This is a genomic window from Gemmobacter caeruleus, assembly GCF_008271655.1.
Taxonomy (GTDB): domain Bacteria; phylum Pseudomonadota; class Alphaproteobacteria; order Rhodobacterales; family Rhodobacteraceae; genus Gemmobacter; species Gemmobacter caeruleus.
In genome coordinates this window covers 166,219-274,206 of record NZ_VKKX01000022.1, presented here as the reverse complement: position 1 = coordinate 274,206, position 107,988 = coordinate 166,219, and the positions used below count along the sequence as shown (strand labels likewise).

At 66.8% G+C, this 107,988-nt stretch carries 115 protein-coding genes and 1 tRNA gene (2 of these 116 cut by a window edge); 38 read left to right on the top strand and 78 right to left on the bottom strand.

What is annotated here, in order from left to right:
* On the top strand, positions 1 to 118 hold the 3' portion of the coding sequence (locus FOA17_RS08305; protein ID WP_149141003.1) for a DUF2237 family protein. Its footprint begins 269 nt before the window's first position; only the last 118 of its 387 coding nucleotides appear in the window; the start codon falls outside the window, past its left edge; its stop codon occupies positions 116 to 118.
* A gap of 9 nt (positions 119 to 127) precedes the next feature.
* On the opposite strand, the gene FOA17_RS08300 is transcribed toward FOA17_RS08305, so the two are convergent.
* From FOA17_RS08300 to FOA17_RS08210, 19 genes are all read right to left on the bottom strand, one after another.
* A complete protein-coding gene (locus FOA17_RS08300) occupies positions 128 to 709 on the bottom strand; it encodes a helix-turn-helix transcriptional regulator (protein ID WP_149141002.1) in 582 nt (193 codons plus the stop codon).
* The gene (locus FOA17_RS08295; protein ID WP_149141001.1) at positions 706 to 1,101 is read right to left on the bottom strand and encodes a hypothetical protein; all 396 of its coding nucleotides are present in this window, start codon (positions 1,099 to 1,101) and stop codon (positions 706 to 708) included. The genes FOA17_RS08300 and FOA17_RS08295 overlap by 4 nt, the downstream gene beginning before the upstream one ends.
* Before the next feature lie 116 nt (positions 1,102 to 1,217).
* Positions 1,218 to 1,568: a hypothetical protein gene (locus FOA17_RS08290; protein ID WP_149141000.1), complete on the bottom strand. Its 351-nt coding sequence runs from the start codon at positions 1,566 to 1,568 to the stop codon at positions 1,218 to 1,220.
* Positions 1,569 to 1,787: 219 nt separating this feature from the next.
* Entirely contained in the window at positions 1,788 to 3,020 is a 1,233-nt protein-coding gene (trpB, locus tag FOA17_RS08285; RefSeq protein WP_149140999.1) for a tryptophan synthase subunit beta, read from the bottom strand.
* Positions 3,021 to 3,141: 121 nt separating this feature from the next.
* A complete protein-coding gene (locus FOA17_RS08280) occupies positions 3,142 to 3,585 on the bottom strand; it encodes a GNAT family N-acetyltransferase (RefSeq protein WP_149140998.1) in 444 nt (147 codons plus the stop codon).
* Positions 3,579 to 4,250 carry a phosphoribosylanthranilate isomerase gene (locus tag FOA17_RS08275; RefSeq protein WP_149140997.1) on the bottom strand — a complete coding sequence of 224 codons (672 nt, stop codon included), beginning with the start codon at positions 4,248 to 4,250 and terminating at the stop codon, positions 3,579 to 3,581. Before FOA17_RS08275 ends, FOA17_RS08280 begins: the two co-directional genes overlap by 7 nt.
* A 3-nt stretch (positions 4,251 to 4,253) precedes the next feature.
* Positions 4,254 to 4,607: a LapA family protein gene (locus FOA17_RS08270; RefSeq protein ID WP_149140996.1), complete on the bottom strand. Its 354-nt coding sequence runs from the start codon at positions 4,605 to 4,607 to the stop codon at positions 4,254 to 4,256.
* Positions 4,608 to 4,646: 39 nt separating this feature from the next.
* Entirely contained in the window at positions 4,647 to 4,931 is a 285-nt protein-coding gene (gene ihfB / locus FOA17_RS08265; protein WP_149140995.1) for an integration host factor subunit beta, read from the bottom strand.
* A gap of 196 nt (positions 4,932 to 5,127) precedes the next feature.
* Positions 5,128 to 6,834: a 30S ribosomal protein S1 gene (rpsA, locus tag FOA17_RS08260; protein ID WP_275259815.1), complete on the bottom strand. Its 1,707-nt coding sequence runs from the start codon at positions 6,832 to 6,834 to the stop codon at positions 5,128 to 5,130.
* Between the two features lie 133 nt (positions 6,835 to 6,967).
* Positions 6,968 to 8,344: a KAP family P-loop NTPase fold protein gene (locus tag FOA17_RS08255; protein WP_162528200.1), complete on the bottom strand. Its 1,377-nt coding sequence runs from the start codon at positions 8,342 to 8,344 to the stop codon at positions 6,968 to 6,970.
* A 109-nt stretch (positions 8,345 to 8,453) separates the two neighbouring features.
* Positions 8,454 to 10,637 (bottom strand): 3-hydroxyacyl-CoA dehydrogenase NAD-binding domain-containing protein, encoded by a 2,184-nt coding sequence (locus FOA17_RS08250; RefSeq protein ID WP_149140992.1) that lies wholly within the window; start codon positions 10,635 to 10,637, stop codon positions 8,454 to 8,456.
* On the bottom strand, positions 10,634 to 11,104 hold the full coding sequence (locus tag FOA17_RS08245; protein ID WP_149140991.1) for a cupin domain-containing protein: 471 nt from the start codon (positions 11,102 to 11,104) through the stop codon (positions 10,634 to 10,636). The genes FOA17_RS08250 and FOA17_RS08245 overlap by 4 nt, the downstream gene beginning before the upstream one ends.
* Positions 11,104 to 11,574, bottom strand: coding sequence for a cupin domain-containing protein (locus FOA17_RS08240; protein WP_149140990.1), 471 nt, complete (start codon positions 11,572 to 11,574; stop codon positions 11,104 to 11,106). The genes FOA17_RS08245 and FOA17_RS08240 overlap by 1 nt, the downstream gene beginning before the upstream one ends.
* A gap of 43 nt (positions 11,575 to 11,617) precedes the next feature.
* Positions 11,618 to 12,829, bottom strand: coding sequence for an acetyl-CoA C-acetyltransferase (locus tag FOA17_RS08235; protein ID WP_149140989.1), 1,212 nt, complete (start codon positions 12,827 to 12,829; stop codon positions 11,618 to 11,620).
* A gap of 114 nt (positions 12,830 to 12,943) precedes the next feature.
* A complete protein-coding gene (locus FOA17_RS08230; RefSeq protein WP_149140988.1) occupies positions 12,944 to 13,588 on the bottom strand; it encodes a glutathione S-transferase family protein in 645 nt (214 codons plus the stop codon).
* Between the two features lie 121 nt (positions 13,589 to 13,709).
* Entirely contained in the window at positions 13,710 to 13,922 is a 213-nt protein-coding gene (locus FOA17_RS08225; RefSeq protein WP_149140987.1) for a hypothetical protein, read from the bottom strand.
* A 56-nt stretch (positions 13,923 to 13,978) separates the two neighbouring features.
* Positions 13,979 to 15,754, bottom strand: coding sequence for an acyl-CoA dehydrogenase C-terminal domain-containing protein (locus FOA17_RS08220; protein ID WP_149140986.1), 1,776 nt, complete (start codon positions 15,752 to 15,754; stop codon positions 13,979 to 13,981).
* A gap of 47 nt (positions 15,755 to 15,801) precedes the next feature.
* Positions 15,802 to 16,218, bottom strand: a complete 417-nt coding sequence (locus tag FOA17_RS08215; protein ID WP_149140985.1) for a MerR family transcriptional regulator — start codon at positions 16,216 to 16,218, stop codon at positions 15,802 to 15,804.
* 207 nt (positions 16,219 to 16,425) lie between these two features.
* Positions 16,426 to 16,797, bottom strand: a complete 372-nt coding sequence (locus tag FOA17_RS08210) for a MerR family transcriptional regulator (RefSeq protein ID WP_149140984.1) — start codon at positions 16,795 to 16,797, stop codon at positions 16,426 to 16,428.
* 154 nt (positions 16,798 to 16,951) lie between these two features.
* Here FOA17_RS08210 and FOA17_RS08205 point away from each other — a divergent pair, with 154 nt between their 5' ends.
* Genes FOA17_RS08205 through FOA17_RS08195 form a run of 3 tightly spaced genes read left to right on the top strand, consistent with a single transcriptional unit; the run spans position 16,952 to position 19,201 of the window.
* The gene (locus FOA17_RS08205) at positions 16,952 to 17,383 is read left to right on the top strand and encodes a PaaI family thioesterase (RefSeq protein WP_149140983.1); all 432 of its coding nucleotides are present in this window, start codon (positions 16,952 to 16,954) and stop codon (positions 17,381 to 17,383) included.
* On the top strand, positions 17,380 to 17,889 hold the full coding sequence (locus FOA17_RS08200; protein ID WP_149140982.1) for a PaaI family thioesterase: 510 nt from the start codon (positions 17,380 to 17,382) through the stop codon (positions 17,887 to 17,889). Before FOA17_RS08205 ends, FOA17_RS08200 begins: the two co-directional genes overlap by 4 nt.
* Complete coding sequence (locus FOA17_RS08195) at positions 17,879 to 19,201, top strand: MATE family efflux transporter (RefSeq protein WP_149140981.1); 1,323 nt, start codon at positions 17,879 to 17,881, stop codon at positions 19,199 to 19,201. Before FOA17_RS08200 ends, FOA17_RS08195 begins: the two co-directional genes overlap by 11 nt.
* Positions 19,202 to 19,205: 4 nt before the next feature.
* On the opposite strand, the gene FOA17_RS08190 is transcribed toward FOA17_RS08195, so the two are convergent.
* From FOA17_RS08190 to FOA17_RS08120, 16 genes are all read right to left on the bottom strand, one after another.
* Entirely contained in the window at positions 19,206 to 19,949 is a 744-nt protein-coding gene (locus tag FOA17_RS08190; RefSeq protein ID WP_149140980.1) for a TIGR02186 family protein, read from the bottom strand.
* Positions 19,946 to 20,869 (bottom strand): sulfite exporter TauE/SafE family protein, encoded by a 924-nt coding sequence (locus FOA17_RS08185; protein WP_149140979.1) that lies wholly within the window; start codon positions 20,867 to 20,869, stop codon positions 19,946 to 19,948. Before FOA17_RS08185 ends, FOA17_RS08190 begins: the two co-directional genes overlap by 4 nt.
* Before the next feature lie 199 nt (positions 20,870 to 21,068).
* The gene (locus FOA17_RS08180) at positions 21,069 to 21,866 is read right to left on the bottom strand and encodes a purine-nucleoside phosphorylase (RefSeq protein ID WP_149140978.1); all 798 of its coding nucleotides are present in this window, start codon (positions 21,864 to 21,866) and stop codon (positions 21,069 to 21,071) included.
* Position 21,867: 1 nt separating this feature from the next.
* Positions 21,868 to 22,833 (bottom strand): ABC transporter permease, encoded by a 966-nt coding sequence (locus FOA17_RS08175; RefSeq protein WP_149140977.1) that lies wholly within the window; start codon positions 22,831 to 22,833, stop codon positions 21,868 to 21,870.
* 14 nt (positions 22,834 to 22,847) lie between these two features.
* Positions 22,848 to 23,984, bottom strand: a complete 1,137-nt coding sequence (locus FOA17_RS08170) for an ABC transporter permease (protein WP_149140976.1) — start codon at positions 23,982 to 23,984, stop codon at positions 22,848 to 22,850.
* A complete protein-coding gene (locus FOA17_RS08165) occupies positions 23,981 to 25,552 on the bottom strand; it encodes an ABC transporter ATP-binding protein (RefSeq protein ID WP_149140975.1) in 1,572 nt (523 codons plus the stop codon). The genes FOA17_RS08170 and FOA17_RS08165 overlap by 4 nt, the downstream gene beginning before the upstream one ends.
* A gap of 5 nt (positions 25,553 to 25,557) precedes the next feature.
* Positions 25,558 to 26,562 (bottom strand): BMP family lipoprotein, encoded by a 1,005-nt coding sequence (locus FOA17_RS08160; protein WP_149140974.1) that lies wholly within the window; start codon positions 26,560 to 26,562, stop codon positions 25,558 to 25,560.
* Between the two features lie 146 nt (positions 26,563 to 26,708).
* Positions 26,709 to 27,125: a GNAT family N-acetyltransferase gene (locus tag FOA17_RS08155; protein ID WP_149140973.1), complete on the bottom strand. Its 417-nt coding sequence runs from the start codon at positions 27,123 to 27,125 to the stop codon at positions 26,709 to 26,711.
* Complete coding sequence (gene tsaB, locus FOA17_RS08150) at positions 27,122 to 27,730, bottom strand: tRNA (adenosine(37)-N6)-threonylcarbamoyltransferase complex dimerization subunit type 1 TsaB (RefSeq protein WP_149140972.1); 609 nt, start codon at positions 27,728 to 27,730, stop codon at positions 27,122 to 27,124. Before tsaB ends, FOA17_RS08155 begins: the two co-directional genes overlap by 4 nt.
* Positions 27,720 to 28,283, bottom strand: coding sequence for a NifU family protein (locus tag FOA17_RS08145; protein ID WP_149140971.1), 564 nt, complete (start codon positions 28,281 to 28,283; stop codon positions 27,720 to 27,722). The genes tsaB and FOA17_RS08145 overlap by 11 nt, the downstream gene beginning before the upstream one ends.
* 174 nt (positions 28,284 to 28,457) lie before the next feature.
* Positions 28,458 to 28,610, bottom strand: a complete 153-nt coding sequence (locus tag FOA17_RS19715) for a hypothetical protein (RefSeq protein ID WP_162528190.1) — start codon at positions 28,608 to 28,610, stop codon at positions 28,458 to 28,460.
* 86 nt (positions 28,611 to 28,696) lie between these two features.
* Positions 28,697 to 29,164: a DUF2867 domain-containing protein gene (locus tag FOA17_RS08140; protein ID WP_149140970.1), complete on the bottom strand. Its 468-nt coding sequence runs from the start codon at positions 29,162 to 29,164 to the stop codon at positions 28,697 to 28,699.
* Between the two features lie 13 nt (positions 29,165 to 29,177).
* A complete protein-coding gene (locus FOA17_RS08135) occupies positions 29,178 to 29,633 on the bottom strand; it encodes a universal stress protein (protein WP_149140969.1) in 456 nt (151 codons plus the stop codon).
* 77 nt (positions 29,634 to 29,710) lie between these two features.
* Complete coding sequence (locus tag FOA17_RS08130; RefSeq protein WP_149140968.1) at positions 29,711 to 30,397, bottom strand: site-2 protease family protein; 687 nt, start codon at positions 30,395 to 30,397, stop codon at positions 29,711 to 29,713.
* Positions 30,398 to 30,410: 13 nt separating this feature from the next.
* Positions 30,411 to 31,286 (bottom strand): branched-chain amino acid aminotransferase, encoded by an 876-nt coding sequence (locus FOA17_RS08125; RefSeq protein ID WP_149140967.1) that lies wholly within the window; start codon positions 31,284 to 31,286, stop codon positions 30,411 to 30,413.
* 87 nt (positions 31,287 to 31,373) lie between these two features.
* Positions 31,374 to 32,228 (bottom strand): helix-turn-helix transcriptional regulator, encoded by an 855-nt coding sequence (locus FOA17_RS08120; RefSeq protein ID WP_149140966.1) that lies wholly within the window; start codon positions 32,226 to 32,228, stop codon positions 31,374 to 31,376.
* A gap of 190 nt (positions 32,229 to 32,418) precedes the next feature.
* Between FOA17_RS08120 and FOA17_RS08115 the strand changes: the two genes are divergently transcribed.
* Positions 32,419 to 33,369: a DMT family transporter gene (locus FOA17_RS08115; RefSeq protein WP_238991766.1), complete on the top strand. Its 951-nt coding sequence runs from the start codon at positions 32,419 to 32,421 to the stop codon at positions 33,367 to 33,369.
* Here the strand turns inward: FOA17_RS08115 and FOA17_RS08110 are convergent.
* Positions 33,342 to 33,830: a VOC family protein gene (locus tag FOA17_RS08110; protein WP_149140965.1), complete on the bottom strand. Its 489-nt coding sequence runs from the start codon at positions 33,828 to 33,830 to the stop codon at positions 33,342 to 33,344. The genes FOA17_RS08115 and FOA17_RS08110 overlap by 28 nt on opposite strands.
* 106 nt (positions 33,831 to 33,936) lie before the next feature.
* Complete coding sequence (locus tag FOA17_RS08105; protein ID WP_149140964.1) at positions 33,937 to 34,623, bottom strand: rhomboid family intramembrane serine protease; 687 nt, start codon at positions 34,621 to 34,623, stop codon at positions 33,937 to 33,939.
* Between the two features lie 75 nt (positions 34,624 to 34,698).
* Here FOA17_RS08105 and trpS point away from each other — a divergent pair, with 75 nt between their 5' ends.
* Complete coding sequence (gene trpS / locus FOA17_RS08100) at positions 34,699 to 35,742, top strand: tryptophan--tRNA ligase (protein ID WP_149140963.1); 1,044 nt, start codon at positions 34,699 to 34,701, stop codon at positions 35,740 to 35,742.
* 322 nt (positions 35,743 to 36,064) lie between these two features.
* Entirely contained in the window at positions 36,065 to 36,403 is a 339-nt protein-coding gene (locus tag FOA17_RS08095; RefSeq protein WP_149140962.1) for a zinc ribbon domain-containing protein YjdM, read from the top strand.
* A 7-nt stretch (positions 36,404 to 36,410) separates the two neighbouring features.
* On the opposite strand, the gene murJ is transcribed toward FOA17_RS08095, so the two are convergent.
* The 3 genes from murJ to FOA17_RS08080 are packed head-to-tail and all read right to left on the bottom strand — an operon-like array spanning position 36,411 to position 41,944.
* A complete protein-coding gene (gene murJ, locus FOA17_RS08090; protein ID WP_149140961.1) occupies positions 36,411 to 37,955 on the bottom strand; it encodes a murein biosynthesis integral membrane protein MurJ in 1,545 nt (514 codons plus the stop codon).
* A gap of 10 nt (positions 37,956 to 37,965) precedes the next feature.
* Positions 37,966 to 40,842 carry a [protein-PII] uridylyltransferase gene (locus FOA17_RS08085; protein WP_420841703.1) on the bottom strand — a complete coding sequence of 959 codons (2,877 nt, stop codon included), beginning with the start codon at positions 40,840 to 40,842 and terminating at the stop codon, positions 37,966 to 37,968.
* Positions 40,751 to 41,944, bottom strand: coding sequence for a penicillin-binding protein activator (locus FOA17_RS08080; RefSeq protein WP_149140960.1), 1,194 nt, complete (start codon positions 41,942 to 41,944; stop codon positions 40,751 to 40,753). The genes FOA17_RS08085 and FOA17_RS08080 overlap by 92 nt, the downstream gene beginning before the upstream one ends.
* Before the next feature lie 92 nt (positions 41,945 to 42,036).
* On the opposite strand from FOA17_RS08080, the gene rsmI reads away from it, so the two are divergent.
* From rsmI to gshB, 3 genes are read left to right on the top strand one after another with little or no spacing between them, the layout of a single operon-like run.
* Positions 42,037 to 42,903 carry a 16S rRNA (cytidine(1402)-2'-O)-methyltransferase gene (gene rsmI / locus FOA17_RS08075; RefSeq protein WP_149140959.1) on the top strand — a complete coding sequence of 289 codons (867 nt, stop codon included), beginning with the start codon at positions 42,037 to 42,039 and terminating at the stop codon, positions 42,901 to 42,903.
* Between the two features lie 4 nt (positions 42,904 to 42,907).
* Positions 42,908 to 43,270, top strand: coding sequence for a YraN family protein (locus FOA17_RS08070; protein WP_420841695.1), 363 nt, complete (start codon positions 42,908 to 42,910; stop codon positions 43,268 to 43,270).
* Positions 43,271 to 43,323: 53 nt separating this feature from the next.
* The gene (gshB, locus tag FOA17_RS08065; protein ID WP_149140958.1) at positions 43,324 to 44,268 is read left to right on the top strand and encodes a glutathione synthase; all 945 of its coding nucleotides are present in this window, start codon (positions 43,324 to 43,326) and stop codon (positions 44,266 to 44,268) included.
* On the opposite strand, the gene FOA17_RS08060 is transcribed toward gshB, so the two are convergent.
* The 4 genes from FOA17_RS08060 to cobU all read right to left on the bottom strand — a co-directional run bounded on the left by FOA17_RS08060 (position 44,243) and on the right by cobU (position 47,856).
* Positions 44,243 to 45,766: a YifB family Mg chelatase-like AAA ATPase gene (locus FOA17_RS08060; protein ID WP_149140957.1), complete on the bottom strand. Its 1,524-nt coding sequence runs from the start codon at positions 45,764 to 45,766 to the stop codon at positions 44,243 to 44,245. The two genes, gshB and FOA17_RS08060, sit on opposite strands and share 26 nt — an antisense overlap.
* A 44-nt stretch (positions 45,767 to 45,810) precedes the next feature.
* Positions 45,811 to 46,683: a glutathione S-transferase gene (locus FOA17_RS08055; protein ID WP_149140956.1), complete on the bottom strand. Its 873-nt coding sequence runs from the start codon at positions 46,681 to 46,683 to the stop codon at positions 45,811 to 45,813.
* A 73-nt stretch (positions 46,684 to 46,756) separates the two neighbouring features.
* A complete protein-coding gene (locus FOA17_RS08050; protein ID WP_149140955.1) occupies positions 46,757 to 47,317 on the bottom strand; it encodes a histidine phosphatase family protein in 561 nt (186 codons plus the stop codon).
* A complete protein-coding gene (gene cobU, locus FOA17_RS08045; protein WP_149140954.1) occupies positions 47,314 to 47,856 on the bottom strand; it encodes a bifunctional adenosylcobinamide kinase/adenosylcobinamide-phosphate guanylyltransferase in 543 nt (180 codons plus the stop codon). The genes FOA17_RS08050 and cobU overlap by 4 nt, the downstream gene beginning before the upstream one ends.
* 133 nt (positions 47,857 to 47,989) lie before the next feature.
* On the opposite strand from cobU, the gene coaBC reads away from it, so the two are divergent.
* Positions 47,990 to 49,192: a bifunctional phosphopantothenoylcysteine decarboxylase/phosphopantothenate--cysteine ligase CoaBC gene (gene coaBC, locus FOA17_RS08040; RefSeq protein ID WP_149140953.1), complete on the top strand. Its 1,203-nt coding sequence runs from the start codon at positions 47,990 to 47,992 to the stop codon at positions 49,190 to 49,192.
* Here the strand turns inward: coaBC and FOA17_RS08035 are convergent.
* Positions 49,189 to 49,986, bottom strand: coding sequence for a protein-disulfide reductase DsbD domain-containing protein (locus FOA17_RS08035; RefSeq protein WP_238991765.1), 798 nt, complete (start codon positions 49,984 to 49,986; stop codon positions 49,189 to 49,191). The two genes, coaBC and FOA17_RS08035, sit on opposite strands and share 4 nt — an antisense overlap.
* A 30-nt stretch (positions 49,987 to 50,016) precedes the next feature.
* On the opposite strand from FOA17_RS08035, the gene FOA17_RS08030 reads away from it, so the two are divergent.
* Complete coding sequence (locus tag FOA17_RS08030) at positions 50,017 to 50,685, top strand: YqgE/AlgH family protein (protein WP_420841694.1); 669 nt, start codon at positions 50,017 to 50,019, stop codon at positions 50,683 to 50,685.
* Positions 50,686 to 50,689: 4 nt separating this feature from the next.
* Here the strand turns inward: FOA17_RS08030 and FOA17_RS08025 are convergent, their stop codons facing one another.
* Together FOA17_RS08025 and FOA17_RS08020 are read right to left on the bottom strand one after the other, a co-directional pair.
* Positions 50,690 to 51,751 carry a quinone-dependent dihydroorotate dehydrogenase gene (locus tag FOA17_RS08025; RefSeq protein ID WP_149140950.1) on the bottom strand — a complete coding sequence of 354 codons (1,062 nt, stop codon included), beginning with the start codon at positions 51,749 to 51,751 and terminating at the stop codon, positions 50,690 to 50,692.
* Positions 51,748 to 52,086: a DUF952 domain-containing protein gene (locus tag FOA17_RS08020; RefSeq protein WP_149140949.1), complete on the bottom strand. Its 339-nt coding sequence runs from the start codon at positions 52,084 to 52,086 to the stop codon at positions 51,748 to 51,750. The genes FOA17_RS08025 and FOA17_RS08020 overlap by 4 nt, the downstream gene beginning before the upstream one ends.
* A 172-nt stretch (positions 52,087 to 52,258) precedes the next feature.
* Between FOA17_RS08020 and FOA17_RS08015 the strand changes: the two genes are divergently transcribed.
* The gene (locus FOA17_RS08015) at positions 52,259 to 53,830 is read left to right on the top strand and encodes a bifunctional metallophosphatase/5'-nucleotidase (RefSeq protein ID WP_149140948.1); all 1,572 of its coding nucleotides are present in this window, start codon (positions 52,259 to 52,261) and stop codon (positions 53,828 to 53,830) included.
* A gap of 104 nt (positions 53,831 to 53,934) precedes the next feature.
* Here FOA17_RS08015 and FOA17_RS19890 read toward each other — a convergent pair whose 3' ends face one another.
* Both FOA17_RS19890 and FOA17_RS08010 read right to left on the bottom strand, forming a co-directional pair.
* Positions 53,935 to 54,102, bottom strand: a complete 168-nt coding sequence (locus FOA17_RS19890) for a hypothetical protein (RefSeq protein ID WP_203232289.1) — start codon at positions 54,100 to 54,102, stop codon at positions 53,935 to 53,937.
* A 2-nt stretch (positions 54,103 to 54,104) separates the two neighbouring features.
* On the bottom strand, positions 54,105 to 54,818 hold the full coding sequence (locus FOA17_RS08010) for a DUF3108 domain-containing protein (protein ID WP_149140947.1): 714 nt from the start codon (positions 54,816 to 54,818) through the stop codon (positions 54,105 to 54,107).
* A 150-nt stretch (positions 54,819 to 54,968) separates the two neighbouring features.
* On the opposite strand from FOA17_RS08010, the gene meaB reads away from it, so the two are divergent.
* The 5 genes from meaB (at position 54,969) to FOA17_RS07985 (ending at position 58,480) form a co-directional block, all read left to right on the top strand.
* Entirely contained in the window at positions 54,969 to 55,943 is a 975-nt protein-coding gene (gene meaB / locus FOA17_RS08005) for a methylmalonyl Co-A mutase-associated GTPase MeaB (protein WP_149140946.1), read from the top strand.
* A 59-nt stretch (positions 55,944 to 56,002) separates the two neighbouring features.
* On the top strand, positions 56,003 to 57,109 hold the full coding sequence (locus FOA17_RS08000; RefSeq protein WP_149140945.1) for a bifunctional transcriptional activator/DNA repair enzyme AdaA: 1,107 nt from the start codon (positions 56,003 to 56,005) through the stop codon (positions 57,107 to 57,109).
* A gap of 101 nt (positions 57,110 to 57,210) precedes the next feature.
* On the top strand, positions 57,211 to 57,498 hold the full coding sequence (gene rpmB / locus FOA17_RS07995; RefSeq protein ID WP_149140944.1) for a 50S ribosomal protein L28: 288 nt from the start codon (positions 57,211 to 57,213) through the stop codon (positions 57,496 to 57,498).
* Between the two features lie 110 nt (positions 57,499 to 57,608).
* Positions 57,609 to 57,950 (top strand): hypothetical protein, encoded by a 342-nt coding sequence (locus tag FOA17_RS07990; RefSeq protein WP_149140943.1) that lies wholly within the window; start codon positions 57,609 to 57,611, stop codon positions 57,948 to 57,950.
* Positions 57,951 to 57,979: 29 nt separating this feature from the next.
* Complete coding sequence (locus FOA17_RS07985) at positions 57,980 to 58,480, top strand: copper chaperone PCu(A)C (RefSeq protein ID WP_149140942.1); 501 nt, start codon at positions 57,980 to 57,982, stop codon at positions 58,478 to 58,480.
* A gap of 21 nt (positions 58,481 to 58,501) precedes the next feature.
* On the opposite strand, the gene FOA17_RS07980 is transcribed toward FOA17_RS07985, so the two are convergent.
* Positions 58,502 to 59,212: a Sir2 family NAD-dependent protein deacetylase gene (locus FOA17_RS07980; protein WP_149140941.1), complete on the bottom strand. Its 711-nt coding sequence runs from the start codon at positions 59,210 to 59,212 to the stop codon at positions 58,502 to 58,504.
* Between the two features lie 29 nt (positions 59,213 to 59,241).
* Here FOA17_RS07980 and FOA17_RS07975 point away from each other — a divergent pair, with 29 nt between their 5' ends.
* A complete protein-coding gene (locus FOA17_RS07975) occupies positions 59,242 to 59,718 on the top strand; it encodes a low molecular weight protein-tyrosine-phosphatase (protein WP_149140940.1) in 477 nt (158 codons plus the stop codon).
* 1 nt (position 59,719) lies between these two features.
* Here the strand turns inward: FOA17_RS07975 and FOA17_RS07970 are convergent, their stop codons facing one another.
* On the bottom strand, positions 59,720 to 60,028 hold the full coding sequence (locus FOA17_RS07970) for a hypothetical protein (RefSeq protein ID WP_149140939.1): 309 nt from the start codon (positions 60,026 to 60,028) through the stop codon (positions 59,720 to 59,722).
* 185 nt (positions 60,029 to 60,213) lie between these two features.
* The gene (locus FOA17_RS07965) at positions 60,214 to 61,359 is read right to left on the bottom strand and encodes a Hint domain-containing protein (RefSeq protein ID WP_238991764.1); all 1,146 of its coding nucleotides are present in this window, start codon (positions 61,357 to 61,359) and stop codon (positions 60,214 to 60,216) included.
* A gap of 374 nt (positions 61,360 to 61,733) precedes the next feature.
* Here FOA17_RS07965 and lepA point away from each other — a divergent pair, with 374 nt between their 5' ends.
* Positions 61,734 to 63,533, top strand: coding sequence for a translation elongation factor 4 (gene lepA / locus FOA17_RS07960; protein WP_149140938.1), 1,800 nt, complete (start codon positions 61,734 to 61,736; stop codon positions 63,531 to 63,533).
* Positions 63,534 to 63,618: 85 nt separating this feature from the next.
* Here the strand turns inward: lepA and FOA17_RS07955 are convergent, their stop codons facing one another.
* Genes FOA17_RS07955 through FOA17_RS07945 form a run of 3 tightly spaced genes read right to left on the bottom strand, consistent with a single transcriptional unit; the run spans position 63,619 to position 66,097 of the window.
* On the bottom strand, positions 63,619 to 64,593 hold the full coding sequence (locus FOA17_RS07955) for a threonine ammonia-lyase (protein ID WP_149140937.1): 975 nt from the start codon (positions 64,591 to 64,593) through the stop codon (positions 63,619 to 63,621).
* A complete protein-coding gene (locus FOA17_RS07950; protein WP_149140936.1) occupies positions 64,590 to 65,426 on the bottom strand; it encodes an alpha/beta fold hydrolase in 837 nt (278 codons plus the stop codon). Before FOA17_RS07950 ends, FOA17_RS07955 begins: the two co-directional genes overlap by 4 nt.
* Positions 65,423 to 66,097, bottom strand: coding sequence for a haloacid dehalogenase type II (locus tag FOA17_RS07945; protein ID WP_149140935.1), 675 nt, complete (start codon positions 66,095 to 66,097; stop codon positions 65,423 to 65,425). Before FOA17_RS07945 ends, FOA17_RS07950 begins: the two co-directional genes overlap by 4 nt.
* Before the next feature lie 161 nt (positions 66,098 to 66,258).
* Here FOA17_RS07945 and FOA17_RS07940 point away from each other — a divergent pair, with 161 nt between their 5' ends.
* The 4 genes from FOA17_RS07940 (at position 66,259) to FOA17_RS07925 (ending at position 71,290) form a co-directional block, all read left to right on the top strand.
* Entirely contained in the window at positions 66,259 to 68,052 is a 1,794-nt protein-coding gene (locus FOA17_RS07940; protein ID WP_162528199.1) for an ABC transporter transmembrane domain-containing protein, read from the top strand.
* A 115-nt stretch (positions 68,053 to 68,167) separates the two neighbouring features.
* Entirely contained in the window at positions 68,168 to 68,620 is a 453-nt protein-coding gene (lysM, locus tag FOA17_RS07935; RefSeq protein WP_149140934.1) for a peptidoglycan-binding protein LysM, read from the top strand.
* A 196-nt stretch (positions 68,621 to 68,816) separates the two neighbouring features.
* The gene (locus tag FOA17_RS07930; RefSeq protein ID WP_149140933.1) at positions 68,817 to 70,703 is read left to right on the top strand and encodes an acyl-CoA synthetase; all 1,887 of its coding nucleotides are present in this window, start codon (positions 68,817 to 68,819) and stop codon (positions 70,701 to 70,703) included.
* A gap of 62 nt (positions 70,704 to 70,765) precedes the next feature.
* Positions 70,766 to 71,290, top strand: coding sequence for a hypothetical protein (locus tag FOA17_RS07925; RefSeq protein WP_149140932.1), 525 nt, complete (start codon positions 70,766 to 70,768; stop codon positions 71,288 to 71,290).
* A 6-nt stretch (positions 71,291 to 71,296) separates the two neighbouring features.
* On the opposite strand, the gene dtd is transcribed toward FOA17_RS07925, so the two are convergent.
* From dtd to FOA17_RS07890, 7 genes are all read right to left on the bottom strand, one after another.
* Positions 71,297 to 71,737, bottom strand: a complete 441-nt coding sequence (dtd, locus tag FOA17_RS07920; RefSeq protein WP_149140931.1) for a D-aminoacyl-tRNA deacylase — start codon at positions 71,735 to 71,737, stop codon at positions 71,297 to 71,299.
* Positions 71,734 to 72,657, bottom strand: a complete 924-nt coding sequence (locus FOA17_RS07915) for a carbohydrate kinase family protein (RefSeq protein ID WP_149140930.1) — start codon at positions 72,655 to 72,657, stop codon at positions 71,734 to 71,736. Before FOA17_RS07915 ends, dtd begins: the two co-directional genes overlap by 4 nt.
* A 140-nt stretch (positions 72,658 to 72,797) precedes the next feature.
* On the bottom strand, positions 72,798 to 73,763 hold the full coding sequence (locus FOA17_RS07910) for a phosphoribosylaminoimidazolesuccinocarboxamide synthase (RefSeq protein ID WP_149140929.1): 966 nt from the start codon (positions 73,761 to 73,763) through the stop codon (positions 72,798 to 72,800).
* A gap of 68 nt (positions 73,764 to 73,831) precedes the next feature.
* Positions 73,832 to 74,911 carry a hypothetical protein gene (locus tag FOA17_RS07905; RefSeq protein ID WP_149140928.1) on the bottom strand — a complete coding sequence of 360 codons (1,080 nt, stop codon included), beginning with the start codon at positions 74,909 to 74,911 and terminating at the stop codon, positions 73,832 to 73,834.
* 7 nt (positions 74,912 to 74,918) lie between these two features.
* Positions 74,919 to 76,562: a CTP synthase gene (locus FOA17_RS07900; protein ID WP_149140927.1), complete on the bottom strand. Its 1,644-nt coding sequence runs from the start codon at positions 76,560 to 76,562 to the stop codon at positions 74,919 to 74,921.
* Positions 76,563 to 76,718: 156 nt separating this feature from the next.
* Positions 76,719 to 77,147: a preprotein translocase subunit SecG gene (gene secG / locus FOA17_RS07895; RefSeq protein WP_149140926.1), complete on the bottom strand. Its 429-nt coding sequence runs from the start codon at positions 77,145 to 77,147 to the stop codon at positions 76,719 to 76,721.
* 88 nt (positions 77,148 to 77,235) lie between these two features.
* Entirely contained in the window at positions 77,236 to 77,946 is a 711-nt protein-coding gene (locus FOA17_RS07890) for a pyridoxamine 5'-phosphate oxidase family protein (protein ID WP_149140925.1), read from the bottom strand.
* An 84-nt stretch (positions 77,947 to 78,030) separates the two neighbouring features.
* Between FOA17_RS07890 and pdxR the strand changes: the two genes are divergently transcribed.
* The 3 genes from pdxR (at position 78,031) to FOA17_RS07875 (ending at position 81,230) form a co-directional block, all read left to right on the top strand.
* Positions 78,031 to 79,485, top strand: coding sequence for a MocR-like pyridoxine biosynthesis transcription factor PdxR (pdxR, locus tag FOA17_RS07885; RefSeq protein WP_203232288.1), 1,455 nt, complete (start codon positions 78,031 to 78,033; stop codon positions 79,483 to 79,485).
* A 202-nt stretch (positions 79,486 to 79,687) separates the two neighbouring features.
* Complete coding sequence (locus FOA17_RS07880) at positions 79,688 to 80,980, top strand: adenylosuccinate synthase (protein ID WP_149140923.1); 1,293 nt, start codon at positions 79,688 to 79,690, stop codon at positions 80,978 to 80,980.
* Positions 80,981 to 80,999: 19 nt separating this feature from the next.
* A complete protein-coding gene (locus tag FOA17_RS07875; RefSeq protein WP_149140922.1) occupies positions 81,000 to 81,230 on the top strand; it encodes a DUF2842 domain-containing protein in 231 nt (76 codons plus the stop codon).
* 93 nt (positions 81,231 to 81,323) lie between these two features.
* On the opposite strand, the gene FOA17_RS07870 is transcribed toward FOA17_RS07875, so the two are convergent.
* Positions 81,324 to 83,471, bottom strand: a complete 2,148-nt coding sequence (locus tag FOA17_RS07870; RefSeq protein WP_149140921.1) for a hypothetical protein — start codon at positions 83,469 to 83,471, stop codon at positions 81,324 to 81,326.
* A gap of 138 nt (positions 83,472 to 83,609) precedes the next feature.
* Here FOA17_RS07870 and FOA17_RS07865 point away from each other — a divergent pair, with 138 nt between their 5' ends.
* The gene (locus tag FOA17_RS07865; protein ID WP_149140920.1) at positions 83,610 to 84,320 is read left to right on the top strand and encodes a thiamine diphosphokinase; all 711 of its coding nucleotides are present in this window, start codon (positions 83,610 to 83,612) and stop codon (positions 84,318 to 84,320) included.
* Here the strand turns inward: FOA17_RS07865 and FOA17_RS07860 are convergent.
* The 4 genes from FOA17_RS07860 to FOA17_RS07845 form a co-directional block, all read right to left on the bottom strand.
* The gene (locus FOA17_RS07860) at positions 84,238 to 85,179 is read right to left on the bottom strand and encodes a DMT family transporter (protein WP_162528198.1); all 942 of its coding nucleotides are present in this window, start codon (positions 85,177 to 85,179) and stop codon (positions 84,238 to 84,240) included. The two genes, FOA17_RS07865 and FOA17_RS07860, sit on opposite strands and share 83 nt — an antisense overlap.
* 147 nt (positions 85,180 to 85,326) lie before the next feature.
* Positions 85,327 to 86,700: an L-serine ammonia-lyase gene (locus FOA17_RS07855; protein ID WP_149140919.1), complete on the bottom strand. Its 1,374-nt coding sequence runs from the start codon at positions 86,698 to 86,700 to the stop codon at positions 85,327 to 85,329.
* 118 nt (positions 86,701 to 86,818) lie between these two features.
* A complete protein-coding gene (gene gor, locus FOA17_RS07850) occupies positions 86,819 to 88,177 on the bottom strand; it encodes a glutathione-disulfide reductase (RefSeq protein WP_149140918.1) in 1,359 nt (452 codons plus the stop codon).
* 118 nt (positions 88,178 to 88,295) lie between these two features.
* Positions 88,296 to 88,379 (bottom strand) — tRNA-Leu (locus tag FOA17_RS07845).
* A gap of 110 nt (positions 88,380 to 88,489) precedes the next feature.
* Between FOA17_RS07845 and FOA17_RS07840 the strand changes: the two genes are divergently transcribed.
* Complete coding sequence (locus tag FOA17_RS07840; RefSeq protein WP_162528197.1) at positions 88,490 to 89,566, top strand: hypothetical protein; 1,077 nt, start codon at positions 88,490 to 88,492, stop codon at positions 89,564 to 89,566.
* 6 nt (positions 89,567 to 89,572) lie between these two features.
* Here the strand turns inward: FOA17_RS07840 and FOA17_RS07835 are convergent, their stop codons facing one another.
* Positions 89,573 to 90,223 (bottom strand): methyltransferase family protein, encoded by a 651-nt coding sequence (locus FOA17_RS07835; protein ID WP_149140916.1) that lies wholly within the window; start codon positions 90,221 to 90,223, stop codon positions 89,573 to 89,575.
* On the bottom strand, positions 90,207 to 91,007 hold the full coding sequence (locus FOA17_RS07830) for a sterol desaturase family protein (RefSeq protein ID WP_149140915.1): 801 nt from the start codon (positions 91,005 to 91,007) through the stop codon (positions 90,207 to 90,209). Before FOA17_RS07830 ends, FOA17_RS07835 begins: the two co-directional genes overlap by 17 nt.
* A gap of 138 nt (positions 91,008 to 91,145) precedes the next feature.
* On the opposite strand from FOA17_RS07830, the gene FOA17_RS07825 reads away from it, so the two are divergent.
* The 3 genes from FOA17_RS07825 (at position 91,146) to FOA17_RS07815 (ending at position 93,132) form a co-directional block, all read left to right on the top strand.
* Positions 91,146 to 91,850 (top strand): CoA transferase subunit A, encoded by a 705-nt coding sequence (locus tag FOA17_RS07825; protein WP_149140914.1) that lies wholly within the window; start codon positions 91,146 to 91,148, stop codon positions 91,848 to 91,850.
* Entirely contained in the window at positions 91,850 to 92,479 is a 630-nt protein-coding gene (locus FOA17_RS07820) for a 3-oxoacid CoA-transferase subunit B (protein WP_149140913.1), read from the top strand. Before FOA17_RS07825 ends, FOA17_RS07820 begins: the two co-directional genes overlap by 1 nt.
* 116 nt (positions 92,480 to 92,595) lie before the next feature.
* Positions 92,596 to 93,132, top strand: a complete 537-nt coding sequence (locus FOA17_RS07815) for a hypothetical protein (protein WP_149140912.1) — start codon at positions 92,596 to 92,598, stop codon at positions 93,130 to 93,132.
* Between the two features lie 3 nt (positions 93,133 to 93,135).
* Here FOA17_RS07815 and FOA17_RS07810 read toward each other — a convergent pair whose 3' ends face one another.
* Positions 93,136 to 93,744 (bottom strand): transglycosylase SLT domain-containing protein, encoded by a 609-nt coding sequence (locus FOA17_RS07810; protein WP_162528196.1) that lies wholly within the window; start codon positions 93,742 to 93,744, stop codon positions 93,136 to 93,138.
* Between the two features lie 170 nt (positions 93,745 to 93,914).
* Here FOA17_RS07810 and gatB point away from each other — a divergent pair, with 170 nt between their 5' ends.
* Both gatB and FOA17_RS07800 read left to right on the top strand, forming a co-directional pair.
* Positions 93,915 to 95,426 (top strand): Asp-tRNA(Asn)/Glu-tRNA(Gln) amidotransferase subunit GatB, encoded by a 1,512-nt coding sequence (gene gatB, locus FOA17_RS07805; protein ID WP_149140911.1) that lies wholly within the window; start codon positions 93,915 to 93,917, stop codon positions 95,424 to 95,426.
* Between the two features lie 111 nt (positions 95,427 to 95,537).
* Complete coding sequence (locus tag FOA17_RS07800; protein WP_149140910.1) at positions 95,538 to 95,960, top strand: DUF4177 domain-containing protein; 423 nt, start codon at positions 95,538 to 95,540, stop codon at positions 95,958 to 95,960.
* Positions 95,961 to 95,967: 7 nt separating this feature from the next.
* On the opposite strand, the gene FOA17_RS07795 is transcribed toward FOA17_RS07800, so the two are convergent.
* Positions 95,968 to 97,080, bottom strand: a complete 1,113-nt coding sequence (locus FOA17_RS07795) for a pyridoxal phosphate-dependent aminotransferase (protein ID WP_149140909.1) — start codon at positions 97,078 to 97,080, stop codon at positions 95,968 to 95,970.
* Between the two features lie 37 nt (positions 97,081 to 97,117).
* A complete protein-coding gene (locus FOA17_RS07790) occupies positions 97,118 to 97,450 on the bottom strand; it encodes a DnaJ family domain-containing protein (protein ID WP_149140908.1) in 333 nt (110 codons plus the stop codon).
* Between the two features lie 120 nt (positions 97,451 to 97,570).
* On the opposite strand from FOA17_RS07790, the gene FOA17_RS07785 reads away from it, so the two are divergent.
* Positions 97,571 to 99,199 (top strand): MFS transporter, encoded by a 1,629-nt coding sequence (locus FOA17_RS07785; protein ID WP_275259793.1) that lies wholly within the window; start codon positions 97,571 to 97,573, stop codon positions 99,197 to 99,199.
* Positions 99,200 to 99,286: 87 nt separating this feature from the next.
* On the opposite strand, the gene FOA17_RS07780 is transcribed toward FOA17_RS07785, so the two are convergent.
* The 3 genes from FOA17_RS07780 to FOA17_RS07770 all read right to left on the bottom strand — a co-directional run bounded on the left by FOA17_RS07780 (position 99,287) and on the right by FOA17_RS07770 (position 103,576).
* Positions 99,287 to 102,394 carry a valine--tRNA ligase gene (locus tag FOA17_RS07780; protein WP_149140906.1) on the bottom strand — a complete coding sequence of 1,036 codons (3,108 nt, stop codon included), beginning with the start codon at positions 102,392 to 102,394 and terminating at the stop codon, positions 99,287 to 99,289.
* A gap of 70 nt (positions 102,395 to 102,464) precedes the next feature.
* Positions 102,465 to 103,217, bottom strand: coding sequence for a VOC family protein (locus tag FOA17_RS07775; protein ID WP_149140905.1), 753 nt, complete (start codon positions 103,215 to 103,217; stop codon positions 102,465 to 102,467).
* On the bottom strand, positions 103,214 to 103,576 hold the full coding sequence (locus tag FOA17_RS07770; RefSeq protein WP_149140904.1) for a DUF1428 domain-containing protein: 363 nt from the start codon (positions 103,574 to 103,576) through the stop codon (positions 103,214 to 103,216). Before FOA17_RS07770 ends, FOA17_RS07775 begins: the two co-directional genes overlap by 4 nt.
* Before the next feature lie 74 nt (positions 103,577 to 103,650).
* Between FOA17_RS07770 and FOA17_RS07765 the strand changes: the two genes are divergently transcribed.
* Positions 103,651 to 104,292 (top strand): winged helix-turn-helix transcriptional regulator, encoded by a 642-nt coding sequence (locus FOA17_RS07765; RefSeq protein WP_149140903.1) that lies wholly within the window; start codon positions 103,651 to 103,653, stop codon positions 104,290 to 104,292.
* A gap of 4 nt (positions 104,293 to 104,296) precedes the next feature.
* On the opposite strand, the gene FOA17_RS07760 is transcribed toward FOA17_RS07765, so the two are convergent.
* A complete protein-coding gene (locus FOA17_RS07760) occupies positions 104,297 to 104,728 on the bottom strand; it encodes an Lrp/AsnC family transcriptional regulator (protein WP_149140902.1) in 432 nt (143 codons plus the stop codon).
* A gap of 214 nt (positions 104,729 to 104,942) precedes the next feature.
* Here FOA17_RS07760 and FOA17_RS07755 point away from each other — a divergent pair, with 214 nt between their 5' ends.
* Positions 104,943 to 106,088 (top strand): type III PLP-dependent enzyme, encoded by a 1,146-nt coding sequence (locus tag FOA17_RS07755; protein WP_149140901.1) that lies wholly within the window; start codon positions 104,943 to 104,945, stop codon positions 106,086 to 106,088.
* Positions 106,089 to 106,226: 138 nt separating this feature from the next.
* A complete protein-coding gene (locus tag FOA17_RS07750; protein WP_149140900.1) occupies positions 106,227 to 107,333 on the top strand; it encodes a DUF2235 domain-containing protein in 1,107 nt (368 codons plus the stop codon).
* Here the strand turns inward: FOA17_RS07750 and FOA17_RS07745 are convergent.
* Both FOA17_RS07745 and FOA17_RS07740 read right to left on the bottom strand, forming a co-directional pair.
* Positions 107,320 to 107,802 (bottom strand): PaaI family thioesterase, encoded by a 483-nt coding sequence (locus FOA17_RS07745; RefSeq protein WP_149140899.1) that lies wholly within the window; start codon positions 107,800 to 107,802, stop codon positions 107,320 to 107,322. The two genes, FOA17_RS07750 and FOA17_RS07745, sit on opposite strands and share 14 nt — an antisense overlap.
* A 59-nt stretch (positions 107,803 to 107,861) precedes the next feature.
* Positions 107,862 to 107,988 carry the final stretch of a heparan-alpha-glucosaminide N-acetyltransferase gene (locus FOA17_RS07740; protein WP_149140898.1) on the bottom strand. Its footprint extends 590 nt past the window's final position, so the window shows 127 of its 717 coding nt (coding positions 591–717); the start codon falls outside the window, past its right edge; the stop codon is at positions 107,862 to 107,864.

The window sequence follows — 107,988 nt, the reverse complement described above, 5'->3', positions numbered from 1 at the left end:
TCAGGCGCATTACGAGGGCGCGGCGCCGCAGGTGCGGCTGGCGGCCACGCATCGCCGCACGCTGGAGACGGTGCCGCTGGTCATTCTGCAACGCCATGCGGCGGATCCGGCGGGCTGAGGCGGGCGGTCAGGCCGCGCGGCTGGCGGCGGTCACGCCGGGGCGGGCGCGCGGGCTGGCTTCGGGCGCGGGCTGGCTGCGCATCAGATCCTCGATGAACAGGCTGAGAAGCTGCGGCCGCCCGGTGACCCCGGCCTTGCGGTAGATCGCATTGGTCTGCGCCTTGACCGTGCCTTCGGAGGTTTCCCGCAGGGCGGCGATTTCGGCGGTGGACATGCCCTTGATCGCGAACAGCGCCACATCGCGTTCGGCGGGGGTCAGGCCCCATTCGGCAAAGCGTTCCTCCAGCATGGTCTGGAATTCGCCCGCCGCCCGGCGCAGCCGTTCCTCGGCCAGGTCGCGTTCGCCGATGGCATGGCGAAAGGCATAGGCGCCAAGGCCGAGCCCCGCCAGCAGGCCGAAAGCGGCGCCAAGTTCGATCATCTCGCGCAGTTGCCAGGCGATCGGGCTGGAGCGCAGGCCGAACAGCGATGCCAGGATGTCGAACAGGAAGACCGCCGCGCAGATCAGCTGGCCAAGCAGCAGGAGGCCGATGCCGATGGTGCCACGGGTGAGGAAACGGCGCAGGCTGCGCTTGGCGCCCGCTGTCATTGCTTGGCCTTTTCGTCCGGGATGTCGGCGGTATCGACGATGTCGGGCACGCTGACGCCGCCTTTTTCCACCACATCGCGGGTGGTGACGTCTGCCGCAACGCCGACACTGCCCTGGCCGCCGGTTTCGGCGCCGTCATTGCGTGCGATGCTGGGGATATGTTCCTGGTAATCGCGCAGGATCTCGCCGGTATTGGGGTTGATGACGATCTCGCGCCGCAGGTCGCCGCGCCGCGCGATGACGCGCAGGCGGCCCAGCCAGGTATAGGTCGCCTCGACCCGCAGATAGCCCTGATCGCGCAATTGTCGCGTCAGCACATCGGCCACTGTCTCGGACAATGCCGGCGAGGCGGCCAGTAGGCCGAGGCAGATAGCAAGGGCAAGCGGGCGCATGGCAGGGCTCCGATCCGGAAGGTCAGGATAAACGCGTTTGCCCCGACCGCGCAATCGCGGACGGGGCCGGGGCCGGGATGCCACGCCTGGGGATGCGGATCCCGGCCAGAAGGGCGTCAGTTGTCCTTGCAGAGGACGGCCTGACGATTGGCGGCGCAGCCATCGCTGTCATGCGCCTTGGTGGTGGCGCCCCGCACATTGGCGACACCGTCGTTCAGCGCGGTCGGTTCGGCGGTGATCGTGCCGCCTTCCTCGCCGCCCTCATCGACGGTATCGACCACCTCGCCGCCGCAGGCCTCGCAGAAATCGGGGTCACCGCCGGCCCACATCGTGCCGTCATCGCCGCCGGGCATCGGATCGACAACCTCGTTGGGGGCGGGGTCGTCGCCGTCAGCCAGAACCGGGCTGGCCAGGGCCGTGCAAAGCGCGAGGCCGGTCAGCAGGTGGCGCAGGATATCGGGGGTCATGAACATACTCCTGTAACGAATGATCTGCTCGATCTGTTTCACACATGCCGGAGGGGACAGGCCGCGCCGCCGCTGGACGGGAAGGCGCATCCCCGCTGGCCGGATGAGCAAGCCATGCGGCAGGGGCGGCGGCAATTGCGCGCCGGTTTATGAAAGACCCCCGCGAAGGAGATTCGCGGGGGTTAAACCGAAGTTTATCTGTGGCAGAAGGCGGGTCGATCAGACCTTCATGTCAAAGCCAAGGTGTTTGGCTACCGTGAAGATGTCCTTGTCGCCCCGGCCGCACATGTTCATCACGATGATCTGGTCCTTGGGCAGCGTCGGCGCCAGCTTGATGACATGGCCAAGCGCGTGGCTGGGTTCCAGCGCGGGGATGATCCCCTCCAGCTTGCAGCAAAGCTGGAAGGCGGACAGCGCCTCGGCATCGGTGATCGAGACATATTCGGCGCGGCCGGTATCGTGCAGCCAGGCATGTTCCGGGCCGATGCCAGGGTAATCGAGGCCGGCGCTGATCGAGAAACCCTCGAGGATCTGGCCATCGGGATCTTGCAGCAGATAGGTGCGGTTGCCATGCAGCACGCCGGGGCGGCCGCCGGTCAGGCTGGCGCAATGCTGCATCCGGTCGTCCACGCCCTTGCCGCCGGCCTCGACCCCGATGATTCGCACCGAGGCGTCATCGAGGAAGGGGAAGAACAGGCCCATGGCATTGGACCCGCCGCCGATGGCCGCGACCACCACATCGGGCAGGCGGCCTTCGCCCTCTTGCTCGGCCAGTTGCCAGCGCACTTCCTTGCCGATGATCGACTGGAAATCGCGCACCATGGCGGGGTAGGGATGCGGGCCGGCGACGGTGCCGATGCAGTAGAAGGTGTCGCGCACATTGGTCACCCAATCGCGCAGCGCGTCGTTCATCGCATCCTTCAGCGTGCCGCGACCCGAGGTGACGGGGATCACCTCGGCGCCCAGCAGGCGCATGCGGAAGACGTTGGGCGCCTGGCGTTCGACATCATGCGCGCCCATATAGACCACGCATTTCAGCCCGAACTTGGCGCAGACGGTGGCGGTGGCCACGCCATGCTGCCCGGCGCCGGTTTCGGCGATGATCCGGGTCTTGCCCATGCGACGGGCCAGGATGATCTGGCCCAGCACATTGTTGATCTTGTGCGCGCCCGTATGGTTCAGCTCGTCGCGCTTCATGTAGATCTTGGCGCCGCCCAGCTGTTCGGTCAGGCGCGGCGCGAAATAGAGGGGCGAGGGGCGGCCGACATAATGCTTCCACAGGTCGTCCATCTCGGCCCAGAAGGTCGGGTCGGTCTTGGCGTGGTTGTATTGCGCCTCAAGCTCCAGGATCAGCGGCATCAGGGTTTCGGACACGAAGCGCCCGCCGAAGATGCCAAAGCGGCCCTGTTCGTCCGGCCCCGTCATGAAGCTGTTGATCCCGTCCTCGGCCATGGTTTCCCCCTGATTTAACAGGCCCGATGTAGCGCGGATGCAGGGCGGGGGGAAGGGGGCTGTCTGCCCCCTCGGGCCTGCGGCCCTCACCCCCGAGGATATTTGGGAACAGATGAAGGGATCAGAGCGTCTTCTTGTAGCCCAGATGCGTGGGCGCGTATCCCAGCCGGTCATAGAAGGCATGCGCCCGCAGCCGGGTCTTGTCGGTGGTGAGTTGCAGGATCTGGGCGCCGGCGGCGCGGGCGCGGGTCTCGACCTCGGCCATGAGGGCGGCGCCGATGCCCTGGCTGCGCAGGTCGGGCGCGGTGCGCACGGCCTCCAGCAGGGCGCGGGTCATGCCCTGGCGCGACAGGCCGTGCAGGATGGTGAGCTGGCAGGTGGCGACGATGCGGCCCGCGATTTCGCCCACGATGATCTGGTGCAGGGGCAGCGCCGCGATGGTGTCGAAGGCGGCGAGATAGGGGGCGAGGTCGCCCCCTTCGCGGTTCTGTCCCAGCGGATCATCGGCCAGCAGCGCCACGATGGCGGGCACATCGGCGCGGGTGGCATCGCGGAAGGTCACCATCGGGGCGGGCCGTCCGTTGGATTGCCCAGATGCGCGGCGGCGGTGAAGGCGGAGATGCGGGCGGGATCCTTGATGCCCGGCGCGCTTTCGACGCCCGAGGAGACATCGACCTGGCGCGCATTGGTCAGCCGGATCGCCTCGGCCACGTTTTCGGGCGTCAGGCCGCCGGCCAGCATCCAGGGCCGCAGCCAGCGCCGCTGTGCCACCAGTCGCCAGTCGAAGCTGAGCCCGTTGCCGCCGGGCAGCGGGGCGTTGCGCGGCGGTTTGGCGTCGATCAGCAGCTGGTCGGCGACGGTGGCGTAATCGAAGATCGCGGCCAGATCGCCCTCATCCGCGACGCCGATCGCCTTCATCACCGGCAGGCCATAGCGGCTGCGGATTTCGGCCACGCGGTCGGGGCTTTCATGGCCATGGAGTTGCAGCATGTCGAGCGGGACCGCCTCGGTGATGCTGTCGAGCAGCGCGTCATCGGCATCGACCGTCAGCGCCACCTTGGCCAGCCCCACCGGCGCGGCATGGGCCATGGCGCGGGCCTGATCCAGCGTCACATGGCGCGGGCTTTTGGGAAAGAACACAAAACCCGCATAGGCCGCGCCGGCCGCCGCCACCGCAGCGATATCGGCGGGGCTGCGCAGCCCGCAGATCTTGACCCGGATATCGGCCATGGTTCAGGCCTTCTTTTCCAGCAGCGCCAGAACGTCATCCTGCGGCGCGCCCTTGGCATCGCGCATCGCGGCCAGTTCGCGTTGCAGCCGCGCCGCCTCGCGCGATTTGGCCGAGGCGGTAGAGCGGTAGCGATGTTCGCGCAGCCATTCCCAGACAAAGCCGATCAGCAGGCCGAAGGCTACGCCGCCAAAGATCACCACAAAGAGCGGCACCTCGATCTGCCATTGCAGCGCGGCCAGCGCGGCGATGTCGTCGGGCAGGGCCTTGACGGTGACGGGCGCGCGGTTGGCAAAGGCGAGGGTCAGCAGGCAGAGGGCAATCAGCAGCAGGACCAGGTAGCGCAAATATCGAAACATGGGCGAAGCGGCCCTCCTCTGTCGTGCTGGCGTGGCGGATCAGGCCTTGCCGTTCAGCCGGTCGCGCAGCAGCTTGCCGGTCTTGAAGAAAGGCACCTTCTTGTCTTCCACGTCAACCGCTTCGCCGGTGCGCGGGTTCCGCCCGGTGCGGGCATCGCGCTGTTTGACGGAAAAGGCGCCGAAGCCGCGCAGTTCCACCCGATCCCCGCGCGAGAGCGCCTCGATGATTTCCTCGAAGACGGTGTTCACGATCCGCTCGACATGGCGTTGCGTGAGATGCGGATTGGCATCCGCGATCTTTTGAATGAGTTCCGAACGGATCATCCGGTCTATCCCCCCCGGGGCAAGTGGCAGCCGCCCACGTTCTTGTTACCGATAACTATAGACAAGAATTTCCGTTGCACAAAAGAAAAACCCTGCAATCGCCGTCACTTGGCGGGGCTGCGTGGCAAAAATCCGCCCCAAAAGGCACAGGCCCCGCAAAAAGACGGGGCCTGCGTCAACAATCGAGGGGCTGAAATCAGCCGCGATCCGAGCCTTTGAGGGCCGCGCCGAGGATGTCGCCCAGCGAAGCGCCCGAATCGGACGAGCCGTATTGTTCCACGGCTTCCTTCTCTTCCGCGATTTCCTTGGCCTTGATCGACAGGCCCAGGCGGCGGGTTTTCGAATCCACGTTGGTCACGCGGGCGTCGATCTTGTCGCCGATCTGGAAGCGCTCGGGGCGCTGGTCCTGACGGTCGCGGGCCAGATCCGAACGACGGATGAAGGCCTTCATGCCGTTGTATTCGACTTCGATGCCGCCGTCTTCGATGGCGGTCACGGTGCAGGTGATGACCCCGCCACGTTTCACGCCGTCAACCGCTTCGGTGAAGGTGTCGTCGCCCAGAGCCTTGATGGAGAGCGAGATGCGCTCCTTCTCGGTGTCCACTTCGGTGACGGCGGCCTTGACCACGTCGCCCTTGCGGTAGTTCTGGATGGCGTCTTCGCCGCGCTGATCCCAGGACAGGTCCGACAGGTGAACCATGCCGTCGATGTCGTTTTCCAGGCCGACGAACAGACCGAATTCGGTGATGTTCTTGACTTCGCCCTCGATCGCGGTGCCGACCGGGTGGGTTTCGGCAAAGACTTCCCACGGGTTGCGTTGGGTCTGCTTGAGGCCCAGCGACACGCGGCGCTTGGCGCTGTCGATTTCCAGCACCATGACATCCACCTCTTGCGAGGTCGAGACGATCTTGCCGGGATGCACGTTCTTCTTGGTCCAGGACATTTCCGAAACGTGGACCAGACCTTCGACGCCGGCTTCCAGCTCCACGAAGGCGCCGTAATCGGTGATGTTGGTCACGCGGCCCTTGTGGACCGAACCCAGCGGATAGGCGCGTTCCACCGCATCCCACGGATCGGACTGGAGCTGCTTCATGCCCAGGCTGATGCGGTGGGTGTCCTTGTTGATCTTGATGACCTGGACCTTGACGGTCTCGCCGATCGACAGGATCTCCGACGGGTGGTTGACGCGGCGCCAGGCCATGTCGGTGACGTGCAGCAGGCCGTCCACGCCGCCCAGGTCAACGAAGGCACCGTATTCGGTGATGTTCTTGACCACGCCATCCACGGTCTGCCCTTCGGACAGGTTGGAGATGACTTCGGCGCGCTGTTCGGCGCGGCTTTCTTCCAGGATGGCGCGGCGCGACACGACGATATTGCCGCGGCGACGGTCCATTTTCAGGATCTGGAAGGGCTGCTTGATACCCATGAGCGGGCCGGCGTCGCGCACGGGGCGCACATCGACTTGGCTACCGGGCAGGAAGGCCACGGCGCCGCCCAGATCGACGGTGAAGCCACCCTTGACGCGGCCGAAGATCGCGCCTTCGACGCGGGTCTCGTTGGCGTATGCTTTTTCCAGACGGTCCCACGCTTCTTCGCGGCGGGCCTTGTCACGGCTGATGACGGCTTCGCCACGGGCGTTCTCGACGCGGTCCAGATAGACCTCGACTTCGTCGCCCACATTGATCGAGGGGGCTTCGCCGGGGTTCGCGAATTCTTTCAGGTCAACGCGGCCTTCCATCTTGTAGCCGACGTCGATGATGGCCTGGCCCGCCTCGATGGCGATGACCTTGCCTTTGACAACCGTGCCCTCTTCGGGGGTGTCAATCTCGAAGCTTTCCTTCAGAAGGGCTTCGAATTCGTCCATGGATGCTTTAGCGCACATATGCAGTTGGTCCTTTGTCATGGTTTTCTGGCCATGCGGTTGGCTCCGCCGGTCTTTGGTGGCCCCAAAAGACGACAGGCCCGCAAAAGCAGGCAGAGTCGGTCCGGGATGCGGCGGCTATAGCGGCAACGCGGGCAAAGGGCAAGGGAAAGGGCTAGTCGGCCTGGATGCGATGCACGGCGTCGAGCATGGCCTGATGGTCGGGAACCACGCCTCGGAGCGCTTCTCTGGCAATGCCATTATCCTGCTCCTCTGCCTCCGACCCCGGATCGCTGTCGGGCAGGTCGTATCGGGCAAGTTCAAAGAACGAATTCGTCAGCGGGGCGAGGCGCTTTTGGTGCAATGCGAGTATTTCGCCCTGCGTCGAGAAGTTTTGCGCGGGGTCAAAGCGCAGTCGGCGCGCAAGCTCATCCCTTGTGAGGGGAGCGCTTGGCACCAGATCTCTGAAATCCTTGCGGTCTTCTTCGGTTCTATTGGCTACCTCTGCAAACGCCAGATACACCAATAGCGGCAGGTCGATCGGTTGCTGCCGGTAGCAGCGCGCGGCGAGGTCCACGCGGGCGATCACGCGCTTGATCTGGCGGAAGGACAAGCCGCTTTGCGGCGCGATCCGTGCGGCCAGATCGGCGGCGGCGGTGACGGAAAATTCCGGGGCCTCGCCAAAGGGTATGGCAAGGTCGATGCGCGCCACCAATTCCCGCGTCGCCTCTGCCACCGCCTCGGGCGCAGCGCCCAGTTTCAGCCGCAGGTCCACGAATTTCTCCAGATAGCTTTCGCCGGTGCTGGCGGTGCCAAAGCGATGATCGGCGATGCTTTCCAGATATTCCTTGTTCACCATCAGCACGAAAACAAAGCCGTCCTGATTGAACACCAGCTTCATCGCCTCCAGCAGGGCGATGGCATAATCGGGGCGGCAGCGGTCCAGCTCGTCGATCAGCACGACGACGCGCTTTTGCGCCTTGCCCTCGGTCAGCGCATCCCGAATGCCCCGGATCTGGGCCGGCAGCTCAGTCTGGCGCGCGCGTTCCGCCGCCAGTTGCGTGGCGATCAACTGCCCCGCATAGGTCGAAAGGCCGGCCTCGATCTCCTCCAGGCTTTCCTTCAGGGCCTTTTGACCCTCGACATGGGGCGCCAGAAAATCGCCCGCCGCCGCGATGATTTCCTCGGCGCCATTGCGCAAGACCGCGCGGGCGACGCTGCGGCCAGCGACGCCCGCCAGCTTCAAGCCCTTTTCCCCGAGCGTCGTCAGGACGGATTTCCCGCCCGGCGCCTTTTCGGCCAGCAGCGCGCCCAGAAAGGTCACCACCGGCTCGCCGGAATGGTCGGATTGCTGGGCGTCGATTTCAATCACCACCTCGCCCGCGGCGCGCAGATCGGCGGCCCATGCGCGGCGAAAAAAGGTCTTGCCATGGCCGAACCCCGCCTCGACCGAGATGACCCGGCTGTCGGTGATCGACTGGATCAGGTTGGTGAAGGTCGCGCCGGTTTCGGCAAAGCCAAGGCGGTCATCGGTCCAGGATGTGTCGGTCATCATCTGCTCGCAAGGGTTGTGCGGGCAGTGCAGCAGAGTTCCCGGCGATTGGAAAGGGGCCAGAAAAAAGCCCCGCACGCGGCGGGGCTTTCAGCGGGTGTTCTTTGGCTCAGGCGGCCTTCGACTGGGCCACGGGGTAGAAGACCGCGCCCTTGGCCGCCATGTCGCGCAGCATCTGCGGCGGGGTGAAGCGCGGCCCGAAACGGGCGGTCAGGTCGTCGCAGATTTCCACCGCGCGGGCCTGCCCCAGAATGTCGAGCCAGCCGAACGGCCCGCCCGACCAGGGCGCGAAGCCCCAGCCCAGAATGGCGCCGACATCGCCTTCGCGGATATCGGTCAGCACGCCTTCTTGCAGCGCGCGCACGGCCTCCAGCACCTGCGCCATCAGCAGGCGGTGCTGCACCGTGACCAGATCGGGCTGCGCCTCGGCCACCGGCCATTCCGCCGCCAGCCCGTCCCACAGGCCCAGCCGGTTGCCCTTGTCGTCATAGGCGTAGAAACCCGCATTGGCCTTGCGCCCCATCCGCCCCAGATCGGCCATGCGGAAGATCACCTCATCCACCGCGCCATCAGGATAGGCGTCGCCCATGGCGGCCCTGGTCGCCTTGGCGATCTTGACGCCCAGATCAATCGAGGTCTCATCCACCAGTTGCAGCGGCCCCAGCGGCATGCCGACCAGCTTTGCGGCATTCTCGATCAGCGCGGGTTCCACCCCTTCGGCCACCATGCGGATGCCTTCGTTGATATAGGGGATGATGCAGCGATTGGCGTAGAAGAACCGCGCGTCATTCACCACGATCGGCGTCTTGCGGATCTGGCGCACGAAATCCAGTGCCTTGGCAACGGCGCGGTCGCCCGTCGCCTTGCCCTTGATGATTTCGACCAGCATCATCTTGTCCACCGGCGAGAAGAAGTGGATGCCGATGAACTGTTCCGGCCGTGCGCTGGCCTTGGCCAGTCCGCTGATCGGCAGGGTCGAGGTATTGGTGGCAAAGATGCAGTCGGGGCCGACGGCGGCCTCGACCCTTGCCGTCACCTCGGCCTTGACCTTCGGGTCTTCGAACACCGCCTCCACGATCAGATCACAACCGGACAGGGTGGCGTAATCGGTGGTGGCGGTGATGCGGGCCAGCACCTCGGCCTTTTTCTCGGCCGTGACCTTGCCGCGCTTCATGCCCTTGTCGAGCAGAGTTTCCGAATGCGCGCGGCCGCGATCGGCCGATTCCTGCGTCGCGTCGATCAGCACGACCTCGATCCCGGCATTGGCGCTGACATAGGCGATGCCGGCGCCCATCATCCCGGCGCCGATCACGCCCAGCTTGCGCACCGTCTGATCGGGCAGCGCCGGGCGGTTCGCGCCTTTTTCCAGCGCCTCCTTGTTGATGAACAGGCTGCGGATCATCGCGCTGGCCGAGGGGTTCATCAGGACCGAGGTGAACTGCCGCGCCTCGATCTTCAACGCGGTATCAAAGGGCACCAGCGCGCCTTCATAAACCGCGCTCAGCAGTGCCTTGGCGGCGGGATAGACACCTTGCGTCTTGCCCAGCACCATGGCCGAGGCGCCGACAAAGGTCATGAAGCCGCCGGCGCTATAGGGCGTGCCGCCGGGCATCTTGTAGCCCTTGGCATCCCAGGGTTTGACCAGATCGGCCTCCTTGGCCGACAGAACCCATTCCTTCGCCCGGGCCAGCAGCGCCTCGGGCGCCACGACCTCATCCACGATGCCGGCGGCCCTGGCCTTTTGCGGGTCGCTCAGCTTGCCCTCCAGCAGGAAGGGGGCGGCCATCATGGCGCCCATCTTGCGCACCAGCCGCGTGGTGCCACCCGCGCCGGGGAAGATGCCGACCATGATTTCCGGCAGGCCGATCTTGGCCTTGGGATTGTCGGCCGCGATGATGCGGTGGCACGACAGCGGCAGTTCCAGCCCGATGCCAAGCGCGGTGCCGGGCAGGGCGGCGACGATCGGCTTGCCCCCCTTCAGCGTCTTCGGATCCATCCCGGCGCGTTCGATCTTGCGCAGCACCGTATGCATCTGCATCACGCCGTCAAAGATCGCCTGCGCGCCGCCTGCGCGCATCCTGGCGATCACGTTCAGATCCATGCCGCCCGCGAAATCCTTCTTGCCCGAGGTGACGATCACCCCCTTGACCGCCGGATCGGCCAGCGCGGTGTCGATATGGGCGTTCAGCTCGGCAAAGCCCTCCATCGACATGACATTCATGCTTTTCGACGGCACATCCCAGGTGATCGTCGCCACGCCATCGGCGTCAACAGCATAGGTGAAATCGGTCATTCAGTCCTCCCTTGCGGATGGTCCGTGCCATCGCGGCGCAAATAGCGCCGGTGCGGGCCGTCCTTGATCGTGATCAGGTCGTGATCGGTGTAATGGATGATGTCCTGCGCGTGGCGGGTGCCGATCACCAGATAGCGCACAGGCCGGTCGCTCCGGTTGTCGATCCGGTGGCCGACCGGCATGCCGGCGGGCCAGCAGGCGGCATCGCCCGGAAGCAGCGGGGTTTCGTCCTCCTCGACCAGCACCGCCTCGCCCGACAGCATCAGGATCATCTCATCCTCGCTTTCGTGCCAATGGCGGCGGCCAGAGGTCGATCCGGGCGGCAGTTCCTCGATGAAGGCGCCGAACTGCGAAAGCCCGCCCGGATCAGAGATCAGTTGATAGCGATAGGGGCCGATCCCGCCGCCCAGAACCGGATGGATCGAGTCGTCCTCCGTCACGAAGGGGGGCAGATCGACCTTCGGCATCAGCGCGGCCCGTTCCAGTCGCTGCCGTCCTTGTAGGTGAAGCGAGCCTGTCCGTCCGCCATTTCCACCCGCAGATCGACATCGGAATAGGTCGCGACTTCGCGTGGAGCCTTGGTGCCCACGACCAGAAACCGCGTCACCGCGTCGCTGCGGTTGATGAAATGATGCCCGTTGGGCGTATTGGCCGGAAAGGCCGCGCAATCGCCCGGGCGCATCACGGTTTCGCCCCCATCCTCGACCAGCACGCATTCGCCCTCGGTCACCATGACGAACTCATCCTCATGCAGGTGCCAATGCCGCAACGAGGACAGCGCGCCGGGTTCCAGCACCACCAGATTGACGCCAAACTGCGTCAACCCGCCGGCCTGACCCAGCCGCAGGCTGGAACGCCCCTGCATCATCGCGGCATAGGGCTCGGGGTAGATGGAGCCGGTTTTGAGCGGCAGTTGGGAAAGGTCGAGCTTGGGCATCCTTGGTCTCCTTCGTGCTGCGTGGCGGGGGATGGCGGCGGCGTCAGACCCGCTCGATGATCGTGGCCGCGCCCATGCCGCTGGCGATGCAGAGCGTGGCAAGCCCGGTGGATTTGCCGCTGCGTTCCAGCTCGTCCAGCAGGGTGCCGATGATGATCGCGCCGGTCGCGCCCAGCGGGTGCCCCATGGCGATGGAGCCGCCATTGGGGTTCACCTTGGCCGGATCCACATCGAAAGCCTGCATGAAGCGCAGCACGACGCTGGCAAAAGCCTCGTTCACCTCGAACAGGTCGATGTCCGAAATGGACATGCCGCTGTCCTTCAGGATCTTTTCGGTCACCGGCACCGGGCCGGTCAGCATGATCGTCGGATCGGTGCCGATCTTGGCCGTGGCGCGGATGCGGGCGCGCGGCTTCAAACCGTGGGCCTTGCCGAAATCCGCGTTCCCGATCAGCACGGCGGCGGAACCATCGACGATGCCCGAGGAATTGCCGGCATGGTGGATATGCTCGATCCGCTCCAGATGCGGGTATTTCATCAGGGCGATCTTGTCGAAGCCCGGCATGACCTCGCCCATGTCCTTGAAGCTGGCCTTCAGCGCGCCGAGCGACTGCATGTCGGTGCCGGGGCGCATGTATTCGTCGCGGTCGAGAATGGTCAGCCCATTGCGATCGGTCACCGGCACGATGGAGCGCGCGAAACGGTTATCGGCCCAGGCGGCGGCGGCGCGGCGCTGGCTTTCCACCGCCAGCGCATCGGCCTGATCGCGGCTAAAGCCATATTCGGTGGCGATGATATCGGCCGAAATGCCCTGCGGCACGAAATAGGTCTTCATCGCAAGCGCCGGATCGACCGCGATGGCGGCACCGTCGCTGCCCATGGCGACACGGCCCATCATCTCCACCCCGCCGGCGATATAGGCCGCGCCCGCGCCGCCCTTCACCTGATTGGCGGCAAGGTTCACCGCCTCCATGCCCGAGGCGCAAAAGCGGTTGATGGCCAGGCCGGGGATCGACTGGTCGAGTTCCGAGGCCAGCACGGCCGAGCGCGCGAGGCAGCCCCCCTGTTCGCCGACCTGGGTCACGTTGCCCCAGATCACATCCTCGACCGCGTGGCCCTCAAGCCCGTTGCGGCCCCGGATCGCGTTCAGCATCTGGGCCGAAAGCGCGACCGATGTCACCTCATGCAGCGCGCCGTCCGGGCGGCCCTTGCCGCGCGGGCTGCGGATTGCATCATAGATAAAGGCGTCGGTCATCGCGTCCTCCCCGTCGATTTCGCCAGTCGAATTGGCAGCAGCCTAGCAGGCCCGAGACAGCGATGTGTAAATGCCGTCACGTCGCGACAAGGTTGACGTGGTCGTCACGTCGCGTCAATCCGCAACGCGGGCGGCGGGATTGCCGGGCATCAGGTCATAGGGTGCCTTCCAGCCGGGCAGGGCAGAGATCCGGCCCAGCCAGCGGTCGATATGCGGCCAGTCGCGGCGGTCAAAGCCAAAGGGCTCGGGGTAATAGAGATAGCCGCAGCAGGACAGGTCGGCCGCGCTGATCCGCCGGGTGCCCGCCACCCAGTCGCGTGTCGCAAGCTGGTCGTTCAGCACGCCATAGGCCGCGCGCAGCCGCCCCTGGGTGAAGGCGATCACCTCTTGCGGGCGCTTTTCGGGGGGCAGGAAATTCATCAGGAACCGGCAGGTTCCGGCCTGTGACGACAGTTTGTGATTGTCCCACAGAACCCAACGCCAGACCTCTTTCTGCTCGGCCGGGGTCTCGCCCACCAGAAGGCCGGTGCGGGCGGCGATGTGATAGAGGATATTGCCCGACTGGGTCAGCACTTCGTCGCCATCCACCAGAACCGGGCATTCCCCCATCGGGTTCAGCGCTCGAAAGGCGGGGCTGCGCGTCTCGCCGTTGAAGAAATCGACAAAGCGCGGCGCCCAGTCGCAGCCGGTCAGCGTCAATGCCAGCGCGGCCTTGTAGCTGTGGCCGGATTCGCCAAAGCAATAGAGTGTCGCGGTCATTCCAAGCCCCCTGCCATCGGAAGCGGGGGCTTTGCGCCCCCGCACCCCCGCAGAGTATTTGCACAAGGGGCAAAAGCGGAAATGACGTTTCGTGATGCGGCGCGTCAGGGCGGGTGATGGATCAGCGCTTGCGCGATTCAAGCTCGGCGTTGAACAGGCGCAGCCGGTGGGTCAGCGTGTCATGGTCGATCACGCTGGTCCAGTTCTCGAACAGGAAGGACAGTGCCTCGCCCTCGTCAAGCCCGGCCTCCTGCGCAAAGGCCCGCAGGCGGCGATAGCCATCCTCGGTCATGGCGACGGGAAAGCGGCGGGTCAGGCGAAAGCGGCGGGGCATGGGCGTCTCCGGTTGGGCTTGGGCGATCTTTCGACGAAAGATCGCCCCCGTCCAGATTAGAACGCTTCGGCCGCCAGGGCCATCACCGGATCGGCGCCGCTTTCGATCCGCGCCAGATGGGTGGCGCAGGCCGGAAGCTGGCGGGCCATGTAATAGCGGCCCGTCGCGATCTTGGTTTCATGGAAGGCGGGATCGTCGCTGCCCGCGTCGAGGGCGGCGAAAGACGCCTTTGCCATGCGGGTCCACATCAGGCCGAGGCAGACATGGCCCATCAGATGCATGAAGTCATAAGACCCGGCCAGCGCCGCATTGGGGTTCTTCATCCCGTTCTGCATGAAGAACATGCCCGCCGCCTGCATCTGTTTCGAGGCCGCCTTCAGCGCGTCGGTAAAGGGCGCCATGCGGGCATCGCCGTCATGCGCCTTGCATTCGGCCTTCACCATCTCGAAAAACGCCATCACATGCTTACCGCCATCGGCGGCCAGCTTGCGCCCCACCAGATCCAGCGCCTGCACCCCGTTCGCTCCTTCATAGATCATCGCGATCCGGGCATCGCGCACGAATTGCGACATGCCCTGTTCCTCGATATAGCCATGCCCGCCATAGATTTGCTGGGCCTGCACCGCCATTTCAAAGCCCTTGTCGGTCTGGAAGCCCTTGATGACCGGGGTCAGCAGGCCAATCAGCCCGTCCGCCGCCGCATCGCCCTGCCGGTGGTGGCGGTCGATCAGCGAGGCGCCCCAGAAGGTCAGGGCGCGGGCGCCTTCCACAAAGGATTTCTGGTCCATCAGGTTGCGGCGGATATCGGGATGCACGATCAGCGGGTCGGCGGCGCCGGTCGGGTTCTTGACCCCGGTCACGTCGCGCCCTTGCAGGCGGTCCTTCGCGTAATCCAGCGCGTTCTGATAGGCGGCCTCGGCCACGGCATAGCCTTGCAGGCCCACGCCCAGCCGCGCCTCGTTCATCATGGTGAACATGGCGCGCATGCCCTTGTGCAACTCGCCCAGCAGGAAGCCGGTCGCGCCGTCATAGTTCAGCACGCAGGTCGCATTGCCGTGGATGCCCATCTTTTCCTCGATCTTGCCGACCGAGACCGCGTTGCGCTCGCCCAGGCTGCCATCCGCCTTCACCATGAATTTCGGCACGATGAACAGCGAGATGCCCTTGGTGCCCTCGCCGCCGCCCGGCGCCTTGGCCAGCACCAGATGGATGATGTTCTCGGCCATGTCGTGATCGCCGGCAGAGATGAAGATCTTTTGCCCGGTGATGCGATAGCTGCCATCGGCCTGCGGTTCCGCCTTGGTGCGCAGCAGGCCCAGATCGGTGCCGCAATGCGGCTCGGTCAGGTTCATCGTGCCGGTCCAGTCGCAGGACACCATTTTGGGCAGATAGGTGGCCTTCTGGTCATCGGTGCCATGGGCATGGATCGCCGAATAGGCGCCATGGGTCAGGCCCTGATACATGTTGAAGGCCATGTTGGCCGAGACGAAGATTTCGCCCACGGCGGTGCCCATCAGATAGGGCAGGCCCTGGCCGCCATAATCGGGGTCGCAATCGAGCGCGGTCCAGCCGCCTTCCTTCATCGCTTCGAAGGCCGCCTTGAACCCTTCGGGCGTCCGCACCACGCCGTTTTCCAGCACGCAGCCTTGCGCGTCGCCCACGGCATTCAGCGGCGCCAGCACTTCGGACGCGACCTTGCCCGCCTCCTCCAGCACCGCCGAGGTGAAGCCGGCATCCAGATCCTCGTAGCCGGGAATGCCGGTTTCGGTCACCTTCAGCACGTCCTGCAACAGGAACTGCATGTCCTTCACGGGGGCGGTATAGCGGGTCATCATTCTCTCCCTGGGTCTTGAACGGGCCGGTCGGCCCGCGAATGGGTTCAGGCCCGGCCCTTGCGCAGGGTGGCCATCATGTCCTGACCCCAGGCCATCTGGGCCTTGAGGTCGGTGATCGCCTCGTCCAGCTCGTCGCGCTGCGCCTCCATGGCGCGCAGCCGGTCCTGCGCCAGTTCATAGGTGCGCTTGAGCTGCGCCTCTTGCTGGCCCGGGTCGCGGTCATACATGTCGAGCAATTGCCGGATATCCTCGAGACTGAAGCCAAAGCGCTTGCCGCGCAGGATCAGCTTCAGCCGCGCGCGGTCGCGGCGGGTGAACAGGCGTTTGGTGCCCTGACGGATCGGGAACAGAAGTTCCTTCTGTTCATAGAAACGCAGGGTGCGCGGCGTGACCTCGAAGGCGTCGCACATCTCGCGGATCGTCAGGTGGTCCGACAGGTCGGACAGGACGGGGTGGGGCATGGGTCAACTCTCGCAGATTACTCTGCGTCAAACATGTGAGGTCGTCCCATCGGATACCAGAGAGAGTTACGTTGACGTAAACGGAACGTCACGTCAGTTTTTCGCTGACGTAATGTCAGGCAAGATTTCGGGCCTGTGGCGCAATTTCTTGACCCTACGTCAGCGGCCGGACGGGGGGACGGAGGGCCCCGGATGCCCACCCGCGACTCAGCCCTTCAGTTCTTTCACCGCGGTTTCGCGCAGGGCGCGGAGGTCGTCGATGGTGACCTCCAGCTCGTCGCGCTGGCGCGTCAGCTCTGCCAGTTGGCGGTCGGCCAGGCCGATCCAGGCCTCCAGCTGCGGGCGGGTGCCCTGCTGTTCATAGATCAGCAACCATTGCCGCAGCTCCTCCAGCGAAAAGCCGAAGCGGCGGCCGCGCAGGATCAGCGTCATCCGCGCCACCTCGCGCGGGCCATAGAACCGCGCGCGGCCTTCCTTTTCCGGGGCGAGCAGCTCGATATATTCGTAATAGCGCAGGGTCCGGGGCGTGACCTCGAACTTCGCGCACATCTCCTTGAAGCTCAGACGGGTTTCGCTCATGCCGGGGGTCCTCCTCTGGTCGCAGACTAGCGGGCGGAGCGGGCGCAGCGCAATATCCTGTCTTGCCGGCCCCGGTCTGTTCCGGCTTGCGGGCCTGCGGCCGGCGGTGTCAGATATGCGCGAGGACAGGTATGCGCGAAGACAGGGGATCAAGATGACCGAGATGCTGGGCCGCGCGCGGCAATTCATCCAGGCGTTGCCCCATGCCCGCGCCCTGGGCATGGAGCTGGAGGCCTTTGGCGAGGGGCGGGCGACGCTGGCCATGGCCTATGACCCGCGGTTCATCGGCGATCCGGTCAGCGGGGTGATCCATGGCGGTGCCGTCTCGGCGCTGATGGACACCGCCTCGGGCGCCGCGGTGATGAGCCACCCGGCCGCGCCGGGCACGACCGCCACCATCGACCTGCGTATCGACTACATGCGCCCCGCGACGCCGGGACAGGCGATCCGGGCGCGGGCGGAATGCTATCACGTCACCCGCAGCGTGGCCTTCGTGCGCGTCACCGCCACCGACGAGGATGAAAGCCGCCCCGTCGCCGCCGCGACCGGCGCCTTCACCTTTGACCGCACGGGGGCCAAGGCATGACCCTGCGCCCGAAGCCCGAGCCGGTTCAGGTGGTCAAGGGCCGTCGCGACGCGATGTTGCGCCGGCTGGTCGATGGTGTGCCCTATATCGGCTTTCTCGGGATCGAGTTCGACCGGCGCGGCGACGAGCTGACCGCCGTCATGCCCTTTGCAGAGGGGCTGATCGGCAATCCGCTGCTGCCCGCGCTGCATGGCGGCGCCATCGCCGCCTTTCTCGAGGTGACGGCGATCATCGAACTGAGCTGGTCGATGCTGTGGGAGGAGATGGAGGCCGGGCGCATCGACCCGACTGCCGGCGACCAGCCCTTTCCGCGCCTGCCCAAGACCATCGACTTTACCGTCGATTACCTGCGCTCGGGCCTGCCGCGCGATTCCTATGCGCGGGCGCGGGTCAACCGTTCCGGCCGGCGCTATGCCAGCGTCCATGTCGAGGCCTGGCAGGACAATCGCAGCCGGCTTTTCGCGCAGGCGACCGGCCATTTCCTGATGCCCGATCGTGACGGCTGAGGCCGCGTCCGGCGCGGGGCCGGTGACGCATGGCCGGGTGTTCCGCATCGCCGCGCCCATCGTGCTGTCCAATGCCACCGTGCCGCTGCTGGGCGCGGTGGATACCGGCGTGGTCGGCCAGATCGGTGCGGCGGCCCCCATTGGCGCGGTCGGGCTGGGCGCGGTGGTGCTGGCGACCTTTTACTGGATTTTCGGCTTTTTGCGCATGGGCACCACGGGCCTTGCCGCGCAGGCCCATGGCGCGGGCGATACCGCCGAACGCAGCGCGGTGCTGCTGCGGGCGCTGCTGATCGGGCTGGCGGCGGGGCTGGTCTTCATCGTCACGCAAGGCGCGCTGTTCTGGGCCGCCTTTCGCATCGCCCCCGCCTCGGCCGAGGTGGAAGGCCTGGCCCGCCAATACCTTGCGCTGCGCATCTGGGGGGCGCCCGCGACCATCGCGCTCTATGCCGTGACGGGCTGGCTGATCGCGCTGGAACGCACGCGCGGCGTGCTGGTGCTGCAATTATGGATGAACGGGCTGAATATCGGCCTGGATCTGTGGTTCGTGCTGGGCCTGGGCTGGGGCGTGCCGGGTGTCGCGCTGGCCACGCTGATGGCCGAATGGTCGGGGCTGGCGCTTGGCCTCTGGCTGTGCCGCGAGGGGTTGCGCCCCGTCGGCGCCCGGCTGCTGAACCTGCCCGCCCTGCGCCGCATGGCCGGGGTGAATGGCGATATCATGATCCGCTCGGTGCTGCTTCAGGGCAGCTTTACCGCCTTTCTGTTCTTTGGCGCGGGCCTGGGCGATGTGACGCTGGCCGCCAATCAGGTGCTGCTGCAATTCCTGGAAATCACCGCCTATGCGCTGGACGGTTTCGCCTTTGCCGCCGAAACCCTGGTGGGGCAGGCAGTCGGCGCGCGGTCGCGCGACGGGCTGCGCCAATCGGTGCGCATCGCCTTTCAATGGGGCGTCGGTGGTGCCGCGCTCTTGTCGGCGGTCTTTGCGCTGGCGGGCGGCCCGATCATCGACCTGATGACCACCGCGCCCGAGGTGCGCGCCATGGCGCGCCATTTCCTGTGGTGGCTGGTCGCGGCGCCCCTGATCGGCATTGCCAGCTGGATCTGGGATGGCATCTTCATCGGCGCCACCGCCACGCGCGAGATGCGCAATGCCATGATCCTCTGCGTCGGCCTGTATGCGCTGTCGCTGGCGGTGCTGCTGCCGGGATTTGGCAATCACGGGCTCTGGGCTGGGCTGATGCTGCTCAATACACTGCGCGGCGTGACGCTGGGCCGCGCCTGGCCCGGCGTTGCCGCAAGGCTCGCCCCGGGCTGAGCCGTCACCAGCGCAGCCGCGCAAACAGCGCCGCCGCCCCCCAGCCCGCCAACCCCGCCAGCATCAGCGAGGCAAGGCCGTAAAGCAGCGGCCATTGATGCGCGGCTTCATAGAGGAACCGCTCCAGCCCCGCCTTGCGCACCCAGATCGTGCGCTTCACCTCGTCGATCACGCGGCCCTCGCGGGTCAGGAACAGACGCACGGTGTAATTCCCCTCGGTCAGATCCGAGGGCAGCCCGACATCGGTGCGGAACAAGGTCTCCTCGGTCAGGGCGATGCTGTTTTCCTGCACGAAATACCGCCCCTCGGCGCGGCCGATCCGTTCGACCGCATCCAGAAAGGGCTGGGCGGTATTGTCCTCGCCGCGCAGGATGCGGGGCAGGGTGATGGCCCGGCGCAGATCTTCCTCGGGCAAGAGCGCGACATCCAGCGGCGCCGAACTCGCCACCGCGTAAAAGCTGGGCACCGGGCCGGGGCGCAGCCGGTCGTCATTCATCCAGATGCCCCAGCTGCGCTCCTTGCGGCGCACCACGATGGGCAGGCGCGGGCCTTCGACGGTGATGATCACCCGCAAGCCGCGCCCCGGCGCGATCGGCGCCTCGCGCTTGACGGCCCCATAAATCAGGATCTCCGATCCCGCATAATCGGCGGTGATCGAGACCGAGGATTGCGACAGGCCTGCCACGATCTCCTCGGCGGCGCCGGGCAGGGGCAGAAGCAGCAAAAGGGCGAGGATCAGACGCTTCATGGCAGGGCCATCGGCGCGATGGAGTAAAGCTCCGCCGGGGTCAGCACCAGATCAAGCGCCACCTTGAAACAGACCAGCAAGACCATCCCCGCCAGCAGGATGCGCAACTGCTCGGCCTTGAGCCGCACCCCGAAACGCGCCCCGAACTGCGCGCCGACCACGCCGCCCAGGATCAGCAGCAGCGCCAGCATGATATCGACGGACTGGCTGGAAACCGCATGCATGACCGTGGTGAAGGCCGTGGTGAAGATGATCTGGAACAGCGAGGTGCCGATCACCACCTTGGTCGGCATCCCCAGCAGATAGATCATCGCCGGCACCATGATGAAGCCGCCGCCCACCCCCATCACCGCCGACAGAAAGCCCACAAAGGCACCAATCGTCAAAGGCGGGATCACGCTGATATAAAGACCCGAGGCGCGGAACTTCATCTTCAGCGGCATGCCATGCACCCAGGTATGCACATGCGCCCGCCGGATCTGCGCGGCCCCCGCCCGCCGCGCCCGCCACAGGGCGCGCAGGCTCTCCTGCATCATCATCGCGCCGACCACGCCCAGAAACAGCACATAGGCCAGTTGCACGAACAGATCGACCTGCCCGATGGCGGTCAGCCGCGCAAAGACCCAGATACCGATCGCCGATCCGATCAGGCCGCCGGCCAGCAGCACGGCGCCCATGCGGAAATCCACCGCCTTGCGCTTGAGCTGCGCCAGCACGCCTGAAATCGACGAGGCCACGACCTGATTGGCGCCCGTGGCCACCGCCACCCCCGGCGGCACGCCGATCATGAACAGAAGCGGCGTGATCAGGAACCCGCCCCCCACGCCGAACAGGCCCGACAGGAACCCCACCAGCCCGCCGATACCGATCAACGCATAGGCGTTGACTGCAACCTCGGCAATCGGGAGGTAGAGCTGCATGGCCTTGCTCGCATGGGGTTTTTCCCATCCATTGCCGCAGCGCGGCGCCTTGTCAAACCCGCATCCGTCGCTTGCCCGCAGATTTCCGTCATTTGTGATCGTGGCGCCGGCGAATGCCGCTTCATCTGTTCCCAAATATCCTCGGGGGTGAATGCCCGCAGGGCAGAGGGGGCAGAAGGCCCCCTGCGCCGCGCGACGCCTAGAGCCCCCGCAGGAAGGCGCGCAGGATCCGTTCCAGCTTGGCCGCGCCCAGCGGTGCCATGGCCTTGGTATGTTCATGGCTGATCTGTTCGTCAGACATGCCCTGCGCCATATTGGTGATGGTGGAGATGGCCGCCACCCGCAGCCCCAGAAACCGCGCCAGGATCACCTCGGGCACCGTGGACATGCCGACCGCGTCGCCGCCCAGGATCTTGATCGCCCGGATCTCGGCCGGCGTTTCGAACGAGGGGCCGGAATACCAGGTATAGACCCCTTCGGGCAGGGTCACATGCTCCGCCTCGGCCGCCGCGCGCAACCGGGCGCGCAGATCCGCGTCATAGGCGCCCCCCATCGGCACGAAGCGCGCATCCGTGCGTTCGCCGATCAGCGGGTTCAGCCCCGAGAAATTCAGGTGATCAGACAGCAACATCAGATCGCCCGGCGGGATGTCACGGCGCAGCGACCCGGCGGCATTCGTCGCGATCAGCGCCTCGGCGCCAAGCGCCTTCAGGAGTTCCAGTGCCGGCCGCATCGCCGCCGGATTGCCGTTTTCGTAGTAATGCTCCCGCGCGCCGAACACCGCGACCCGCACCCCTTCCAGCGTGCCGATCACCAGGTTCGGATTATGCCCCGACACGCCCGCATGCGGAAATCCCGGCAGGTCGGCATAGGGGATCGAGACCCCCTCCACCGCGCCCGCCAGGTGGCCAAGGCCCGATCCGAGGATCAGCCCCAGCCGCACCGGCGCGGCACCGGCCCGCGCCTGCACCAGCGACACAAGATCGGTGACCGACATCTCAGCGCTCCTTCACATAGGGTTCGCCCCCGGCGCGGGGCGGAATGGCCTTGCCCACCAGCCCGGCCAGCACGATCACCGTCAGCACATAGGGCAGCGCGTCCAGCGCCGGTACCGGGATTTTCAGCCCGATATTGGCCAGCACATCCGGCCGCAGCGCGAGCGACTGGAAAAACCCGAACAGAAGACAGGCCCAAAGCGCATGCCAGGGCCGCCATTTCGCAAAGATCAGCGCCGCCAGCGCGATATAGCCGCGCCCCGCCGTCATCTCGCGCCCGAAACCGGCTTGCAGCCCGGTTGCCATATAGGCCCCCGCCAGCCCGCACAGCACGCCCGCGATCAGTACGGCGGCAAAGCGCAGCCGCTTGACCGACACGCCCGCCGTATCGACCGAGGCCGGGTTTTCCCCCACGGCGCGGAGCCGCAGGCCGAACCGCGTGCGAAACAGCAGCCACCACGTCGCCGGCACCATCAGCAGTCCGACATAGACCAGGATCGGATGCCCCGAGACGACATCGGCATAGAACGGCCCCAGCACCGGCACGCCGCGCAGCGTTTCGGCCAGCGGCAGGGTGATCTCGGCCATCCGCGCGCCCCCCTCCAGCGGGGGCGTGCGCCCGCCCTGATCGAACAGCGCCAGCGCCACCAGCACCGTGATGCCCGAGGCGACAAAGTTCAGCGCCACCCCCGAAATCAACTGATTGCCCCGGAAGGTGATCGAGGCCAGCCCATGCGCCAGCGCAAAGATCAGCGACCCGCCAATCGCCGCCAGCATGCCCAGCCAGACCGAGCCGGTCAGATAGGCGACCGATCCCGCGCACATCGCGGCCATCAGCATCTTGCCTTCCAGCCCGATATCGAAGACGCCCGCGCGTTCCGAATAAAGCCCGGCGAGACAGGCAAACAGCAAGGGCGTTGCCAGTCGCAGCGTGGTGTCCAGCATCTGAAGAAGCGTTGCGTAATCCATGGCTCAGCCCCCTCTCACGCCTGACGCGGGCGGAAGAACACGCCCAGCATCATGCGCACCATCTGGTCCAGCGCGCCGGTGAACAGGATCACCAGACCCTGCACGACGATGCGCAATTCGATCGGGATCGTGGTCTCCAGCCCGAGTGCGGCGCCCCCCTGATAGAGAAAGCCGAACAGGATCGCCGCCAGAAACACCCCGATCGGATGATTGCGCCCCATCAGCGCCACGGCGATGCCGATGAAGCCCGCCCCCTCGGCGGAGTTCTGCAACAGCCGTTCCGCCTGGCCCATCACATTGTTGATCGCCATCATGCCGGCCAGCGCGCCCGAGATCAGCATGGTGATCATGGTGATCTTCACCGCCGAGATCCCGGCATAGCGCGCCGCCTTTTCCGATTTGCCAAAGGCGCGGATCATGTAGCCCAGCCGGGTATGCCACAGCAGGATCCAGGTGCCGATACAGGCCAGGATCGCCAGGAAGAAGCTGATATTGGCCGGCACCTTCTGATACATCGGCAGGCCCTGCGGATTGAGCCGCACCTGACCGTCGGGCGTATAGCGCAGGAAGAAATCGCCGATCAGCGGCAGTTCATGGAATTTCGGCAGCGACACCACCGCCGGGAACCGCGCCGAGGCCGGGTCCATGCTGCCTTGCGGGCGCAGGAAATCGACCAGCAGATAGATCATCAGCGCGGCGGCGATGTAGTTGAACATGATCGTGGTGATCACGATATGGCTGCCGCGCCGGGCCTGCAAATAGGCCGGCACCGCCGCCCAGGCCGCCCCGAACAGCGCCGCCGCCGCCATGGCGCCCAGTAATGCCAGCGACCAATGCGGCCAGGGCAGGAACAGGCAGCACAGCGCCACCCCCAGCCCGCCCAGTTGCGCTTGTCCTTCAGAGCCGATGTTGAACAGCCCCGCATGATAGGCCACCGTCACCGACAGGCCGGTGAAGATGAAGGATGTGGCATAATACAGCGTATAGCCCCAGCCATAGGGCGACATGATCGCGCCCTTGACCATCACGCTCAGCGCCTCGACCGGGCTTTGCCCGATGGCGAGCAGCACCAGCGCCGAGACCAGCGCCGCCAGCAGCAACGAGATCAGTGGCACCAGAACGACATCCGCCCAGGTTGGCAATTTGGTCATGCCGCGTCTCCCCCGGTGATGCCGGCCATCAACAGGCCCAACTCGCGTTCATTGGTGGTTTCGGGGTCGCGTTCGCCCATGATGCGACCGTCAAACATCACGGCGATGCGGTCCGACAGGCTCATGATCTCGTCCAGTTCGACCGAGACCAGCAACACCGCCTTGCCCGCGTCGCGCAGCGCCACGATCTGCTTGTGGATGAATTCGATCGCGCCGATATCGACCCCGCGCGTGGGCTGACCCACCAGAAGCAGGTCGGGATTGCGCTCGATCTCGCGCGCGACGACGATCTTTTGCTGGTTGCCGCCCGAGAAATTCTTGGCGGCCAGCGTCGGGATCGGCGGGCGCACGTCAAAGGTGGCCATCTTGGCCTCGCAATCGGCGCGGATCGCGGCATTATCCATGATCAGCGCGTTCTTCTGGAATTCCGGCGCGTGGTGATAGCCGAAGGCCACGTTTTCCCAGGCGGTGAAATCCATGATCAGACCCAGCACCTGCCGGTCCTCGGGCACATGGGCGATGCCATCGGCGCGGCGGCTTTGCCCGTCGGAATGGCGGCCGGTCAGGTCAAGCGGCTGGCCGTTCATGCGCACGCTGCCGGTGGCGCGCGCGATGCCGCCCAGCACCTCCAGCAGTTCCGACTGGCCATTGCCGGCGACACCCGCGATGCCCAATATCTCGCCCGCGCGGATGGTCAGGCTGATGCCCTTGAGCCGCTCGACCCCCTGATCGTCCTTCACGCGCAGGTTCTCGACCTCCAGAATGGTGCGGCCGGGCTGGGCGGGGGCCTTTTCGACCTGCAACAGCACCTTGCGGCCCACCATCAGCTCGGCCAGTTGTTCGGGGCTGGTCTCGGCGGTCTTGACCGTCGCGGTCATCTGGCCGCGCCGCATCACGCTGACCGTATCGGTGATCTCCATGATCTCGCGCAGCTTGTGGGTGATCAGGATGATGGTCTTGCCCTGATCCTTGAGCCCGCGCAGGATGCGGAACAGGTGGTCGGCCTCGGCCGGGGTCAACACGCCGGTCGGTTCATCCAGAATCAGGATTTCCGCCTGACGATACAAGGCCTTGAGGATTTCGACCCGCTGCTGGTGGCCCACGCTCAGATCCTCGATCAGCGCATCGGGATCGACATCCAGTTCGTATTCGCGCGACAGATCGTCCAGCACCTTGCGGGCCTTGGAAAGTGACGGCGCCAGCATCGCGCCGTCTTCGGCGCCGAGAATGATATTCTCCAGCACCGAGAAATTCTGCACCAGCTTGAAATGCTGGAAGACCATGCCGATGCCGGCGCGGATGGCGCTCTGGCTGTCGGGGATGGGGGTGACGCGGCCGTTGATGAGGATCTCGCCGCTATCGGCCTTGTAGAACCCGTAAAGAATGGACATCAGCGTGGATTTGCCGGCGCCGTTCTCGCCGATGATGCCGTGGATCGACCCCTTGGCGACCTGGATCGAGATGTCCTTGTTGGCTTGAACCGGACCGAAGGCCTTGGAGATGCCTTTCAGTTCGATGGCGAAGGGGGCGGCAGATGCCTGCCGCCCCGTCTCGTTGGCCCCCGCCATGGCGATCAGAACGTCGCCGCCGGGCAGGTATTGTCCGACATGTAGTCATGCACGACCAGTTCGCCCGACTTGATCTTTTCGGCGGCGGCATCCACGGCGGCCTTCATTTCCGGCGTGATCAGGGCTGCGTTGTTGTCATCCATGGCGTAGCCCACGCCTTCGGATTTCAGATCGAGCGCCTGCGGCGCAGTCTCCAGCGCCTCGCCGGCCTTGAACGAATTGTAGACCGCGACATCGACGCGCTTGAGCATCGAGGTCAGCACCTTGCCCGGATGCAGGTGGTTCTGGTTGCTGTCCACGCCGATCGACAGGATGCCTTCATCGGCGGCGGCTTGCAGCACACCGATGCCGGTGCCCCCGGCGGCGGCAAAGATCACGTCGGCGCCCTGGCCCTTTTGCGCCTTGGTCAGCTCGGCGCCCTTGACCGGGTCGTTCCAGGCGGCGGGGGTGGTGCCGGTCATGTTCAGCACGACCTTGGCATCGGGTTTCGCCGCCATCACGCCCTGCGCATAGCCGCAGCCGAATTTGCGGATAAGCGGAATGTCCATGCCGCCGATAAAGCCGACGGTGCCGGTCTTGGAGGCCATCGCGGCCAGCATGCCCACCAGATACGACCCTTCATGTTCGGCAAAGCCGATCGACAGCACGTTCGGATTGGTGGCCGGATCGACCCAGCCGTCGATGGTCACGAATTTGGTATCGGGATAGTCGGGCGCCACGGCGGCGATCGGATCCGACATGCCAAAGCCCGTGGTCACCACCGGGTTGGCGCCCGATTCCGCCAGTTGCCGCAGCGCCTGTTCGCGCTGCGCCTCGGATTGCATTTCCAGTTCCTTGAAGGTGCCGCCGGTTTCCTCGGCCCATTTCTTCGCACCGTTATAGGCGGCCTCGTTGAAGGATTTGTCGAATTTGCCACCCAGATCGTAGATCACGGCCGGTTCGGCCGAAACCATGGCCGAAGTCAGCGCCAGGGTTGCCGCCGCGCCGAGCAGGGTTTGAGTCAGGGTCATGGAAATCTCCCGGTTATCGTTACTTTTTTTCGCCGCCCGGCGGTTGCCGGGGCGGGGTTGTGCCCCGGATTAGGGCGGGAATGGCCCAAGCGGTCAAGATGGAATCGCGGGGCGGTTGCGGCGGCGTTGATCTTTTGGTCAAGATTTCAGCGCAGCGGCCGCGCCATCACCAGCGCATCCAGCGGCGGTTGCGGCGGGCGGGCGTAATAGCCGCGCCGCCGGCCGGCCTGTGCGAATCCGGCGGCGCGATACAGCGCCTCGGCGGGGGCATTGTCGGCGGCCACTTCCAGAAAGGCGGTCTCGGCCCCGCGCGCGGCGGCCTCGGCCAGAAATGTCGCGACCAGGGCGCGGGCGATGCCGCGGCGCCGGGCCTCGGGGGCGACGGCAAGGGTCAGCAGCTCGGCCTCGCCGGCGACGGCGCGCCCCAGCAGGAACCCCGTCGCATCGCCCAGCAGGAAACAGGTCGGATCGGCCAGGAAGCCCGCGAATTCCGCCGCCGTCCAGGGGCGCGGGGTGTCGAGGCAGCGCGCATGCAGCGCGGCCAGCGCGTCGGGCGCGGTCATGGCAGGATCACGGGCGGCGGATCGGCGGGGGGGGCTGCATCGGCGCCGCGCAGATAGAACGGCGCAGGGCGCGCGCCGGGGGCGCGGGTCGCGGCGATGCGGGCAATCGCCTCGGCCAGCGGCAGGGCAGGGGGCAGCCCGTCGGCAAAGGCCGATCCGCTGCGATGCGGCGCGGCGGGCAGGGCGGCGCGCGGCATGAGGCGGGCGGTTTCCTGCCCCGGCAGGTCAAAGCCCTGAACATAGGCCTCGTCGCGCCGCGCGTCTTCGGCCAGCAGCAGCGGGCGGGGCAGGCCATGGGCCAGCGCCTCCAGCCGGGTGACGCCGATCGCCGGAATGCCAAGACCGAGCGCCAGCCCCCGCGCCGCCGCGACCGAGAGCCGCACCCCGGTGAAGTTGCCCGGCCCGGTGCCGACGCCGATGCGGGTCAGGTCACGCCAAAGGGTGCCGCCCTCGGCCAGCACGTCCTCCAGCAAGGGCAGCAGGCGTTCGGCCTGGCCCTTTTCCATCGGCTCCAGCCGGTTCAGCACCCGGCCATCGGGCAAAAGCAAAGCGGCCGCGCAATGCGCGGCCGATGTGTCGAAGGCCAGAACCGTCTCAGGCGGCAACGGGGCGCACCTCGGTCACCTCGGGGATGTAATGGCGCAGCAGGTTCTCGATCCCCATCTTCAGCGTCAGGGTCGAGGAGGGGCAGCCGGCGCAGGCGCCCTGCATGTGCAGATAGACGATGCCGCGATCAAAGCCGTGAAAGGTGATGTCGCCGCCATCCTGCGCCACGGCGGGCCGCACGCGGGTATCCAGCAATTCCTTGATCTGGCGCACGATATCTTCGTCTTCGGCGGCGTGGTTGCTGGCATGGCCGCCCTGCGGCGCCTCGCCCCCCATCACCGGCGCGCCGGATTGGTAATGTTCCATGATCGCGCCCAGGATGCCGGGCTTGATATGATCCCATTCCGCCGCTTCGGCCTTGGTCACGGTCACGAAATCCGACCCGAAGAACACGCCCTGCACGCCGGTCACCGCAAAGATACGCGCGGCAAGCGGGCTTTTCGAGGCGGCCTCGGCACTGGGGAAATCGGCGGTGCCCAATTCCAGCACATCGCGGCCGGGCAGGAATTTCAGCGTCGCGGGGTTCGGCGTGGATTCGGTCTGGATGAACATCGTTTCCTCCGGGCGGTCTGCCGCCGGACGGCGGCGGGGCGGTCAGCCGCCGGATGGCGGCAGGGCAGTCAGCCGCGAGATGGCGGCGGGTCGCTGTGGATATGCGCCCGCCGCCCCCCGAAGTCAAGGCAAGCGCCCGGTCAACGCCCTGTCAACAGCCCGGCGCTGCGGCCATCAGTCATTGGTCCAATAGCCATACATCTGCTCGATCACCGACAGTTCGCGCAGTTTCTTGGTCTCGATTTCAGGCGTGTAATAGGCCGGCGTCGCGTCTTTCGCAGGTTCGACGGGATCGGCCTTGCGGGTTTTCACGGCACGCAGGAACATGGGATCAGCCTTTCGGTCATGTCTCCCTCCCCACACATACTATATGCTGCAATGCAGCAAAAAGCCAGCCTGCCGTAACGGAAGCCTCAGTCCCGCGCGACGGCGCGCCGCAGCCGCGCCAGCATCCAGCGCACGATCAGCCGATGCGCCGGCCCGACGGGCAGCATGTAGGCCCGGCCAAAGCGGTTATGCGTGACGACCGAGGCGGTGATCGACAGATCGCGCCCCGCCGTCTCGACCGTGATCATCACATCCAGATGCCGGTCGCGCGCGGTCAGCACCAGCTCGTCCGGGCCCACCCCCTCGACCAGAAAGAAATCCATCCGGTCGCCCGGCCGCGGCGGCCCCATCGGCCGGCCGGAAAAGCCGCCGATCCGTGCCACCCCGAACCGCGCCGAGATCGCGTCCCGCAAGCGGAAGGCCAGTTTCAGCCCCGGCAGCGGATCGGTCATGATGCGGTTCCAGGCCTCGACCGGGTCAAGCCGGCGCGCCAGCGTCACGCGCTGCACCGCGTGGTAATCCAACTGCCCGAGCGGGGCGACCAGCCGTGTCATACCCCGGCCCCCGTCAGGTGATCGCCTCAAGCCGTTCCTTCGACATGTCGCCCGGCACGATGGTAATCGGGATCGGCAGCGAACCGGAGTTACGGCTGAGCGTGGTGACCAGCGGCCCCGGCCCGGATTTCTCGGTGCCGGCGCCCAGCACCAGCACGCCGATGGACGGATCGGCCTTCACCTGATCCAGAATCTCGGTCGCCGGATCGCCCTCGCGGATCACGAGTTCGGGGTTCACCCCCTGCCGGTCGCGCATCCATTTGGCAAAGACCTCGAAATGTGCCTCGATCCGCTCGCGCGCCTCGGCCCGCATCAGATCGGCAACGCCGATCCAGTGGCGAAATTCCTCGGGCGGGATGATCGACAGGATCTGCACGCCCGCCCCGGTATGCGCCGCCCGCAGCGCGGCATAGCGCATCGCATTGAGGCATTCGCGGCTGTCATCCAGCACAACCAGAAACTTGCGCATCTCGCCCTCTCCTGTCGCGGGGGATCATGAACCGGCCGGACAAGGTTTGTCCAGCCTTGTGAGGCGCGCGCGGCGGCTCAGCGCCATGCGCCGCGCATCATCGCCAGATGCAGCGCCAGCGACGGGATGAAGAACAACAGCCACCCCGTCGTGAAGAACACCCAGATCAGGCCGGGAAACCACAGCACGCAGAACACCACGCCGATCGCGCCGGTGACCCGCATCGCCTGGCCCGCCGGCAACAGGCGGCGCAAGCCCGATTGCAAGAGCTTGCCCCCGTCCAGCGGCTGCACCGGCACCATGTTGTAAAAGAACAGGAACAGGTTGAGCATAGCGGCAAAGCTGAGCCAAGGCAGCAGCGTCATCGCCATCGGCACCCAGGACGGACTGGCCAGCCCCAGCCGATACAGGCCCTGCACCGCCAGCCCGCAGATCGCCCAGAGCGCGAGGTTCACGATCGGCCCCATGGCCACGATCAACTCGTCCTGCCGGTTGGTGCTGCGCTGGTGTTCGCAAAAGCCACCGCCCGCACTGATCACGATGCGCCGCACCGGCACGCCCTGCACGCGGCAGCCCCAGGCATGGCCCAGCTCGTGCAGATAGACCGACAGGAACAGCATCCCGAAGATCACGACCGTAAAGAAGATGCCGCCCCCGCGCATGACCGAAAAGGTGGCCATCATCAAGAACAGCAGCCCCGCCGACTGGCGCACCTCGACCGGCACGCCGAACAGGCCGCGAAAGGTAAAGAGATTGGCCTCCAACACAGGCTCCGCTTCAGATCATCCGCGCAACATCGCTGTGCGCCCAGTCCATGTAAAGGGTGCGCACATGGTCGGTCATCTTGCGGCTGCGATAGGTGACATCGTCGAACCGCGCGACCGAGGTGACCTTGGAGAAGTTGCCCGACAGGAACACCTCATCCGCCGCCGCGACATCGGCAAAGCTCAGCACCGCCTCGCGCACCTCGATCCCGTCGGCGCGCAGATTGGCGATGTGGCGCGCCCGCGTCAGCCCCGACAGGAAGGTGCCATTGGCGACCGGCGTGAACACCATGCCATCCTTCACGATGAACACATTGGCCGTGGCGCTTTCGGCAACATTGCCAAGCGCGTCGGCCACCAGCGCATTGCCAAAGCCTTTGGCCTGCGCCTCGACCAGCATCCGCGCATTGTTGGGGTAAAGACAGCCCGCCTTGGCATTGCAGACCGCATCCTCCAGCACCGGGCGGCGAAACCGCGTGCGGGTCAGCGTGGTCTGCGCGGCGGCGGGTGGCATCGGCACCGCCTCCAGACACAGCGCGAAACGGGTGGAATTTTCCAGTGGCGCAATGCCCAGATCCGACCCGGCAATCGCCCAATACATCGGCCGCACATAGACCGCCGTGTCGCGGCCATAGGCGCGCAACCCCTCGCGCGCGATATCGAGCATCGCCTCGGGCGTCAGGGTCGGGGTGATCATCAGCGCCTCGGCCGAACGGTTCACCCGCGCCAGATGCAGGTCCAGATCGGGGGCGATCCCGTCGAACAGCCGCGCCCCGTCAAAGACCGACGAGCCCTGCCAGATGCCGTGATCGGCCGCGCGCATGACCGCGATGTCGCCTTCGTGCCAGCGCCCCTCGAACCAGGTGCGGATATCGGTGCCGAATGCCATGCGGGCCTCCCTTCGTTGCGGCAAGGTTAAGCACCCCGCCGCGCCAAGGTCCAGCCGCCTGCCTGTATGGGTGACAATTCGGCGCGCTCAGGGCGCCGCCGTCCGGGCACGCCATTCCGAAGGCGTCATGCCGCGCGCCTTGCGAAAGGCCCGCGTCAGGTGGCTGTGATGGGCAAAGCCGCAGGCGGCGGCCACCTCGGCCAGCGGCAGCCGCGCCGCGATCAGCGCCTCGGCCCGGCGGATGCGCATCCGCTCCACCCAGGCCTGCGGCGTCAGGCCGGTGCTGGCGCGAAACGCCCGGTGAAAGTGAAACTCCGACAGGCCCGCAAGCGCCGCCAGATCGGCCAGCCGGTGCGGCGCCTCGGGTTCCTCCTCGACCGCCGCGCGCAACCGGCGCAACACGCGCGGCGCCAGACCGCCGGCCAGAGGCCCCTGCCGCAATCCCAGCCAGCCCGGCGCGGTCAGCAGATGGTGCATCACCGCGTTCAGCCCGGCCCGCGCCACCGTCGGATCGGCCTCGACCGCCAGCGCGCAGAGCAACCGGCGCAGCGTCGCATCCTCGGCATAGGTCACTTCGGGCAGCGCCACGCGGCCGGGGCTGGCCTCCAGCACCTCGGCGGCAAAGGCGCGCAGCGCGGCATCGGGAATGTAAAGGTGCTGAAAGGCAAAGGCGCCCTCGATCTGCCAATCCGACCGCGCCCCCTGCGGCATCAGCGTCAGCGCCCCGGGAAAGCCCGTCCCCGAAACCGGCCGGTCCGCCCGGCGCGAGGCGGTGCCCCCTTCGGTATAAAGGCTCAGCACATGGCAGCGGTCGTTCTCATACTCCACCCGGTCGCGCAGGTTCGACCAATGCGCCAGACCAAAGCCCTCGCCCAGATCGCGCGCGGCGATCAGGCGGGCATTGGAACGGCCGAGCCGCTGAAAGACAGACGCTTGCAACATGTCCCCTGACTAGCACCGCCGCCGTGCCGGTGGAATGGCCCGCATCCCCGCCCGCGCGCGAAACCGCAAGATCGTGCAACCCGCCCCCCCCTTCATCTGTTCAAAAATATCCTGCGGGGAGGTCCGGAGGGGTGCAAAACCCCTCCGGCGCCCGCCACAGGGCGCGCGGCCCGGCAAAAGCCGCAAGATCGTGCAAGCCCGCCGCGCCCGTCTGCGCTATGCCGGGGGCATCATGCTGAACCTCGCGCTATTCGCCACCACCGTCCTGATCTGGGGCACGACATGGATCGCCATCGCCTTTCAACTCGGCCCGGTGCCGGTGCTGGTGGCGGTGTTCCACCGCTTTGCGCTGGCCGCGCTGCTGATGCTGTCTGGGCTCTGGCTCATGGGGCGGCTCACCGCGCTGCCGCTGCGCCAGCACCGCTTTGTCATCCTGCAAGGCATCTGCCTGTTCTCGATGAACTTCATCTGCTTTTACAACGCCACGCGGTTCATTCCCTCGGGGCTGGTCTCGGTGATCTTTTCGCTGGCCACGATCTATAACGCGGTGAATGCCCGGCTGATCTTCGGTGACCGCATCCGCCCGCGGGCGCTGCTGGCCACGGCATTGGGCGCGGCGGGGCTGGTCTGCCTCTTTGCCCCCGAACTGACCGGGCATGCGGTGAATGCCGACGCGCTCAAGGGGATTGGCCTGGCCGCCCTGGGCACGCTGTTCTTTTCCTTCGGCAACATGGTGTCGCGGCGCAATTCGGCGGCGGGCATCCCGCCGCTGACGGCAAATGCCTGGGGCATGGGCTATGGCGCGCTGATCCTGCTGGCGATCATCGCCGCCACCGGCACGCCGCTGATGGCGCCGCAGGGCGGGCGTTACCTCTGGGCTCTGATCTATCTGTCGGTCGCGGGCTCGATCATCGGCTTCACCACCTATCTGATGCTGGTGCAGCGCATGGGCACCGGGCGCGCGGCCTATGCGACGGTCTGCTTTCCGGTCATCGCGCTCATGGCCTCGGCCCTGTGGGAGGGGTTCGTCTGGGCGCCGCTGGCCCTTGTCGGGCTGGGGCTGACGCTGGCGGGCAATGCGGTGATGTTCCTGCCCGCCCGCCGCGCACCGGTTCAGCCCGCCTCGGCCAGCAGCGCGTGAAGGTCGAGCCGCGCGCTCACCATCGCCAGATTGCCCTCGGCGTCGCGCGGCCAGTCGGCCTCGGCCCGGTCGCGATAGAGTTCCACCCCGTTGCCGTCCGGGTCGCGCAGATAGATCGCCTCGCTCACCCCGTGATCGGAGGCGCCTTCCAGCGGATAGCCCGCCTCCACGATCCGCTTGAGGGCGCCGCCCAGACTGGCGCGGTCGGGGAACAGGATGGCGGTGTGATAAAGCCCGGTCGTGCCCGGGGCCGGCGGCTTGCCGCCCTTCGATTCCCAGGTGTTCAGCCCGATATGGTGGTGATAGCCGCCCGCCGACAGGAACACCGCCTGGCTGCCATAGCGCTGCGTGACCTCAAAGCCGAGTATCCCCTGATAGAAGGCCAGCGCCCGGTCTAGGTCGGCGACCTTGAGATGGACATGTCCGATACGGGTTTCGGCGGGCAGGACGGGGGTGGACATCGCTTTGATCCTTGAGGGGCGTGATGCCCCCAAGATAACCCCGCCCCGCCCCCGCGATAAGGCGAGGCACCGCACAGCACCTGCGCATTCCTGCGGCCGGGCCGCCTCAGCGGTTCCTCAGCCGGGCGCGCAGGGTGGAGAGGCCGCCGGGGCTGACGGCGAAGGACAGCAGGAAACCGGTCGCAAAGCCCATCAGTTCCGCGATCCACCAGGGTGCCGCGCCGAAGATCAGCCCGAACAGCAATTGCACCCCCATCAGGAAGGCGATGAAGGAAAAGGCGCGATACTGCGCCGCCCCCGTGCCGCGCAGCCGGGTCCAGAGCAGCCAGGTGAAGGCGCCGATCAGGCCATAGACGCCCGGATAGCCGCCAAACAGCGGCGCCTCGATGAAGGGCAGGGCCGAAAAGCCAAGGGCTGCCACGATGCTTGACAGCAGGAACACCGCCAGCACCGCCCACCAGCGGAACACCTCGCCCACCATCTTGCCCAGGGCCAGCAGCATGACCACCACGAACACCGCCTGCGTGACCGAGCCCTGCACGAAGGGATAGGTCACAAACCGCAGCAGCCCGTCCAGCGGCCAGACGCCATTGGCAAACATCCAGCGCACCAGTTCCGGCGCCACGGCAAAGCGTTGCAGCGCATCCACCCGCCAGCCGATCGCCGTGGGCCCGCCCACCAGCCCGCTTTCGCCGGCCGACAGCACCAGTTCCATGGCGATCATCGGCAGGGCGATGGCCCAGACCACCCAGGGCAGGGGATTGATCGGCGGGGCGGTCAGGTCGTCGCGCATGGCACCTCGGTTCATTGACGCTGCATCGGGGGGAGGGTAAGCCGAAGCCGCAGCCATTTCCAGACGGAGTTCCCCATGTCCGAGCCGGTCCAAACGCCTCAGACCTTCACCCCGCGCATCTTCTCGGGCATCCAGCCTTCGGGCGGGCTGACCCTTGGCAATTATCTGGGGGCGCTCAAGCGCTTTGTCGAGAAGCAGGGCCAGGGCATCGAGACGATCTATTGCCTGGTGGACATGCACGCGATCACCGTCTGGCAAGACCCCGAAAAGCTGCGCCAGCAGACCCGCGAAGGCGCCGCTGCCTTCATCGCCGCCGGCATCGACCCGGCCCGGTCGATCCTGTTCAACCAGAGCCAGGTGACGGCGCATGCCGAACTGGCCTGGATCTTCAACTGTGTGGCGCGCATGGGCTGGATGGGCCGCATGACCCAGTGGAAGGACAAGACCGCCGGCAAGAATGCCGAGGCGGAATCGCTGGGCCTGTTCGCCTATCCGGCGCTGATGGCCGCCGATATCCTGGCTTACAAGACCACCCATGTGCCGGTGGGCGAGGATCAGAAGCAGCATCTGGAACTGACCCGCGATATCGCGGCCAAGTTCAATCACGACTACAAGGTGAACTTCTTTCCGATCACCGAGCCGGTGATCGAAGGCGCCGCCACCCGGGTCATGAGCCTGCGCGACGGGTCGAAGAAGATGTCGAAATCCGACCCGAGCGACCAGAGCCGCATCAACCTGACCGACAGTGCCGAGGCCATCGCCGCCAAGATCCGCAAGGCCAAGACCGACCCGGAGCCGCTGCCCGAAACGCTGGAGGGTCTGAAAGACCGCCCCGAGGCGCGCAATCTGGTCAATATCTATGCCGGGCTGGCCGGTCGCACCGCCGAGGATGTGGTGGCGGAATTCGCCGGCGCGCAATTCGGCAGCTTCAAGCCCAGGCTGGCCGATCTGGCCGTCTCGGTTCTGGCGCCGATCACGACCGAGATGAACCGCCTGATGGCCGACCCGGCCGAGATCGACCGCATTCTGGGCGAAGGTGCTGCCCGCGCCGACGCCATTTCGCGCCCGATCCTCGAACAGGTCTATGACATCGTGGGCATGGTGCGGTCGCGGCGCTGACCATTTTCAGGCGCGCGCCGTGCCGTGCGCCTGACATCCCTGTGGTCTTTCGCCGCGCCGGTGGCCGGGATCTGCCATGCGGAGTGAGATTTCCGGCGCGGAAGGGCGGGGGTGTCTGCGGATTGGCCGATGATCTGCGCCGGGTTTGCGCGGGGTGCAGCACGGTGTCACCGAATCGTTGCGTGAAAATGGCAAGGTGGTCTCGCCGGGATCCCTTCCCCAGGAGCCTTGCCCGGCAGATTGGCGCATGGTCCCCGATCCGGTGCATCCCCCTCCCGGGTCGGGGTTTCCTTGGTGCCGCGCAAGGCGTAAGGAGGGGATCATGACCCAGACCCTGCCGCCATGCCCCGAATGCCGTTCCGCCTTTACCTATGAGGCGGATGCCCTGCTGATCTGCCCGGAATGCGGCCATGAATGGACCGCCGGCGCCGCCGAGGATGACGCGGTGGTGTGCGATGCCGTCGGCAATCCGCTGGCCGATGGCGATACGGTGACGGTGATCAAGGATCTGAAGCTCAAGGGTTCGTCCGGGGTCATCAAGGTCGGCACCAAGGTGCGCGGCATCCGTCTGGTGGCCGGCGATCACGATATCGACTGCAAGATCCCCGGCATCGGCCAGATCGGCCTCAAGTCGCAATTCGTGAAAAAGGTCACGGACTGAACGCGACCTACCCGCGATTGCGGCGCAGGGCAGATTTGAATTCCGACAGGCGGAAGGCGCCCAGCAGCGTGCCGGCGGCGAAATAGCAGGCCATGCCGGTGAAGACCAGCGCGCCCAGTGCGAACCAGCGCCAGCGCGCGGCATCTAGCGCCGGGCCAAGCGCCACGGTCAGCCCCCAAAGCACCGCGCCCATCACCGCCGAGGCCAGCAGGATCCGCCAGAGCCGCGACCGCAGCCGCGCGTCGAAATGCGCGGCCTCATCCATCTTGCGCGCGCCCAGCCACAATTGCGCGACCATGGTCCAGCCCGAAACCGTGGTGGCCAGCGCCGCCGCGATGAAGCCGATCCAGGGCATCAGCCCGATCGCCAGCCCGGCATTCACCACCATCGACCAGAGCGCAAAGCGGAACGGGCTGCGCGTATCCTCACGCGCGTAGAACAGCGGCTGCAAGACCTTGTGCAGCACAAAGGCCGGCAGGCCCAGCCCATAGGCCGCCAGCGCCAGCGCAGTATTGGCGGTATCGTCCGGGCCAAAGGCGCCGCGCTGGAACAGCACCTGCACCAGCGGCATGGCGATGACAACCAGTGCCACCGCCGCCGGCACCGTCAGCGCCAGCGCGAATTCCGCGCCGCGATTGAGCGCCTCGCGCCCGCCCGCGCTGTCGCCCGCGCGCAGCCGGCGGCTCAGTTCCGGCAGCAGCGCCGTGCCGATGGCAATGCCCACCACGCCCAGCGGCAGCTGATACAGCCGGTCGGCATAGGACAGCCAGGAAATCGCCCCCGTCGTGCCCGAGGCCACCTGCCGCGACACGATCAGGTTGATCTGCACCACCCCGCCCGCCAGCAGGGCAGGGCCTGCGATGATCAGCAGCCGCCGCAGATCGGGTGTCCAGCGCGGCAGGCGCAGCCGGGGGGCAAAGCCCGCGCGGGTTACGGCCCACCATGTCCAGCCCAGTTGCGCGATGCCCGTTACCGGCACGGTCCAGGCCAGCGTCTGCCCCATATCCCAGCCCCGCCAGGCCGCCAGCGCCATGGCGGCGATGAAGACGAGGTTCATCAAGACCGGCACAAAGCCGCTTTCGGCGAATTTGCCATGCGCGTTCAGCACCCCCGACAGGAGCGCAAAGAGCGAGATGAAAAAGATATAGACAAAGGTGATCCGCCCGAATTCCACCGCCAGGTCGAACCGCGCATCGCCGGCAAAGCCCGAGGCCATGGCCCAGACCAGCCAGGGCATCGCCAGCGTGCCGATCACGGTGAAGACCGCCAGCACCGCCCCCAGCCCGGAAAACGCATCCTGTGCGAAATCCGACGCATCCTCGCCCGCCTCAAGCTTCTTGGCATAAAGCGGCACGAAGGCCTGGTTGAACGCGCCCTCGGCAAAAAAGCGGCGGAACATGTTGGGCAGGGAAAAGGCCACGTTGAAGGCATCGGCCACTGGCCCCGCCCCCAGATAAGAGGCCATCATCATGTCGCGGGCAAAGCCCGCCCCGCGCGACAGGAGCGTCCAGCCGCCCAGCGTGACGACGTTGCGGATCAGGGATTTCGTCATCTCGCTTCCATCAGGCCTGTGCGCGCTCGGCCCCTTCGACGATCGCCTGGCGCAGCTTCTTTTCCAGCGCGTCCTGCTTGGATTTGGTGTGCAGCTTCAAGCCGAACATGTCCTTCACATAGAAGCTGTCCACCACCTGCGCGCCATAGGTCGCGATCACGGCGCTGGCGATATAGATGTTGTTGGCCGCCAGCGTGCGCGTCAGGTCATAGAGCAGGCCCGGACGGTCGCGCGTATCGACCTCGACGATCGTATAGATCTCCGACCCTTCATTGTCGAAGGTGACATGGGTGGGAAAGCGGAATTCGCGTTCGCGCTTTTTCACCTTGTCGCGATCGGCCAGCGCCTGACGCGGCTTCACCTCGCCGCGCAGGGTCTTGTCGATCATCTGTTGCAGGCGCGGCAGCTTGGACACCTCATAGGGGTGGCCATCGGCATCCTGCACCCAGAAGACCGCGGTCGCGTAGCCGTCTTTCGACGTATAGGTGCGCGCGTCCACCACATTGGCGCCCACCAGCGCCAGCGCGCCCGCCAGCCGCGAAAAGATGCCGGGGTGATCGGCCAGCGCGAAACAGGCCCGCGTCGCATCGCGCGCCGGATCGGGATCGAGGTCGATGCGGATCTCGTCATCGCGCAGCCCGCGCAGCATGCGGGCAAAGGTGGCCTGGGTCTCGGTCATCAGCCCCTGCCAGTAGGGGGCGTAATGGCGGCCCAGCTCGGTGCGCAGATCCTTGGCATCCCAGCCGGTCAGCGCGGCGCGCAGCGCCTGCTTGGCCTCGTTCTCGCGCCGCTCGCGGTTGACGTTTTCCAGCCCGCCCTCAAGCGCCTCGGCGGTCTGGTTGTGCAACTGGCGGATCAGCTGGGCCTTCCAGTTGTTCCAGGTGCCCGGCCCCACGCCGCGAATGTCGCAGACCGTCAGCGCCGTCAGCAGGTCGAGCCGCTTTTTCGTCTTCACCGCCTTGGCGAAATCGCGCACCGTGCGCGGGTCGCCGATATCGCGCTTTTGCGCCATGTCGGACATCAGCAGGTGATAGCGGATCAGCCATTCGACGGTCTCGCTCTCCTCCTCGGTCAGGCCGAGACGCGGGCAGACCCGGCGCGAGATCTGCGCGCCCAGGATCGAATGATCCTCGGGCCGGCCCTTGCCGATGTCATGCAGCAGCAGCGCCACATAAAGCACCCGGCGGTTCACCCCCTCGGCCAGGATGCCCGAGGTGAGCGGCAGTTCCTCGACCAGTTCGCCCCGCTCGATCTGCGCAAGGGTGGAGACGCATTGGATGATGTGTTCGTCCACCGTGTAATGGTGATAGACGTTGAACTGCATCATCGCCACGATCGGCTCGAATTCCGGGATGAAGGCGCCCAGCACGCCCAGTTCGTTCATCCGGCGCAGCGCGCGTTCGGGATTGCCGTGTTTCAGCATCAGATCAAGGAAGATGCGCTGCGCCTCGGGGTCTTCGCGCATGTCGTCGTCGATCAGGTTCAGGTTCTGCGACACGACCCGCATGACATTGGGATGAATGAGATAGCCGCTGCGCAGCCCTTCCTCGAAGACGCGCAGCAGGTTCAGCTTGTCCGACAGGAACTTGCGCGTATCCGCGATATCCAGCCGCCCCTGCACCAGCTTGAAGCCCGGCGCGACGTTCTTCTTGCGGCGGAACATGCCCATCAGGCTGGCCTCGGGCTTGGCGTGCCGCGCCTCCAGCTGGGTCAGGAAGACCCGCGTCAGCTCGCCCACCCGGGTCGCATGGCGAAAGTAATCCTGCATGAACACCTCGACCGCGCGGCGTCCGCCGCTGTCGTGATAGCCCATGCGCGCCGCCACCTCGACCTGAAGGTCGAAGGTCAGCTGATCCATCGCGCGCTTGCAGATGTAATGCAGATGGCAGCGCACCGCCCACAGGAAATTCTCGGCGCGGTTGAAGGTGGCGAATTCCTCCTGGGTGAACAGCCCGGCCGAGACCAGCCCCGCCGGATCGCTGACACGGTTGAGGTATTTGCCGATCCAGTAGAGCGTCTGAAGGTCGCGCAGCCCGCCCTTGCCTTCTTTCACGTTGGGTTCCAGCACATAGCGCTGGCCGCCCTGGCGCTTGTGGCGGTCGGCGCGTTCCACAAGCTTGGCCTCGATGAACTCGGCCCCCGTGTTGCGAAACAGCTCTGACCAGAGCGCGTCGTCCAGCTCGCGCGCGATGACCGGATCGCCGGCAATGAAGCGGCTTTCCAGCAGGGCGGTGCGGATGGTGATATCCTCGCGCCCCAGGCGCAGGCAGTCGCGGATCGTGCGCGAGGCGTGGCCGACCTTCAGCTTCAGATCCCACAGCATGTAGAGCATGGTCTCGATCACGCTTTCCGCCCAGGGGGTGATCTTCCAGGGCGTCAGGAACAGCAGATCGACATCGGAAAAGGGCGCCATCTCGGCCCGGCCATAGCCCCCCACGGCCAGCACGCTCAGCCGTTCGGCCTCGGTCGGGTTGGGCAGGGGGTGAAAGATCTGGCGTGCCAGATCAAAGGCCAGCGTCACCAGCCCGTCGGTCAGGTGGCTTTGCGCCCGGGTCAGCGCCCGCGCCTCCAGCGGGCGTTCGGCAAAGGCCTCGGCCAGCGCGGCATTGGCCGCCGCCTTGACGCGCGCCATCTCGCGCACCGCGACGGCGCGGCCATTGCGCGCATCGGGCTCGTCCGCGATGGCGCTGGCGATTTCGGCAAAAATGGCGCGGGGGTCGATGATCTCGACCCCCGGCAGCAGCATGTCCTGCGTGGAAATGGCGGCGCGATGCAGCACGTCCGGCCTCCGGCGCTCAGAACCCGGCGCCGCCGAAACTGCGCGGCGCGGGGTCGATGATGCTGATCTGGTTGTTCTGGATCGTGGCAATGGCGAGCCCGCGTTCATTGGTGCCATCGGGGCGCAGCCGGAAGATGCCGTTGACCCCCACAAACCCCGATCCCTGGCTCAGCGCCGCGGCCGAGAAGGGGGCATTGCCGCGCTTCATCAGCGCACCGATCGCCGCGATCCCGTCATAGGCCAGGCCCGAAATCGGGTGCGGCGGCTCGCCATAGGCGGCCTGGTAGCGCGACTGGAACTGACCGTAAAGCGCAGGGTCGGGCAGCGCGAACCAGCCGCCCTGCACGCCCGGAATCGCCAGCGTTGCCGCCGGAATGTCCCAACGGGTCAGGCCGATGAAGGCGGTGGAGGGCGGGCTCAGCCCGTTGTCGCGCAGCATCTGCGTGATGAGCGGCAGCGCCGCATCGGTGGTCGCGGTCAGGAATACGGCCTGTGCATTGCTGTTGCGCGCGGCGGCAGCGATGCCCGGCGCGGCGGCGGCGATGCCGTTCTGCGACAGTTCATAGCTCTGGATGCCGGCGATCTGCCCGCCATTGGCGCTGATCGCCCGCTGGATCGCCGCCCCGCCCAGCTGGCCCGCGATGTTCTGATCCTGCACCACCATCACGCGACCCTTGCCCTGACGCACGGCAAAGCGGCCCAGCCGGTCGGCGGTGTTCTGGAAGGTCGGGCCCAGCACAAAGACATTGCCGCCGGCGACATCGGTATTGTTCGAAAAGGACAGGACATTGACGCCCCGGCCCGCCACCGCCAGCCCGGCCGCATTGGCCTCATGGGCATAGACCGGGCCCAGGATGATGCGCGCGCCCTCATCCACCGCCTTGATCGCCTGCGATTGCGCCTGCGCGGCATTGCCGGCCGTCGGATAGATGCGCAGGTCGATCCGCTGGCTGCCCAGATCGGAAATGGCCAGCCGCGCGGCGTTTTGCAGGCCCCGCGCCAGCAATTCGTCATGCGCCTGCCCCGACCCCGAGGGCACCAGCAGCGCCACCTGCACCTTTTCGCCGGCGCCCAGCTTGGCGCCGCCCCCGCCGCCCGGGCCGGAGGACGGCACGCAGGCCGAAACCGCCATCGCGGCCACAACCGCGACGGCGCGGCCAAATCTGTTACGGGCCAGCGACTTGCGGGCCTTGTCGAAAAGGGCGAACATGCAGGCTTCCTCATTCTGATCGGCGGGCAGACCGGGGAAGGATACGCGGCGCCAACGCCGAAGTAAACGCGACAGCAAGGGGGAATTCCGGCATGAGCGGAACCGGACCGATCATCGGCAAGCTGGAACCGGCGCTGCATCTGGTGGCAACGCCCATCGGCGCGGCGCGCGACATCACCTTGCGCGCGCTGGATATCCTGGCTTCGGCCGATGTGCTGGCGGCAGAGGACACCCGCACCCTGCGGCACCTGATGGAAATCCACGGCATCGCGGTGAATGGCCGGCCGCTGATCGCGTGCCACGACCATAACGAAGGCCAGGTCAGCCCGCGCATCCTCGCTGCCCTGCGCGAGGGCAAGTCGGTCGCCTATGCCTCCGAAGCGGGCACGCCGCTGGTCTCGGATCCCGGGTTTCAGCTCGCCCGTGCCGTGCTCTCCGAGGGGCTGACCCTGCGGGCCGCGCCCGGCCCCTCGGCGGTGCTGGCGGCGCTGACCGTCGCGGGCCTGCCTTCGGACCGATTCCTGTTCGCTGGCTTTCCGCCCGCCTCGGGCGGCGCCCGGCAGAGCTTTCTCGAAGGTATCGCCCGGGTGACGGCGACGGTGATTCTGTATGAAAGCCCCAAACGCATTCACCGATTGTTAGATGAATTGGGGAATCATCTGGAGGAGACGCGGCCCATGGTGCTGTGCCGCGAACTGACCAAACGATTCGAGGAAACCCTGCGCGGGTCTCTGGCCGATCTGCGTGACAGCCTGGCGGGGCGGGAATTGCGCGGCGAACTGGTGGTGCTGATCGACCGCGCGCCCGATCAGGCGGCGGGCGAGGCCGATCTCGACGCGGCGCTGCGGCGCGCGCTGCGGGACCATCGCGTGAAAGAGGCCGCGGCCATGGTGGCCGAGGCATTGAACCTGCCGCGGCGCGACGTCTATCAGCGCGCGCTGCGCCTGTCGGAGGAGTGACACGATGCGCCAGATCCGGGGAAGAACCGCCTGGGCCGCCGGCCTCGCGGCCGAGGGGACGGTGGAGCGGCATTACCAACGGGGCGGCTGCACCATCGCCGCGCGGCGCTGGCGTGGCCATGGCGGCGAGATTGATCTTGTCGCCCGTGACAAGGACGAGATCGTGTTCATCGAAGTGAAGAAAAGCAGCACCCATGCCGCCGCTGCCGCCCGGCTGGGGCCGCGACAGGTAGCACGCCTGTTTGCCGCCGCCTCGGAATATCTGGCGGGTGAACCCTTGGGGCAGCTGACGCCGGTGCGCTTTGACGTGGCGCTGGTGGACGGCATCGGCGCGGTGGAGATTCTGGAAAACGCGCTGGCCGCCTGATTGCATCGGCCCGCCCGGTCGGGCAGGAAGGGGCAACAGCAGGAGGATTTCCCATGCGCCTGAAGGTTGCCTTGCAGATGGACCCGATCGGGTCGGTCAATATTCATGCCGACAGCACGTTTCGCATCGCGTTTGAGGCGCAGGAGCGCGGGCATGACCTGTTTTACTACACGCCCGACCGGCTTGCCTTTGTCGAGGGGCGGGTGATCGCGCGCGGATGGCCGGTGGAGCTGCGGCGCGAAGAGGGCAATCACGTCAGTTTCGGCGCGGAGACCGAGGTCGATCTGGCAGATTTCGACGTGGTGTGGCTGCGGCAGGATCCGCCCTTTGACATGGGCTATATCACCACGACCCATCTGCTGGAGATGATCCATCCCAAGACGTTGGTGGTGAATGACCCGTTCTGGGTGCGCAACAGCCCCGAAAAGCTGCTGGTGCTGCGCTTTGCGCAACTGACCCCGCCCACGGCGATCGCGCGCGATCTTCAGACCATCCGCGATTTCAAGGCGCGCCATGGCGATATCATTCTCAAGCCGCTTTACGGCAATGGCGGGGCCGGGGTGTTCCGGCTGGACGAGAATGACCGCAACCTGTCGTCGCTGTACGAACTCTTCACCTCGATGAGCCGCGAGCCGATGATCGTGCAGAAGTTCCTGCCGGCGGTCGCCAAGGGTGACAAGAGGGTGATTCTGGTGGATGGCGAGCCGGTGGGCGCGATCAACCGGGTGCCGCAGGCCGGCGAAACCCGGTCGAACATGCACGTCGGCGGCCGTCCCGAACAGATCGGGCTCAGCCCGCGCGATCTGGAGATTTGCCGCACCATCGGCCCGGTCCTGCGCGAAAAGGGCCAGGTTTTCGTCGGCATCGACGTGATCGGCGACTGGCTGACCGAAATCAACGTGACCTCGCCCACCGGCATTCAGGAACTGGAGCGGTTCGACGGCATCAACACCGCCGCCCGCATCTGGGAGGTCATCGAGGCAAAGCGCGCTCGTTGAGGGCGATGCGATAGGCGACGGCCTCGGCGATATGGGGGCCACGCACCTCGGTCGATGCGTCGAGGTCGGCAATGGTGCGCGCCACCCGCAACACCCGGTGATAGGCGCGGGCAGACAGCCCGAATCGTTCCGCCACGCGGGTCAGCAGGCCGCGCCCCTCGGCATCCGGGGTGGCAATCTCGTCCAGGATGCGGCCCTCGGCATCGGCATTGACAGTGAGACCGGGCTTGCCGGCAAAGCGGCGTTCCTGCACCCGCCGCGCCGCGGCCACCCGAGCCGCGACCTGGGCCGAACTGTCGCCCGATGGTGGCAGGTCGAGATCGGTAAAAGCCACCGGCGGCACATCGACGCGCAGGTCGAAGCGATCCATCAGCGGCCCCGAAATGCGCCCGAGGTAATCTTCGCCGCAATTGGGCACGCGGGCGCAGGCCCGGGCAGGATCGGTCATGTAGCCGCATTTGCAGGGGTTGGCGGCCGCGATCAGCAGGAACCGGCTGGGATAGCGCACATGCGCATTGGCCCGGGCCACCACCACATCGCCGGTTTCGATCGGCTGGCGCAGGGTCTCCAGCACGGCGCGGGGAAATTCGGGCAATTCATCCAGAAACAGCACGCCGTGATGGGCAAGGCTGATCTCGCCCGGCTTCGCGCCCTTGCCGCCGCCCACAATCGCCGCCATCGAGGCAGTGTGATGCGGTTCGCGGAACGGGCGTTCGCGGGAAATGCCGCCCTCGCTCAGCAGCCCGGCAAGCGAATGGATCATCGAGGTTTCCAGCGCCTCGGCCGCAGTGAGGGGCGGCAGGATACCGGGCAGACGCGCGGCCAGCATGGATTTGCCCGAACCGGGCGTGCCCACCATCAGCAGGTGGTGGCGCCCGGCAGCCGCGATTTCCAGCGCGCGCTTGGCGCGTTCCTGCCCCTTGACCTCGCGCAGGTCGCGCGCGTGGTTGGGGCGCGGCACCTCTCCGGCCTCGGCGGGCGTCAGCGGTGCCTGGCCGGTGAAATGCCGGATCACCTGATCGAGCGATCCGGCCGCCAGAACCTGCGTCGCGCCGACCCAGGCGGCCTCGGGGCCGCAGGCGCGGGGGCAGAGCAGCGCGCGGTCGGCCTCGGCCGCGGTCATGGCGGCGGGCAGGGCGCCGATCACCGGAATGAGCCGCCCGTCCAGCGACAATTCGCCCAGCGAGACCACGGTTTCCACCACATCCCCGGGCAGGATATCGAGCGCGGCAAGCAGGCAAAGCGCAATGGGCAGGTCGAAATGCGAGCCTTCCTTGGGCAGGTCGGCGGGCGAGAGGTTGACGGTGATGCGCTTGGACGGCAGCGCGATCGACATCGCGGCAAGGGCCGCGCGCACGCGCTCCTTCGCCTCGGACACCGCCTTGTCGGGCAGGCCGACGACCGAAAAACCGGGCAGGCCCGCCGAAAGGGCGCATTGCACCTCGACCAGCCGCGCCTCGACCCCTTCAAATGCCACCGTGAATGTGCGCGCAACCATGCCTTGCCCCGTTCATCTGTGTTAACGGGGTAAGGCGGAATGGTTTACGACTGGTAAATGGCCATGAATTTCGGCCAGGCCTCGGGGTCGGCCACCGTCTTGTCACGGCAAAAGGCGTTGCAGAAGCCAAAGCGCCGGCCGTCCAGTTCCAGCACATGCGAGACGGGCTTGCCAGAATAGGGGCAGGCGGCGTTTTCGCTTTCGCTGCCCTCGACGGGCCGGGCCGCAAGCGGCGCGGGGCCGGGCCAGGCACGGGTCGGGTAGTCGCGGCGGTAGAATTCCTGATCGGCACCATCGACCAGACCCATCGCGCGCCAGCGCCGCAGGGACGGATGCGCCAGATGCGCCGCGACATAGGCCGCGGCCTCGGCGCCGACCGGCAGATTATAGGTGGCGATCCGGGTCGCGACCGGGGCAAAGAACGCATCCGCCACCGAATAGGCGCCGCAAAGCCAGGGGCCCGTCGCGCCCGTGGCCTGCCGCGCCCAGGACCACAGCGTCGCAAGCCGGTCCAGATCGGCCAGCACCTCGGGCGGGGGGGCGCAGTCGGTATAGCTGGTGCGCAGGTTCATCGGGCAATGGCTGCGCAGCGCGGTAAAGCCTGCATGCATCTCGCAGGCCAGCATCCGCGCCACGGCACGCGCGCCCGGATCGGCGGGCCAGAGCCCGGCCTCGGGGTGGCGCGTGGCCAGTTCCTCGGCAATGGCAAGGCTTTCGCCGATTGCCACCCCTTCGGGCAGCATCAGCGCGGGCACGGTGCGGGCGGGGGCGAAGTCGCGCAGCAGCGCCGGCAGTTCGTCGGTATAAAGCCGGGCCTTGCGCAGGCTGACCGGCAGGCCGAAGGCATCGAACAGAAGCCAGCCGCGCAGCGACCAGCTGGAATAGGCGCGGTCGCCAATGGCAAGGGTATAGGTCATCGCATTCTCCTGTCTTTGGGGCAGGATAGGGGCTGCGAACCCAAAGGCAAACGCCGCTTCGTGCGGTGATCCATCACGGAATGTGATTGATCCAGGGCGCTTCCTGGCCATGCAGGCAAGTCACCGACAAAGGCTCGATCCGCTGCGCAAGTGCCTGATCGGCGGTCTGGCCCAGCGTCTGTTGCAGTCGGGTCAGGATCACGCCGAAATGCGCGACCACGATCAGATCGGGCAGACCAAGCGCCGTCAGCCGCGCCACGGCGCGATCCACCCGGGCCGCGGCGCGGTTCCAGCTTTCGCCCTCGGGCGGGGCGACATCGCCAGGACATTCCCAATAGGCGCGCGACAGATCGGGATCCCGCGCGGCGACCGCATCGAAGGTCAGCCCTTCCCAGGCGCCGAAATGAAACTCGCGCAGGTCAGGGTCGGCGGGCAGGCGCGGGCGGGGGCCGGCCAATGCCTCGGCCGTCTGACGCGCGCGCAACAGGTCTGATGACAGGATCGGCGCCTCGGGCAGGAAGGCGCGCAGCCGCGCCAACGCCCCGGTATCGGACAGATCGGCCGGCACATCGCGCCAGCCGCAAAAGGCGCGCTCATGGGTCGGGCCGTGACGCACCCACCAGAAACGGGTCATGGCATCTGCCCCTTCAGCACCAGCGGCAGGCCGGCGATCACCGCCACCACCAGCCCCGCCTGGCCTGCGAGTTGCTGATTGAGCCGCCCCTGCGCATCGCGAAAGCGCCGCGCCAGCGCGTTTTCCGGCACGATGGACCAGCCGAGTTCGTTGCTGACCACCACGACCGGCGCGGGGCAGGCGGCCAGCGCGGCCAGCAGGGCGGTGGTCTCGGCCGCCAGATCGGCCTCGGCCAGCAGGCGGTTGGTCAGCCAGAGCGTCGCGCAATCGAGCAGCACCACCGAATCGGCGCCGGCCATGGCCAGCGCGGCGGGCAGGTCATGCGGCGCCTCGATCGTCTGCCAGTCGGGGCCGCGATCGGTGCGGTGTTGTCCGATCCGGGCGCGCATCTCGTCATCCCAGGCTTCGGCGGTCGCGATGTAGAGACGGGGGCGGCGGCTGGCGGTCACCAGCCCTTCGGCCAGCCGCGACTTGCCCGACCGGGCGCCCCCCAGAACCAGCGACAGCGGCGGCAGGACGGCGGCGGGCGATGCGGTCATGGGCGGCCTTTCCGACAGGGGGGCAGGGGCGGTATAGCGGGCGACGCCCGCCCCGCCAAGCGCGGAGGTTGAGTTTCCGCCCGCCCGCGCCTACAGCTTGGTCAAAGGCTTGGCGAAGGGGCGGAGAGGGTCGATGCTGACGGGCAAGCGCATTCTACTGGTGATCGGCGGCGGCATCGCGGCCTACAAGGTGCTGGAACTGATCCGCCGCCTGCGCGACCGCGGCGCGGCGGTGACGCCGGTGCTGACCCGGGCAGGGGCGGAATTCGTCACCCCGCTTTCGGTCGCCGCGCTGGCGGGCGAAAAGGTGCATGACCAGTTGTTCGACCTGACGACCGAGGCCGAGATGGGCCATATCCAGCTGTCGCGCAGCGCCGATCTGATCGTGGTGGCGCCGGCCACCGCCGATCTGATGGCCAAGGCCGCGCAGGGCCGGGCCGAGGATCTGGCCTCGACCCTGCTGCTGGCGACCGACACGCCGGTCATGATGGTGCCGGCGATGAATGTGCGGATGTGGCAGCACCCCGCGACGCAGCGCAATCTGGCGGTGTTGCGTGGCGACGAAGTGCGCCTTGTCGGCCCCGATGACGGTGCCATGGCCTGTGGCGAGTTCGGCCCCGGCCGGATGGCCGAGCCTGCGGCGATTCTGGCCGCTATCGAGGCCGCCTTTACCGCCGGGCCGCTGGCCGGGCGGCATGTGCTGGTGACCTCTGGCCCCACGCATGAACCGATCGACCCGGTGCGCTATATCGCCAACCGCTCCTCGGGGGCGCAGGGCACCGCGCTGGCGGCGGCGCTGCGCGATCTGGGGGCGAAGGTCACCTTCGTCACCGGCCCGGCCAGCGTGCCGCCCCCCGCCGGGGTCGATGTGGTGCGGGTGGAAACCGCGCGCGACATGCTGGCGGCGGTGCAGGCCGCCTTGCCGGCCGATGCGGCGGTGTTCGCGGCCGCCGTGGCCGATTGGCGCGTCGCCAATGCCGCCGGCCAGAAGATGAAGAAAGACGGATCGGGCCGCGCCCCCGCGCTGGAATTCGCCGAAAACCCCGACATCCTCGCGACGGTGTCGCGCATGGGGGCGGGGCGGCCGGGCCTTGTCGTGGGCTTTGCCGCCGAGACGGAGACCGTGGTCGCCCATGCCACCGCCAAGCGGGCGCGCAAGGGTTGTGACTGGATCGTGGCCAATGATGTCAGCCCCGAAACCGGCATCATGGGCGGGGCGGAAAACGCAGTCGTGCTGATCTCCGATCAGGGCGCCGAGACCTGGCCGCGCCTCGCCAAGGACGAGGTCGCGCGCCGTCTGGCCGCGCGGATCGCCGCGGCGCTGGGCACGGCCTAGCCCTCGGGGCAGCCGGTCACCTCGACCGCGCGGCCCTCGCTCAGCACGGTCAGGCGCAGGGTTTCGGGGCGCAGATCGAAGGGCTGGCCCTTGGGCGGCACCAGATCGGCGGTGGCGGTCAGCCGGTCGCCCTCGCGCGCGATGATCGCATCGGAGACCCAGACCCGGTGTTCGGGTTCCATCACCACGGTTTCGGCGCCCTGTCCGGGCGGAAGCTCCATGCGGGCGGTGACGCGCAACCCGTCGGAAATCGGCGCCACCTCGCAGCGCAGGGCGCGCAGGCCCGCGGCCTCGGCGGTCAGGGGCTGATCGGCCAGCGCGGCGCGGATCAGCGGGTCGGGCGCGCCGGGCATCGGCAGATCCGCCTCCAGCCGCAGTTCCGCCGGCATGCAGACATCGTTGCAGACCCCAAGCGCCACAAGCGCGTGCAGATCCACCGCGCGCGAAAGATCGGCGGGGGTGACCTCGACCGGGATCACCACATCCTCGGTATAGCCGATGGTCTGCATCCCCTGAAAATCGAACAATCTGGGCTGCGGCCAATGCAGTTTCACCGCAGCGACATTGGACGAACCCGACCAATCGAAGTCGGGCGGCAGGCCGGCATCGCCGGGGCTGCGCCAATAGGTCTTCCAATGCGGGGCCAGTTGCAGATGCAGCGCGGCGATCTGGCGCCCGTCGGCTTCGCGCCAGCCGGGGCGCAGTTCGGCGCGCAGCACGTCTTCCTGCCGCAGACCCTGCGCCTGAAGCGCGGGGGCGGCCGACATGAGCGGCAAGAGGCAAAGGGCGGTCATTCTCAGCATGACTTGAAAATAGGCAGCCGCGTGCCAAGGGGAAATCACTTTCCGGCGAGAGCGCGCCATTGCCCGCCCCCTGTGGCGCGACGGCCCCTTGAGACTGGGCGCCGCGCAAGCCATATCTGGAACAGGAGGCGACGCATGGACCTGAGCGGCTCGATTCTCATCGCGATGCCCGGCATGGGCGACCCGCGCTTTGAACGCAGCGTGATCCTGATCTGCGCCCATGGGCCGGACGGGGCGATGGGGCTGATCCTGAACAAGCCTTCGCGCGACCTGTCCTTCGCGGGGCTGCTCGATCATCTGGAGATCGCGACCGACAAGGCGGGGCGCGATATCCGGGTGCAGTTCGGCGGCCCGGTGGAACGTGGCCGGGGCTTTGTGCTGCATTCGGCGGATTACCGGGCGGCGGCGGGCACCATGGCGGTGACCGACGATCTGGCCATGACTGCGACCCGCGACATCCTGGAGGAACTGGCCCGCGGCGGCGGCCCGCGCGAGGCGCTGCTTGCCATGGGCTATTCCGGTTGGGGGCCGGGCCAGTTGGAGGGTGAGATCGCGCGCAATGACTGGTTGACCGCGACCCCGCCCGAAGGGCTGATCTTTGGCCGCGATGATGGCGGCAAATGGTCGGCCGCGCTGCGGGCAATGGGGATCGACCCGCTCTTGCTGTCGTCGGCGGCAGGTCACGCCTGACGGGTCATAGCCAGCGGTCGCGCCCGGTGCCGGTGGCGTCGGCGACATGGGCAAAGCCCTCGCGCGCGGCAATCGCCTCCAGCCCCCGCGCCAGGCGTGCGGCCAGCGAGATCCCCTCATAGACCATCGCGGTATAGACCTGCACCGCCGTTGCGCCGGCGCGGATCTTTTCCCAGGCCTGTTCGGGGGTGGAAATGCCACCCACCCCGATCAGCGGCAGCCGGCCTTCGGTCAGCCGCGACAGTTGCGCCAGAACGCGGGTGGATTTTTCGAACAACGGCGCGCCTGAAAGCCCGCCCGCCTGCGCGCGATGTTCAGATTTCAGACCTTCGCGCGACAGCGTGGTATTGGTGGCGATGATGCCGTCAATCCCCGAGGACAGGCCGACCTCGGCCACATCCGCGATTTCCTCGGGGGAAAGGTCGGGCGCGATCTTGAGAAAGACCGGCACCGGACGTTCCAAGCCGGCGCGCACCTCCATCACGCCGGCCAGCAGGGCCGACAGCGCGGCGCGGCCCTGAAGCTCGCGCAGCTTTTCGGTATTGGGCGAGCTGACATTGACGGTGGCAAAGTCGATATGCGGCCCGCAGGTCGCCAGCACCTCGGCGAAATCGGCGGCGCGGTCGGCGCTGTCCTTGTTGGCGCCCAGATTGAGGCCCACCGGCACCGCCCCGCGCGGGCGCAGCGCCAGCCGCGCCGAAATCGGGCAGGCCCCGTCATTGTTGAAGCCAAAGCGGTTGATCACGGCGCGGTCGTCGGTCAGGCGGAACAGGCGCGGCTGCGGGTTGCCCGGCTGCGGGCGCGGCGTGGCGGCCCCCACCTCCAGAAAGCCGAAGCCCGACCGCATCAGCGGCGCCAGCGCGACCGCGTTCTTGTCATAGCCCGCCGCCAGCCCGACCGGGTTGGGCAGCACCATCCCCGCCAGCCGCGTTTCCAGCCGGGCCGAGGTGACCGGCCCCGGCAGCGGCACCAGCCCCGCGCGCAGCGCGGTCAGCGACAGGCCATGCGCGCGTTCGGGGTCGCAGCGATGCAGGGCCCAGAGCCCGATTTTTTCAGGCAGGCTCAAATGACACCTTCCGGGAAGATATGGCCGGAGATCCCCAGCGGCAGCGACTTGTCCCACACCACATCCTCCAGCCGCAGCGGACGATAGAGATGCGGAAACAGCGCCCCCCCGCGCGAGGGTTCCCATTTCAGATCCGCGCCAAGCGCGCCGGAACGCACGGCCACCAGCACCAGATCGCTTTGATCGGCGAACCATTTGGCGGCGGTTTCCGCCACCTGCGCGGCGGTCGAGAAATGGATGAACCCGTCGGCCAGATCGACAGGCGCCCCCCGCGTCTGCCCGGCAGCACGGAACGCATCCCATTCGGGGCGGCGGAGGATCTTGTAGATCAGCATGTGGCGGTATTGCCGCACTCAAGCCCGAAGGTCAATCCTTCGGCGCGCGCGGCGGAAAAATGCCGATGGTCACGGCGTCGTTACGTCAGTCTTGCAGCTTGCGCCCATCAACCTTTGACAGCCCCCCGCTTCGGTCACAGTCTGGACCGATCAACCAACAAGGGAGTTTCCGATGACCGCGCGTTTGCTTCTGACCGCCGCGACCCTGGCCCTCGGGGCCGGCATGGCCCATGCCGATTATTCGCTGACCCTGCTGCATACCAACGATTTCCATGACCGCTATGAGCCGATCAGCAAATACGATTCCACCTGTCCGGCCGAGGATAATACTGCCGGCGAATGCTTTGGCGGATCGGCCCGCCTGGTGACGGCGCTGGCCGAGGCGCGGGCGCGGTCGAACAACACGATCCTGGTCGATGGCGGCGACCAGTTTCAGGGCACGCTGTTCTATACCTATTACAAGGGCAAGATGACGGCCGAGTTCATGAACAAGCTTGGCTATGACGCGATGACGGTGGGCAACCACGAATTCGATGACGGCCCCGAGGTGCTGAAGGGCTTTGTGGAGGCCGTGGGCTTTCCGGTGCTGATGTCGAATGCCGATATCTCGATGGAACCGCTGCTCAAGGACAAGATCCTGAAATCCACCGTGATCGAACGCGGCGGCGAAAAGCTGGGCCTGATCGGCCTCACCCCGCAGGATACCGACGAACTGGCCAGCCCCGGCAAGAACGTGATCTTTACCGATCCGGTGCAGGCGGTGCAGGGCGAGGTGGACAAGCTGACCGCCGAGGGCGTGAACAAGATCATCGTGCTGAGCCATTCGGGCTATCTGGTCGATCAGGCGGTGGCCGCCGGCACGACCGGGGTCGATGTCATCGTGGGCGGGCATGACAATACCTATCTGTCCAATGTCAGCGAAGACGCCGCCGGGCCCTATCCGACCATGGTGAACAATACCGCCATCGTGCAGGCCTATGCCTATGGCAAGTTCCTGGGCGAGCTGAACCTGACCTTCAACGACGCGGGCGAGATCACCGAGGCCAAGGGCGAGCCGCTGATCATGGATGCGAAGGTCGCCGAGGACGCGCCGACCGTGGCGCGCATCGCCGAACTGGGCAAGCCGCTGGAGGAGATCCGCAACAAGGTCGTCGCCGAAAGCGCCGAGGCGATCGAGGGCAATCGCGACATCTGCCGCCAGGTGGAATGTTCCATGGGCAATCTGGTGGCCGACGCGATGCTGGACCGGGTAAAGGATCAGGGCGTGACCATCGCGCTGGCCAATTCCGGCGGGCTGCGCGCCTCGATCGACGCAGGTCCGGTGACCATGGGCGAGGTGCTGACGGTGCTGCCCTTCCAGAACACGCTTTCGACCTTCAAGGTGCCGGGCGCGGTGCTGAAGGACGCGCTGGAAAACGGCGCCTCGCAATATGAGGAAAAGGCCGGGCGGTTCCTTCAGGTGGCGGGGATGAAATACACCGTCGATCCGGCGCAACCCGCCGGCAGCCGCGTCAGCGATGTGATGGTGGCCGAAGGGGACGGCTTTGCCGCATTGGACCCGGCGAAGGACTATCTTGTCGTGTCGAACAACTATGTCCGCGGCGGTGGCGACGGGTTCAAGATGTTCACCACCGCGGCCGATGCCTATGATTTCGGCCCCGATCTGGCGGATGTGACGGCCGAATTCCTGGCCAAGGGCGGGGCCTACAAGCCCTATACCGATGGCCGCGTCACGGTGAAGTGACACAGGCACCACCCCGGCCCCGCTGCGGGGCGGTCAGCGCCGGAGGGGTTTTGCACCCCTCCGGACCTCCCCGCAGGATATTTTTGAACAGATGAAGGGGGGCGTCAGTCCTGTTTCTTGGCTTCGGACGCGGCCTTCATCCGCGCGAGCAGCGCGGCCTTGTCGTCTTTCGATCCGAAGGGGTTTTTCTTGCCGCCCTTCTGATTGTGTTCCTGATGCCGCGTGGGGGCCTTCTTGCCGCCCGCGCTGCTGCCTGACTTGCTGTAATCCATGTTCATTCCCTGACCAGTCGCGCCTTGCCGTAAAGCGTATCCATCGCGACCTCAACCACCTGCATCCTGTCGCCGGCGGGGGCATAGGTCAATGTGAAGGGAAAGCGGGTCTTTTCGGCCATGTCATCGGGTGAAAAGCCGGCGACGCGGCGGTATTCACCGGCGCAGACCACCTTGTCGCCCTGGGCCGTCGGTGCGCCAAGGGTGAGTTTCGAGGCGCGGCGCCCGTCGAACATGTTGAGATTGACCTTGCATTCCTGCCCGGGCGCCACGTCGCGCAGCGTGGCGAACATCGCGGTCAGCGGATCGACCGTGCCCTTCTGGCTGGCCGGATCGATATCCCAGGGTTTTGCCTTGCGTTCGCTGCTGTCCTGCACCGTGGGCACGCCCTTGGACCAGGTCATCGAGGAGCGCGACTGCCGCTTGCCGGTATTCGCGTCCTCGCTGTAGCGCGCGGCGAGATAGCTGCCCTTGGCGGTCAGGCTGCCGCTGGCCGCGGCATCGTAGCGCACCTTTTTCAGGAGCGCCGCAAGGCCCGAGGTCTTCAGCGTGCCCTCAACGCTGTAGCTGCCGCCGGGTTCGCCCGTGCCGGACCAGCTGAGGCTGCCGGCCTTGATGCCCTTCAGCACGAAATCGAACCGCGCCTGTTCGGCGAAAGCGGTGCCTGCCAGGCCGCCCGCCATCACCGCCGCAACTGCCAGAATTCTGAAACGCATCTGTCACTCCGTTCACCGTGGCGACCCCGGGCCGCCTCTGGACACTGGAATATAGCGCCCCGGTCGGGCATTACAGCCCGCAAGGGGCGAAATAGGCCCCATTCTGCCGAAGCCGTGACCCAGACCGCCCAGAACCGCCGGAGTTGCCTGATGGATGTTTCACCCCTTGCACAATCCGTGATCGCCGGAGACCGCCGTGCGCTGGCCCGCGCCATCACCCTGGTCGAAAGCGCGCGCGAGGATCATCGCGATCAGGCCCGCGCCCTGGTGGCCGAGGTGGCGCAGGCCGGGCGGCAGGCGCTGCGCATCGGGTTGTCGGGCACGCCGGGGGTGGGGAAATCGACCTTCATCGAGGCGTTTGGCTGTTTCCTGACCGCGCAGGGGTTGCGGGTCGCGGTGCTGGCGGTCGATCCGTCCTCGGCGCGGTCGGGCGGGTCTATCCTGGGGGACAAGACCCGGATGGAGCGGCTGAGCCGCGATCCGATGGCCTTCATCCGGCCCTCGCCCAGCCAGACCCATCTGGGCGGCGTCGCGCGCCGCACGCGCGAGGCCGTGGCGCTATGCGAGGCGGCGGGCTTTGACGTGGTGCTGATCGAGACGGTGGGCGTGGGCCAGTCGGAAACCATGGTGGCCGAGATGTGCGACCTGTTCCTGCTGTTGCTGGCCCCGGCGGGGGGCGACGAATTGCAGGGGGTCAAGCGCGGCATCATGGAGATGGCCGACCTCATTCTGGTGAACAAGGCGGATGGCGATCTGAAACCGGCCGCGTTGCGCACCCAGGCCGATTATGCCGGCGCCCTGCGGCTGTTGCGGCGCCGACCGCAAGACCCCGACGGCTTTCCCAAGGCCCTGGCGGTTTCCGCGCTGGAGGAGAACGGGCTGGCACAGGCCTGGGACGAGATGCGCGCCCTTGTCGAATGGCGCCGGGCCGAGGGGCATTGGGCGCGGCGGCGCACCGAACAGGCGCGCCACTGGTTCGAGGAGGAGGTGCGCCAGAGCCTGCTGGCCCGCCTGACCCGCGAACCCCTGCGCGGGCTGATGGCGCATCTGGGCGCCGAGGTGGGGCAGGGCGCCCGCACCCCAGACGAGGCCGCGGCGGAATTGCTGGCGCATCTGGGCCGCTAGGCGCAAGCGGCGCCCGAAATTCGGCGTCGGGGCGGCCGCGAATCGGCTAGGCTGGCCGCATGGAAAACGATCTCTGGTCCCGGACCCTGCCCGATGATGACGGGCTTTACGCAGCATTGCTGTCGCGCGAGGCCGCCTATGACGGGCGGGTCTTTGTGGCTGTCCGCTCTACCCGCATCTTCTGCCGGCTTTCCTGCCCGGCGCCCAAACCCCTGCGGCGCAATTGCCGGTTTCACGCCACGGTAGCGGCCTGTCTGGCCGAGGGTTGCCGCCCCTGCCGGCGCTGCAATCCGCTTGGCGAGGTGGCGCCGGCCCATGCCGCCTTGCTGGAGGCGCTGCGCGACGATCCGGGGCGGCGCTGGAGCGAGGCCGATCTGGTGGCGCGCGGGCACGACCCCTCGACCCTGCGGCGTGCCTTCCGGCGGCAATTCGGCGCGACCTTTCTGGAACTGGCGCGGCAGGCCCGGCTGGCGCAGGGGGCGCGCCATCTGGAGCAGGGCGGCGCGGTGATCGCGGCGCAGCTGGAGGCGGGGTTTGACAGCGGGTCGGGCTTTCGTGCGGCGTTTCAGCGGCTGACCGGCCACCCGCCCGCCGCATTGGGCGGGCCGGCCAGCCTGCGCACCGCCTTTCTGACCACGCCGCTGGGCGACATGATCACGGTCTGCGACGACCGCGCGGTGTTCCTGCTGGAATTCGCGGGCCGCAAGGCGCTGCCGCGCGAGATGCGGGCGCTGTCGCGGGCGGCAAAGGGGCGGATCGGGCTGGGGCGCACCGCCATGACCGATCGGCTGGAGACCGCGCTTGCGCGCTATTTCGCGGGCGAGTGCGCCGATTTTGCGCTGCCGCTTGCGCCGCTGGGCACGCCGTTTCAGAAAGAGGTCTGGGCGGCGTTGCGCCGCCTGCCGGTGGGGGCGACGACGACCTATGGCCGGCTGGCCGCCGGGCTGGGCCGCCCCGAGGCGGTGCGCGCGGTGGCCGCGGCCAACGGGGCCAATCCGCTGGCGATTCTGGTGCCCTGCCACCGGGTGATCGGGGCTGACGGGGCGTTGACCGGTTATGGCGGCGGGCTGTGGCGCAAGGACAGTCTGATCGCGCTGGAACGGCGCATCGCGGCGGCGGGCGCGGGCGGTGGTGAATCGCTTGACGGCGCATCCGTTTCCGCCTAAATGGCCCCGATGGAATTCGGAACCAGCCTTCGGGCGGGGTCCATGGCTGTTACTCCGGGCTGCCGCCGCAGGGCAAGGGTCCGAAAGACAAGGAATACAACATGTCGCGCGTCTGCGAACTCAGCGGTAAAGGCCCGATGGTTGGCAACAACATCAGCCACGCCAACAACAAGACCAAACGGCGCTTCCTGCCGAACCTGAACGAAGTCACCCTGATGTCCGACGTTCTGGGCCAGTCGTTCAAGCTGCGCATCTCGGCCGCCGCGCTGCGCACCGTCGATCACCGTGGCGGGCTGGATGCCTTCCTCGCCAAGGCCAAGGACGACGAGCTGTCGGACAAGGCGCTGAAGATCAAGAAAGAAATCGCCAAGGCCCAGGCTGCCGCCTGATCCTTGCCGGTCTTTCGTGACTGCTGCGAACCCCGCCTCGGCGGGGTTTTTGCATCTGCCGCGACGCGATGGCGCGTTGCAGCCCGCCGCCCGCCTGATAGAAGCGGGGCATGACCCGCAAGACATTCCGCGCCGTCCTGCTTACGCTGATCCTGGTGATCGGCAGTTTTGGCATGGCGGTGGCGCGGGCGCAGCCGGTTGCGGTCAGCACGCTGGTCATCTGTTCGGGCTATGGCGTGACCACGGTCGCCCTGGATGCCGAGGGCAATCCGGTGCCGATGGTGCATCTGTGCCCCGATTGCGTGATGGCGGGCGTGGCGATTCTGCCCGATCTGGTGTTACCAGCCCGGCCCGAGGCGCGGGCGGAGCGGCTGTCGCGGCCGGTCCCCGCCTTGCCTGCCGGCCATGCCCCGCCACAACCCCGGGCGCGGGGGCCGCCGATCCTGATCTGATTCCGTTCCGAAACAGACAGATCAAGGATATGAAAATGCTGAAGAAAACCCTTATGGCCACGGCTGTGGCCCTGTTCGCGCTGCCGGCCCTGGCCGATGGTATTGTCATCGCTGATGCCTATGCGCGGGCCTCGTCCATGATGGCGAAATCCGGTGCTGCCTTCATGGTGATCGAGAATCAGAGCGATGCCGATGACCGGCTGATCTCGGCCGCCTCGGATGTCGCCGCCAAGGTGGAATTGCACACCCACAAGCAGGATGCCAATGGTGTCATGCAGATGGTGGAGGTGCCCGAGGGCTTTGCGATTCCCGCCCGTTCCAGCCATGCGCTTGCCCGGGGCGGCGATCATGTGATGCTGCTGGGCCTGAACCGCGCGCTGGTGCAGGATGAAAAGGTGATGCTGACGCTGACCTTTGAAAAGGCCGGTGTGATGCAGGTCGAAGTGCCGGTCGATCTGGTCCGCCAGGACGGGATGATGGGCGGCATGCAGGGCGAGGGCATGGGCCACAAGCACGGCGCCTCCAACTGAGTGCTGGGCGCGGCGGCGGGCTCAGCCCGGGCCGTCGCGCCATTCCGCCACCCATTCGGGCACCAGCCGCGTGGCCGGCCCGATGCGCAGCGCATGAAAATCCGAGGCCACGGCGCTGGCCTCGGCATTCAGTTCCAGACACTCCGCCCCGGCCCGCGCGGCATCCTGCGCAAAGGCCGCCGCCGGATAGACCGTGCCCGATGTGCCGATGGCCACGAACAGATCGGCGGCGCGCAATGCCTGCCAGATCCGCTCCATCTGATAGGGATATTCGCCGAACCAGACGATGTCGGGCCGGGTCCGGGGCGCGGCACAGGCGGGGCAGGGATCATCGGCCGCCATCACCGCCGACGCCGGCCAGCGATGCCCGCAGCCGGCGCAAAGCGCGCCCTCCAATACCCCGTGCATATGCAGCACATTGCGCGACCCCGCACGTTCATGCAGGTCATCCACATTCTGTGTCACGATCAGGAAGTCGCCCGACCATCGCCGCTCCAGTGCTGCCAGCGCCAGATGGGCGGCATTGGGCGCCGCCGCCCGGGCATTGGCGCGGCGGGCATTGTAAAAGGCATGCACCCGCGCCGGATCTTCGGCAAAGCCTTCGGGCGTGGCCACCTTGGACAGGTCGTGCCGCGTCCAGAGCCCGTCCCGGTCGCGAAAGGTGCCAAGCCCGCTTTCGGCGCTGATCCCGGCGCCGGTCAGGATGACCAGCCTTCCGACAGGGCTTTTCATATTGCGACCTCCGTGGCAGACCAAGACCCATGAAACAGGCTATTCTCTTTGTCTGCCTTGGCAATATCTGCCGATCGCCCACGGCCGAGGTCGTGTTCCGCCAGCGCGCCACCGCTGCCGGGCTGGCCGTCACCGCCGACAGCGCGGGCACCGATGCCTGGCATGCGGGCGAGGCGCCGCACCCGCCGATGCGCGCCGCCGCCCTGGCGCGGGGCTATGATCTCGGCGGGCTGCGCTCGCGCCGGTTGACCGTCGCGGATTTCGCGCGCTTTGACCGGGTGCTGGTGATGGATCGCCGCAATCTGGTCGATGCGACCGCGCTCTGGCGCCAGGCCGGGCAGGGGCCGCGGCCAGAGATGTTTCTGGATCACGCGCCGGGCTGCGGCCATGCCGAAATGCCCGACCCCTGGTATAGCGGCACCTATGACCTCACGGTCGATCTGTGCGAAATAGCCAGCGACGGGCTGATCGCCGCGCTGGCCCGGTCCCCCTACAGGGGACGCTGAGTCACTGGGCGCAATAGGCCTCGGCCATCTGGCCGAAATTCTTGTAGCGATCCCAGAATTCGTCATCGGCCTGCCGCTTCGACACCCAGACGTCATGCGCCAGATCGGGGTCTTTCATCAGCTTGGCCGCGCGCCGCTGGTCGCCCCCGCGCAGCGTCATGTCCGCGACCTGCTGGATGCAGCCGCAAACCGCACGATTGCCATTGGCCGACGCGGCGCAGGCGCGCTCGATCGGGCCGGCCATGGCCGCGCTGGTTGCAAGGGAAAGCACAAGCGCCGAGAGGGCGCCCGCCAGATAGGGTTTCTTCATGTCTCTGCCTCTTGCCGGTGGGCGGGGTTTTGCCTCCGCCACTGGTCATTTTCTGGCAGCGATTATGACGATCCGGGGTGAAAATTTCAATCCGGCTTGGTGCCTCGGCGGGATTTGGCCGAACCTGCGCGGAGTGGAGCAGGGCTGGTGGCGGGGGCTGGCCCCACCACCAGATGCGGTGGCGATCAGGCTGCCAGCAGGCTGACCGCGTTCTTCAGATGGCGTTCGGCCATGTGCCGGCCCTGCCGTCCGCGCACCAGAGGCCGCGCCGGATGCAGGCGGAAGCTGTCGCATTGGGCGAGATCGGGAAACAGTTTGAGAATCTCCTCCACTGCCCGTGTGCCCAGGGACTTGAGCGCGACCGGGCCGGGATAGAGGCTCTCGCTGGGGGCCCCATTCGCAAAGACCACCTCGTGCCGGTCAAAGAGCAGGTGCAGATAGGTGACAGCCTGCGGCGGGGCGAGGGTAATGCCGGGCAGGCCGACCAATTGCACCGCGGCGACCAGCACTTCCTCGACCTCGAACATGCGCGCGGCAATGCGCGAGCGCACCAGCATGCGGTGTTGGCCCGACACCAGCAGCGGCGTGGCGGGCAGGTTGGGGCCAAGCGCGCCGGGCGCGATGGCCACGGGGCAAAGCTGCGGGTCGGCCTCCAGCGCGGTGGCCAGCAGATCGCGCCGCCCGATCCAGCGCAGCGGCTGCAAGCCGTGATCGGCGGTGCGGATGAGATCACCCACGCGCAGGCTTTCCACCGGGCGCAGGCCGGTAGCGGTCTCGATCATCGTGCCGGCGGTGAAGCAGGGGATCACCACGTCGAAAATGTCGGGGCTGAAGGAGATCACCGAATTCAGCACGGTGTTCGAGGGGAAGGGCGTGGCCTGCGTGATGGTGATGGTTTGCAGCGCGTTGATGCCGTCCCAGGTTGACAGGAATTGCGCATTGGGCCGCAGGAACACATCGCCATTCGACATTTGCACGATGGTGGCGACCTGGTTCGAGGTCGAGCCGTCGGGCATGGTGATGGTGATGTCGCCGCGGAACGTGGTCTGGATGGTCTGGCCGCCGATGGTGCCGGCCGTGGTCGGGCTGTCAAAGCTGAACTGGCTGACAAAGCCGCCCACCGGGTTGAACGGCGCGGTGAAAACCTGCGTGCTGCCACTGGTGACGGTGCTGCCGGTGACGGCAACCGGGGCGATGTTGGCGGGGCCGGTGACGGAATAGCCGCTCATTCCGGCTGCGTTGAGCTGTGTTTGCGTGACATTCGTTCCAGGCGTGGTGTCGATGGCCGACACATTCCCGATCCAGAGCCAGTTGACCGTGCTGGTCGGCATGGCAAATCCCCCTAATGATTGCGACGCTGGCAGGCGGCAGGGGGCCTTTGGCAGAGATGCGCCCCATAGGATGGGCATGAGCCAAGCGGGCGGCCTTGTCAAATTGAGGCAAATTTGCGGCGAATTCGCGTTTACATTAAGGTCGCGCGGCAAGTTGTTGATTTTGTCGTGAATTCCGGCTGTGTATCATTTGGAAACAATGACTTGTGATTGTTTTGGCGTAAATTTCCCCCTCTGTGAGGCGGCCTTGCCATCGAATTTGGCAGGTCTGGGCGGCGCTGAAGTGCCCCGGAGGCGGATCCTGGGGCCAGCACTTCGCTGTGCCTCGCAACTCCCCCTTCCCGGCATGGCGTTTTGAAGCTATACGCGCGCCCATGACCCAGCTTGACCGTATCCGCAACTTCTCCATCGTGGCCCATATCGACCACGGCAAATCCACCCTCGCCGACCGTCTGATCCAGATGACGGGCACGGTGGCCGCGCGCGACATGAAGGCGCAGATGCTGGACTCGATGGATATCGAGCGCGAGCGCGGCATCACCATCAAGGCCAATACCGTGCGGATCGAATATCCGGCGAAGGATGGGCAGACCTATATCCTGAACCTGATCGACACGCCCGGCCATGTGGACTTTGCCTATGAGGTCAGCCGGTCGATGCGCGCGGTCGAAGGCTCGTTGCTGGTGGTGGATGCGTCCCAGGGGGTCGAGGCGCAGACGCTGGCCAATGTCTATCAGGCGATCGATGCGGGGCACGATATCGTGCCGGTGCTGAACAAGATCGACCTGCCGGCGGCCGACCCGGACCGGGTCAAGGAAAACATCGAGGACGTGATCGGCATCGACGCCAGCGACGCGATCCCGATTTCGGCCAAGACCGGTCTCGGCATCCCCGACGTGCTGGAGGCCATCGTGCAGCGCCTGCCGGCGCCCAAGGGCGACCGCGACGCGCCGCTCAAGGCCATGCTGGTCGATAGCTGGTATGACGCCTATCTGGGCGTCGTCGTCATGATCCGCGTCATCGACGGCGTGATCCGCAAGGGCGACCGGGTCAAGATGATGCAGACCGGCGCGATCTACGGCATCGACAAGCTGGCGGTGCTGAAGCCGCAGATGGTGGATATCGCCGAACTCGGCCCGGGCGAGATCGGCGTGCTGACCGCCTCGATCAAGCAGGTGCGCGACACCCGCGTCGGCGACACCATCACCCATGAACGCAAACCCTGCGCGGCGCCCCTGCCGGGGTTCAAGCCCGCGCAACCCGTGGTGTTCTGCGGGCTGTTCCCGGTCGATGCCAATGATTTCGAGGCCCTGCGCGACGCGATCGAGAAGCTGGCGCTGAACGATGCCAGCTTCAGCTACGAGATGGAGACTTCGGCCGCGCTCGGCTTCGGCTTCCGCATGGGTTTTCTCGGCCTGCTGCACCTTGAGGTCGTGCGCGACCGTCTGGAACGGGAATATGACCTCGACCTGATCACCACCGCCCCCAGCGTGGTGTTCCGCCTGCACATGAAAGATGGCGAGGTGCGCGAATTGCACAACCCCGCCGACATGCCCGACCTGACCTATATCGACCATATCGAAGAGCCGCGCATCAAGGCCACGATCATGGTGCCCGACGAATATCTGGGCGATATCCTCAAGCTCTGCCAGGATCGCCGCGGCATCCAGTTGAACCTGACCTATGCCGGCAGCCGCGCCATGGTCGAATATGACCTGCCGCTGGCCGAAGTGGTGTTCGATTTCTACGACCGGCTGAAATCGGTGACCAAGGGCTATGCCAGCTTCGATTACCAGCTGTCGGAATATCGCGAGGACAATCTGGTCAAGATGTCGATCCTCGTGAATGACGAACCCGTCGATGCGCTGGCGATCATGGTCCACCGCGACCGGGCCGAGGCGCGCGGCCGCGTGATGGTGGAAAAGCTGAAAGAGCTGATCCCCCGGCACATGTTCAAGATCCCGATCCAGGCCGCCATCGGTGGCCGGGTCATCGCGCGCGAAACCATCAGCGCCATGCGCAAGGACGTGACCGCGAAATGCTATGGCGGCGACGCCACGCGGAAGAAGAAGCTCTTGGAGAAGCAGAAAGAGGGCAAGAAGAAGATGCGCCAGTTCGGGAAGGTCGAAATCCCGCAAAGCGCCTTCATCTCCGCGCTCAAGATGGATAGCTGACCCTTCTTCATCTGTTCACAAATATCCTGCGGGGAGGTCCGGAGGGGTGCAAAACCCCTCCGGCGGTCACCATCCCGCGCGGGCCTCAGTCCAGCCTGGCCAGCGCCTGCCGGAACACCGCCAGATCGACATTCCCGCCCGACCCGATGCAGATCACATCCTCGCCCGCGATCTGGTCGGGGCGGAACAGCGCGGCGGCCAGCGCCACCGCGCCGCCGGGCTCCAGCACCACTTTCAGCCGCAGCCAGGCCAGCGCCATCGCGCGCAGCGCCTCGGCATCGCTGACCACCAGCCCCGGCCCGGCCAGACGGCTGAGGATCGGGAAGGTCAGCGCGCCCGGGGCAGGGGTCAGGATCGCGTCGCAGATCGACCCGCTGGCGGCGTCATTGCGCTGCACGCGGCCGCTGGCCAGGCTGCGCGCCATGTCGTCAAAGCCCTCCGGCTCGGCCGTGCGCACCCGCAGGCCGGGCGCGCGGCTTTCCAGCGCCAGCGCCACGCCCGAGGCCAGCCCCCCGCCGCCGCAACAGACCAGCACATCGGCCTCGCGGATGCCCAGCTCGGTCGCCTGTTCGGCGATTTCCAGCCCGCAACTGCCTTGCCCCGCGATCACCTCGGCATCGTCAAACGGCTTGATCAGCGTCAGCCCGCGTTCCGCCGCGATGCGCGCGCCGATGGCATCGCGATTGTCGCGGGCGCGGTCATACAGCACCACCTCGGCGCCATAGTCCCGCGTGTTGGCGATCTTGACCGGCGGCGCATCGGCCGGCATCACGATGACGCAGGGCGCGCCATGGCGTTGCGCCGCCAGCGCCACTCCCTGCGCGTGATTGCCCGAGGAATAGGCGATCACCCCCTGCGCCCGCGCCTCGGGCGACAGCGCAGATACCGCCGCCCAGCCGCCCCGGAACTTGAACGATCCGGTATGTTGCAGGCATTCGGCCTTGAGCCAGACCCGCCGCCCGGCAATTTCGTTCAGCAGCGCCGAACCCAGCAGCGGCGTGCGCAGCGCATGACCTTGCAGGCGAAAGGCCGCGGCCTCGATGCGGGAAATGTCGGTCATGCCAGACGCCCCAGCCAGGCGTGCAGCGCCGCCACCGATTCCGGCTCGTCCAGAAAGGGGATATGCGCGCGGTCGGGCACATCGGCAAAGATCATGTCGGGGCGGCGCCGGCGCATCTCGGCGGTGGTCGCCTCGGACAGAAGGTCGCTGTTCGCCCCCCGGATCAGCGCCAGCGGCAGCCCCGCCATCGCGTCGAACAAGGGCCAGAGATCGACCGGCGGCCCCTCGAAAGCGGCGATGAAGGCCTCGCGCAGCGCCGGGTCATAGGTGATCTGCAAGCCGCGCCCCTCGGCCCGGTAATGGATCTGCGCCTCCTCCAGCCACCGCGCGGGCGGGACATTGGCAAAGCCGGGCATCACGCCGGGCAGGGCGGCGGCCAGCGCCTCATGCGTGCGGGCGGCGGGGTTGCGGCCCAGATAATCGAAGATCCGCTCCAGCCCCTTGCGCTCGATCACCGGCCCCACATCGTTCAGCGCGACGCCCGCCAGCCGGTCCTTCGCCGTCGCGGCCAGGAACATCGCGATCAACCCCCCGCGCGAGGTGCCCAGCACGGCGGCGCGGTCGATCCCCAGATGATCCAGCAGCCGCAGCGCATCCTGCGCCTCTTGTGGCACGGTATAGCTGGCGGCGCCGGTCCGGTCGCTGGCGCCCCGGCCGCGATAATCCATGCGGATCAGGCGCAGCGGCGGCAGATGCGGGATCATGTAGTCGAAATCGGCCATGGTGCGGGTCAGCCCCGACAGGCACAAAAGCGGCACAGTCCCGCCCGCGCCCAGGGTCTCGTCGCGGTAGGCCAGACGCGCGCCATCGGCGGCGGTGAAGTAATCGGTCATGCAAGGTCGTCCATCAGGGTGGTCAGGTCGGGCGCGATCCGCGCCGGTCGGTGGGGCAGGCGGTCTACCGGCAGCCCGGCGCGGTTCACCCAGAGCGTGCGAAACCCAAAGGCGCCGGCCCCCGCGATATCCCAGCCGTTCGAGGAAACGAACAGGACGGCGGCGGGTTCCACGGCAAAGCGTTCCAGCACCAGATCATAGACGCGCGGCGCGGGCTTGAAGATGCCGACCGATTCCACGCTCAGCAGCGTGGCAAAGCGGCTTTCCAGCCCGGCCGCGGCGACGGCGCGCGCCACCATGCCCGGCGTGCCATTGGTCAGGATCGCCGCCGGCACCCGCCGCGCGGCGAGCGTCTCCAGCACCGCCGGCACCTCCGGGTAGGCCGGCAGCGCCTGATAGAGGTCGAGCAACCGCCGGCGCAGCGCCACATCCGCCAGCCCCTGCGCATCCAGGGCCCAATCCAGCGCATCGGCGGTCACGCTGTCAAAGCCGGCATGCAGCCCCATCAGGCTGCGCAGCCAGCTATATTCCAGCTGCTTGCGCCGCCAGTCGGCCGACAGTCGGGGCCAGCATTCCGCCAGAACCGGGTGACTGCGCGCCGCCTCGCGTGCGGCGGCATCCACGTCGAACAATGTGCCATAGGCATCGAAGATCACGGTCTTGATCGGCATTCCGGTCACCTCCCCCGGGCAGCGTGGCACAGCGGCGCGGCAAGGTGAACCCCCGACCGGCGGCGCGCTTGCGACCATGGTCCCGACCAGCGGCGACAGGTCGCGCTTGCCCCGGGGGCCGTGCCCGCCTAAACCCCAAGGCGCGAGACAGGAGAGATGCCATGGCCAGAGCCCCGGGAATGACCGATGTGACATCCGATCGCGCCGCATCGCGGCGGGTGGGGGCACTCAGCGGGCTGCGGCCGTTTCTGGCGCCTTATCGCGGGCTGATCCTGGGGGCGTTCGGCGCGCTGACCCTGACGGCGGGGGTCAGCCTGATCTTGCCGCTGGCGGTGCGCCGGGTGGTGGACAATTTCAACACCGGCACGGCGGCGCTGCTGGATGAGTATTTCGGCGCGGCGCTGGCGATTGCCGCGGCGCTCGCCCTGGGCACGGGGCTGCGCTATTACCTCGTCACCCGGCTGGGCGAACGGGTGGTGGCCGATATCCGCCGCGCGCTGTTCGACCGCGTGCTGGGCCAAAGCCCCGCCTTCTATGAACGCATCCTGACGGGCGAGGTGCTGTCGCGCCTGACCACCGACACGACGCTGATCCTGTCGGTCATCGGATCGTCCGTCTCGGTCGCGCTGCGCAATGTGTTGCTGCTGATCGGGGGCATGGGGTTCCTGTTCTGGACCTCGCCCAAGCTGACCGGGCTTGTGCTGCTGATCGTACCGGTGGTCATCGTGCCGATCGTGGTGATGGGGCGGCGCCTGCGCAAGCTGAGCCGCGACAACCAGGACTGGATCGCCACCTCCTCGGGTGCGGCGGCCGAGGCGTTGCAGGCCGCGCAGACCGTGCAGGCCTTCACGCATGAGCCGCAGACCCGCGCGCGTTTCGCCGAGGTGACCGAGAAATCCTATGCCTCGGCCAAGGATCGCATCGGCACCCGCGCCCTGATGACGATCATCGTGATCTTTCTTGTCTTCGCGGGCATCGTGGGTGTCTTGTGGATCGGCGCGCGCGATGTGCGCGGCGGCGCCATGAGCGCGGGCGAACTGGTGCAATTCGTGATCTATGCCGTGATGGTGGCCGGCGCGGTCGGCGCGCTGTCCGAGATCTGGGGCGAATTGCAGCGTGCCGCCGGCGCGACCGAACGTCTGGTCGAATTGCTGGAAACCGAAGACAGCGTGCGCGATCCGGCTGCGCCCCGCGCACTGCCGCGCCCCGCGCGTGGCGAGATCGGCTTCGAAGGGGTGCAATTCGCCTATCCGACCCGGCCCGATGTCTCGGCCTTGAACGGGGTCGATCTGCATGTGGCCCCGGGCGAGACGGTGGCGCTGGTCGGGCCTTCGGGGGCGGGCAAGACCACGATCCTGCAATTGCTGATGCGGTTCTACGATCCGCAGGGCGGCCGCGTGACGCTGGATGGCATCGACCTGCGGGCGATGGCGCGCGGCGATTTCCGGCAGGCGCTGGCGCTGGTGCCGCAAGACCCGGTGATCTTTGCGGCCTCGGCGCGCGACAACATCCGCTTTGGCCGCCCCGGCGCCAGCGATGCCGAGGTGGAGGACGCCGCCCGCGCCGCCGCCGCGCATGATTTCCTTTCGGCGCTGCCACAGGGCTATGACACCTTTCTGGGCGAACGCGGCGTGATGCTGTCGGGCGGGCAGAAACAGCGCATCGCCATTGCCCGCGCGATCCTGCGCGACGCGCCGGTGCTGCTGCTGGATGAGGCGACCTCGGCGCTCGACGCCGAAAGCGAACGCGCCGTGCAAGAGGCGGTGGAGCGGCTGGCCCGGGGCCGCACCGTGCTGGTGGTGGCGCATCGCCTGGCCACGGTGAAACGCGCCGACCGGATCGTGGTCTTCGATCAGGGCCGGATCGTGGCGCAGGGCAAGCATGACGCGCTGGTGGCCGAGGGCGGGCTTTATGCGCGCCTCGCCCGGCTGCAATTCACCGACGGGCAGGTCTGATCCCGCCTGCGGGGAATTTTGCGACATATCTTTCACTGGACCCGCGCCGGTTGTGGCGCCATGCTGCCCCTGTTCCGCGCGGCAAGGGCCGCGCCTGTGTGAAAGGAGTTCACCCATGGGTCTTTGGTCATTCGTGAAGGATGCGGGATCGTCGCTGTTCGGCTCCAAGGCCGAAGCCGCCGAGGCGCCCGAAGCCGCCGCCGCCAAGGAAGAGGCACTGAAGCAAGAGGTGCAGAAGCTCGGCCTTGACGCCAAGGATGTGAAGATCACCGTCACCGGCGACAAGGTAAAGATCGACGGCACCGCCGCCACGCCCGAAGATCAGGAAAAGGTCATCCTCGCCGTCGGCAATGTCGCCGGTGTGGCCGAGGTCGAGGCCGAGATGCCCGCTGCCGCCCCGCAGCCGGTGTTCTATACGGTGAAAAAGGGCGACACGCTGTCGGCCATCGCAAAGGCGACGCTGGGCAATGCCAACCGCTACAATGAGATCTTCGAGGCCAACAAGCCCATGCTGAAACATCCCGACAAGATCTATCCGGGCCAGAACCTGCGCATCCCGCAGAAGTAATCGTCCTTGCGGGCCGGGGCGGGGGGCCAGGTGCCCCCCGTCGTCTTTGGCGCCCCCTGATTGCCGGGATTGACGCAGCGTTCCGGCTGCGGGAACGTCGCGGCAAAGCCCGGCCACTCGCTTGCGGCAGGGCGGGGCATTGCGCATCTTGGGCGGCAGGAGGCATCCCGGACGAACCGGGAGCAGGGAGGACATCATGGGAAGTTTCGCGACACTGGCCGATATCAAGGCCATCGAAGCCGAATGCGACTGGCCGTCACGCGGCCTGCCGCGCAGCATTCACGCCTTTCTCGCCCGCGCCGCCGCGCAGCACGGCCAGCGCCCGGCGGTGTCCTATCAACTGACCTCGGGGCCTCAGGATCCGGCCGAGACGCAGACCTGGGCAGAGCTGCACGGCAAGGTCACCCAGGCCGCCAACCTGTTCCGCAGCCTGGGCGTGGGGGAACGCGACGTGGTGGCCTATGTGCTGCCCAACTGTTCCGAAACCGTGCAGGTCTTGCTGGGCGGCATGGTGGCGGGCATCGCCAACCCGATCAACCCGCTGCTGGAGCCCGAGCAGATCAGCGCCCTGTTGCGCGAAAGCGGCGCCAAGGTGGTCGTCACCCTGCGCGCCTTCCCGAAGACCGATCTGGCCGCCAAGGTCGCCGAGGCGGTGAAACACGCGCCCTCGGTCAAAACCGTGCTGGAGGTCGATCTGCTGCGCTATCTGCGCCCGCCAAAGAAATGGATCGCGCATTTCCTGCGCCCCAAGAACGCGGTGCTCCATCACGCCAATGTCAAAAGCTTTCGCGCCGAGATGCGCAAGCATCCGGCCGACCGGCTGACCTTTGCCGATACGACCGAGGATCGCGTTGCCGCCTATTTCCACACCGGCGGCACCACGGGCATGCCGAAACTGGCGCAGCACAAGGTGTCTGGCATGGTCTATAACGGCTGGCTGGGCAACCGCCTGCTGTTTTCGGAAACCGATACCGTGATCTGCCCCTTGCCGCTGTTCCATGTCTTTGCGGTCTATCCGATCCTGATGTCGATGATTTCGGCCGGGTCGCATGTCGTCTTCCCGACCCCGGCCGGCTATCGCGGCGAGGGCGTCTTCGACAATTTCTGGAAGCTGATCGACCGCTGGAAGGTGACCTACATGATCACCGTGCCCACGGCACTGGCCGCGCTGATGCAGCGCCCGGTCGATGCCGATGTCAGCAGCCTGCGCGGCGCCTTTTCCGGCTCGGCCCCCTTGCCGATCGAGCTGTTCAACCGCTTTGAAAAGGCGACCGGGGTGCAGATCATCGAGGGCTACGGCCTGACCGAATGCACCTGCCTTGTCTCCTGCAACCCGCCTTCGGGGGCCAAGAAGATCGGCTCGGTCGGCATTCCCTTCCCCTATACCCATGTGCGCATCCTGCGCACCGACGGGCAGGGCGGTTTCATCGAATGCGCCGCCGATGAGGTGGGCGAGATCTGCGTGGCCAATCCCGGCGTGTTCGAGGGATCGACCTATACCGAGGCCGACAAGAACCGCACGCTCTTTGCCGAGGGGCGCTTTCTGCGCACCGGCGATCTGGGCCGGATCGACGCCGAGGGCTATCTGTTCATCACCGGGCGGGCCAAGGATCTGATCATCCGCGGCGGCCACAATATCGACCCCGCGGTGATCGAGGAGGCGCTGATGGGCCATGAGGCGGTGGCCTTTGTCGGTGCCATCGGCCAGCCCGATGCCCATGCGGGCGAATTGCCCTGCGCCTATGTCGAACTGGTCAAGGGGGCCAGCGTCACCTCGGCCGAGCTGCTGGACTATGCCAGAACCCATATCCCCGAACGCGCCGCCGTGCCCAAACATGTGGAGGTGCTGGACGAACTGCCCAAGACCGCCGTGGGCAAGGTGTTCAAACCCGATCTGCGCCGCATGGCGATCACCCGCATCTATGACGCGGCCCTGGCCGAGGCCGGCTGCGCCGCGCGCGTCGTCGAGGTGGCCGAGGACAAGAAACGCGGACTGGTCGCGCGGCTCGCCCCCCGGGGGGACGAGGCCAAGGTGGCCGAAGTGTTGGGGAATTTCACCTTCGCCTGGGATTGGCAACCCTGATCCCCCTTGTGCGACTCGCGCCGCTCGGGAACAGTCAGCCCGTATTCTGACGGGGGATTTTCATGCGGCGTTTCATGTTGGGCGGCATTGTCGCGGTGCTTTGCGCCGCCCCGCTGGTGGCAGAGCCGGTCTCGGAGCGGCTTTTGACCCACAAGAACTGGATGGTGGAGGTCGTGGGCTTTGACGACGGTTCCATCGCCTGTGTCGCGCAGGTCACCGACGGGCGCGACACCTTCTCCATCTGGGCCGATCCGTGGAATCCGGTAAAGCTCCAGTTCTATTCCGCGGGCTGGACCTTCACCGATGGCGGCTCCGCCGACCTCAGCGTGCAGATCGACCGGCGGTCGCCCTGGTCGCTGACCAATGCCGAGCTTTACCAGAATTCGGTCCTGTTCAACCTGCCCGGCGACGATGCCTCCACCCGCTTCCTGATGGAGGTGGTGGAAGGGCGGAGCCTGCATCTGGCCAATGACAGCGGCAACCATGTGCAGACCTATTCGCTGGCCGGTTCCTCGGCCTCGATCAATGCGCTGATCGAATGCGTCAAGGTGCTGGGACAGGAAAGCGACGGCAATCCGTTCAACTGACGGCGGTCAGGTCGCGGTATCCATCCAGATCGTCACCGGCCCCTGATTGAGCAATTCGACATCCATATCGGCGCCAAAGATGCCCTTGGCCGTCACCAGCCCCTCGGCCGCCAGCCGGTCGGTGAAATAGTCATAAAGCCGCCGGCCCTCCTCCGGGCTGGCGGCGGTGGAAAAGCCGGGCCGGTTGCCGCGCAGATCGGCCGCCAGCGTGAACTGGCTGACCACCAGACAGGCCCCGCCGATATCCTTGACCGAGCGGTTCATCTTGCCCGCCTCGTCCTTGAAGATGCGCAGTTTGGCGATCTTGGCGGCCAGTTGGTCGGCCTGCGCCTCGGCATCGCCCTGCATGGCGCAGACCAGGATCATCAGCCCCTCGCCGATGGCGCCTGTGACCGTGCCCTCGACGGTGACGCTGGCGCGGCTCACCCGCTGGACAACCGCCCTCACAGTTCGTGCCGCCAGGGCGGGTTGGCGCCGGGCCGGCTGACCGTGACGGCCGCCGCCCGGGTGCCCAGGCTCAGCGCCGCATCCAGCACCGCATCGGACAGCGCAGCGACCCCCGCCTTGCTCAGTACCCCCGCGTCATGCAACGCGGCCAGCACGCCCGCGTTGAACGTATCGCCCGCGCCCACCGTATCGGCCACGGTGACCGGGGTCGCGGCCACGAAACGATCCTGCGTCGCGGTGACTGCGCGCGCGCCGGCGGCGCCTTCGGTGATGAACACCACCTGCGGCCCCTTGGCAACGATGCTGCGCGCCAGCGCCGTCAGATCGCCCGCGCCCATCAGCCAATGCAGATCCTCGTCCGAAAGTTTCACGATATCGGCGCGCGCAATCATCCGCTCGATCCGCGCGCGATAGGTGTCCTCTTTCCCGGCGATGAAACCGGGGCGGATATTGGGGTCGATCATGGTGACCCGCGTCGCGGCTTCGCGCGCCTGAAGCGCCTCATAGGTGCTGGCGGCCGGGTCGTTCACCAGGCTGATTCCGCCCAGAAACAGCGCCTCCACCTCGGCCGGCAGGTCGGGCAGTTGCGCCACCGTCAATTCGCGCCCCGCCGTGCCCTCATCGTAAAAGGCATAGGTCGCCTGACCGTTCACCAGCTTGACAAAGGCCACCGTGGTCGGCCGGCCAGACCGCGCCAGAAACCGCGTATCGACCCGCGAGGCGGTCAGCGTATCGGCCAGAATCTCGCCCAGCATATCGGTCGAGACCCCGGAAAAGAACGCCGAGGGCGCGCCCAGCCGGCCAAGCGCGATGGCGGTATTGAACACCGCCCCCCCCGCATAGGGCGCGAAACAGGCCTCGCCCTCCGTGCTTTCTCGCGGCAACATGTCGATCAGCGCCTCGCCACAGCTCAGAATCATCGCAGCCTCCCGATGTTTCGGCGCTTATAGCCGAAAAGACGATGTTAGCGCAAACATGCGCATCTGCTCCTTGCGAAATACTCCCGGAGGGGGCGCCCGGAACGGGCGAGGGGGAGGCAGGCAGCCTCCCCCTGCGCCGCTCACGCCCCGAAATAGGGCGCGAGGTTGGCGCGCACCCGGTCCAGCACCGTGGCGCCGGTCAGATCCGGGTGGAAGGCCTCGCCGGTGATCGCCTCGAAAGCCTGCACATAGACGCGGCTGGTCTGTTCGATCATTTCCCGCGGAATCTCGGGGATCGCATCTTTGTAGGGGTCGCAGCGCGCCGCCACCCAGGCGCGGATCACATCCTTGTCAAAGCTGGGCGGGCGCGTGCCATCGCGCAGGGCGGCGTCATAGCCATCGGCCAACCAGTAGCGGCTGCTGTCGGGCGTATGGATCTCGTCCGCGATCAGGATATTGCCGTCCAGATCGACGCCGAATTCGTATTTCGTATCGACCAGAATCAGCCCGCGTTCGGCGGCCATCTTTTGCCCGCGCGCGAACAGCGCCAGCGCCTTGGCCGAAACCTCGTCCCATTGCGCGGCGCTCAGCAGCCCCTGTTCCACGATCTCGGCCGCGGTCAGCGGCTCGTCATGGCCGCCGTCAAAGGCCTTGGAGGTCGGCGTGATGATCGCCTGCGGCAGCGCCTCATTGTCGCGCAACCCGTCGGGGAGCGTATGGCCATACATCTGCCGCTGGCCCTTTTTATACAGCGTCAGCACCGAGGTGCCGGTGGTGCCCGCCAGATAGCCGCGCACCACGATCTCCACCGGCAGGATGGTCAGCCGCTTGCCGATCACCACATTGGGGTCGGGATAGGCCAGAACGTGATTGCCGCAGATATCTCCGGTGCGGTCGAACCACCAGCGCGCGACCTGGGTCAGCACCTGCCCCTTGTAGGGGATCGCCGCCAGAATGCGGTCAAAGGCCGAAATCCGGTCCGAGGAAATCAGGATGCGCCGCCCCTCGGGCACCTCTGCCGTGGGTGGCAGGTCATAGCAATCGCGCACCTTGCCGAAATAGGGGTTCGGCAGTTCCGGGATTCGGGCTTCGGGCAGGACGCGCATCGGGGCCTCCGGTCAGGGGAATGCCCGCCTATCGCCCAGCCGCGCGCCGCTGTCAATCAAGCGGGCGCTCAGCGCCGCAGCGCAAAGCTGTTGTGATCCAGAAAGGCGCAACAGGTCATATCCTGCAACGCGATGCGCTTGCGGGCGGTAGACATGATGCGTTCGGCGGCGAAGGCGGGATAGCCGAGCAGCATATCGGTGACGATCTCGACCGAGGCGGGCGACAGGCCCTTGCTGGTGCCAGCGATCATTGGCACCTGCCTTGGCGGCAATGTGCTGAACAGCAGGTCCATGTTCAGGGGGATGAAGCCGAAGCCCAGAAACAGGATGCGTTCGGCGCTGCCGAGGGCGGATTTGATCTTTTCGCTACGGGATTCATGTCCCATGCCCTCGGTAAAGGTGCGGATGTTCTTGGCCGCATTTGCCAGATCCTCGCATTCGCCAAAGCCGGCGGCGGCCCCGCCTTCGATCCGCAACTTGCCCAGCGATCCGTAGGGATGCACGATCTGGATCCCGTCCAGCGCGCGCTTTGCGTCCTCCCCCTCCAGCCGGAAATAGGAAATCGCGGCATTGGTCAGGAAATGTTCGATGCAGCGATCATAGTTGAAGCTGATAAAGCTGATATCGGCCAGTTTTTGCAGGTATTGGTCAAAATCGCTGCCCTCGGCCAGCATCCAGAAGATGCGCGACAGCCAGCTTGTCGTGGCCGAATGGTCGCCCCGTTGCCGATGCAGGAACGAAAAGTCGCTGCGTTTCTTTGTATCCGGCATCAGGGGCGAGGCCGATTCGGCATCATACAGGCAATCGCAGATCAGCGCCTTGCCGATTTTTACGATTTGCGGGTTGTTCTGATGGGTATGCAGCAGATTGTCGATGGACGGGGCCAATGGCGCGTTGGAGGCGAGCCAGTAGGCATCCTTCAAAACTGCGCGCTCTTGCCCTAAGCTGAACTGCCCGCGTTCATTGGCGGCGAGTTGCTGGACTGCCGATGCAAAGCGCTTCGATGATGACCGATATTGGGTCGCGCTATCAACCGAGGTTGCATGAACCTTCCCCGCAATCTTCCCCAGCAGCCCCCGCCCGGCCGGGAAACCCAGTTCCACGCTGGCGCCGGCGCCGACCACGATGGCGATCTTGCCCGGCGCCATGGCTTTGTCACACCAGCCGGCTGACCCCGACCGCCGCCTTCACGAAATCGGCGAACAGCGGATGGGGGGCGAAGGGTTTGGATTTCAGTTCGGGGTGGAACTGCACGCCGATATACCAGGGGTGGTCCTTCACCTCCACGATCTCGGGCAGGCGGCCATCGGGCGACATGCCGGAAAAGATCAGCCCGCAGCTTTCCAGCTTGGCCTTGAAGCGGGTATCCACCTCATAGCGGTGGCGGTGGCGTTCCTCGATCTGGGTGGTGCCATAGACCTCGGCCACCTTGGACCCCGGCACCAGCGTCGCGTTATAAGCGCCCAGCCGCATCGTGCCGCCCTTGTCGTCGCCGACCTTGCGTTCGACGACATGGTTGCCCTGGATCCATTCCTTGAGGTGATAGACCACCGGGGTAAACCGCTTGGCGCCGGCCTCGTGGTCAAACTCCTCGGACCCGGCATCGGTGACGCCGGCCAGATTGCGCGCGGCCTCGATCACCGCCATCTGCATGCCCAGACAGATGCCCAGATAGGGGATGCCCTTTTCGCGCGCATATTTCGCGGCCTTGATCTTGCCCTCGGTGCCCCGCTCGCCAAAGCCGCCGGGCACCAGAATGGCCTGGAACCGCTCCAGATAGGGGGCGGGGTCTTCGCGTTCGAAGATCTCGCTGTCGATCCATTCGGCGCGCACCTTGACGCGGTTCGCCATGCCGCCATGGGTCAGCGCCTCGGCGATGGATTTATAGGCGTCTTCCAGCTGAGTATATTTGCCGACAATCGCCACGCGCACCTCGCCCTCGGGGTTGGTGATGCGGTCCATCACGTCTTCCCAGCGGGCCAGGTTCGGCTTCGGCGCCGGTTCGATGCCAAAGGCATTCAGCACCGCCTGATCCAGCCCGGCGCGGTGATAGGCCAGCGGCGCCTCATAGATGGTTTGCAGGTCATAGGCGGGAATCACCGCCTCTTTCCGCACATTGCAGAACAGCGCGATCTTTTCGCGCTCCCGCTCCGGGATCGGGTGTTCGCTGCGGCAGACCAGCACATCGGGGGCCAGACCGATGGATTGCAGTTCCTTGACGCTGTGCTGGGTGGGTTTGGTCTTCAGCTCGCCGCTTGCCGCCAGATAGGGCAGCAGCGTCAGGTGCATCAGGATGCATTCGCCGCGCGGGCGTTCATGGATGAACTGGCGGATCGCCTCAAAGAAGGGCAGGCCCTCGATATCGCCCACCGTGCCGCCGATCTCGCAGAGCATGAAATCGGTCTCGGCCTCGCCAATGCGCAGGAAGTCCTTGATTTCGTTGGTGACGTGGGGGACGACCTGAATGGTCTTGCCCAGATAATCGCCCCGACGCTCCTTTTCCAGCACGTTGGAATAGATGCGCCCCGAGGAGATGGAATCGGTCTTGCGGGCCGAAACCCCGGTGAAACGTTCGTAATGGCCCAGATCCAGATCGGTCTCCGCGCCGTCATCGGTCACGAAAACCTCGCCATGTTCAAAGGGCGACATCGTGCCGGGATCGACGTTCAGATAGGGGTCAAGCTTGCGCAGCCGCACCGAATAGCCGCGCGCCTGCAACAGGGCACCAAGCGCGGCCGAGGCCAGCCCCTTGCCGAGAGAGGACACCACACCGCCGGTGATGAAGATGTAACGTGCCATGTGGGGTCTCCCGTGAATATCGTCTGGAACAGGCGATTCCCGGCCCGGGAATCGCAGCATCACGGGAGTCATGGCTTAGCCGCAAAATCGGCCAAGCGCAACAGCAAGCCGCTAGATGCTGTCGGGTGTCAGGGTAGAAAAACTACCGATTGTGCGTCAGTTGCCCGGGGCGGGGGCCGCCGGGGTGGCGGGGGCCGCAGGCGTGGCCGGAGCCGGAGCCGGGGTGGCCTCGGGGGCGGCATCCGGGCGCGGCGGGGCCAGCGGTGCGTCGGTCGTGGCCGGCGGCAGGCTCAGGTCCGGGGCGGCCGGGGCGACGGGCGCGGGGGCCAGCGTGCCGCCCAGCTGTTCGGTCACCGACCCGCCGACATTGCGCGCGGCAATGATGGTCAGCGTGAGCGAGGTGATGATGAAGCCGATCGCGAAAATCCAGGTCAGCTTGGTCAGCGCATTGGCCGCGCCGCGCGCCGAAATGGCGCCGCCACCGCCGCCCATGCCCAGCCCGCCACCTTCGGAGCGCTGCAACAGCACGACGCCGATAAGCAGAAGCGCAAGGATCAGGTGGATGGTGAGGATGACGTTTTCCATGGGGCCGCCGTTTTCGTGCTGACGCGCCTATCTAGGCGGAAGGGGCGGTGCGCGCAAGCCCTGAGGCGGCGCGCATCCGCCAATGCGTTCAGTCCGCCGCGTTTTCATAGGCCGCCTGCGTCTCTTGCAGCGCCGCATCCAGCGGGCGACCGGGCGCAAAGGGCGCCAGATGCGCGGGCAGCGCCATGCCGGCGGGCAGCACCGGCGACGGCTCCGGCGTCCCGGTCACCAGCCGAAGCGGGATCACCCCGGCCCAGACCGGATGCGCGCCATCCTCGTCATCATCCCCCACATTCGCCGCCCGCACCTTGGCCGAGACCGCCTCGATCGTCATCCGCATGACCGAGGTCGCCTTGATCTCCTGCGTGGTCATCGGGCGCAATTCGGCATTGCGGCCCGGCAGCAGCCGGTCGGTGATCGCCAGAAGTGCGGCCCGTTTCTCGGCAGGGTCGCTGACCAGTTCGGCCGTGCCAAAGACCATGGCCGAGCGGAAGTTGCAGGAATGGTTGAAGGCCGATCGCGCCAGAACCAGCCCGTCCAGATGCGTGACGGTCAGGCAGACCCGCAGCCCCTTGCCCTGCGCCCGCAAGGCCCGGCTGGCCGAGGAGCCGTGCCAATAGAGCACCTCGCCTTCCCGCCAGTGGATCGTGGGCGTGCAATAGGGCTGGCCGTCGATCTCATAGGCCAGATGGCAGATCATCGCGGCATCCAGAATGCCATGGATCGCGGCGCGGTCATAAACGGCGCGCTTGGCGTTGCGTTTGATGCGGTTCAACGGGGTGGTCGGGTAATCGGTCATCGCAGCCTCTCTTGCTCCGATCCGCTATAGCAGGCAGTATTGGTTCGGATGAGGTCCAATATGGCAAAAAGAAATAAGACCAATATGCCCGATTGGTCGGGGCTGATCCCGCTGATGCCCGCCGCCAGCGACCTGCCGGGGTCACGGGCGCGCGGGGTCTATGCCGCGCTGCGCCGCGCGATCGAGACCGGGCGCCTGCCGCCCGGGGCCAAGCTGCCGCCCAGCCGTGCGCTGGCCGCGCAATGGGGCCTCGCGCGGGGCGCGGTGGTCGCCGGCTACGAGATGCTGCTGGCCGAGGGCTTTGCCGAGGCGCGGGTGGGTGCGGGCACCTTTGTCGCCGGCGCCGTGCCGCAACTGGCGCCGCCGCCCGCCGCGCCGCCCACCACAGCGGCCTGGCAGGCGCGTGACCTGCCGGGCGACCTGGGCCTGGCCTTTCCCGACCCGATCAGCCTTGCGGCGCTGCGGGTGCTGGTGAGCCGGACGCTTGCTCGCCCGGCGCCCGCGCTGTTCCACTATGCCGATCCGCGCGGAGATGCCGGCCTGCGCGCGGCGCTGGCCGATTACCTGCGCGTCGCGCGCGGGCTGCGGCTCGACCCTGACCGGATCGTGCTGACCGCGGGCACGCAGGGCGCGCTTGACCTGATCGCGCGGGCGGTGCTGGCCCCAGGCGACACGGTCTGGATGGAGGATCCGGGCTATCCGTCGGCCCGCGCGGCCTTTGCGGATCAGCGGCTCTGCCCGGTGCCGGTCGATGCCGAGGGGCTGGACGTGGCGGCGGGCATCGCCCGTGCCCCCGGCGCCCGCGCCGCCTATGTCACCCCGGCGCATCAGTTTCCGCTGGGCGTCGTGCTGTCGATGCGCCGCCGCCTCGCGCTGCTCGACTGGGCGGCGCGGGCCGGCGCCTGGGTGATCGAGGATGATTATGACAGCGAATTCCGCTATGCCGGCCCGCCGCTGGCGGCGCTGCAAGGGATGGATGGGGCCGGGCGGGTGATCTATGCCGGCACCTTTTCCAAGGCGCTGATGCCGGGGCTGCGCATGGGCTATCTCGTGCTGCCCGAAGCGCTGATCGCCCCGGTCCTGGCCCTGCGCCAGCGCAGCGACCGCGCCCCGGCCGGGCTGATCGAACCCGCCATGGCGGCGTTTCTGGCCGAGGGCGGCTTTGCCCGCCACCTGCGCCGCGCGCGACTGCGCAGCCTTGCCGCACGCGATGCGCTGGTGGCCGCGTTGCGGGATGGCGGAGCGCAGCCGAAGGCGCCGGACCAGGGCCTGCACCTGACCCTGCCGCTGCCGACCGGCACCGATGATCACGCCCTTGTCGCCCGCCTGCGCGCAGCCGGCCTTGGCTGCCGCGCCCTGAGCGGGATGTATGCCGGCCCCGATTGCCCCAGCCCCGCGCGGCCCGGCCTCGTCATCGGCTTTTCCGGCCACGCGCCCGAGGTGCTGGGCGCGGCGGCGCGGCGCGGGCGGGCGGCGGTGCAAGGGGGGCTGTCTGCCGCCTTTGAGCCTGCGGCGCATTCCCAAGCCGAGGATATTTGAGAAAGTGGAGGGGAGGAGGGCTCCCCGTGCCACTCTTTTTCCAGGCAGCCCGGGGCGAATTAACCAGAGGCCAAAGGGGACAGCGCCGCTGCCTTGCGTCCGCCCCGACATTGCTTGGGGCGATGCGGCGATTTTCCTCTGTCATCGCGCGGCCTCTCTCTATATACGGTCGCGGGTTTCACTCTGCCGAAGGATTGCTGGCATGGCCAATGTCGTCGTCGTGGGCGCCCAATGGGGCGACGAGGGGAAGGGCAAGATCGTTGACTGGCTCAGCGAACGCGCCGATGTGATCGCGCGTTTTCAGGGTGGTCACAACGCGGGCCATACGCTCGTCATCGACGGCAAGGTCTACAAGCTGTCGCTGCTGCCCTCGGGCATCGTGCGCGGTGGCAAGCTGAGCGTGATCGGCAATGGCGTGGTGCTGGATCCCTGGCATCTGGTGGCCGAGATCGCCAAGCTGCGCGCGCAGGGGGTGGAGATCACCGCCGACAATCTGATGATCGCCGAGAACACCTCGCTCATCCTGCCGCTGCATGGCGAGCTGGACCGCGCCCGCGAAGGCGCCGTGGGCGTGGCCAAGATCGGCACCACCGGCCGCGGCATCGGCCCGGCCTATGAGGACAAGGTCGGTCGGCGCGCCATCCGCGTGGCCGATCTGGCCGATGCGGCGACGCTGGAAACCCGGGTGGACCGTCTGCTGGCGCATCATGACGCGCTGCGCAAGGGTCTGGGCCTGGAGCCGGTGGACCGCGCCGGGCTGATCGCCGCCCTGACCGAGATCGCCGGGCAGGTTCTGCCCTTTGCCGCGCCGGTCTGGAAGGTGCTGACCGAGGCGCGTCGCGCCGGCAAGCGCATCCTGTTCGAGGGGGCGCAGGGCGCGCTTCTGGACGTTGATTTCGGCACCTATCCCTTTGTCACCTCGTCGAATACCCTGGCGGGGCAGGCGGCGACCGGCGTGGGCCTGGGGCCGACGGCGATCGACTTCGTGCTGGGTATCGTCAAGGCCTATACGACCCGCGTGGGCGAAGGCCCCTTCCCGGCAGAGCTGGACGATGCCGATGGCGAACGTCTGGGCGAGCGGGGCCATGAATTCGGCACTGTGACCGGGCGCAAGCGCCGCTGTGGCTGGTTCGATGCCGTGCTGGTGCGCCAGACCTGCGCCACCTCGGGCGTGTCGGGCATCGCGCTGACCAAGCTGGATGTGCTGGACGGTTTCAAGACGCTCAAGATCTGCGTGGGCTACGATCTGGACGGCACGGTGATCGACCATCTGCCGACCGCCGCCGATCAGCAGGCGCGCTGCAAGCCGATCTACGAAGAGCTGGAAGGCTGGAGCGAATCGACCGCCGGCGCGCGCAGCTGGGCCGAGCTTCCGGCCGCCGCCATCAAATATGTGCGCCGCGTCGAGGAACTGATCCATTGCCCGGTCGCGCTGCTTTCGACCAGCCCGGAGCGCGATGACACGATCCTGGTCACCGATCCTTTCGCGGATTGAGACGGGGGAGGAACCGGCCATGGCGCTGAGCTATCGCACCCGCAAGCGCCTCGCGCTGGTGATCTTGTTGCTGGGCCTGCCGCTTTATGTGGTGGTGGCCTGGGGGATCATGGGCGCGCTGGACCGCCCGCCGATCTGGCTAGAACTGCTGATCTATGTCGGGTTGGGGTTCCTGTGGGCCTTGCCCTTTCGCGCGGTGTTCCGCGGGGTGGGCCAGCCCGACCCGGACGCCCCGCCCGAAAGCGACTGATCCCGGAAATGGCAAAGGCGGAAGGGTGACCTTCCGCCTTTTCCGTCCGGGGAGAGTGGCAGCCCTGCAACCCGGCTCTGTATCCCTTGCGGGTCAGCCGACGATCTTGCGCGCCTCGGCCAGCACATGCGAGCCCTCGCTCAGTGCATATTGCCCGCGGCGGACCTTCACGATCCGCCCGTCGCGCAACAGCGTGCCAAAGCTGCGCAGGCTGTCCTCGCGGCTGCTGCCGGTGGTTTCCTGCAAGGCTGCGATCTGGCGCATGATCTGCGGCCGCGAGAAATGCGGCCGGCCTTCGACGCAGGCGGCATAGGCGGCGGCGGCCTCCAGCAGCGCGGGCAGGCCCTGGGCGCCCAGCCGTTCGGCGAATTCCGAGAAATCGCCGCTGTCGGAGAACATGTTTTCGTCCTCGTCGGCGCTGTCATCCTCGGCCTCTCCGGCAACAAGATCGTCTTCGTCCTCCTCCAGATCCTGCGGATCGAAGGCGGCGGCGACGGCGGTCGCGGCGGCCACGCGCTGCGGCCGGATCGGCGTAACCGAGGCGGCGGCGGACCGATCGACCCGCTGTTCCGAAACCAGCACCAGCGGCGTCGGGCGCGGGCTGGCCGGGGCGGGGGCGTCAGCCTTGGGATGCACGATCTGCGACAGGTCTTCGCGATAGGGGTCCAGACGCTCGGCCTCGCTGACCGGCTTGGCGGCACCAGCGCGGCGTTCGGCGACGGTCGCGGCCACGGCGGCCTTCAGATGCTGGATCGCGGCCAGGCGGCGGCGATTTTCCGGGCCGGCCAGTTGCGAATTGGTTTCTTCCAGCAGGCGCGAGACGGCGGCGTCATTGGTGTCGGCGGCCGAGGGCGGCGTGACGGGGCGGTTGGGGCGCACCGGGCGGACCGGCCGGGTCGGACGGACGGGGCGCGCGGCGGCGCCCTCGGCCGGCGGGGCGAGCTTGGCCTCGGCCTGCACCTCGGCCAGTTCGCGGATCAGATCGGCCTCGGCCTCGGGGGTCAGCGCCGGGGCGGCGGGCGTGTCGCCGGCCAGTTCGGCGGTCTCGGCCTCTGGCGCCGGGGCGCGGCGGATGCGGATCACCCGAGCGCGGGCGCGCTCCAGCCGCTCCTGCGCTTCGGGGCGCACGGGCTGGGCGGGGGCTTCGGCGACGGGCTCGGCTTCGACCTCGGCTTCGGGTAGCGTGGCTTCGACCTCGGCCGCGGCGGTCGGTTCGGCGTCATCAAAGCGGAAGGTGACATCGGCCATATCCTCGGCCATGTCTTCGGTCAGGTCTTCGGCGTCGAACCCTTCTTCGGCGGGCATCGGCGCGGCAGCGGCCTCCTCGGCCTTGGCCGCGGTTTCGGCGGCCAGGGTCGAGAGCAGCCCGCTCAGATCGTCCTCGTCGTCGAAGGTGACCTCGGGTTCCGCAAAGCTGGCCGCGAGATCGTCGGGGGTGGCATGCGCCAGCTCATCCGCGAAATGCTCGGCCACTTCCTCGGCGAAATCTTCGACCAGATCCTCCGGCAGATCCTCGATCAGATCGGCGGGCAGCGTCTCGGCCGGTTCAGGGGCCAGACCGCCATAAGTGGCCTCGGCGGCGGCCAGATGCGCCAGCATCGCACCGTCATCGGCGCTGTCAAAGGCAGCTTCCGGCTCGGCGGTGAAATCTTCCTCTGCCAGATCCACCGCCAGGTCATCCTCCGCAAAGTCGGACAGGGCGGCGGGCGCCGGCAGCGGAGCCACGTCATCGGCATCTTCGACATAGTCGAAAGCGGCGGATTCAAAGGCAGGGGCGGGCGGCACGGCGGCGGCCGGGGTGATCGTGGAGGTTTGCGACCGCGCCACCGCCGAACGGATGCGCGACAGCTTTTCCGCCACGCTCTGATCCTGTGCCGAAACCGGCGCGGCGGGGGCGGGGGCCTCGGGCAGGGCGACCTCGGCCACCGGCGCGGCAGGGGCCGGGGCCGGAACCGGCGCCGCATCGCGCGATTCGACCGCCGGAATATCCGCCGCGCGCAGGATCACGCCGTTTTCCTGAATCTTGGCCTCGACCCGGCGCTGAATCTCGCGCTCGGCAATACGGTGAAGCATGGCGGCATCGGGGGTCGGCGGCTCGGCGCCGAAATAGCGATCCTCCGCCGCCAGGTCGCGGAAATATTCCGCGATGGCCTTCATCGTGTTGAACGGGTCGTCAAACCCCTCCAGGGTACAGGAGAACGTCCCGTAGGAGACCGTGAGGATTTTACTGGCTCCGATCATCGGATGTTTCGCCTTCTACAAACCATGATGCCACTTTACCGCCTCAAGGTTCAATTCCGTGGACAGATAGGGGTAATTTGAAGGATTGATTATGGCCCGCAACCCGGCGCCTTGCCTTAATTCAGGAACAGTATCCGCATGAATCAGCCGATTGTCGATGCCGGCGCCGCTGTCACGCTGGTCGCGGGCGGGCCGCTGCGCCGGTTGGAACTGCGCCGGGCGCTGAAACGCGCGCCGGTGCTGGTCGCGGCGGATGGCGGGGCGGACCGCGCGCTGGCGCTTGGGGTGGAACCGGCGGCGGTGGTGGGCGATCTCGATTCGATTTCCGACGCGGCACGCACCCGGCTGGGGGCGGCGCGGCTGCATGCGGTGGCAGAGCAGGAAACCACCGATTTCGACAAGGCGCTGCTGGCGCTGCGGGGGGCGGGCGCGCGGCTGGTGCTGGCGCCGGGCTGTCTGGGCGGGCGGGCCGATCACGGGCTGGCGGTGCTGTCCGGGCTGATGCGGCATCAGGCGGCGGGGGGCGCGCCGGTGCTGCTGATGGGGCCGGAGGATGTGATCCTTGCCGCGCCGCCCCGGCTTGACCTGCATCTGCGCCCGGGCGACCGGCTGTCGCTCTATCCGCTGACCGAGGTGACGGGGCGGAGTGTCGGTCTGGAATGGCCGATCGACGGGCTGACCCTGTCGCCGATGGGGCGGATCGGCACCTCAAACCGGGTGAGCGCGGCGCGGGTGCGGCTGGATTTCGACCGCCCCGGCGTGCTGGTCATTCTGCCGGCTGCGCGGCTGGATGCGGCGATCCGGGCGCTGACGCGGCCAGCCGTGCAAGCGCCCTTTCGCGCCAGATGACATAAAGACCCGAGGCGGTGATGACCACGATCCCCGCCCAGGTCAGCGCATTGGGGAAATCGCCGAAGACCAGATAGCCAAGGGCGACGGCGATCACGATCTCAAAGTAATGCAGCGGTGCGAGGGCGGCGGCGGTGGCGAATTTCAGCGCGTAGGTCATGCACATATGGCTGACCGTGGCCCAGAACCCCACCCCGAACAGCCAGAGCCAGAACACCCCCTGCGGCATGACCGGATCGAGGTCGGGCAGGCCGCTGCCCTCGGCCCAGAGGATGACCGGGGCGCAGATCGCGACGCCCGCAATCGCGGTGTGGAGCTGCATCGGCACCGGGTTCAGGCTGCTGGCCATGGCCCGGGTCACCAGCATGTAGAAGGCGAACAGGAACGCCGTGCCCAGCGGAAACAGCGTGACATAGCCAAAGGTCACGAAGGCTGGCTGGATCACCAGCAGCGCCCCGGCAAAACCGATGACCGAGGCGATGATCCGCCGCGGCCCGACCGCATCGCCAAACAGCAGATAGCCCAGCAGCAAAAGGATGAAGGGTTCGACAAAGACGATGGCCAGCGCATCGGCGATCGGCATCACCGCGATGCCCGCGATGAAACAATAGGTCGAAAGGACGAGGAACACCGCGCGCAGCCCGATCAACCCGATCAGGCGCGGCGTGAGATGCCCCCAGTCGCGCAGCAGCGCCGCTACAGGCAACATCAGCGCCACCTGCACGACAAACCGCGCCAGCGTGATCTGCCCGACCGGCAGTTCGGCCGCCGCAAGCTTGGCGCAGACATCCAGCAGCGGCGCCAGCACGCAGAAGGCAATCATCAAGAGGGCACCCATCAGGGGGCGGTCGTGGGGCATCGCGCGCTCCTATCCTCGGGCGAGGATGCCGGGCGGGGCTGCGGTTTTCGCGTCCGAAAGCGGCAGATCCTGTCGCTGCCGGGGCGGCGGGGCTGCCTGCCCCCGCCGCCAGTCGCGCCGCCCGAGAGTATCCGGGAAAAGCAGACCTCAGCAGTTGGGGACGTTGACCGCCAGCCCGCCCAGAGAGGTTTCCTTGTATTTCTCGTGCATGTCATGGCCGGTCTGGCGCATCGTCTCGATGCAGGCGTCGAGGCTGACCAGATGCACCCCGTCGCCGCGCAGCGCAAGGCTGGCGGCCGAAACCGCCTTGATCGCGCCCAGCCCGTTGCGTTCGATACAGGGCACCTGCACCAGCCCCTTGACCGGATCGCAGGTCATGCCGAGGTGATGTTCCAGCGCGATCTCGGCGGCGTTTTCCACCTGTTCCGGCGTGCCCCCCAGCACGGCGCAAAGCCCGGCGGCCGACATGGCGGCGGCGCTGCCCACCTCGGCCTGGCAGCCGCATTCGGCGCCCGAGATGCTGGCATTATGCTTGCACAGCCCGCCGATCGCGGCGGCGGTCAGCAGGAAATCCCCGATCTGGCTGCGGCTGGCACCCGGCACATGATCTAGCCAGTAGCGGATCGTCGCCGGCAGCACCCCGGCCGCGCCATTGGTGGGCGCGGTCACGACCTGCCCGCCGGCGGCGTTTTCCTCGTTCACCGCCATGGCATAAAGCGACATCCAGTCGTTGATCGTGTGCGGCGCCGTCATGTTCAGCCCGCGTTCGGCCAGCAGCGCCTGATGGATGCCGCGCGCGCGCCGCCGCACCTTGAGCCCGCCGGGCAGGATGCCTTCGCCCGCCATGCCGCGGTCGATGCAGGCCTCCATCACCGCCCAGATCCGGTCAAGCCCGGTTTCCAGATCGGCCTTGCTGCGCACCGCCAGTTCGTTGGCGCGTTTCATCGCCGCGATCGACAGGCCCGAGGCGCGCGCCATGTCGAGCATCTGTGCCGCGCTTTCGAACGGGTAGGGCACCTTGGGGCCCGATGCCGCCTTTTCGCCAGCGGCGAGTTCGGCCGCGGTCAGCACGAAACCGCCGCCGATGGAGTAATAGGTTTCCTCCAGGATCACGTCGCCTTCGGAATCGAGCGCGCGCAGGATCATGCCATTGGCATGGCCGGGCAGGGCGGGGCCGAAATCGAACAGCATGTCGGCCTTGGGATCAAAGCGCAGCGGCCCGAGCCCCGGCGGCGTCACCGTCCGGGTGGCGCTGATCTCGGCCAGCGCGGCCTCGGCCTTTTCGTGGTCATAGCTGGCCGGTTCGAACCCGGCGAGACCGAGGATCGTGGCGCGGTCGGTCGCATGGCCGACGCCGGTAAAGGCCAGGCTGCCATGCAGCGACGCGCGCAGCCCATGGGCATGGAAGGGGCTGGCGCGCAGCCGGTCGAGAAACCGCGCCGCCGCCACCATCGGCCCCATCGTATGCGAGGAGGACGGGCCGATCCCGACCTTGAACATGTCGAAAACCGAAAGAAACATCTGAGACTCCCTGTTCGGCCCGACTATGCCGGGTTTCCGCGCCGAGGGCAGGCGAAATACGACATGGCGCGGCAGGTTTGACCAGCGGCGCATCGGCGGCACCGCCGGTGCGGGGCCGTCAGTCGCGACGGGTGGGCGTGCGCATCGTCACCAGTTCTTCGGACATGGTGGGATGCACGGCGACGGTGCGGTCGAAATCCTCTTTCGTGGCGCCCATCTTCACCGCGATGGCGGCAAGCTGGATCATCTCGCCCGCAGCCGGGCCGACGATGTGGCAGCCCAGCACCTTGCGGCTGGACTGGCTGACCACCAGCTTCATCAGCACCCGATCCTCGCGCCCGGCGAACAGGGTCTGCATCGGGCGAAAACGCGCGGTATAGACCTCGATCGGCTCTTGCGCGCGGGCGGCTTCCTCGGACAGGCCGACCGTGCCGAATTCCGGCTGGGTGAACACGGCCGAGGCGACCAGATCGTGATCGGCCTGCCGGGGCTGGCCCTTGAACACGGTATCGGCAAAGGCATGCCCCTCGCGGATGGCGACGGGGGTCAGGTTGATGCGGTCGGTCACATCGCCCACGGCAAAGATCGACGGGACCGAGGTCTGGCTGTGGTCATCGACCGTGATCTCGCCCCGCGCGCCCAGACGCACGCCCGCTTCCTCCAGCCCCAGACCGTCGCTGTTGGGCACGCGGCCGGTGGCATAAAGCACCAGATCATATTCCGCCTCATGCCCTTCGGCAAAGCTGGCAAGGATGCCGGTTCCGGTCTTGCGCAGGCCGGTGACGATGCTGTGCAGGCGGATGTCGATGCCCGAGGCGCGCATCGCATCGGCGATATGGCTGCGGCATTCGTCGTCAAAGCCGCGCAGGATCTGTTCGCTGCGATAGGATTGGGTGACGTTCACCCCCAACCCGTTCAGGATACAGGCGAATTCCGAGGCGATATAGCCGCCGCCCACCACCAGCACGCGCGAGGGCAGGGCGTCCATCCGAAAGATCTCGTTCGAGGTGACCGCCAGATCCGACCCGGGGAAATGCGGCACGAAGGGGCGGCCGCCGGTCGCGATCAGGATGTGCTTGGCGCGGAAGCGCTGCCCGTCGGCCAGTTCGACCGTATGCGCATCGACCACCCGCGCGCGCTGGTCATGGATGGTCACGCCGGCATTGGTCAGCCCGCCGCGATAGGCGGCCTCCAGCCGGTTCAGTTCCTTGTCGAGCGCGGCGCGGAAATGGCCCCAGTCAAAGCTGCCATCAGCCACCTTCCAGCCATAGGCGCGGGCATCCTCGATCAGGCCGGGATATTCGCTGGCATAGACCATCAGCTTTTTCGGCACGCAGCCGCGAATGACGCAGGTGCCGCCCATGCGGTATTCCTCGGCCAATGCGACGCGGGCCTTGCCCTCTGAGGCGGCGATCCGCGCCGCGCGCACCCCGCCCGAGCCGCCCCCGATGACGAAAAGATCATGGTCAAAGGTCATGCTCGGCTCCTGCGCTGCGCGGTGGTGGGACCGAAGACATGGCGCGGGACGGGCGCGGGCGCAAGCCTTGGCGCCGGAAATGGCCCGAATGTGAAGCGCCGGCGCGCCCGGGCCGGGGTGGTAGCCGCTGCGGGACTCGAACCCGCACGCCCGAAAGCCAGGCATTTTAAGTGCCTTGAGTCTACCATTCCTCCAAGCGGCCCCGATGCGATCCCTAGCAGCCGCCGCGCCCGCCTTCAATCACCTGTGCCCGCCATGGCGCCGGCGCTTGACCTTGGCCCGCGGGCGGCACATTCAGGGGGCAGTTCCCTGATGCGAGTTGACACCATGCCCGCCGCCCAAGCGCCCCTGACCCCCGCCCTGCCGCCCGAGGCGGTGACCCCCGAGCTTGCACAGGCGGTTGCGGTCGAGGGGCTTTTGCACCTGTTCCGCCTGCTTGGGGCCGACGGGGCCTTTGTCTATGCCCATGCCGAGGACGACCCCGCCGCGGTGCTGGAGGGCTATAACATGCTGCGCCATTGCGGCACGTTGTGGTTCATGCTCAGCGCGGTGAACGCGCTGGAACTGCCGCTCCTCAAGACCGAGGCGCGGGCGCTGGCGGCCGGCATCGGCTATGCCGGGCGGCGGATGCAGGCGCCCGACTGGGCGCCGGGCCTGGCGCTGGTGACCAAGGGCAAGGTCAAGCTGGGCGGTGTGGGGCTGGCGCTGCTGATGCTGTCCGAGGCGCGGGAAAGCGCGGGCCTGCCACGGCTGAAACTGCCGCTGGCGCTGGCGCCCTGCATGGAGGCGCTGTCGGAATACGCATTGGCCCAGCAGCGGCCCGGGCCGGATGCCGGCGATTTCCATCACCGGCGGCTGTTCGATGGCGGCCTGGATGACGGCTTTCACAGCGATTACTACACCGGCGAGGCGCTGTTCGGCCTGATCGCCGCCGGCGCCCCCGCCGCCCGCACCGCCCCCGTGGCCGAGGCGCTGATGCGGCGCGGCTACGGGATCGAGGTGCAAAGTCACTGGATGGGCTATGCCGCCTGCGCGGCCTGCGATGCGGGGCTGGTGCCCGACACGCTCGGCCGGGCCTATCTCGCCGATCTCTTGACCGCGATCACCACCGACACCGCCTATCGCGACCGCCGCGAATCCACCCCGATCGCCTGCCGGTCCGAGGCACTGGCGCGGTTTCTCTGGCTCGACCGGCGCCATCCGGGGCGGTTCTTCGATGCAGAGCAGATCGCGCGGATCGACGCGACGCTGCGGATGAACCTTGCGCTGCAACTGCGGTGGTTCCGGCGGGGCCAGTTCCGGCGCGGCGATGCCAGCGACCGGGTGCAGATCGACTTTGTGCAGCACAATGCCATGGCGTTTCTGTCCTACGCCATGCTGCACCGCTGAGGCGCGTCAGCCCAGGCGCGGGATGAAACGCGGCACGCGGCGTGCGTAATCGGCGTAGTCGGGAAAGCTCGCGCGCAAGACCGCCTCCTCATAATCGGCGCGGCGGATTTGCAGCACCAGCCACAGCAGGAACAGCCCCGCCGACCAGATCGACAGATTGCCCAGCATCACGCCCGCCATGGTGATCAGCTCCACCCCATAAAGCGGGTGGCGCACCACGCCATAAGGCCCGGTCGTGACCAGCGCGCGCGAGGTGGCCATGATCGCGAAAGACCGGCCAAGCGCGCGCAGCACATGGATCGACAGCGCGGTGCCCGCCACCACCAGCAACGTGGCGACAAGCCGCAGCGCCGGCGGCGTCTCGGCCACCGGCAGCGCGACCATCGCCATCATGACAAAGGTGCCCAGCACCGCCACCAGCCGCGGCGCAAGGCCGGTCGCCGCATCGCGCACGGGCAGACGGCGCAGGGTGAACAGCAGCACGAACATCACGAACAGCGTCGCCAGCACCTGCGACACCAGCGCCAGCCCCCAGAACGGTATATGGTCGCGCATGAGCCAGAGCTGCGCCAGCCGCAGGATCTGCGTCAGCCAGATCAGCGCGAAGACGGCCAGCATGGCGAACTGGCCCAGGCGGTCTTCAGCCTTCAGGTTCATGGGTCATGTCCTCGGCAGGCGCTCGCGCGGCAGGGGCGGCGCGAAACGGATAGAGCAATTGCTGGTGAAATTGCGGCGGCACCGGATCGTCCACCCCGTACCGGTCGGGGTGCTGGCCGCGCGGCAGGAACATCGTGCCGGCCAGCAGGTCGATGATCGACAGTTGCGCGGCAAAGTTGCGATCATAGGCCTCGCGCCGGTTGGCATGATGCCAATGGTGATATTCCGGCGAGGCGAAGACCCATTTCAGCGGCCCGAAACGCAGCCGGACATTGGAATGGATCAGCATCGCCTGCGCCTGATAGATCAGCGCGAAGATCGCCACCGCCTGCACCGAAAAACCCAGAAAGAAGACGGGCAGCAGCGACAGGCAGTTGGTAAAGGTCTGGTCGATGAAATGCACGCGATAGGTGGCCAGCCAGTCCAGCTGTTCGCTGCTGTGATGCACCGAATGAAACCGCCACAAGAGCGGCACATGATGCGACAGCCGATGCGCGGTGTAATAGCCCAGATCGGCGACCACCGTCACCGCGACCACCTGCACCGCCAGCGGCCAGCGATCGGCGCCGGTCAGGCTTTCGCCCCCCGTGGCCATGCCGAAACCCGCCATGACCCCCGCGATGACCGCCAGCGTCATGAACCGCACGATCCAGCCATTGACCAGCAGATAGACCAGATCGCTGAGCCAGCCCTTGCGCAGGATGGGCTGCCCGCGATGCTGGGGAAAAAGCCGCTCCAGCGGAATGAAGATGCAGGCCAGAATGATCAATGCCGTGTAATTCATGGCCTGAATAATGCCGGGAAAAGGGCCGGTTGCATAGGAATTTCGCCCGGCCTGCCAGAGGGCTTCGCCGCGGCGCGGCGATTGACTCGGGCCGCGCCTGCCGCCACTACTTGTCGCGGAGAGTTTGCAGGGGGATTCATGAGCAAGACCTATCCCGATGCCCGGGCCGCGCTTGAGGGCGTGCTGTTCGATGGCATGACGATTGCGGCAGGGGGCTTTGGCCTCTGCGGCATTCCCGAATTGCTGATCAATGCGATCCGCGACGCCGGCACCAAGGACATCACCATCGCCTCGAACAATTGCGGCGTGGATGATTTCGGCCTTGGGATCCTGCTCAAGACGCGGCAGATCCGCAAGATGATCTCGTCCTATGTCGGCGAGAACGCGGAATTCATGCGCCAGTATCTCTCGGGCGAGCTGGAGCTGGAATTCAACCCGCAGGGCACGCTGGCCGAACGGATGCGCGCGGGCGGCGCGGGCATTCCGGGGTTCTACACCGCGACCGGGGTCGGCACCGTGATCGCCGAGGGCAAGGACCACAAGGACTTCAACGGCCGCACCTATATCCTGGAAACCGGGATCGTGGCCGACCTGTCGATCGTCAAGGCCTGGAAGGCCGATCCGTCGGGCAACCTCGTCTTCCGCAAGACCGCGCGCAATTTCAACGCGCCGGCGGCGACCTGCGGCAAGATCTGCGTGGCCGAGGTCGAGGAAATCGTGCCGCTGGGCAGCCTGGACCCCGATCATATCCACCTGCCGGGCATCTATGTGCATCGCCTGATCCAGGGCCCGCACGAAAAGCGCATCGAACAGCGCACCGTGCGCAAGAAGGAATCCGTCTAATGCCGTGGGATCGCAATCAGATGGCGGCCCGCGCCGCGCAAGAGCTTCAGGATGGCTGGTATGTCAACCTGGGCATCGGCATCCCGACGCTGGTGTCGAACTACATCCCCGAAGGGGTGAACGTCACGCTGCAATCGGAAAACGGCATGCTGGGCATGGGCCCCTTTCCGTTTGAGGGCGAGGAGGATGCCGACCTGATCAATGCCGGCAAGCAGACCATCACCGAACTGCCGCAGACCGCCTATTTCGATTCCGCGCAAAGCTTTGCGATGATCCGTGGCGGCAAGATCGCCATGGCGATCCTCGGCGCGATGGAAGTGTCCGAGGCGGGCGATCTGGCGAACTGGATGATCCCCGGCAAGCTGGTCAAGGGCATGGGCGGCGCGATGGATCTGGTCGCCGGTGTCGGCCGCGTGGTGGTGGTGATGGACCACACCAACAAGGCCGGCGAATCCAAGGTGTTGAAGGCCTGCACCCTGCCCCTGACCGGCAAGGCGGTGGTCAATCGCATCATCTCCAACCTGGGCGTGCTGGATGTGGTGCCGGGCGGGCTGAAGATCGTGGAACTGGCCGATGGCGTGACCGAGGCCGAACTGCGCGCCGCGACCGAGGCGACGCTGGTCAACTGACCCCACGTGCGGGCCGGGATGGACCGGCCCGCACGCAACCGCAGGCAGCGCCTGCGGGATTGACGGCACGCGCCGCCTGTGTCAGCCCTGTCAGGGTCTGGTTCGGAGGGTGTGTGATGCCGGTTTTCCTTGCGCTTCTGGCGGCCGCGGGGGCCGTGGTGTTCTGGATCCTGCGGGCGCGCAATGCCGCGCAGGCCGCGGGTGAACTGGCGGATATGGCGGGCGATGTGCTGTCCGCCGCGCGTCGCTTCGGCTTTCGCCGCCGCCATGACGAACACCCCGTGGACAGCCTTCAGGAACCCGATGTCGCGATTGCCGGGCTTGGCATGGCCTTCATGGAACTGGGCGGCCTGCCGTCGCGCGAACAGCAGGCGGCGCTGCTGGTCAGCCTGCAACACCATCTGGGCCACGATTTCGACCGCGCGCAAGAGGCACAGTTGCTGGGGCGCTGGCTGGTGACCGAATGCGGCGGGCCGCAGCCGGGATTCACGCGCCTGGCGAAGCGGCTGGTCAAGCTGGGCGGCGGGGCGGCCAGCTTTGACCCTTGCATGGCGGTGCTGCGCGATGTGGCGGCGGAATCGACCACCGGCCAGATCACGCCGCAACAGAAAGACGCGCTGGAGGAACTGGCCCGCGCCTTCCGCCTGCGCTGAGCCTTACTGGCAATAGCTCTGGCGGCTGATCCAGTCGCGCATCTCGGCGCGTTTGTCGGCCTTGCGGAACGGCATCCAGTCGCGCCCGATGCCGCGATTGCCGCCGCCCACGGCCATGCCGTCACGCTCCACATGATGCGCGACCATCTCTACCGCGCAGGCGAGATTGGCGCTGCCATCCTTGAGCGCGGCGCTGGAGGTCGCGTCGCAGCCGTAATTGGCGGCCGAACGCGGCGAGATCTGCATGATGCCGATATATTTGCCGCCGCCACCCGCCGCGCGCGGGTTATAGCTGCTTTCATACTTGCCCACGGCCGAGATCAGCCCGGCCCAGAAGGCGCGCCGTTCCATCAGGCTGGCATCTTCGTAACCCGGGCACCAGGTGCCGATATCGGCCGGCACACGCAGCGCCAGCGCATCGTCTTCCTCGGCCACGGCCATCAGGGTATTGGTGGTCCATTCGGCGGCCTGGGGGTGATTGTCCCACCGCATCGGGGGCGGCGTGGTCAGATCCTGCGCCATCTTTCCGGCTTCGGTCGTGCAGCCAGCCAGTACAAGCGCCGCCATCGCGCCCATGATCCCGCCGACGATCCTGCCCGGTTTGCCCTGCATCGCTGCATCCGTAATGGCGACACGCCGCCTTGCGCGCCTCGGGTCTTTTGCCCGGGGGCAGGGCGATCTGGCAAGTTTCGCGTGGTCTCATGCGCGAAAATCCGCCCGCAGCGCCTTGCCGCGCTGCGCGGCGCTGCCTATGAAGGGGGCAAGATTGCAAGGGGAAACCGATGCTCGACCTGACCTATGACGCGCCGAAACCGAAGGTGATTTCCGGGGCGAAACACGACTGGGAACTGGTGATCGGGATGGAGATTCACGCCCAGGTTTCCTCCAACGCCAAGCTGTTCTCGGGCGCCTCGACCGCCGTGGGGGCGGAGCCGAACAGCAATGTCAGCTTTGTCGATTGCGCCATGCCGGGCATGCTGCCGGTCATCAACGAATATTGCGTGGAACAGGCGGTGCGCTCGGGCCTCGGGCTCAAGGCCGCGATCAACCTGCGCTCGGCCTTCGACCGCAAGAATTACTTTTACCCCGACCTGCCGCAGGGCTATCAGATCAGCCAGCTTTACCACCCGATCGTGGGCGAGGGCGAGGTGCTGGTCGAGATGGCACCGGGTGTGGCGCGACTGGTGCGGATCGAACGCATCCATCTGGAACAGGATGCCGGCAAGTCGATTCACGACATGGACCCGAACATGTCCTTCGTCGATTTCAACCGCACCGGCGTCGCCCTGATGGAGATCGTCAGCCGCCCCGACATTCGCGGCCCCGAGGAGGCGGCGGCCTATGTGTCGAAGCTGCGCCAGATCCTGCGCTATCTGGGCACCTGCGACGGCAACATGCAGAACGGCAACCTGCGGGCCGATGTGAACGTCTCGGTCTGCCGACCCGGCCAATATGAGAAGTATCAGGAAACGCAGGATTTTTCGCATCTGGGCACGCGCTGCGAGATCAAGAACATGAACTCGCTCCGCTTCATTCAGGCGGCGATTGATTACGAGGCCCGGCGCCAGATCGCCATTCTGGAGGATGGCGGTTCCATCGTGCAGGAGACCCGGCTTTACGATCCCGACAAAGGCGAAACCCGGTCGATGCGGTCGAAGGAAGAGGCGCATGACTACCGCTATTTCCCTTGCCCGGACCTGCTGCCGCTGGAAATCGAACAGGCCTGGGTCGATGACATCGCCGCGCGCATGCCCGAACTGCCCGACGCCAAGAAGGCGCGCTTCATGGCCGATTTCGGCCTGACCGATTACGACGCCAATGTGCTGACCGCCGAACTGGATTCGGCCGCGTTTTTCGAGGCCGTGGCGCAGGGCCGCGACGGCAAATCGGCGGCGAACTGGGTCATCAACGAACTGTTCGGCCGGCTGAACAAGGAAGGCCACGCCATCGGTGACAGCCCGGTTTCGGCGGCGCAACTGGGCGGCATGCTGGATCTGCTAGCCAAGGGTGAGATCACCTCGAAAATGGCCAAGGATCTGTTTGAAATCCTCTGGACCGAAGGCGGCGATCCGGCCGAGGTGGCGGCGGCCCGCGGCATGAAGGCGGTGACCGATACCGGCGCTATCGAAAAGGCGCTGGACGATCTGATCGCGGCCAACCCGGCCCAGGTGGAAAAGGCCAAGGTCAATGCCAAGTTGGCGGGCTGGTTCACCGGTCAGGTGCTGAAAGCCACGGGCGGCAAGGCCGATCCGGCGGTGGTCAACGCCATGGTGGCGCAAAAGCTCGGCCTGTGATTCGCGCGGCGGCCGGCGCCCCCCGGGCGAAAGGCCGCCGGCCCGACCATCCGGTCGCTTCATTAACCATTCCGAATCGGGCATGCTCCGCCGCGATATCAGGAGTCAGCGATGCAGCTTTACGAATTCAAGGTGATCCCGGCCCCCCGCAAGGGTGAAAAGGCCCGGGGGGTCAAGACGACTGCCGACCGCTTTGCCCATGCGCTGTCGCTGGTGATGAACGAACTGGCGCGCGAGGGGTGGGATTATGTCCGCGCCGATACCATGCCCTGCGACGAGCGCAGCGGCCTGACCGGCAAGACCACCACCTATCAGACCGTGCTGGTGTTCCGTCGCGCGCTGGCGTCGCAGGCGGGGCAAGCCGCGCCGCTGCCGGCACCGGCGCCCGCACAGCCGGCGCCGGCACCACTGGCCGTCGCGACCGACCTGCCGGGCGCCAGCATCGCCCCGCGTCTGGGTGCCGCCCGCGCGGAAGAGGGGCGCAGCCCCACGCTCGGCCCCGCCGGCAAAACCGACAGCACCGAGACCGCCTGAGCGGCGCCTACTCGCCCCGCACGTCGGCCAGCGCCCCGGGCAGGGCGGCGGCAAAGGCGGCCAGCGCGGCCGCGTCGCCGCAGCTGACACGGATGCAACGGTCATGGGGCGCGACAAAGGGCATGCGGATGAACACGCCGCGCGCCACGACGCCCGCCAGCACCTTGCGCGCAAAGGCGCCGTCGCCGCCGCAATCCATCGTCACGAAATTGGTGGCCGAGGGGAGCGGCGCCAGCCCGTTGGCACGGGCGATCTGGGCCAAGGTCTCGCGCGCGGCACCGACGCGGGCCTGCACTTCGGCCAGCCAAGCCTGATCCTGCAAGGCGGCCAGCGCACCGGCCTGCGCTATGCGTCCGATGCCGAAATGATTGCGCACCTTGTTGAAGGCGGCAATCAGCCCCGGCGCCGCGATGGCATAACCCACCCGTAGCCCCGCCATGCCATAGCCCTTGGAAAAGGTGCGAAACCGGATGACGCGCGGGTCATCCGCGTCGATCTGCGGCGCGGTCCCTGCGGGGGCAAGGTCGATATAGGCCTCGTCCAGCACCAGCAGCGTGCCTTCCGGCAGGCGCGGGATCATCGCCTCGATCACCCGGCCCGGGTGATGCGACCCCATGGGATTGTCGGGATTGGCCAGATAGACCAGCTTGGGGCGCAGCCGCTGGGCGGCCGCCAGCAATGCCTCGGGGTCTTCGTGATCGCCGGCATAGGGCACCTTGTGCAAGACCCCGCCAAAGCCCGCGACGTGGAAGTTGAAGGTCGGATAGGCCCCGTCCGAGGTGACGACGGCCTCGCCGGGTTCCACGACAAGGCGCACCAGATAGCCCAGCAGCCCGTCAATCCCTTCGCCAACCACGATGTGATCCGGTGTCACGCCGTGATGCGCGGCCAGCGCGGCGCGCAGGTCGTGATTTTCCGGGTCGCCATACATCCAGACATTCCGCGCGGCATGCTCCATCGCGACGATGGCGCGGGGCGAGGGGCCAAAGACGCTTTCATTCGCGCCCAGACGGGCGGTGAATGGCCTTCCTGACTGCCGTTCGGCAGTTTCGGGCCCGACAAAGGGCACCGAAGCGGGCAGGGAGACGGCAAGCGGGGTGTAGCGCGGCGTCTGGGTCATGGCGGCATATCAGCCGGAAACCGGCCGTCCCGCAAGATCAGCCTTTCAGGAAGGCGCGGCGCGCCTCTTCGGCCATGGCCTGCCGCATTTGCAGATCGGCCAGATGTCGCATGGCGGCCTTGCGCTCTGCCGCGTCTGTCAGGGTCGCGAGATGGGCCTGCTGCGCAAGCACCTGCTTTTTCAGGGTGATTTCTTCGGGAAGGGCGCCGGCCTCGGCCATGATGCGAAAACCTGCCGCCTCGGCCGCCGTCACGAACACATCGCCCGGCCGCTCGGGCAGGGGTTGGCCTTCGCCCTTCAGGCCCGAGAGCTGCCCCTCGGCCCGGGCTTTCAGCATCATGCGTTCCGCGATCCGGTTCAGCCAGGACATGCCCCGATTCTGCACCGGACCGAAAGCGGCGGCAAGGGCTGCGACAAAGGGTTGCACCCGGCGCGGAATGGGGGCGTTATGGCGCTATCGCCGGAACAAGTGTTGCCCCGGGGCCTCGCCGTGATCGAACGCAGACCGACCTTCGCGCCTTTCGCCAACCCGGATTTCCGGCTCTTGTGGATGGCAACGGTGATTTCGCAATTGGGCGGGTTGATCCAGACCGTCGGGGCCGGCTGGCTGATGACCTCGCTCACCACCTCGCATCAGCTGATTGCGCTGGTGCAGACCTCCACCACGCTGCCGATCATGGTTCTGTCGCTGTTCGCCGGCGCGCTGGCCGATAATTTTCCGCGCCGGTCGATCCTGATCTGGTCGCAGGTCTTTCTGCTGCTGGCCTCGGCCGGGCTGGCGGCGCTGGCCTGGTTCGGCACGATGACGCCCTGGACGCTGCTGATCAGCACCTTCCTGATCGGCTGCGGCACGGCGCTTTACAACCCGTCCTGGCAGGCGAGCATGGGCGACATCGTCGCGCGCGAGGATCTGCCCCAGGCGGTGAGCCTGAATTCCATGGGCTTCAACATGATGCGCTCGGTCGGGCCGGCGATCGGCGGGGCCGTGGTGGCGGCCTTTGGGGCGGCAGCGGCCTTTGGCATCAACGCCGTCAGCTACCTGCCGCTGCTGGGCGCCTTGATCCGCTGGCAGCCGGCCTATCCCGAAAGCCGCCTGCCGCGCGAATCGCTGCGCGCGGCGCTGAGTTCGGGGCTGCGCTATGTCGCCATGTCGCCGGGGCTGATCCGGGCCATGCTGCGGGCGGGGCTGTTCGGCTTTGGCGCCTGTGCGGTGCTGGCGCTGCTGCCGCTGGTGGCGCGCGATCTGTTGCAGGGCACCGCGCTGACCTATGGGCTGACGCTGGGCGCCTTTGGCCTGGGCGCGATTGGCGGTGTGGCGATGAACGGGCCGCTGCGCGCGCGGCTGCGCAACGAACATATCGTGCGCGCGGCCTGTCTCAGCTTTGCCGGCGGTCTGGTGCTGCTGGGGCTGAGCCGGTCGCTCTGGCTGACAGCGCCGGCGCTGCTGGTCTGCGGCGCGGGCTGGGTCATGGCGCTGTCGCTGTTCAACGTGACGGTACAGCTTTCGTCGCCCCGCTGGGTGGTGGGGCGGGCGCTGTCCTTCTATCAGACGGCGGTCTTTGGCGGCATGTCGGTCGGTGCCTGGGTCTGGGGCGGGGTGGCGGATATGGGCGGCGTGGCGCTGGCGCTGTTCTGTGCCGCCGGCGCGCTGATCGTCGCGGCGCTGGCGGGGCTGTGGCTGGCGCTGGACGAGCTGGGCGGGATCAGCCTCGATCCGGTGGGGCCGTTCGAGGCCCCGCCCTTGCGGCTGGATCTGCGGGGGCGGTCGGGGCCGATCATGATCATGGTCGATTATCAGATCGACGAGGCGGATGTGCCCGAATTTCTGGAGGTTATGCAGGAGCGTCGCCGCATCCGCCGTCGTGATGGCGCCCGGAACTGGGCCTTGCTGCGCGATCTGGAAGACCCCGATATCTGGGTGGAGAGCTATCATGTGGCCACATGGGTCGAATATATCCGCCATGTGGAGCGGCGCACCCAAGCCGATGGCGCCAATCTGGAGCGCCTGCTGGCACTGCATCGCGGCGAAGGCCGGCCGCGCGTGCATCGCATGATCGAGCGTCACAGCGTGCCGGCGCCGGGGGAAATGGCGCTGAAGGCGCCGCCGGAACTGCCCTGAACCGGAAAAGGGAAGGGGGGCTGTCTGCCCCCCTCTGGGCCTGTCGGCCCATTCACCCCCCGAGGATATTTGGAAACAGATGAGGGATCAGCCGATTTCCGCCAGACGCGCTACGGCTGCGGCGATCTTGCCGGCCTCGTCGGTCCGGGCCTCCAGGTTGGCGCGGGCCTCGTCCACCACCCCGTCCTTGGCGGAGGCGATGAATTTCGGGTTGTCGAGCCGGGACTTGAGGCCGGAGATTTCCTTTTCCAGTTTCTCCAGCGTCTTGGAGAGCCGCGCCTTTTCGGCGGCGATGTCGATGATGCCGTCCAGCGGGATCGCGAAGCTCGCGCCCTCGGCCGCGATGGAAAGCGCGCCTTTCGGGGCGGCGGGCGCGTCGGTCAGGCTTTCGATCCGGGCAAGCCGCTGGATCAGCGCCTCGTTCCGGGTCCAGGCGGCGCGGGCGGGGGCATCCATGGCAAGCGCCAGCATGTCGAGTTTCAGGCCCACCGGCACATGCATCTGGGCGCGGGCCGAGCGGATCTCGTCAATGAGGCCGGTGACCCAGGTCATTTCGCGATCGGCCTCGGCGTCGATCAGGTCGGGGCTATAGGTCGGCCAGTCGGCATGGGCGATGAAGCCCGCGCGTTTGCCGGTGGTGGCCCAGAGGTCTTCGGTGATGAAGGGCATGAACGGGTGCAGCAGGATCATGCATTGATCCAGCACCCAGCCCATCGTGGCGCGGGTTTCCGCCGCCTGATCGCCGTCGAACAGCGGTTTGGCGAATTCGACATACCAGTCGCAGACATTGCCCCAGACAAAGCCATAGAGCGCCTGCGCCGCGTAATCGAAGCGGAAATCGTTGAGGGCGGCGTTCACCTCGGCCAGGGCCTTGGCGGTTTCGCCGATGATCCATTTATTCGCGGTGGCCGTGGCCTGCGGCGGCGCGGCTTGGGTCGCGTGCCCGTCCCAGACGCCGTTCATCTCGGCAAAGCGGCAGGCATTCCACAGCTTGGTGCCGAAGTTGCGATAGCCCGCGATCCGCTGGGTATCGAGCTTCAGCACGCCGCCCAGCGAGGCCATGGCCGCATTGGCAAAGCGCAGCGCGTCGGCGCCGTATTCGTCGATGATTTCCAGCGGGTCGATGACGTTGCCCAGCGACTTCGACATCTTCTTGCCCTTGGCGTCGCGCACGAGGCCATGCAGATAGACGGTGTGGAAGGGGATATCCTCCACCACTGCCAGTTGCATCATCATCATGCGGGCGACCCAGAAGAACAGGATGTCCTGGCCGGTGACCAGAACGCTGGTCGGGAAGTATTTGGCCAGTTCCGGTGTTTGTTCCGGCCAGCCCAGCGTGCCGATGGGCCACAGGCCGGAGGAGAACCAGGTGTCGAGGACGTCGGCATCGCGCCAGACCGGGTAAACCAGATGCGTCGGATCTTGCGTCAGGTTGTAATCTGCCAACGCACGGGCCAGCGCCTCCACCGCCGCCTCGCGGGTCTCCACCTCGATCACGCGAGCGTGGTTCAGCGGCACGGGCAGGGGGGCGAGGTCATCCATGAAGCGCGCAGCCACGGTCTGAAGATCATGGGCGCAGTGATAGACCGGTTCGGCATGGTTGAAGCCGCCATCGGCCAGCAGGCGGAACAGCTCCACCTCGTCCAGCGCATTGTCGCCTTCATCGTCGCGGAACCCGGCCGGCCAGACATCCAGCCCATACCACACCGGGATCTGATGCCCCCACCACAACTGGCGGGAAATACACCAAGGCTCGATATTCTCCAGCCAGTGATAATAGGTCTTTTCGCCGCTTTCCGGGATGATCTTCACGCGGCCAGTGCGCACCGCCTCCAGCGCGGGTTCCACGATCTTGGCGGTATCGACGAACCACTGGTCGGTCAGCATCGGCTCGATCACGACCTTGGAGCGATCCCCGAAGGGCTGCATGATCGGCTTGTTCTCGACCACCGGCTCCAGCCGCAGATGTTCCGACCCGGTTTCGGGGTCGGTTTCCTTGATCATCACGGTGACGGCCAGGCCGATGGCGTTGATATCGGCGATCACGGCCTTGCGGGCCTCGAACCGGTCCATGCCGCGATATTTCGTCGGCACCAGGTTCAGGCTGTCCACCTCGGTCTCGGTGGTGGGCGACCCGGCGGCGATCTCGCGGGCGCGCGCCACGGCGACCTCATAGGGCGCGCCGTCTTCGCGCATCCGGCCGCGGGTATCCATCAGGCGATAGCAGGGCAGGCCGCCGCGCTTGGCCACCTGATAATCGTTGAAATCATGCGCGCCGGTGATCTTTACCGCGCCCGAGCCGAAATTCGGATCGGGGTATTCATCGGCGATGATCGGGATCAGACGGTCACAGAGCGGCAGTTTCACCATCTTGCCGACGATGGGCGCGTAACGCGCATCCGAGGGATGCACCGCCACCGCGCCATCGCCCAGCATGGTTTCCGGCCGCGTGGTGGCGATGGAGATGTAGTTCCGCTTTTCGCGGAAGGTCACCGTGCCGTCTTCGTCTTTCTCGACATAGTCATAGGTCTCGCCGCCGGCGAGTTCGTACTTGAAATGCCACATATGGCCGGGCACCTCGATATTCTCGACCTCCAGGTCGGAAATCGCGGTCTCGAAATGCGGATCCCAGTTCACGAGGCGTTTGCCGCGATAGATCAGGCCCTTGTTATACATCTCCACAAAGACCTTGATGACGGCATCGTGGAAATTGCCATCCTCGCCCGCGGGCGCGCCGGGGGCGCCGGACATGGTAAAGGCCTCGCGGTCCCAGTCGCACGAGGCGCCGAGGCGCTGCAACTGGCCGATGATCGTGCCGCGCGACTTGACCTTTTGCTGCCAGACCCGTTCCAGGAACTTTTCGCGCCCCATCTGCGTGCGGGTCGGTTCCTGTTGCAGCGCCATTTCGCGTTCGGTCACCATCTGGGTGGCGATACCGGCATGGTCGGTGCCGGGCTGCCAGAGCGTGTCATCGCCCTGCATGCGGTGCCAGCGCACCAGAATATCCTGCAACGTGTTGTTGAAGGCATGGCCCATATGCAGGCTGCCGGTCACGTTGGGCGGGGGGATCATGACGGAAAAGGCCGGGCGTCCCGGCTTGGCATGGGCGCCGGCGCGGCCCGCCTTGCCCTCGATCCACTGGCGCGAGATACGGGCCTCGGCCTCGGCGGCGTTGAAGGTCTTTTCCATCGGCATGAGCGTTCCCCTTTCGTCGGCCAAGGCTTTAGCGAAAAGCCGCCGAAAGGGGAAGGGGCGCGGGGGGGGCTTACGCCCCGCCGACCAGCGCGAACCAGACGCCGCGCGGGTCTTTCGCCTGACAGACAAAGGCGCCGCCCGGCACCTCCATCGGGCCCATCTCCACGCTGCCGCCGCCCGCCGCGATCTGCGCCATCGCGGCCTTGATCGAGGGCACGCCGAAATAGGGCAGCCAGTTCGGCGGCACCTCGGGCGCGGGCAGGCCCATCATGCCGCCGATATCGCGGCCCTGCCAGCCGATCAGGTGGTAATTGCCCATCTCGCCCATCGGCATGACGGTCGAAGGCGTCCAGCCCAGAAGGGCGCCGTAAAAGCCCATGGCGGCGACGGGATCGGCCACCATCAGTTCGTGCCAGTTGCCATGGCCGGATTTCATCTGGTCGAAGGCCTGGCTCATCTGCCCGCCCAGCGGTTGCAACAGGCAGAAGGTGGCGCCCAGCGGATCGGCCACCACGGCAAAGCGCCCGACATTCGGGATGTCGGCCGGCTCCATGCAGATCGTGCCGCCCAGATCCGGCACACGGGCGCAGGTGGCATCCACGTCCTCGACCGCGAAATAGATCACCCAATATTCGCCCATCCCCTCCATCGGGGCATAAAGGCCGGACACCATCGCCTCGCCAGCGCAGCCCAATGTGTAGGTAAAGCCCTGCATCCCGGAATCGCGGAAGGTCCAGCCCAGAATGGGGCCATAGAACGCCTGGCTGGCGGCGGTATCCGCAGTCGTCAGTTCATACCAGCAGGGCGAGCCGTGATAGGTCATTTCGTCACCTCTTGAACAAGAATTGGGGTAAAACCACCGTAAATCATGCGTTTGCCATCAAAGGGCATGTCCATTTCCGGGCCCATCTCCGTCGAGGCCATCATGGAGGCATGGGCGGCGTCGCGGGTCGCCTTGTCGGGCCAGGTCAACCAGCAGAACACCACTGTCTCATCCGGCCTGGCCTCGACCGCGCGCAGGAAATCGGTCTGCTTGCCGGCGGGCACGTCATCGCCCCAGCCCACCACCAGCGACAGAGCGCCACGGTCGCGGAAGAACGGCCACCACTTTGCCTCATGGTCGCGATAGACATCGCGATTGACTGTCAGAACCGGAATGACAAAGCCGTCGATATACTGCATCTGCGCCTGCTGTCTGGGCTTGAGATTCAAGGCTGACCTGTTAGGTTACAAAAAGCAACCAAAAGTTAGAAATAATGACCAAGGCCCGCCGGAGCTATGAAGAAGGCTGTCTCGCCGCGCATGCGCTCGATCTGATCGGGGATCGCTGGGCGCTTTTGGTGGTGCGGGAACTGATCCTGGGGCCGCGCCGCTTTGGCGCGCTGCGCGAGGGGCTTCCGGGGATCAGCGCGAATGTGCTGACACAGCGTCTGGCCGAACTGGAGGCGGCGGGCCTGCTCACGCGCGAGATGATGCCCGAACCCGCGCGGGTGCAGCTTTACCGCCTGACCCCGGCGGGCGAGGGGCTTTGGCCGGTGCTGCGGGCCTTGTGCCAATGGGGCGTGCGCCAGCCGGGCCATGACCCGCGCCTATTCATCAGCCCGACCGCGCTGATGCTGTCGATGCGGGCGCTGTGCGCACGGGCAGAGGCGGGGGCGTTTCGTGTCGCGATGACGATCGGCGAGGATGCCTTTTCCATTCGCACCGCCCCCGGCCGTTTCCGGGTGGAGCGCGGCATGGCCGAAGCCCCGCTGACCTTTCGCGCCGCGAATGCCAATCTGATGGCGGCGGTGGTCTATGGGCCGCAGCCGCTTGAGGTCGCGGCGCGGGGGATGATCGGCTTTGACGGTGACATCGCGCAGGGGCAGGCCTTCCTGAACCTGTTTTCCCTGCGCTGATCGGTCAGACAGCGCGGTCGAATTTGGTGGAAAGGTGGATCAGGCTTTCGGAACTGACCACCCCGGTCAGCGCCCCGATCTGGTCCAGCACCTGATCCAGCACCTGCGTCGAGGGTGCCGCCACCTGCAACAGCAGGTCATAGCGCCCCGAGGTGGTGAACACCTTCTCGATCTCGCCAATGGCCTTGAGCCGGGTCAGGATCGCGGCCTGCGCGCGCGGCTCGATCGTCAGCAGGACCGAGGCGCGCAGCCGTCCCTGCCGGGCCGCTTCGCCCAGCTTGAGCGTATAGCCCGCGATCACGCCGCTGGTCTCCAGCCGCTCCAGCCGGGCCTGCACGGTGGACCGCGCGACCTTCATCCGCCGGGCCAGCGTGGCCACCGACATGCGGGCATCGGCGCTCAGCAGCCCGATGATGTTGCGATCCATCTCATCCATGCAATTTGCCCGGTTTTTTCGTCATTCTGTCATCCATACACTAAGGTTTTGTAGTTTTCATCGGTTAAGTTTGGCCCCATATGCGCATTCCACGTTTTCAGGAAAAGGGCGGCTCATACGCACCTGGCCTGGTTGTAATGACCGCGCAGGTGCTGGCTCCCGGTGGGAACCGGGCAATGGCCGCTTGCGTTCTGTTGGCAGAAAGGACACGCCGATGGGACTCTCCAAAACGATCTGGTCCAACCCCACCGAATTCATCCGCAATGTGCGGCCTGAAAACCCGGTGATCTTCTTTTCGCCCACCGTGTTGCAAGCGACCGCGCGTCGCTTCATCGACGGTTTTCCGGGCATGGTGACCTACGCGGTCAAGACCAATCCGTCGGAAGTGGTGATTGAAAACCTGTCGGCGGCCGGCATTCGCGGCTTTGACGTGGCCTCGCCCAACGAGATCCGGCTGATCCGCCGGCTCGCCCCCGATGCGGCGCTGCATTACAACAACCCCGTCCGGTCGCGCGCGGAAATCGCGCAGGCGGTGGAGCTGGGCGTGAAAAGCTGGTCGGTGGACAGCGCGTCGGAGCTGGAAAAGCTGATCGAGCTGGTGCCGAACGACGCCTGCGAGATCTCGGTCCGCTTCAAGCTGCCGGTGGCGGGCGCGGCCTATAATTTCGGCGCCAAATTCGGCGCGACGGTCGAACTGGCGGCGCAATTGCTGAAACGGGCGGCCGAGGCGGGCTTCATCCCCTCGCTGACCTTCCACCCCGGCACGCAGTGCACCGACCCCCACGCCTGGGAGGCCTATATCCGCTCTGCCGCCGAAATCGGCGCCGAGGCGGGCGTGACTGTGGCGCGGCTGAACGTGGGCGGCGGTTTCCCGAATCACCGGCTGCAAGCCGTGGTGCCGCAGATCGAGGAAATCTTTGAGCTGATCGACCGTGTCGCGACCGAGGCCTTTGGCGACCAGCGCCCGATGCTGGTCTGCGAGCCGGGCCGCGGCCTGTGCGGCGATGCCTTCACCCATATCGCCAAGGTCAAGGCAGTGCGAGATGGCGCGCATGTCTTCCTCAATGACGGGGTCTATGGCGCGCTGGCGGAACTGCCGCTGGTGGGCATCATCGACCGGATCGAGGTCGTCGATGGCGAGGGCAAGCGTCGCGCGGGCGAGCTGGTCTCGCGCATCGTCTTTGGCCCGACCTGCGATTCGGTGGACCGGATCCCGGGCGAGCTGATGCTGGCCGAGGATATCGCCGAGGGCGATTATCTGGTGATTCACGGCATGGGCGCCTATTCGATCGCCACCAATACCCGCTTCAACGGCTTTGGCGAGCTGACCATCGCCACGGTCCTGTCGCTCAAGGTCTGATCGGCCAGTCAAATTTCTGACATTGCGAACGCCCGGCTGGACATGCTCCACCGGGCGTTTACCATTTGCCCTCTAGCATGACCGCAGGATGCGGAGGGAAGTGATGCGGAACGGTGGGACCAGTCGGAGGGAGGGGGGATGAGTTTCCTTGACCGTCTGTCACGCTGGTTTCGCCGGCCGGCCGATGTCGTGCCGGCCGAGGCGCCGCCTCGGGGTGTGCAGCGCGGGGCGGTGGATCATGTCGTGGTGCTGGATGGCACGCTGGCCTCGCTGCATCCGGGGCGCGAAAGCAATGCGGGGCGGGCGTTCCAGATCCTGCGCGAACCGGTGCCGGGGGCGCAGCGACGCAGTCTCTATTACGAACCGGGCCTGCAATGGGAAAGCTGGTCGGACACGGTCGATGTCTTGCAGGGGCGCGGCATCAACCGCCAGATCCGCCGCGCCTATGGCTGGCTGGCCAGCCATTATCGCCCCGGCGACCGCATCTTTCTGCTGGGCTATTCGCGCGGTGCCTATGCGGTGCGCAGCCTGGCCGGGGTGATCGACCGGGTGGGCCTGTTGCGGCAGGAAACCGCGACCGAGCGGAATGTGACGCTCGCCTATCGCCATTACGAACGAAACCCCGACGGCCGCGCCGCCCGCATCTTCGCGCTGGAAAACTGCCATGACGCGGCGCCGATCCAGATGGTCGGGGTCTGGGATACGGTCAAGGCGCTTGGGGTGCGGCTGCCGCTGCTCTGGATGCTGACCGAGGGGCGGCATGCCTTTCACAACCACCATCTCGGCAGTTCCATCCGCCACGGCTATCAGGCGCTGGCCCTGCACGAAACCCGGTCGGTCTTTGCCCCGGTGATGTGGGATTGCCCGCCGGGATGGGAAGGGCAGGTGCAACAGGTCTGGTTTCGCGGCAGCCATGCCGATATCGGCGGCCAGTTGGGCGATTTCACCGCCGCGCGTCCGCTGGCCAATATCCCGCTGGTCTGGATGCTGGAGCGCGGCGAAGGCTGTGGGCTGGCCCTGCCCGAGGGCTGGCGCGACCGCTTTCCCTGCGACGCCCATGCGCCGATGGTGGGCACCTGGCGGGGCTTTGGCGCGGCCTTCCTGCTGCGCCATGCCCGCAAGGTCGGGCGCGACCCGTCCGAACGCGTGCATCCTTCGGTGCTGGAGGTGGAGCCGAAGCGTTGGTCGCTGCCCGAACTGCGCCTGCCCGAGGCGCCGCTCACGGGCGCCGTTATTCGAGAATGATGCAGGTCGTCGATCCCGTGGCATAGATCCGCCCGTCGGCCTTGCCGCGGATCGTGCCATGCGCGACCGCCGTGCTGCGCCCGGCATGATCCAGCAGGCCCTCGGCCTCGATCTCGGTGCCGATCGGCAGGGCGCGGGTGATATTCACCTTGTATTCCAGCGTCGTATACCAACGCCCCTGCGGCACGGCCGTCATCACCGCGCAGCCCAGCACGGCATCCAGAACCGTGCCATACCAGCCGCCATGCACGCCGCCAAAGGGGTTGGTATGCTCAAACCCCGCCGCCCCGGTCAGCGTCACCCGACCCGGCGCGACCGAGGCGATGCGATAACCCATGATCGCGGCGATGGTCGGATGGGGGATGCGGCCCGCGAGCATGTCCTGCATGAATTGAAGGCCCGACATCGCCAGCAGCGTTTCGCGGCTGGGCAGGTCGGCGGCGGTGCGGGCAAAGACGGGATCGGTCATGCCGCAGGGATGGCAAATCCCTTGCCGCTGCGGAAGGGGGCCGCGTGCGCGACGCTGCGTCACGCCGCCGCGAAACGCAGCCAGAGCCACAGCCCGCCGATCAGCAGCGGCTGGTGGATCAGATAGATCGCCAGCGAATGCCGCCCCGGCCAGGCCAGCGCCTCAGGCCCGGTGACCCGCGCCAGA

What these genes read in the sequence shown, in the direction of transcription:
- FOA17_RS08300 (WP_149141002.1), bottom strand. Translation starts at nt 709, where the DNA reads ATGACAGCGGGCGCCAAGCGCAGCCTGCGCCGTTTCCTCACCCGTGGC.
- FOA17_RS08295 (WP_149141001.1), bottom strand. Translation starts at nt 1,101, where the DNA reads ATGCGCCCGCTTGCCCTTGCTATCTGCCTCGGCCTACTGGCCGCCTCG.
- FOA17_RS08290 (WP_149141000.1), bottom strand. Translation starts at nt 1,568, where the DNA reads ATGACCCCCGATATCCTGCGCCACCTGCTGACCGGCCTCGCGCTTTGC.
- trpB (WP_149140999.1), bottom strand. Translation starts at nt 3,020, where the DNA reads ATGGCCGAGGACGGGATCAACAGCTTCATGACGGGGCCGGACGAACAG.
- FOA17_RS08280 (WP_149140998.1), bottom strand. Translation starts at nt 3,585, where the DNA reads ATGGTGACCTTCCGCGATGCCACCCGCGCCGATGTGCCCGCCATCGTG.
- FOA17_RS08275 (WP_149140997.1), bottom strand. Translation starts at nt 4,250, where the DNA reads ATGGCCGATATCCGGGTCAAGATCTGCGGGCTGCGCAGCCCCGCCGAT.
- FOA17_RS08270 (WP_149140996.1), bottom strand. Translation starts at nt 4,607, where the DNA reads ATGTTTCGATATTTGCGCTACCTGGTCCTGCTGCTGATTGCCCTCTGC.
- ihfB (WP_149140995.1), bottom strand. Translation starts at nt 4,931, where the DNA reads ATGATCCGTTCGGAACTCATTCAAAAGATCGCGGATGCCAATCCGCAT.
- rpsA (WP_275259815.1), bottom strand. Translation starts at nt 6,834, where the DNA reads ATGACAAAGGACCAACTGCATATGTGCGCTAAAGCATCCATGGACGAA.
- FOA17_RS08255 (WP_162528200.1), bottom strand. Translation starts at nt 8,344, where the DNA reads ATGACCGACACATCCTGGACCGATGACCGCCTTGGCTTTGCCGAAACC.
- FOA17_RS08250 (WP_149140992.1), bottom strand. Translation starts at nt 10,637, where the DNA reads ATGACCGATTTCACCTATGCTGTTGACGCCGATGGCGTGGCGACGATC.
- FOA17_RS08245 (WP_149140991.1), bottom strand. Translation starts at nt 11,104, where the DNA reads ATGCCGAAGGTCGATCTGCCCCCCTTCGTGACGGAGGACGACTCGATC.
- FOA17_RS08240 (WP_149140990.1), bottom strand. Translation starts at nt 11,574, where the DNA reads ATGCCCAAGCTCGACCTTTCCCAACTGCCGCTCAAAACCGGCTCCATC.
- FOA17_RS08235 (WP_149140989.1), bottom strand. Translation starts at nt 12,829, where the DNA reads ATGACCGACGCCTTTATCTATGATGCAATCCGCAGCCCGCGCGGCAAG.
- FOA17_RS08230 (WP_149140988.1), bottom strand. Translation starts at nt 13,588, where the DNA reads ATGACCGCGACACTCTATTGCTTTGGCGAATCCGGCCACAGCTACAAG.
- FOA17_RS08225 (WP_149140987.1), bottom strand. Translation starts at nt 13,922, where the DNA reads ATGCCCCGCCGCTTTCGCCTGACCCGCCGCTTTCCCGTCGCCATGACC.
- FOA17_RS08220 (WP_149140986.1), bottom strand. Translation starts at nt 15,754, where the DNA reads ATGACCCGCTATACCGCCCCCGTGAAGGACATGCAGTTCCTGTTGCAG.
- FOA17_RS08215 (WP_149140985.1), bottom strand. Translation starts at nt 16,218, where the DNA reads ATGCCCCACCCCGTCCTGTCCGACCTGTCGGACCACCTGACGATCCGC.
- FOA17_RS08210 (WP_149140984.1), bottom strand. Translation starts at nt 16,797, where the DNA reads ATGAGCGAAACCCGTCTGAGCTTCAAGGAGATGTGCGCGAAGTTCGAG.
- FOA17_RS08205 (WP_149140983.1), top strand. Translation starts at nt 16,952, where the DNA reads ATGACCGAGATGCTGGGCCGCGCGCGGCAATTCATCCAGGCGTTGCCC.
- FOA17_RS08200 (WP_149140982.1), top strand. Translation starts at nt 17,380, where the DNA reads ATGACCCTGCGCCCGAAGCCCGAGCCGGTTCAGGTGGTCAAGGGCCGT.
- FOA17_RS08190 (WP_149140980.1), bottom strand. Translation starts at nt 19,949, where the DNA reads ATGAAGCGTCTGATCCTCGCCCTTTTGCTGCTTCTGCCCCTGCCCGGC.
- FOA17_RS08185 (WP_149140979.1), bottom strand. Translation starts at nt 20,869, where the DNA reads ATGCAGCTCTACCTCCCGATTGCCGAGGTTGCAGTCAACGCCTATGCG.
- FOA17_RS08180 (WP_149140978.1), bottom strand. Translation starts at nt 21,866, where the DNA reads ATGTCGGTCACCGATCTTGTGTCGCTGGTGCAGGCGCGGGCCGGTGCC.
- FOA17_RS08175 (WP_149140977.1), bottom strand. Translation starts at nt 22,833, where the DNA reads ATGGATTACGCAACGCTTCTTCAGATGCTGGACACCACGCTGCGACTG.
- FOA17_RS08170 (WP_149140976.1), bottom strand. Translation starts at nt 23,984, where the DNA reads ATGACCAAATTGCCAACCTGGGCGGATGTCGTTCTGGTGCCACTGATC.
- FOA17_RS08165 (WP_149140975.1), bottom strand. Translation starts at nt 25,552, where the DNA reads ATGGCGGGGGCCAACGAGACGGGGCGGCAGGCATCTGCCGCCCCCTTC.
- FOA17_RS08160 (WP_149140974.1), bottom strand. Translation starts at nt 26,562, where the DNA reads ATGACCCTGACTCAAACCCTGCTCGGCGCGGCGGCAACCCTGGCGCTG.
- FOA17_RS08155 (WP_149140973.1), bottom strand. Translation starts at nt 27,125, where the DNA reads ATGACCGCGCCCGACGCGCTGGCCGCGCTGCATGCGCGCTGCCTCGAC.
- FOA17_RS08145 (WP_149140971.1), bottom strand. Translation starts at nt 28,283, where the DNA reads ATGTTCATCCAGACCGAATCCACGCCGAACCCCGCGACGCTGAAATTC.
- FOA17_RS19715 (WP_162528190.1), bottom strand. Translation starts at nt 28,610, where the DNA reads ATGTTCCTGCGTGCCGTGAAAACCCGCAAGGCCGATCCCGTCGAACCT.
- FOA17_RS08140 (WP_149140970.1), bottom strand. Translation starts at nt 29,164, where the DNA reads ATGACACGGCTGGTCGCCCCGCTCGGGCAGTTGGATTACCACGCGGTG.
- FOA17_RS08135 (WP_149140969.1), bottom strand. Translation starts at nt 29,633, where the DNA reads ATGCGCAAGTTTCTGGTTGTGCTGGATGACAGCCGCGAATGCCTCAAT.
- FOA17_RS08125 (WP_149140967.1), bottom strand. Translation starts at nt 31,286, where the DNA reads ATGGCATTCGGCACCGATATCCGCACCTGGTTCGAGGGGCGCTGGCAC.
- FOA17_RS08120 (WP_149140966.1), bottom strand. Translation starts at nt 32,228, where the DNA reads ATGTTGCAAGCGTCTGTCTTTCAGCGGCTCGGCCGTTCCAATGCCCGC.
- FOA17_RS08110 (WP_149140965.1), bottom strand. Translation starts at nt 33,830, where the DNA reads ATGTCCACCCCCGTCCTGCCCGCCGAAACCCGTATCGGACATGTCCAT.
- FOA17_RS08105 (WP_149140964.1), bottom strand. Translation starts at nt 34,623, where the DNA reads ATGCGCGACGACCTGACCGCCCCGCCGATCAATCCCCTGCCCTGGGTG.
- trpS (WP_149140963.1), top strand. Translation starts at nt 34,699, where the DNA reads ATGTCCGAGCCGGTCCAAACGCCTCAGACCTTCACCCCGCGCATCTTC.
- FOA17_RS08095 (WP_149140962.1), top strand. Translation starts at nt 36,065, where the DNA reads ATGACCCAGACCCTGCCGCCATGCCCCGAATGCCGTTCCGCCTTTACC.
- murJ (WP_149140961.1), bottom strand. Translation starts at nt 37,955, where the DNA reads ATGACGAAATCCCTGATCCGCAACGTCGTCACGCTGGGCGGCTGGACG.
- FOA17_RS08085 (WP_420841703.1), bottom strand. Translation starts at nt 40,842, where the DNA reads ATGAACGCGGGCTCGCCATTGCCACGATCCAGAACAACCAGATCAGCA.
- FOA17_RS08080 (WP_149140960.1), bottom strand. Translation starts at nt 41,944, where the DNA reads ATGTTCGCCCTTTTCGACAAGGCCCGCAAGTCGCTGGCCCGTAACAGA.
- rsmI (WP_149140959.1), top strand. Translation starts at nt 42,037, where the DNA reads ATGAGCGGAACCGGACCGATCATCGGCAAGCTGGAACCGGCGCTGCAT.
- FOA17_RS08070 (WP_420841695.1), top strand. Translation starts at nt 42,908, where the DNA reads ATGCGCCAGATCCGGGGAAGAACCGCCTGGGCCGCCGGCCTCGCGGCC.
- gshB (WP_149140958.1), top strand. Translation starts at nt 43,324, where the DNA reads ATGCGCCTGAAGGTTGCCTTGCAGATGGACCCGATCGGGTCGGTCAAT.
- FOA17_RS08060 (WP_149140957.1), bottom strand. Translation starts at nt 45,766, where the DNA reads ATGGTTGCGCGCACATTCACGGTGGCATTTGAAGGGGTCGAGGCGCGG.
- FOA17_RS08055 (WP_149140956.1), bottom strand. Translation starts at nt 46,683, where the DNA reads ATGACCTATACCCTTGCCATTGGCGACCGCGCCTATTCCAGCTGGTCG.
- FOA17_RS08050 (WP_149140955.1), bottom strand. Translation starts at nt 47,317, where the DNA reads ATGACCCGTTTCTGGTGGGTGCGTCACGGCCCGACCCATGAGCGCGCC.
- cobU (WP_149140954.1), bottom strand. Translation starts at nt 47,856, where the DNA reads ATGACCGCATCGCCCGCCGCCGTCCTGCCGCCGCTGTCGCTGGTTCTG.
- coaBC (WP_149140953.1), top strand. Translation starts at nt 47,990, where the DNA reads ATGCTGACGGGCAAGCGCATTCTACTGGTGATCGGCGGCGGCATCGCG.
- FOA17_RS08035 (WP_238991765.1), bottom strand. Translation starts at nt 49,986, where the DNA reads ATGACCGCCCTTTGCCTCTTGCCGCTCATGTCGGCCGCCCCCGCGCTT.
- FOA17_RS08020 (WP_149140949.1), bottom strand. Translation starts at nt 52,086, where the DNA reads ATGCTGATCTACAAGATCCTCCGCCGCCCCGAATGGGATGCGTTCCGT.
- FOA17_RS08015 (WP_149140948.1), top strand. Translation starts at nt 52,259, where the DNA reads ATGACCGCGCGTTTGCTTCTGACCGCCGCGACCCTGGCCCTCGGGGCC.
- FOA17_RS19890 (WP_203232289.1), bottom strand. Translation starts at nt 54,102, where the DNA reads ATGGATTACAGCAAGTCAGGCAGCAGCGCGGGCGGCAAGAAGGCCCCC.
- FOA17_RS08010 (WP_149140947.1), bottom strand. Translation starts at nt 54,818, where the DNA reads ATGCGTTTCAGAATTCTGGCAGTTGCGGCGGTGATGGCGGGCGGCCTG.
- meaB (WP_149140946.1), top strand. Translation starts at nt 54,969, where the DNA reads ATGGATGTTTCACCCCTTGCACAATCCGTGATCGCCGGAGACCGCCGT.
- FOA17_RS08000 (WP_149140945.1), top strand. Translation starts at nt 56,003, where the DNA reads ATGGAAAACGATCTCTGGTCCCGGACCCTGCCCGATGATGACGGGCTT.
- rpmB (WP_149140944.1), top strand. Translation starts at nt 57,211, where the DNA reads ATGTCGCGCGTCTGCGAACTCAGCGGTAAAGGCCCGATGGTTGGCAAC.
- FOA17_RS07990 (WP_149140943.1), top strand. Translation starts at nt 57,609, where the DNA reads ATGACCCGCAAGACATTCCGCGCCGTCCTGCTTACGCTGATCCTGGTG.
- FOA17_RS07985 (WP_149140942.1), top strand. Translation starts at nt 57,980, where the DNA reads ATGAAAATGCTGAAGAAAACCCTTATGGCCACGGCTGTGGCCCTGTTC.
- FOA17_RS07980 (WP_149140941.1), bottom strand. Translation starts at nt 59,212, where the DNA reads ATGAAAAGCCCTGTCGGAAGGCTGGTCATCCTGACCGGCGCCGGGATC.
- FOA17_RS07975 (WP_149140940.1), top strand. Translation starts at nt 59,242, where the DNA reads ATGAAACAGGCTATTCTCTTTGTCTGCCTTGGCAATATCTGCCGATCG.
- FOA17_RS07970 (WP_149140939.1), bottom strand. Translation starts at nt 60,028, where the DNA reads ATGAAGAAACCCTATCTGGCGGGCGCCCTCTCGGCGCTTGTGCTTTCC.
- FOA17_RS07965 (WP_238991764.1), bottom strand. Translation starts at nt 61,359, where the DNA reads ATGCCGACCAGCACGGTCAACTGGCTCTGGATCGGGAATGTGTCGGCC.
- lepA (WP_149140938.1), top strand. Translation starts at nt 61,734, where the DNA reads ATGACCCAGCTTGACCGTATCCGCAACTTCTCCATCGTGGCCCATATC.
- FOA17_RS07955 (WP_149140937.1), bottom strand. Translation starts at nt 64,593, where the DNA reads ATGACCGACATTTCCCGCATCGAGGCCGCGGCCTTTCGCCTGCAAGGT.
- FOA17_RS07950 (WP_149140936.1), bottom strand. Translation starts at nt 65,426, where the DNA reads ATGACCGATTACTTCACCGCCGCCGATGGCGCGCGTCTGGCCTACCGC.
- FOA17_RS07945 (WP_149140935.1), bottom strand. Translation starts at nt 66,097, where the DNA reads ATGCCGATCAAGACCGTGATCTTCGATGCCTATGGCACATTGTTCGAC.
- FOA17_RS07940 (WP_162528199.1), top strand. Translation starts at nt 66,259, where the DNA reads ATGGCCAGAGCCCCGGGAATGACCGATGTGACATCCGATCGCGCCGCA.
- lysM (WP_149140934.1), top strand. Translation starts at nt 68,168, where the DNA reads ATGGGTCTTTGGTCATTCGTGAAGGATGCGGGATCGTCGCTGTTCGGC.
- FOA17_RS07930 (WP_149140933.1), top strand. Translation starts at nt 68,817, where the DNA reads ATGGGAAGTTTCGCGACACTGGCCGATATCAAGGCCATCGAAGCCGAA.
- FOA17_RS07925 (WP_149140932.1), top strand. Translation starts at nt 70,766, where the DNA reads ATGCGGCGTTTCATGTTGGGCGGCATTGTCGCGGTGCTTTGCGCCGCC.
- FOA17_RS07915 (WP_149140930.1), bottom strand. Translation starts at nt 72,657, where the DNA reads ATGATTCTGAGCTGTGGCGAGGCGCTGATCGACATGTTGCCGCGAGAA.
- FOA17_RS07910 (WP_149140929.1), bottom strand. Translation starts at nt 73,763, where the DNA reads ATGCGCGTCCTGCCCGAAGCCCGAATCCCGGAACTGCCGAACCCCTAT.
- FOA17_RS07905 (WP_149140928.1), bottom strand. Translation starts at nt 74,911, where the DNA reads ATGGCGCCGGGCAAGATCGCCATCGTGGTCGGCGCCGGCGCCAGCGTG.
- FOA17_RS07900 (WP_149140927.1), bottom strand. Translation starts at nt 76,562, where the DNA reads ATGGCACGTTACATCTTCATCACCGGCGGTGTGGTGTCCTCTCTCGGC.
- secG (WP_149140926.1), bottom strand. Translation starts at nt 77,147, where the DNA reads ATGGAAAACGTCATCCTCACCATCCACCTGATCCTTGCGCTTCTGCTT.
- FOA17_RS07890 (WP_149140925.1), bottom strand. Translation starts at nt 77,946, where the DNA reads ATGACCGATTACCCGACCACCCCGTTGAACCGCATCAAACGCAACGCC.
- pdxR (WP_203232288.1), top strand. Translation starts at nt 78,031, where the DNA reads ATGCCCGATTGGTCGGGGCTGATCCCGCTGATGCCCGCCGCCAGCGAC.
- FOA17_RS07880 (WP_149140923.1), top strand. Translation starts at nt 79,688, where the DNA reads ATGGCCAATGTCGTCGTCGTGGGCGCCCAATGGGGCGACGAGGGGAAG.
- FOA17_RS07875 (WP_149140922.1), top strand. Translation starts at nt 81,000, where the DNA reads ATGGCGCTGAGCTATCGCACCCGCAAGCGCCTCGCGCTGGTGATCTTG.
- FOA17_RS07870 (WP_149140921.1), bottom strand. Translation starts at nt 83,471, where the DNA reads ATGATCGGAGCCAGTAAAATCCTCACGGTCTCCTACGGGACGTTCTCC.
- FOA17_RS07865 (WP_149140920.1), top strand. Translation starts at nt 83,610, where the DNA reads ATGAATCAGCCGATTGTCGATGCCGGCGCCGCTGTCACGCTGGTCGCG.
- FOA17_RS07860 (WP_162528198.1), bottom strand. Translation starts at nt 85,179, where the DNA reads ATGCCCCACGACCGCCCCCTGATGGGTGCCCTCTTGATGATTGCCTTC.
- FOA17_RS07855 (WP_149140919.1), bottom strand. Translation starts at nt 86,700, where the DNA reads ATGTTTCTTTCGGTTTTCGACATGTTCAAGGTCGGGATCGGCCCGTCC.
- gor (WP_149140918.1), bottom strand. Translation starts at nt 88,177, where the DNA reads ATGACCTTTGACCATGATCTTTTCGTCATCGGGGGCGGCTCGGGCGGG.
- FOA17_RS07840 (WP_162528197.1), top strand. Translation starts at nt 88,490, where the DNA reads ATGCGAGTTGACACCATGCCCGCCGCCCAAGCGCCCCTGACCCCCGCC.
- FOA17_RS07835 (WP_149140916.1), bottom strand. Translation starts at nt 90,223, where the DNA reads ATGAACCTGAAGGCTGAAGACCGCCTGGGCCAGTTCGCCATGCTGGCC.
- FOA17_RS07830 (WP_149140915.1), bottom strand. Translation starts at nt 91,007, where the DNA reads ATGAATTACACGGCATTGATCATTCTGGCCTGCATCTTCATTCCGCTG.
- FOA17_RS07825 (WP_149140914.1), top strand. Translation starts at nt 91,146, where the DNA reads ATGAGCAAGACCTATCCCGATGCCCGGGCCGCGCTTGAGGGCGTGCTG.
- FOA17_RS07820 (WP_149140913.1), top strand. Translation starts at nt 91,850, where the DNA reads ATGCCGTGGGATCGCAATCAGATGGCGGCCCGCGCCGCGCAAGAGCTT.
- FOA17_RS07815 (WP_149140912.1), top strand. Translation starts at nt 92,596, where the DNA reads ATGCCGGTTTTCCTTGCGCTTCTGGCGGCCGCGGGGGCCGTGGTGTTC.
- FOA17_RS07810 (WP_162528196.1), bottom strand. Translation starts at nt 93,744, where the DNA reads ATGCAGGGCAAACCGGGCAGGATCGTCGGCGGGATCATGGGCGCGATG.
- gatB (WP_149140911.1), top strand. Translation starts at nt 93,915, where the DNA reads ATGCTCGACCTGACCTATGACGCGCCGAAACCGAAGGTGATTTCCGGG.
- FOA17_RS07800 (WP_149140910.1), top strand. Translation starts at nt 95,538, where the DNA reads ATGCAGCTTTACGAATTCAAGGTGATCCCGGCCCCCCGCAAGGGTGAA.
- FOA17_RS07795 (WP_149140909.1), bottom strand. Translation starts at nt 97,080, where the DNA reads ATGACCCAGACGCCGCGCTACACCCCGCTTGCCGTCTCCCTGCCCGCT.
- FOA17_RS07790 (WP_149140908.1), bottom strand. Translation starts at nt 97,450, where the DNA reads ATGTCCTGGCTGAACCGGATCGCGGAACGCATGATGCTGAAAGCCCGG.
- FOA17_RS07780 (WP_149140906.1), bottom strand. Translation starts at nt 102,394, where the DNA reads ATGCCGATGGAAAAGACCTTCAACGCCGCCGAGGCCGAGGCCCGTATC.
- FOA17_RS07775 (WP_149140905.1), bottom strand. Translation starts at nt 103,217, where the DNA reads ATGACCTATCACGGCTCGCCCTGCTGGTATGAACTGACGACTGCGGAT.
- FOA17_RS07770 (WP_149140904.1), bottom strand. Translation starts at nt 103,576, where the DNA reads ATGCAGTATATCGACGGCTTTGTCATTCCGGTTCTGACAGTCAATCGC.
- FOA17_RS07765 (WP_149140903.1), top strand. Translation starts at nt 103,651, where the DNA reads ATGACCAAGGCCCGCCGGAGCTATGAAGAAGGCTGTCTCGCCGCGCAT.
- FOA17_RS07760 (WP_149140902.1), bottom strand. Translation starts at nt 104,728, where the DNA reads ATGGATGAGATGGATCGCAACATCATCGGGCTGCTGAGCGCCGATGCC.
- FOA17_RS07755 (WP_149140901.1), top strand. Translation starts at nt 104,943, where the DNA reads ATGGGACTCTCCAAAACGATCTGGTCCAACCCCACCGAATTCATCCGC.
- FOA17_RS07750 (WP_149140900.1), top strand. Translation starts at nt 106,227, where the DNA reads ATGAGTTTCCTTGACCGTCTGTCACGCTGGTTTCGCCGGCCGGCCGAT.
- FOA17_RS07745 (WP_149140899.1), bottom strand. Translation starts at nt 107,802, where the DNA reads ATGACCGATCCCGTCTTTGCCCGCACCGCCGCCGACCTGCCCAGCCGC.